This window comes from Shewanella olleyana, from assembly GCF_023283825.1.
Taxonomy (GTDB): Bacteria; Pseudomonadota; Gammaproteobacteria; order Enterobacterales; family Shewanellaceae; genus Shewanella; species Shewanella olleyana.
In genome coordinates, this window is record NZ_JAKILD010000005.1 from 1 (window position 1) to 115343 (window position 115343).

Consider the following 115343-nt stretch of genomic DNA (forward strand, 5'->3'; position numbering starts at 1 on the left):
GTAGCTGGCATTCACTTTGAAGGTTGAACGCTCCACATCCGTGGCGACGTTTTCTTTAAAGGTGCCACTGACGCTATCGAAGTTGTACTGCTGGAATTCAAACACTGAGCTGTTGTTTTCACGGTTGCTGTAGTCGTAACTACCGCCAACACGTAAACGGTTGCTGAGCATTGAAGTGATGCGGATGTTGGCATCGGTAGTATCCACTTCGCCATCCCAGTTTTGGATTGGGTTGCCCGCCACTTGAATTAAGTCATCATCCTGTATCATCCGACCGACAATATAGCGGCCAGACATGACAGTGCGGTCAAGTTGGTACTGACCGGATAACGACACTTGGTGTGCTTGGTTATCGGGTGTTGCCGCGTAGACATCGTAATAGGTTGGCAGGCTTAAGTGGTCGGTATTGTTTTTATACTGACTGCCAAAGTAGCTCAGCTCAGTTAACCAATTTTGACCGGTTAACGCAGCGCCTGCGGTAAATGAATCAGTGGTTGAGTCTACACGTTGACCAAAGTTAACCGGGCTTGGGCTGACTAAGCTGCTGCTCTTGTAACCGGTTTTATCTTCGGTATCGAAGCGGACATAGCCTTGATAAAAGTCTTGATTGAAATCCGCGCCAATACCGACTTTTTCACGTTGCTGTGAAAGCTCGAACACATAAGTGTCGCCAGGCACCATCATGCCGTCATCGTAATACAGATTACTTTGCGCATCACCCGATTGATAAGTGGTAATCAGTGAGTAGTCAGCATCGACATTAAACAAGCCTTTTTGACCCACACTGATGTTAGCAGTGCTGTTTTCAAATCCGAGTTGATGGGCTTGAATGCGTGCTTGGTAACCCTGCTCGCCTTGGTATTCAATATCACCACTGACGGCAGTGACAAAGCCCTCTTGGTCAGTCCCTAATGCATTGGCAGCGTGGACATCGTCGCTGTCGATGTAGCCTGCTGAGATATCCACACTACCGCTATATCCGGTTGTGTTAGTACAACGCTTACACTCATACTTTTCTTGATTAAGGTTGTCAGTGTTGGCATTACCGACGGCAAAGTTAGCCGCCATTGATGGCGCTGATGCAACCAATAAAGAAGCGGTAATTAAATTCAGTTTACAGTTCATGTTATGGCTCCTAATTAGCGCTGCAGTAAGCTGCCGGCTGGGTGGTTAGAACCATGGATTTGGCTATGACAATTCAAGCAGCTTTTTCCGCCGCCAAAGGCATCCATTCCAGGTTGTAGTACAACGCGACTTGCGTGGCCGTCATCAGCGTGACATTGCTGACATAACTGAGGGGCACGGTTATTGAGCATGCCTTCGTTAACGCTACCGTGTGGGTTATGACAAGTGACACAGTTTTCAGTGACAGGTGCATGCTCCCATAACATTGGGCCGCGTTTTTCAGCGTGACAGCTATAACAAGTGTCATTAACGGTTGGCTTGTTGAGTGCGCTTTCAGACATAGAGCCGTGTGGAGAGTGACAATCGATACAGGTCATCTGGTCCCACTTCATTGGGTGAGCAGAGCGCTTGTTCATGTCCGCTTTTTCGCGGGTGTGACATGAAGTACAAGTATCATTAACGGTGAGCTTGTCTAAAGCTGGGTCTTTCGCGGCATGAACCACGTGACAATCGGCGCAGGCAATCTCTTCCAGATTATGGGTGCTGCTGTGCCAAGCCATTTGCTCTGGGTCGTTATGACAACCTTGGCAGACAGTGTTTTGGGTTGGTGCATCCAATTTGCTGTTTTTGCCAAATTGAATCATAGGCTCTTTGCCGCCACGGTTGTGGTTGCCTTGAGGACCATGACAGGCTTCACATTGCAGGCCCGCCATTGGTGAATCTTTACTGGTTAAGTCGCCATGAGCGCCTTTGAAAATGTCAGCGACACCTTCAGTGCGTTGGTGACACATTAAGCAGCTATCAGCGCCTTTAGGGGAATACTTACCTTCAGCGAACTTCTCAACGAGTTTTTGAGAAACCTCGTCACCCGTCATGTCATCCCATGGCGCAGCAGCGGCATTAAATGTACATAAGTAAAGTATTACACTGATAGAAGCTAGGATGTTTCGACACCAGTTCATCATGTCACCAGACCTTATTAAATCGAATTTATAAAAATGGAATAATCAATAGGGGGTATTTTAGAGATATCTGATTTTCAAATCGAAGAATAGCGATTATCAAAATACGACATTTGTGATCCAGATCCGTATCAGGGCTGGCAAAAAAAATTAAAATATTTTGGTATTACTATTCGTTTAAATAAAAGTTACAAATATGATCAAATATAAATGTAGGCCAGCAATTCATACTAAAATGGTATGTGAATATTGTGAGTTAATTAATTTTGAACTGCCTGATGAATATTCGCATTTTCAATATTTGTCAGATGAGGATTTAATAGGTTTTTATACTATAACTAACTTATTTAATTTTATTGAACAGAATACCAGTAACCATATTTTTTTCTTTGATTTTGTAAAGAACTTTATTCAAAGAATTGAAAGTTTCACTAAAATTGATTTTTCCAGTAATGTGAGTAATGCCAGTAAGTTGCTTGCCTTTACCCAATTTTATAACCAGATTTCAGATGTTAATTGGCACAGCATTGAGACTGACGATAGTGTTGGCTTAGTATCAAAACGAGCCAAGAAAAGTCTAGCGGCTAAGTATGGCGATCTTTTTATATATGCATCTGTAATGCATGTTTTAAAACTGGAAAATGAAGATAAATCCAGCTTAATCATTGAGTTGCCTTTTAGTAGTGGTTTTTATGGAAGTAACGTTGAATTAATGGCTAATGTGAAATTTAATTGCGAAAACCTATCTGTTTTTGTCAAAAAAGATCATCGAGATGGGATAAAAATGCTGCCTTATAATGAGAATAGCATCTCTAATATAGAACGAATTAACGCTGCAGCGAAAACGATTCCACCGGCAGAATTAAGCCTGGTTTCTTTGGCTAATAGGTTAGGAATATCCGCACGTAGTTTGCAGCGTGAAGTGAAGGCTGAAGGTTGTTGTGTAAAAGGTATAATAAAAAAAGTCAGAGCTAATTATATTATTTCAATATTAAGTAAAAATGATCTCAATGTAAAAGTAACAGCTTATGAATGCGGATTTAAAAATTTATCAACATTTAGTCGCCACTTCAAAAGCACTATAGGGAGTAGTCCAACTGATTATGTTGAAAGCCTAAAATTAAAATCCATTTGAATGCTATAAGTTTGAGATTAAATAAATGTATCAGCTGATACAATTGAGAATGATTATTAATTGTGTCGATATAATATAATTAGGATATTATTAATTGTTTATACCTGCAAAGTAGTATTCTAAATATATATGTCGCATATGAGACATATCATTCAAATAATTTAACGTGCCTTTAAGTCAATGTTAGTGTGATTTTACAAGTAAAATAAGACGAAAAAGCACAAACTCAATAAACGTTTTTGGCTGATTATGCTATCTTTGGGCGATATTTGTTATTCAACGCCGAATAAGACCCTTATGCTTAGTATTGCTCAAATTATCGCTCAAGAACTCAATGTTCGTGAGCAACAAGTCTCAGCGACTATCGCGTTACTTGATGATGGATCTACCGTTCCTTTTGTTGCTCGTTATCGTAAAGAGGCAACTGGGGGCTTAGATGATGCCCAATTACGTACTCTAGACAGCCGTTTAGGTTATTTGCGGGAATTAGCTGAAAGAAGGCAAGTGATTCTTTCTAGTATCGATACCCAAGGTAAACTTACCCCAGAGTTAAAGCAGGCCATTAATACTGCTGATAGCAAAACCCGTCTTGAAGATCTTTACCTACCTTATAAACCTAAGCGCCGTACTAAAGGCCAAATTGCGATTGAAGCAGGTTTATTGCCGCTGGCTGAATATTTGTTAGCTAACCGTCAAAGCCAATTGGATGCTAAAGCGAGCGAATTTATTAATGCTGAAGCTGGCTTTGCAGATATTAAGTCTGTCCTTGATGGCGCCCGTTTTATCTTGATGGAACGCTTTGCTGAAGATGCAGATTTATTACAAAAGGTACGTAAGCATTTGCGTCAGCAAGCAGTACTTGAAAGCCGCATGGTAAAAGGTAAAGAGAAAGAAGGCGCGAAATTCCGCGATTATTTTGAACATACTGAAACGATCACTAAGGTTCCGTCACACCGTGCGTTAGCCATGCTTAGAGGACGTAATGAAGGTGTATTGAGTTTATCAATGAACGCCGATCCTAAAGCAGAAGTGGCTCAAAGTAGCTATTGTGTGGTGATTATTGCTGAGCACTTTAATTTAAAATTGAGCGATTCTGAAGTCGATCAGTGGTTAAAAACAGTGGTCACGGCCACTTGGCGGGTGAAAATTGCCTTGCAAATGGAAACCGAGTTCATTAGCCAAATGCGTGAACGTGCTGAAGCGGAAGCGATTAATGTATTTGCTCGCAATTTAGGTGACTTGCTTATGGCAGCACCTGCAGGCGCTAAAGCAACAATGGGGCTCGATCCTGGGCTTCGTACCGGCGTTAAAGTGGCCATTGTGGATAACACGGGTAAGTTTGTTACCCACACCACCATCTTCCCTCATGCGCCTCAAAACGTATGGGATAAGTCGATCCGTACTTTGGCTAACCTAGTTAAAATGCATAAGGTTGAGCTGATTGCCATTGGTAATGGCACCGCTTCTCGCGAAACTGACAAGTTAGCCGCCGAAGTGATTAGCTTTATGAAAGAAACCCACCCTAAATTGACCAAGATTATGGTTAGTGAAGCAGGTGCTTCTGTGTATTCAGCTTCTGAACTTGCTTCGGATGAATTCCCAAATCTTGATGTTTCGATTCGTGGCGCAGTGTCCATTGCTCGTCGATTACAAGATCCGCTAGCAGAGCTGGTGAAGATTGAACCAAAATCAATTGGAGTCGGTCAGTATCAACATGATGTCAGTCAAAGCCAATTATCGAGTTCTCTTGAAGCTGTGGTTGAAGACTGTGTAAACGGTGTTGGGGTCGATTTGAACATGGCATCAGCGCCATTGCTGGCTCAAGTGGCTGGTCTCAATAAAACCTTAGCTAAAAATGTCGTTAACTATCGCGATGAGAATGGCAAGTTTGAATCACGTAAACAGTTATTAAAAGTGGCACGTTTAGGGCCTAAAGCTTATGAGCAAGCGGCTGGTTTCTTACGTATTCATCAAGCGAAAAACCCATTAGATGGCTCTTCTGTTCACCCTGAAGCTTATAAATTAGTGGAATCGATTGCTAAGGCAAAACAGCAAACTATTGAGCAGTTGATGGGTAATACTGATTTGTTATCTCAACTTAATGCCGCTGAATTTGTCACTGAAGACTTTGGTTTACCCACCATTACCGATATCTTGGCTGAACTTGATAAACCTGGGCGAGATCCTCGTGGAGAGTTTAAAACAGCTAGCTTTAAAGAAGGTGTTGAAGAGTTAAAAGATCTTAAACTCGAAATGATCCTTGAAGGCGTGGTGACCAACGTGACTAACTTTGGTGCATTCGTTGATGTGGGTGTTCATCAAGATGGTTTAGTGCATATCTCATCGTTAACTGACAAATTTGTCAGCGATCCTCACACCATAGTTAAAGCAGGTGATGTGGTTAAAGTGAAAGTGATGGAAGTTGATACTGAGCGTCGCCGCATTGCATTAAGTATGCGCTTAGATGAGCCAGTACAAGCTAAAGCGAGCAGTAACAAGCCTGCTTCATCAAATAAAGGCCAGCCAAGTAAGTCTGCTGGTAATAAGCCTGTAGCTAAGGGCGGTCAACGTAAGCAGGCTAAAGCCCCTGCCAATGCGGCAATGGGTGATGCCTTTGCTAATGCCTTTGCCAAATTAAAGAAATAACTGCTTAAGTACTGACGATTAGTCATTAGTCATTAGTCATTAGTTTATAAAAAACCTCAGATAACCCTGTTATCTGAGGTTTTAAGTTTTAGAGCCTTTAGTTTTGAGCTTAGATTGTTTATTGACTGTTTTAATAACGATAAATGCTCAGTTTAGTCAGTATAAATTTGGCAAACTTCATCAAAGTTCATTGTTGGCGAAAGCATCAAGCCTTGCTGCCTCATACGCAATAATTCGTCTTTTTTCATCAAAGGGTTATCGATTTCGAAAATCACTCTCTTATTCAACTGCGTCTTATGAATAAGTTGGCAATATTGCTGATAAAAAACCTGATCAAATTGGCCGTTAGCAATAATGCGCTTCATTCCTGTTTCTATTCGTTTTGCTAGTTTAGGCTGATTAGGGGAGACATAGAAAATCGTGATCAGTGGTATATACAATAGCACTTTATCGTCTAACACTAGATTGGGAAAAGCTTGTGTGTGACTGTCTAATTCATCAAAAGCTTCATTGATCCCTCGGCCAAAACTGGTAAATCGTCCGCGTTCAAGCATATGAAATAGTCCATCATAACTTGAACCCACAACCACATCGAAACCAGCTAATTCCATTGCTTTTCTGGTCGACCAAAATGATCCTGATCCTGTTGGGTAGTTTTTAAGTTGCGCTAAAGTTTGAATTTTTTGGAAGTCTTCATAGTGCTGCTGCTTAATGATGAAAACTCTGAAGCCCTGAATACCTTTTCGAATGGGCAGTTTGATAGGGATTAATGACTCATTCCAGCCCATTTTTGGGGCTTCAGCCATCACATTAATCAATTCTCCAGAGATGAGTTCATTTAATACCCTATCTCGTGTCATAAAGACTTCAGAATGGGTAATCTCCCAGTCACCAAAATCTGCTTTAGTTTGCTCCATAATCAGCTGCATTAATTCAAAGCTATATTGGTATCGAGAGTCATTTTCTGAGGCGGGGTGGTTAAGAATCACGATATCTTTGGCAAGTGTATGTTTTACAATGAAAGTACTACCTAATAGACAGCCAATAACAGCGGCAAAAATATACTTTGATATTGTCATCTTTGCCTCCCTCATCTGCGTCAAATTGATTTGCTACTCCAATATAATTATATAGTTAGTAATACTCAATAATACGTCTTGATGAAATATAAATGCTGAATTAAAAAGATTATTATCATAATTGGGGAAGGTTGTAGGAGCTGATGTTAGATAGCTTATGAAACCCGTTAGTTAATCGTTTTTGTATTTCATTTACTCGCTGAATCAATGGGTAAGCTTGAAAAAGTCATACCTATGAATAAAGTGCAATAAGTACCGTTATTTCGAGGTCAGCTTTTAGTAATATGAGATAGTAATCATTCAGCTTCCGAAGGGGGCTTGGTAGAGGCTTGTCGAAAATCGAATATGTCCATGACAGAAGCTGTATTGCCAGAAAGTCCCCTAAACGACTCTTTTATTGGTATTGGGAAAACAATATAGGCGCAATAAAAAAGCGCTAAATCAATGAGGATTTAGCGCATAAATAAGCTAGCGATAAAAATGTGGGGATGATGAAGTTGAACTTATGCGATTTGGGTCATTTCATTTAAAATGAATTGCTCAACAGCGCCTTCAGTCGCAGCCATGTATTGCTCCAAATGTGTGTTACCCATGTGCGTTTGCCATAACTCACGCGTTTCCCAGTTTTCATAAAACATGAAATGAGCAGGATTTTCATTGTCCTGATGTAAGTCATAACTAATACAACCCGCTTCCGCACGAGTGATTTCAATCAGCTTTAATAACTCTGTTTTAACGAGTTCAACTTTGTCAGCTTTCGCAATAATGTTGGCAACGATAGTTAATTTAGTCATTGTTGAGATGTCCTATAGCTTGTGAGTTTGAAACAGAAACAACGTAATCATCTGAGTGTGTTTTCGTTTGATGAAACTATAGTAGGCTTATTTGCAAAACGATTAAACAGGGTAATGTTTGAAATATTATCAAATAAAAATTGGTAATTAGAGGGGATAGTCAATTAATAGTAAGGGGTTACAGTTTCAGCCTGTAAATATAAATGGCAAGGTGAGCGTTAGATACTTAAGCTGCTCGCCAATAAAGACAGTAATGAGCTGAATGGGTTGCTTACACTATGGTTTATTTACACTATGGTTTATTTACACTATGGTTTATTTACACTAAGGCAAACAGTTGGTTCTGATCTGAAGGCGTTGTTTGTTGCTGATAAAATTGACCGACACGTTCACCAAGTTGTTGGTAAAAAGCGTTAGATTGCTCTTCGCTGGCGTCATTTAATAATAAGCTTTGAATCGCACGGGAGTTATCCTTGCTGGTAGTTTTCTCTGCTTCAACATTGGTCGACTGAGCATTTTTCTGTTGGATATCACGGCGCTGAATAGTTGGATTGCTATTAGCTGCAACGCGCAATAACTGTGGAAAAATCCCTTTTGGACCTAAAACTTGTTGCTGAGTTTGTTGTTGCTGAGTTTGTTGTTGCTCAGCAGATTGCTTTTGTTGCTGCTTTTGCTCAAGCATTTCATGACGAGTTAATCGTTCATTTTGTTGGTTATAAGCTCGCTCTTGATGCGCTTTAGATAATTCTTGAGGCGGTAATATAGGTTTAGCTTGTTGGTTATCCGCGCGCGCAAGATCGGTTGCAACATTACTTGTCGCAATCGGTACTTGGGGATAATTGGTGACAACCAGCATAAAACTCACTTAAGCATTAACGAATAACGTTTAAATTATAGTCAATTTGCAAGTGGTTTTATAGGTTTAGGCTGTATGTTTTTTGATCCATGGTAGTAATTCGCTCAAAAAAGCTTCTGGGTGTGAAATGAACGGTGCATGGGATGCTTTATTGTGAATAACGTCTTTAATACTTGTTGCTTGAGGCAAGATAGTGATGATCTTTTTTGGCACCAAACCGTCACATTTGCCCCAAACCCTTAACCATGGCTGCTGGATATTATTTAGCTGAGTGCGTAAATCTACGGTCCGTAACATACCTAATCCTTGGTCGAGTACTGTCTTACTAGGTAATGGCTTGGCTAAAACCAGTTTCTTAATCGCCACAATATCATCTTTTGCAGAATCACTGCCCATGGCTTGTATCGCTAAAAAGCGTTCAACCGTTTTAGCAAGGTTGACTTGTAATTGCTCGGAAAACTGCGCCAAGACTTTTGGTGCAATTCCCGGCCAACTTGCTTGGTCAGGATCTGTTTGCGCCTCTTGAGCCATAAAGCAAGGCGATGAAGCCACAGTGATTAATGCTTTTACAGAGTCAGGATGATTAATAGCAATTTTGCTTGCCACCAAACCACCTAATGACCAACCAAGCCAAATGGCTTTTTTTGGTAACTGCTCAGCCAATTGTGCAGCCCAAGCAGTGATATCACCGCTATTTTCAACGCTATCACCAAATCCGGGCAGATCGACATAATGCACTCTATACTCACTGAGCGCCGTTTGTAATGGACTAAAAACGGCAGAGTTCACTCCCCAACCATGTAGCAGAATGAGATCTTGGCCTTCACCAATAGTGTGAACGTGTAGCTTAGGTAATTGAGGCTGCACTAGATTTCCTTAAGGTTGGTCTTCAGCTATTTGCCATACAGGATAAGGATATTATATGGATTGGCAACTCCGACAAGCCTGTTATAAAGGCTTACGTTCGATTAAATATGCCATTTTACACAACCTGCCCAACCGCTGTTTATTGTGTCGTCAGGATATTCATCAATATGGCCAGCAAAGGCCGCAAACGGGGATTTGTCAAAGCTGCCTTATTGCAGGCTTATATCAAGATGAAGCTTGCCTAGGTTGTGGTAAAACAATGACAGTACTGCAGCGTTATTGTGGTCACTGTCAGCGAAGCGAGCCTATATGGGTCATCGCGCCTTGCAGCTACCATCAAGGCCTTGGTGAGTTAATCTCTGGAATAAAATATCAACAACAATGCGCACCATTGCATGCGCTAGTTCAGGTACTCGCCATTCGAGTGATGGATTTAGTGGCGAGAGAGCTCATCCAATTGCCTCAAGTGATTATTCCAGTACCACTACATGCTAATCGGTTAAAATCACGTGGATTTAACCAAGCTTGGTTAATCGCTAATGCGTTGAGTCAGCAATTGGGGATTAAAATGGATGACGGCTTATTAATTCGGCATGTGGATACCCAAGCTCAAGCAGGTCTCGATGGCAAAGCAAGGCGAATTAATTGCGCCAATGCATTCAGTTTAACCCAAGATATCCCCTATCAAAGAGTGGCACTGATTGATGATGTGGTGACAACTGGCACCACTATCAATGAAATCAGCAAACTGTTTACAGCCGAATACGTACATGTACAAGCTTGGTGCTTAGCAAGAGCTGAAGCACCAGGCTTGATATGAAACGAGCAATTAGATGTTAGGCACAAAATACAGTGAGTTGGCGTAAACCTTTTCAGATCCAAGCCAAATATTTCTGAATAATAAGTTGTCGGTGAGTGCGACAACTTTACCCTTACCTTTGGTTTCAACAATCATTGCTGGTGTGTTAGCAAATGAGCGTTGATACTCTTTGGCCAGAAAACCACTGACTAATAACTCATTCTCATACTCCGCCGCCACGATAAACGGCGTTGAAGTGAGGTTAAAGCTAATCTCACGGTTTTTCATTACAGGCAGTGGGTTAGGCAAGCCAAAAGTTACAGGATGGGTACTATCTAATTTTAGCGATACAATTGCGCCGCCGATTGATTGACGAGCCTTAAGCTTGGACTGGTCACCAAACTTCATTCCTGTCGTGCTAAAGAGCTTGGCTAATTCACGTTTGCTTTTGGGTTCAGAATTCAAAATATTACGTTTATTGAGCCAGATTAAGGCACGTTTTTGCGCCACGATAGTGCCGCCTTCTGATACGTACTTCCCGAGTTTTCTAGATGTTCCATCACTTATCAAGTTGTAGGGACCGTCAGCCATAAAGATATGGCTATAAGCAGATAAATCTAGCGATACTAAACGCTCGGTGTTCACCATGGTGGTTGGAATACCTAAGGTTTTATCAAGGTAATACCAAAGTTGTCCTGTCTCAGATGCATTAGTATCGGCTCCGGTAATGATAAGCGGGGTGACAGGTTTTACTTTAATAAAATCATCACTGCCTAAATCCATTCCTGTTGCCGTATGTGAACTGGCTGAAGCGACAACGGTGACTTGGTGTTTTTGAGCTGCAGTAGCGACGATGTTAGCTAACTCCGCTGCAGTAAAATCTTGCTGCTTAAGCGGAATTTGTAAACTGCCGGCAATAAAAGCGGTCGGCTGTTTTTTTGACTTTGATTTACTGGCGGATTTAGTTGTCGATTCAGCTGACGTATGTGGATAAAGGCTAAAAGGTTTTAAGGCGTACTTTACTAATACCCCTTGGTTTAACAGTTGTTGAAGCATTGGGGCTGCTGCAGCTTGTTGCCAATCAATCATTAACGCCACACTGTCTTGCGGGTAACTTGATTGCGTGATGCTAAAAGTGGGCTTATCAGACAAATATTTGTCACTGGGTTTAGCTTCATCGACCAAGCTAAGGCCTAAAGCAGACTCAAAGTTCCAAGTGGATATGTCATAAAAAGTTTCATCTTTAAATTCGGTGCGCTTATCAAATAAAGCCTGCAGTAAATCATGTTGTGGCTGGCTATCAGGAATAAACAAGCTGTCTTGAGGGGTGAAGTTAATATCATCATCTTCAAAGGCTTGGGTTAGATATTTAAAGCTAATTTTATGTTGCTCAAGAATACTAACCAACTCTGTAATGTGCGCTGAACCATGATGGGCTTTAACTAATTTGCCTGACTGTGTACCGTCACGGAATCGCTTAACATTACTTGAGAAAAAGTTAGTTTGGTACGCCATAAGCTTTTTACGCAGTGCGTGAGCCCCTTTAAGGCTAGATAATGAAGTGGCAAATTGATTATCAATACTGTCAGCTAAGGTAACGACGCCGTTTGGAGAGTCTTGAGCTTGGCCACGTGAACTGGCTTGTTCAAACAAAATACCAATAGCGCCATTAATATCTGGGTAGGTAGAACCTTTTCCGTAAAAGAAGTCATCAAACATCTGGCCGCTAAAATAGGGCTGCTTAACTTCATCTAGGGCTTGGCGATGAAAATCGGCTAACTCGTTAGATAGTTCTTGATTGGCAGGCAATGTTAACGGGTTGACGCGATCAGGTACACCAGGCTGGAAGAAGTATGATTGTTGATGCCACATTTCATGGAAGTCTCCCACATAGTGCGGCTGCCACTTATGGAAAAAAGCCACTCGACCTTGTGATGCAGGGTGGCGCAAGAACAACCAATCTCGGTTTAAGTCAGCGAGGTAGTGATTAAAGCGCCCACCAGGCCAATCTTGGTTATGCTCGCGATGGTTATTGTCAGTGACAATGACCTTGCCTTTATTATTGTTAGCCCAGTTTGAAAAGCGATCAAACCCATCAGGGTTTTGAGTGGGCGTAAGCAATATCACCGTATTGTCTAATAACTCTTTTATCCAAGGTGTATTGGCCGCTGCAAGATAGTGACTTAATGCGATTGCAGCATGGGCACCACTGGCCTCATCACCATGAATTGAGTACGCAAGCCATACCACTAAAGGATTTTTATTGCTGTGGTTGGTTTGCATGGTGCCATATTTAATATTGCTTCTGTATTCGATGATATCGGCGAGGTTTTGTTGGTTTTTTTCTGAGGTAATGACCGCAGTCACTTGCTCACGACGTTCTTCACTAAAGCCTGCTGAATCCAATGATACTCGTTCACTTTCACTGGCAAGTAATTGCAAATAATGGTTTATTTGATCATGACGCAAATGCCATTCACCGAGTGGATACCCTAAGTACTGCGCAGGCTGGGTGAGGCGGGGATTAATATCTTCTGCTTGTAATCGTTGCTCAATATGGGTCTCAGTGGGAGAAATATCACTGGCAGATGCCATAAAAGGCAGGCAGGTAAAAAAAGTTACCAGTGTTCTAACTGACAAACGAGCGAGCAAGACATGTAAGCTAATCATAGGAGAAACAAGATCATAAAAAGAAAACCGTGCAATAACAATAAAGTGATTAGCCTTAAATCTCCATTAAAAACCGACCGAAAGAGGTTATTTTTTGTCACAGTTGCCACATGCAGGACTATAAAGCCGAGGCAACTAAGAGTATCATGTCGCTAAACCTACTAAATTACTCAAGTACTACCTTATTTAAGTCAATTCTTAATTAAGTTGGTTCTTACTCAAGTACTACCCAACGGAGCAGTTTTTATGATCAACATTACTGATACGGCTCAGGCTCATTTTGTAAAATTACTGGCCGATCAACCTGAAGGCACTCATATCCGTGTGTTTGTCATCAGTCCAGGTACCGCTCAAGCAGAGTGCGGTGTTTCTTATTGTCCACCAGATGCTGTTGAAGCTGACGATACTGAATTACCATTTACTGGTTTCAGTGCCATGGTTGATGAAAAGAGTGCACCATTTTTAGAAGAAGCGAGCATTGATTTTGTGACTGACCAACTTGGCTCACAATTAACGCTTAAAGCACCTAACGCAAAAATGCGTAAAGTGGCTTCTGATGCACCGTTGAAAGAGCGTATTGAGTATGTGATTCAATCAGAAATCAACCCACAGTTAGCAAGCCATGGTGGTAACATCATGTTAGTTGAAATCACTGAAGAAGGTACTGCAGTACTTCAGTTTGGTGGTGGTTGTAATGGTTGTTCTCAAGTTGATATCACCTTGAAAGATGGTATCGAGAAGCAATTACTAGACATGTTCCCAGGTGAACTTTCTGGCGTTAAAGACGTAACAGATCACCAGCATGGTTCTCACTCATACCAGTAATCACTTCGGTGATTTTTTATCAATGAGATAGACACAAAAACGCGGCTTAATTGGTCGCGTTTTTTTATGCTTGTAAAAGCGTATATGGCCGAGGTGTCAGCATGATGAACAAGCGAGATACATACAAATAAAAATAGCCTATTTGGGTTGCCTAATATAGAAAGCGTCTGATTTTATGAGTAAAAAACCTTTCAGGCTGGATAAGTTTTTCATTCTTTAGGTTGAGAGAAAGCGCCTTAATGTTGTGCATGTGTTATAACTATAACAAGGTGACGATAAGGAGCACTGTGTGTCAAACCCTTCCCATACTCATAAATCTTACACTCATCATGTTGCAGCTGGTTCAAAAGGTTTTACCTTAATTGAGTTGGTTGTAGTGATTATTGTTCTGGCTGTGCTCTCAGTGATTGCAGTCAGTAAATTTTTCGATCTTAAGCGCGATGCTGAAATCAGTCGTGTTCAGGCTGTTGCGGCTTCGTTTGAGCAGTCTGTTACCTTTGCCCATACTCGCTGGCAAATTATTGGTGGAAGTGAGCCAATGAATGATTTACCCGATTTTGCTAATGATGATTTAGATATGAATGCCTTTGGCTATCCGTTAGGCACAGGCAAAGGTAACCCAATGGGGAACCCAGTTAATATTGGTCAAGGTCAGGCTGGGTGTGTGGATTTGTGGAATGCATTGATAGAAGACCCACCTAGCGTTGCCATTAGAAATACATCAGATGATGTTGATTTTGAATCATATCGTCATACAGCTGACGGTGGCACTGGTGCGACGCAATGTACTTATGTATTAAGAACACTGGGAGATACTAGAGGCCGAAATCGTGCAGAAATCAAGATTGTTTATGACTCGGTAGCAGGGACTGTCACCCCTTTCATTGAAGATTAATCCATATCTCACAGGGTGAGTTAGATATAATCTCAAGGTTTAAGAAAACAAAAACGGCTTACTGTTATCAGTAAGCCGTTTTTGTGTGAAGCAAACTTAGCTTGAGTTGAGGTTAAGCTTGAGCTTGAGTTTCAGTTATTTACGCTTCTTTTTGAAAATACGGCGGTAAAAAGTCACTGCGCTGAATAATAGAATCGCAGTACCGATAAACGCGATAACAGTGATAAATGCAACGTACTTAAATGGCATGTTTAACGCATCATGAAGCGGTCTAACAAACGTGGCGACTTTTCCTGCAAACGATCTGTCACTATGTAATAACGCTGATTGAATTTTACCTTGCTCATAATTCATGGTGATGCTGTCAGCTTGGCGCAACCAAACGTCGCTGTGGGTATCAAAACCAATACTGTAGTTCAGTTCTTGTGGTCCTTTAGGTTTTTCAGCGCCAGGCTCAGTTTTTTTCTGTCTTGGCTTGCTTACTGAAACTAATAACGATTCAGGCCACATATCTTGGGCTGTTTGCAGTTGGCTCTGCCAGTCACTTTTTTGGCTAATAGGGTATTGCACTTCTGCTACAGGCGTATGCTTTAATGCATCCATCCACAGACCTTTATAAGTGATTAGAAAACCAGTAATACATAATAAGAATAATGGTACTGAGATAAATAAGCCCAATTGAATGTGGCTTTTCACTAAGCTACTTGAGCGCGTATCAGTAGGAATTGATTGTTTTAATCTAAAGCCTTTGCGGATACGCCACCAAAGATAAATACCCACTAATGTGACTAGCCCGCCAATCAAAGAAGCCCACGCGTTTAAGTATTTACCAAAATCTCCTAATAAGAAGTTTCTGTGTAACCAGAACATGGTGGTCCACAGTGGGATCTCTGAGACTTTATGATGATGAATTTCGTTGAAGTCACTATCAAAAGCGATAGATTCGCCTCGGGTTGCCGCTTCAAGGTAAGGGGTGTGTTCGGTTGGAAAGCGCACGCTGGCCATTTTAGGGTAGTTTTCAAAAATAAACTCAGTTGCCTTGGCTTTTTGCTCAATGGTTAGCGGAACATATTGCTGTCCTTTGTCATCCATTCTTTTGAGCATGTCCATACCGCCAAGATAAACACCTGTGACTAATACAATCAGCATTGAAATGCTGATTACAAAACCAACCCAGTTATGAAACCATTTTAAAGCAGGGACTACATTCATGTTGATGTTCTCAGAGTGTTCTTGGCATTTGCCAATGGATGAAAGCACGGTTTGTTGTAAAGCAACAAAAAGCACTTCGTTAAAATTCTTGGGAATGATAATTAATCTCATTTCCTTGTTCAATTAAAGAAGTGTAAAGGAAGCATATAGTGTTAAATAGCTCACAAATTAACATTAAAAACCAGGCGTCGAATATTTAACAATTGAATAACTATTCATTTTAGGTTCGTTTGTTTTGAATTGAACCTTAAAGTACATCGACAAAAATAATAACTGACTCCATCTTCGACACTGTTGTTAATTTATTGTTATGATTGCGCTTTGCTGTTTGGTCTGTTGTTGGTTTGGTTGTTGGTTGGTGGTGTTTCTGGTAAGTAACTTGGTGGTTGCAACATTAATTTCTATTAATATGCAATAAATATTCAACATTAGTAATGAAATTTACTCTCATTAGTGCGGTCCTTCACACTTCTTTACTCTTGCTTACGAAAACACTTCACAAAACGATGAATGCAAATGATAATCCATCTCATTAACGATTACTGCCAGATTAAGGTCTACTTTGTATGAGAATTTCACCCATTGCGTTTGCTGTTGTAGCAGGTTTAGTATCAGCGTCATTGGCTGCTGAAGAAGCACAAAATGACACTGAAACGAGTCAAGATTTTGTTGCTAATATCGAGCGTATTCAAGTTACTGGTATGAACTTCAATAACTACAAAGTCGGTTCATCATCTGGCGCAATGCGCGGTGATATTGATTTGATGGACACACCACAATCAGTAAATGTCATTCCTGACTTTGTTACCGATGAACAGCTTGCGACAAACCTTTCTGAAGTGTTAGTCAATGACTCAAGTGTGACTGGCGGTAGTGAAAAGTGGAACCGTCAAGTATTCAACATTCGTGGTTTCGAATTAGATTCAGGCAGTGGCTATCTTATCAATGGCCAACAACAGTTCTCTCACTATGTACAGCCGATTGAAACTCTACAACAAGTAGAAGTACTAAAAGGTCCATCAAGCATGCTTTATGGCCAATCAGGTCCTGGCGGTTTGATTAACATGGTCAACAAAAAGCCGACTTATGAGAGCTTATTTGATGTGGCTATTGATACTGATCAAGAAGGTTCAACTCGCTTTCAATTAGATGCTGGTGGCGCACTTAACGAAGCTGAATCTATCCGTTACCGCACAGTATTAGTTAAGCAAGACACTAAGTACTGGCGTGAATACCAAGATGGTAATGGTGATGAGAACCAAGAGCGCGATCGCTTTTTAGGTTATCTTAACCTTGAATTCGACTTACACGAAGATGTGATGTTGTCGGTTAAATACGACTACACCGATGATAAAACTGGCATCGACAGAGGTGGTTGGTTAGATGATAACGGAGACTTAGTGGGTGACCGTGAAGATATCTGGGATATGTCTTGGGCCTTCACAGATAACAATATTGAGAATATAGGCGCAGATTTAACTTGGTACATTTCAGACGATTGGAAACTGACCACAGGTTACAACCATCAGAGCTTTACTCGTCAGCGTTTAGATTCGTCACCAACGATGGTTGCTGGCATGGATCCAACGGATCCAACTCAGGGTTACCAAATTAAAGCATTCGATCGCTTTGACGATTGGCAGTATAAAACAGGCTACATGGACTTTACGGGTATCGTGAATGCCTTTGGTATGGAGCATCAGTTATTAGTCGGCGCTAACATTCTTGATTATTACTACGGTACCAAACGTGATACTGGCGATGCGCAAATGGTTGTTCCTGGTCAAGATGTGCCTAAACCTGATTTAGACTACCACACAGTGGAAAACTTAAGTGAGTCTAGCTACAAACACTATGGTTTTTATGTTCAAGATTTAATGACCATTAATGACGAATGGCAAGTACTTGCTGGTGTTCGTTATGATGAGCAAAAGAAAGACGGTGAAGGCGAGAATAGTTACGCAGTATCACCTAAGTTTGGCGTTATTTACTCGCCTAGCGCAAACGGCAGTATTTACGCGAATTACTCAAAAAGTTTCAACCCACAGTCAGTTGTGAGCAGTGACAACGATGTAAATGATGGTATGGATCTAGACCCTGAGTACGGTGAGCAGTACGAAATCGGGACTAAATGGGAACTGTATGATGGTGGCTTACTGTTAACCGGTGCGGTATTCGATACCACAGTGTCAAACGTGACAGTACGTGAACAGCTTGAACAACCAATTGGTGACAATGAGTACATTACGACTCAAAGTGGTAAGCAACATCACCGTGGTTTTGAAATGGGCGCACAAGGTCAAGTCAGTGAAAGAGTATTCATGACGTCATCCATGATGTACTTAGATGCACAATACAAAACCAGTGCAGAAGATACTGAGCAACTTGACGGCAAAACCCCAGTTGATGCACCTGAATGGTCTGCAAACATCTGGACTCGTTATGAAGTTAACGATGATTTTGCATTAAACTTTGGCGCAATTTATGTGGGTGAGCGTTTTGCGAATACCCAAAATACCATTGTTAAAGATGACTATGTTCGCTTTGACTTAGGTGCTGCATACACTTTTGCTGTTAAAAATACAGACATGAGTGTTCGTTTTAATATTAAAAACTTATTCGACACTGATTACTTAGCTGGTGGTACTAATACTGACGTTATGGTTGGTGACGGCAGACACTTCAGCTTGGCATTTGAATCTAAGTTCTAATCGCTAACCTTATGATTAATAGATAACTAGTTAATAGATAGCTGGTTAATAAATGATTGGTTACACCCTAGTGGATTAAGCACTAGGGAATACAGAGTTATAGTGAAAGGCCCTAGCGTATTGTGATTACGTTAGGGCCTTTTTATTTATCTCATCTTTTTGGTTTGCAACTCTGCGAAACGCTATATTTGCTTGAAAGCCTGACTGTACTTGTAATGAAGACCAAGTGAGGCGCTGCGGCACAACATAAAGGCGCTCATGGCAGCCCATAAACCGTGGTTCCCAAAGTCTTGCAGCAGATACCAACAAGGGAAAAACACCACGAACGTGGCAATTATCATGCTATTTCGCATGGCTCGACCTTGGGCGGCGCCAATATAAACCCCATCAAACAAGTAAGATCCAAATGCCAGTAGCGGCATAAACACTAACCAAATTAAGTAAATATTGGCTTGTTGCTGCACGATTTCGATACTGGTGAGTAAGCTGATAATGCCACTGCCACCAAAATAAAACAGAACGCAGAAACCCAGAGAAAATAGTGCAGACCAATAGCCTGCCAGTAATACCGATTCTTGCAATAGCGGCAGATTTTTTTGTCCAACAGCGCGTCCCACTTCCGCCTCAGCGTAATAAGCAATGCCATCTAACGCATAGGAAATTAGCATTAATAAGTTCAGTAATACCGCATTGGCTGCAATGATGTCATCACCTAAGCCTGCGCCGTAAAAGGTCATAAAGGTAAAGCTTGCTTGCAGGCATAAACTACGGATAAAAATGTCGCGATTAAGCTTGAGCAATTGCGAGTAACCTTTAAAGCTTAGGTGGACGAATAATTTACCTAAGTTGAAATCTCTTTGCTTATACAGGGCGCGCTTAACAATCACCGCAGCGACAGTAAAAGCACAAATATCAGCGATAACCGAGGCTAAAGCCGCGCCTTTTACGTTCCATTCAAAACCAATGACAAACACCACATCCAAAATGATATTAACGATGTTAGCGATAATGAGTTGCCACATCGCAGCTTTAGGAGCTTGTCTACCTAACAGCCAGCCAAGGAGAACTAAGTTGAGTAAGGCGAACGGGATAGACCAGATACGAATATTGACGTATTCACTACAGAAGTGCTTAACCTCTGCACTGGCTTGGCTTAGATACATGGCAAATTCAAGCAAAGGTTGCTGTAAAATGATGGCACTAAAACCGAATATCAGCGCTAAGCTACAACCTTGAACCAGCAATTTTTGCTGAGTTACGTTATCATTAGCACCATAAGCTTGGGCGACTAGACCCGTAGTCGACATTCTCAAAAAGCCCAATAGCCAGACAATCAACGTAATAATTGTGCTACCTAGCGCCACACCGCCTAAGTAATAGGCTTCACTTAAATGACCAATGACAGCGGTATCGACTAAACCCAATAGCGGAATAGTGATATTGGATAAAATCATCGGCAATGCTAAAGCAAATAGCTGACGGTTTTTTTGGCTATTAAATAATAATGCTTTTATGGACATAGGAATCTTATGTTAAAACAAAGTCTCTTGGGATTAATGTGGTTATTCTCATTTAATGCCAGCGCGGTGGTGATATTGCAATATCACCACGTATCCGAAACATCGCCAGCGAGCACCAGTGTGACACCGGCGCAATTTGAAGAGCAGATGCAATATCTTGCAGATAATGAGTTTACCATCATAAGTCTGACAGAAGCGGTAGATGCAATAAAACAAGATACGCCCATAGCCGATAAAAGTATTGTGATTACTTTTGATGATGGTTATCAGAGCATTGCCGATGCTGCAGCGCCAATTTTAGCTAAGCATAACTTTTCATACACCTTATTTATTTCTATCGAGCCGATTGAAAAAGGCTATGCAGGAATGATGAGCTGGGATCAGATAAACCAACTAGCGGAAAATGGTGCAACCATTGCCAACCACAGTTGGGGGCATGAGCATTTGAATCGTAAGCTTGAAGGTGAAAACCATCAGCAATGGTTAACGCGTATCGAGAACAATTTATTAGATACCGAAGCTGAAATTAAAAAGCACACAGGTCAGAGCGTTAAAATGCTGGCTTACCCTTATGGTGAGTACAATGCCGACGTTGAAAACATTCTTAAGCAGCATGACTTTATTGGTTTAGGCCAACAATCAGGCGCAGCGGGTAAATATTCCATTTTAACCGCGTTACCACGCTTTCCTGTGGCAGGACCTTATGCGGATTTGGATAGTTTAAAAGTTAAATTTACGAGCTTAAACATGCCAGTGGTTAAGCAAAATATCACCGATCCTTTATTAACCTCAGGCAACTGGCGCCCTGAGTTAAAAGTCGAGTTAGATATCACTGATATTTACCCCCATCAGGTGATGTGTTTTGTCCAAGGACAAGGCGCGAAAAAGCCAACATGGTTGACTGAAACTGAGTTCAGTATTCAAGCACCAGCGAATTTACCAGCAGGTCGTAGTCGCTATAACTGCACTGCACCGAGTAAAACCCAAAAAGGCTATTATTGGTTTTCCCAAGCTTGGGTAAGACCTAATAATGATGGAAGTTGGCCAAAAGAATAGCCTTTTGGTTTAGGCTTTTGGTTTAGCTTGATGGCTAAATAAGTTTACTTTTTGAGCAAAAGCACAATCAAAGTCGTGGCGCTTCGCCCACACCAGAGCAAGAGGGGAAACAACAGCAATCCCCCTCTTGCATCACCCTTGCCGCTCCGACGAAGTGTTGTTCCTCATGCTAAATGAGCGAATTTACTACCGCCTCAGACTCGCCATCCATGGCTCAACTGAGGCTATGTCGGCGTCCTGCCTCCATCACGCAAATTAGCTCAACGCATTCGGACACTTCCAACGGAGAACATGGTGCCCGCAGGTTCATTTGTTGTGTCTGAGCCGGTTCAATAAATTGTTTCAGCGAGTGCTATTGAAGAGTAATTTCTTGAGCACAAGCCAAATCAAGGTCGTGGTGCTTCGCCCCCCATCTCTTGCCGCTCCGACGAAGTGTTGTTCCTCATGCTAAATTAGCTCAACGCATTCGGACACTTCCAACGGAAATCATGGTGCCCGCAAGTTCATTTGTCATAGCTAGATAAATTATTTTTAAAGCTTAAATGTTCAATTTGAATTGAGGTAAGCAAGAAAATTACGTGAGTCCAGACATGGATGTCTGGCTAGCTTTCGAGGGGAAGGGACGCCCCATCGGAAGCGTTAGTGATTTTTGTAGCTTGCCGAAGCGGGCTACTGATAAAGTTTAACGCTATGAAAGTCCCCATTGAAATCTTTCGCTTTTCAGAAAATTTCGTAGGGGCGGGTGGGTGTTCCAAGAGGGAGTTGCCGTTCACTCCCTTTTGGTCTGGTGTGGGCGAAGCGCCACGACCTTGATCCTAATTCAAACGAAGTTTGGAGATGACATTGGGGGTTCTCATCATAATTATCTAGCATACGCTTTTTGCCATAGGCAACACTATTTTTCATCACAACTTTAATATACTGTTAAATGATGCAGGATTATCTAAGTAGCTATAGGTTACTCAAGTAAATCAAGAGTCTATTGGAGAGTGATTTTGTTTTTAAAGTACAATTATTTTGATGAGCAAATAGAATTTTTATCTTCTGATGATGCATTGTTTCATTTTACAAGAAAAGAAACAGCTATCGAACATATTTTAGATAAATGCTCGCTGAGGCTTGGTGGATTTTCTATGACTAATGATCCTCAAGAATATAAGCCTAAGCAAACGGCTGCAACTGGTTGGAGGTGGGAAGCTAGGCATAGTTCTCAAATTGATGAACTCACTGGTTTAATCGATGAGTTACTGTGGAAAGACATCAAGTTTATCTCATTTTGCCAAAATGAGTTTATTGATAAAAATTTGGTGTCACATAGTATTCTAAAATCTAGAATGTGGTCACAATATGGAGATAACCATAGTGGCATCTGCATTGTTATATCAAAGTCAAAGTTACTAGCACAACTGCAGGAACAATATGGTGAAACTCATATTATAAATGCAAGAAACGTATCTTATGATGAACCTAATTTAAAATCAAAAATACACGGATTAGATGTCGCTACACCTGAACTAGATAATACTAGTAATCATAATATTGCACTTAATCATATAAAAGTGCATTTACAACCTTTGCTATTCAACAAGCAGCCTGACTATAAAGATGAGAATGAATTCAGGGTTGTTTTGACATTAATGCGCCCGCAAGTAAAGACAGATTTTATATTTGTGGACCTAATAAAATGTATAAATTCAATAGTTCTTGGGGATGCGTTTCCTGAAGTATATAAACCTACTATGCTGGACTTAGCTAAACGATTAGGAGTTCCCTGTCAGAAATTATCCTGGGAATCTGATACATATTTATTATTTGATTGGACGAATATGTATGATCCAGTACCTAGTACCATCTGACATCAAAAAATGTAAGAAGAAAGATCAATGTGATTTTTAGAATAAGATAATGTCAAACACTGATTCTAGCTTTTTCAAAGCCAACTAGCGCTAAGCCTTCAACTAGCAACAAAGCCTCAATATTTCCGTATTGAGGCTTTGTTATATATCCATCTTATATTCAAGGTCTTAGGCACTTTCAATAATCTGTTTCAGATCTGCAACCAGCTCTTTGTTTAAAATCTGTGGAATCTTCCCTGGTTGTTGTTTGGGTTTAAACACTGCGTATTTTTCCCCTTGGGGTGACACTAAAACATAGCTGGCACTGTGGTCTACTTGATAATCCGCGCCGTCTCCAACCATGGCGTAGGCAAAGCCTAGGTCACGGGTGAACGGGAATAACTGTGCATGTTCTGCGGTGACTGCTTTAAAGTCTTTATTAAAAAAGTTGATGTAATCTAAGCGCTTTGTTTGCGAGTCTCTGTCTGGGTCTACCGATACAAACACCACCTGAATATCTTCTGATAACGACTGTAATTCTGGGTAAGCCGCATTAAGTTTATTCAGCGTCGTTGGGCAGACATCAGGACACGAAGTAAACCCAACAAATACCAAGCTCCATTTGCCCAGTAGTTGCTGATTAGTAAACTCATTGCCCAGTTGGTCATGCAATGTAAATGGCGCTAATGCTCTTGGTTGGTCGAACATATAGCTGCTGGCAAGTTCGAGTGGCTTAGGCTGCGAAAAATTAACAGCCACCGCGACGCCTAAACCTAACATCATCACAGCCAGTGCGATTATCTTTTTCAAAATGCTTCCTCTTTACTGCTAATTAGCCCTTTATTGCTGAGAATTTGCGGCATGATTTTTTTCATTAATTAACCCAAAGGTAGTGGTCGACAAGTAACACCAAAAACAAAATCATTAAGTGGTAGATAGAGAACTTGAATACATCCATCGCCAGACCGGGTTTGTCATGGAATTTAAGCTGCCATGCTTTATAAATAAAGCCGCAACTTAACATGGTTGAACCCACTAAATATACAGGGCCGCACATGCCAACAAGTACTGGCAAAATACAGGCAACAGCTAACAAGAAGGTGTAAAGCAAAATACAGGTTTTGGTAAATTCAACGCCGTGGGTTACTGGCAGCATTGGGATATCAACCTTGGCATATTCTTTTTTACGATGAATCGCTAATGCCCAAAAATGTGGCGGCGTCCACGCGAAAATAATAATAACCAATAACAGCGCATTACCATGAAACTCATTGGTCACTGCTGTCCAGCCCAGTAGTGGCGGCATGGCGCCTGCTAAGCCACCAATGACGATATTTTGCGGCGTCGCACGTTTTAAATAAGCTGTGTATACCACGGCATAACCTATCAAGCTGGCAAAGGTGAGCCAAGCGGTGAGTGGATTCACTAAAGCGTACAAAATAACAAAGCCAGCTAAGCCTAATGTAGTGGCAAAAGTGACAGCTTTAACCGCTGATAATTTGCCTTTAGGCAGTGGGCGGTTATAAGTACGTGCCATTAGGCCATCAATGCGGCGGTCGATTAAATGGTTATAGGCTGCAGCAGAACCAGCCATCATGCCAATACCTACCATACCAAAAACAAGGGGTTGCAGCGGCACGGCGCCTGGGAGTGCCAAGCACATGCCAACCAGCACGGTAAGTAGCATCAGGGCGACCACTTTAGGTTTAGTCATTTCAAAGTAAGCGCGCCATTGCAACGAGTCGACTTTGGCTGTGCTGCTTTGGGCTGCGTTAGCCGTTTTAGTCGCGCTTACGGGTAAAGATAGTGATTTAGCCATAATAGAATCCTTGCTTATGCTTTACGCCACAGCGCATAGTTAATGAAGATAACGGTTAACAACAGTAACGCTGCGCCGCCGTTGTGTGAGACTGCAATACCTAAAGGCAAGTGCATTACAATATTGCTAATGCCTAAACCCACTTGTAACACCACAAGGGCAAATAAAACCCATGCACTTTGTCGCATGATTGATGATTGTGCTTTGAGTAATTTAAACGCTAGCCAACATAAACTGATGGCGGTAATCACGCCCCAAACTCGATGAGTGACATGTATGGTCATTCGCGCAGGGTACTCAAGTACGCCATATTCAAAGCTGGGATGATCGCCTTGAAATGGCGAGAAGGCTTTAGCAAACTGCAAGTTTTCCATCCAGTTGCCTTCACATATTGGCAAGGTGGTACAAGCGAGCGCCGCGTAGTTTGATGATGTCCAGCCACCTAACATGATCTGAATTACTAACACCACCAAACTCACCATCGCCAATGGGCCGAGTTTTCTGGCGTAGTGGTCGCCACCGGGGATCCGTAAGGGTTTGGTGCGCAGATAAAGTAACAACAGCAAAGCGAATAAACTAAAGCCGCCAATCAAATGCCCCATCACCACAATGGGCATCAGTTTCATGGTGACTGTCCACATGCCTAATGCCGCTTGAAATAAGATCAGTGCGGAAATGAAGATCGGCAGCTTTTTCGGTGCATCAGCACGTTTTAAGCAGATAATTAAAATGGTTAATACCAGCAGACCCAATGTGCCAGCGATGTATCGATGGATCATTTCTAGCCAAGCTTTTTCAGGCTCGACAGTGAGTTCAGGAAAGTTGGTTTCTACTTTAGCCAAGTCGGCTGCATCACTAGGTACACCAATATGACCATAACAACCCGGCCAGTCAGGACAACCTAAACCAGCATCTGATAAGCGGGTGTAAGCCCCCATCAAAATAACGGCAAAGGTAAATACCAAGGTGAATTTGAGGAGGTTTTTTATATCCATTAACCGACCCTCGACAACTTCAATAACTTACGCAAGTCGGCAATCATTGATTTGCCTTGAGCCATATTCTCTTGCTCGCCGATGATGCCAGGATATTCCATCACTAGGCTGCCAAGCGGGTCGACAATAATCATTTGCTGCTCTGTCATCATTGCAATGATGGCTTGGCTCGCATTGGCGGTTTCAAATGGCACTTGGAGCTTTTCAAGGATTGCAGTATCGCTATCAGGTTGCAGCATGATAATAGGGCTGACGCGATCTTGATGTTTACCTAAAGCCACGTGACTTTGATGCAGCACGTATAAACGTTGCTGGCATTGTTCTAGGCAGTCTTTAGGTAATAGATATAACAGCTGCCAAGATTGTGGATGCGGGTTTTCCATGGATAAGCTTTGATAGCTCACCTCTGGCGGAATGAGTTGGCCTTTATTGGTTGCTGCGCCATTGTATAAGTCCATGCTTAATACCAGCTTGGCGACGGCCACTGGTAAGATAAATACCAGTATTAGGGCAAACAATGCCTTGTTGTTTTTAGGTTTTACTGGGGAGTTCATACTTGCTCCTCTTGTTACGGCTTAATTTATTAGTTTGGTTTTATTGGTCTTCACTTGTCTTGCTAGTTGTCTTGCTAGTTGTCTTGCTAGTTGTCTTGCTATTAGTGCCACGAGTTGCACTTTCAGGTGTCGCTTTTAATAAGTATTTCCATCCAATCCATAGCATCAGTGATAAAAATACCGCCGCCATAGTGAACCATTGCAGCGCGTAGCCTTGGTGCTTTTGGGCTGATAATGGAATCGGTGTCCAAGGCTTAGGTAATGCAAGGTTAGGAATTGAATCTGGCTGCAGTACTACTGGTGCCAGTGGGTGGCCTATTTTCTCAGCTAAGGCCGCTAAATTGAGGTTTTGAAAACGCATCACATTGCCGTCTTCTGCATGGAGCTGGTGGCTTAAAGGATTAATCTGTTTTTGATAAACACGACCTGTCAGATCAATGGCTGACAATGGTACTGGGGTAATATCAGGTAAAATTCGACGATCGATATTGGCTGCAACAAAGCCTAATTCAACCATTAGCCAAGGCTGTTTTTGGAAATTAGAATCTGAGTCTTGCAAATCAGAATCTGAAATTTGAAATACTTGGTAGGCTAAATAGCCCACTCGACCTTCAAATACTTGGTTATCGAGTAGTAATATTTGCTGGTTAACCGGAGTCCCGTTGACGTTTAAACGGTAACCACTGAGTCTTTCATCAGCATCAAAAGCAAGTAATTCATCAAAACTTAATTCACTCGCTGCTTGTCTGGCTGACAAGGTCGCTTGCCACGCGTTTTTTTGTTCAGCTCTATCAAGTTGCCAAACGCCTAACTTGACCAAAATACAAAACACACTCACAGTAACAAGCAGCAATAACCCAGTAGATAGTCGCCAGACTCGCAAAGGAGAGCCCATGGATACCTTAGTTATTTTCAAGCTTGTATTAGTACTGCTGCTTGTATTCATATTATTTAATCTAGCTAGAGCCTTGTTTATTATGGTTAAAGCTGAAAATAAACAACCAATGAGTCAGTATTTAGGACGCCGAGTTATCTTTTCTGCTTTGGTGATGATGCTGTTATTACTGGCCTTAGGATTAGGTTGGGTAACCCCTAATCCAAGGCCTTATTAGTTTGTTTAAATGACGTAGACAAAAATAAACAAACAGAGCCAAACTACATCGACAAAATGCCAATACCAACTGCCTGATTGGAAGGCAAAATGGCTTTCTGGGGTGAAATGACCTTTGAGTACCCTACAGAACAGAATAATCAGGAACACCGTCCCCAGTGTGACGTGCATGCCATGGAAACCTGTGAGCAAAAAGAAGGTATTTCCGTAGATGCCAGATGAAAGCGTTAGCCCCATTTCTTGGTAAGCGTGAACATATTCTTCAACCTGCAAAAATAAGAACCCGATACCCAATAAAATGGTTAAGCCTAACCAGACTTTTAATGCGCTACGTTTAGACTTTTCTAGTGACACATGGGCAAAGTGCAGGGTGACCGAAGAAGCCAAAAGGATAAGGGTGTTATAAAGCGGTAATCCTGTCCAAGGCATAGCTTCTGTGGTGGTGCCATCAGGGGTTTTAACTAATGGCCACATGGCTTCAAACGTTGGCCACAAAACTTCATGGGTCATGGCATTATTCGAGCTACCACCCAACCATGGAATAGCCACCATTCTGGCGTAGAATAAAGCCCCAAAAAATGCCCCGAAGAACATAATTTCAGAGAAAATAAACCAGCTCATACCTTGGCGAAATGAACGGTCCATTTGGGCTGAATATAAGCCTGACATTGATTCATCAATGACATTTTTAAACCAGCCAAATAGCATAAAGATAATGACTGCAATACCAGCCACTAGGATGTAACCACCTGAAGTATCTTCAGTGGCTAACTGTTGAACGTAAGAACCTGCGCCAAAAGCAATGAGGAATAATCCTATAGCGCCGGTAATGGGCCAAACGCTTTGCGCTGGCACGTAATAGTTTTCATGTTTAGTTGTCATCTTGCTGCTCCTTGCTCTATGGCCGCAGTTTGTTTGTCTGTGATGTCATAGAGGGTATAAGAGAGAGTCAAAGTTTTAATGGAATCTGGTAAGTCTGGATCCACATAAAAGATTAATGGCAGTTCAGCATCAGCCTTTGCAGCTAGGGGTTGTTGATTGAAACAGAAACACTCGGTTTTATTGAAATACGCTGCACCTTGACCAGGCGATACCGAGGGTATTGCTTGGCCGACAAGGGGTTTAGCAGAAAGGTTTTTTGCTAAAAATGCAGTGCGGGTCAGTTCGCCTGGGTGAACTTTAATACTGTTCACCTTAGGGCCAAACTCCCATGGCATGCTGCCTTGTACTTGGGCGATAAATTCAATAGTAATGGTGCGATCTTTATCAACGACCACCGCTTCATAACTGCTCGCGGTGCCTTGGGGTTTTCCGTTAATCCCCAAGGTGTCACACAGCACGTCATAAAGCGGTACCAGTGCAAAACCAAAGCCGAACATACCAATAGAGCCCAGTACGAGACCTATGAGTAATTTACGGTTTGATTTTGTTGGCTGGCTCATATCACTTTACCTCTGGTGGTGTAGTGAATGAGTGATAAGGTGCTGGACTTGCGATGGTCCATTCTAGACCTTCAGCGCCTTCCCAAGGTTTATCTGCTGCTTTCTCGCCGCCTCTAATACACTTAATCACAACAGCTAAGAAGATAAGTTGCGATAAACCAAATGCAAACCCACCAATAGAGACGATTTGGTTAACATCAGCAAATTGAATTGCATAATCAGGAATACGACGCGGCATGCCCGCAAGTCCTAAGAAGTGCATTGGGAAAAACAACACATTGACTGAAATGGTGCTACACCAGAAATGCCAGCGACCTAAGGTTTCGCTATACATATGGCCCGTCCATTTAGGCAGCCAATAATAAGCAGCAGCCATAATGGAATACACTGCACCGGTCACTAACACGTAATGGAAGTGGGCAACCACGAAGTAAGTATCATGGTATTGGAAATCTGCAGGCGTAATTGCCAGCATCAGACCCGAGAACCCACCAATAGTGAACAAGATGATAAAGGCGACAGCAAATAACATCGGCGTTTCAAAGGTGATTGAACCACGCCACATCGTCGCGACCCAGTTAAACACTTTTACCCCTGTGGGCACCGCAATCAACATGGTGCAATACATGAAGAATAGCTCGGCGAATACCGGCATACCCGTAGTAAACATGTGATGCGCCCATACCAAGAACGACAGAATCGCAATACTTGAGGTGGCGTAAACCATGGATGAGTAACCGAATAGCTTTTTGCGGCTAAAGGTTGGCACAATCGCTGAGATAATACCGAAGGAGGGTAAAATCATAATGTAAACTTCAGGGTGACCGAAGAACCAGAAAATATGCTGGAACATCACAGGATCGCCACCACCTGCAGCATCGAAGAAGCTAGTACCGAAGTATTTATCGGTTAATACCATGGTGACCGCACCTGCGAGTACGGGCATCACGGCAATCAATAAGAATGCAGTAATTAACCAAGTCCAAACGAACAGTGGCAACTTCATCCATGTCATACCCGGTGCGCGCATATTCACAATAGTCACGACCACGTTAATCGCGCCCATAATGGAGCTTATTCCCATAATGTGTACTGAGAAGACGAATAATGCCGTGGTATCAGGACTATAAGTCGTTGATAGTGGCGCGTAGAAGGTCCAACCAAAGTTCGGTCCGCCGCCTTCCATAAATAGTGAGCTTAATAGAATGGCAAACGCGAATGGCAGAATCCAAAAACTCCAGTTATTCATCCGAGGCAGTGCCATATCTGGCGCACCAATCATCATTGGAATAAGCCAGTTAGCTAAACCCGTAAAGGCAGGCATAACGGCACCAAATACCATGATCAGTCCGTGAACTGTGGTCATTTGGTTGAAAAAGTTTGGATCAACTAATTGCAATCCTGGCTGGAACAATTCGGCGCGGATAACCATCGCCATTGCACCGCCAGTGAGAAACATGATGAAACTAAACCATAAATATAATGAGCCAATGTCTTTATGGTTAGTGGTTAAAATCCAGCGCATGATGCCTTTCGGCGCGCCATGATGGTGATCATCATGGCCATGGTCATCGTGAGAATGACCATCATGAGCTTCGGTTGTATCTTGTGTAATAGTGCTCATTTTAATCCCTTACTTTCCATGACCATCAACGTCAGAAGCCTGTACAGCATCTCCAGAATCATTACCCCAAGCGTTTCGCTCATAGGTAATTACTGCTGCGAGTTGTTGCGGTGTGAGTAGAGAGCCAAATGCCTGCATTGCTGTACCCGCTTTGCCATTGACGACAACTTCAATATGCCCTTCAACAGGTCCTGTAATGGCTGGGCTACCGATTAATGAAGGGAAAGCACCAGGTAATCCTGTGCCTGCAGCTTGGTGACATGCGGCGCAATTACTCATGTAGACTTGCTCACCCATGGTCATTAAGTCTTCCATGGCTAAATCATCTAGTACGACTTCAGCTTTTGCTTCTTCTACCACTTCGGTTACCGCTTCAGTTGCAGCTTGCTCTACTTGCTCTACTTGCTCAGCGGTTGCAGGTAAGGTCACTGGTGTAGCACTGTCACTAGCAGGGCTAGTTTCAGCTGTTGAACCGCCGCCATTAATATCAGCTGCTTGCACTACATCGCCAGAGTTATTACCCCAAGCATTTCGCTCGTAGGTCACAACAGCAGCAATTTCAGCAGCAGTAAGCTGTTTAGCAAATGCTTGCATCGCAGTGCCAGGTTTACCATTAACCACAATATCAACATGATCACTTACTGGGCCTTTAATCAGTGGACTACCAATAAGTGATGGGAATACACCGGGAAGACCAGCACCGTTTGGTTGGTGACATGCGGCGCAAACGCCCATATAGACTTGCTCACCTTGAGCCATTAACTCGTCATAGGTGAGTGTTTGCGAAAGTGAGGCCTCAGCTGCAGCTTTGGCGTCGACGGCTAACTGCTTTTGGTCAAGTAACCATTGCTCATAATCGGCTTCAGAAACCGCTTCAACCACGATTGGCATAAAGCCGTGATCTTTTCCGCACAACTCAGCACATTGGCCGCGATAGGTGCCGACTTTATCGATTTTTGTCCAGGCTTCGTTAATGAAACCAGGGTTAGCATCTTTTTTAACCGCAAATGCAGGTACCCACCAAGAGTGAATAACATCATCACTGGTCATCAAGAATCGAACTTTACGATTAATAGGTAAAACGAGCGGCTTATCGACTTCCAGTAAGTAAGTTTCAGTCTTTTCAGCAGAACCTTGGATTTGCTCTGCAGGGGTTGAGAGTAAACTGAAGAATTCGACGTCTTCGTTGAAATAGCTGTAATGCCATTTCCACTGAGAGCCGGTAACCTTAATGGTTAAATCTGCATCGCTAGGATCTTCCATAGCAATCAGAGTTTTAGTGGCAGGAATTGCCATACCAATAAGGATGATAAATGGCAGGACAGTCCATGCAATTTCAACCTTGGTACTGTCATGAAAGTCAGCAGGCACAGCGCCTTTTGATTTTCTGTGATAGATCATTGAGTAAATCATGATCCCAAAGACCACAACACCAATCGCACAACAGATATATAGAATAATCATATGGAGGTCATAAACCTTACCACTGATTTCTGTCACACCTTGTGTCATGTTAAGCGGCATTTCAGCCGCAGTAAGCGGTACTGCAACCAGCAGCCCCATTAATCCATACAACAATCGCTTCACAAGACCACTCCTCTGCCAATTGCGATTTGCAATTACAAGGAAAAGTCACACAGTAATACTCTGCTCTATGCAAACTTTTCTATTCCCGAAAAAGTTTGATCACTTCAAAGTACACGGTGGCAGCGAGTATCAATACTCGATTATTTTATTGGGTTATGGTGGCCACACTTGTACCTAATACTGAACTTTTCAATTCTTAAATTGACGCTTTTTATTCAAGGCTTTCTATACCGCATGGTACCAGCACAATCTTTACAGCGTTTTGTAGCTTTTTATCATTTTACTAACTCAAGAGTGACAGCAAATTGTTACCCTCTTGTTAACTACATTACTTGGAGATTAAATATTGATCAAGATCACTTTATCATCTAATTTGCTGAAAAAAGGCGCAAAAAAAGCCCTTCACACTCGTGAAGGGCTTTTCTAAGAGAGACTGGCTTAATGAAAAGCTGACAAATTTAATCTTGTTGGCGCTGCCGGAGCATTGTCACTCATGTGTTGATCATGTAAGTGAGTATTTACATCTTCAATGATAACGCCTTGCGCAAGAGCGCTTTTGGCAACCAACTGAATACGGCGATTATCGCGGGCATCAAGTGGTGTTGTCCAAGTAATAACGGCACTGGATGTACCACTTGTTAATGCTTTTTCCATTGCCCACAGTGTTTCAACTTCATCTTTGGTATGAACAAGTAATACTCGATCCATACGGACATTGGCGTTAGCCAGTATTTGCTTATAGCCAATATGAGGTGGATTAATCAACACAATCCAACGACCTTGCTGACTTAATACGGCTAATTGACCACAAAGCTGAGTGAGTTCAGTTAAGCCTTGGTTGGCACTTTGTTTGGTTTCAATACCTTGTTTAACTGGCGCCGTTGCTGATGCCATATCCATCCATAAACCTGGATGACGTGGTGCATTACCTAATAATGTGTTCATAACCAACCTCCATTACGAATAACGCCAACAGCAAGTCCTTCAATTGTCAGACTCTGGCAAGTTAAATCTACTTTAATCGGTGAATACTGTTCATTTTCTGCGTGGAGATAAACAAGATTACCTTTCTTTTCAAAACGTTTTACGGTGACATCATCATCAACACGAGCAACAACGACTTGGCCATTTTTAGCTTGCTGCATTTTATGCACAGCCAGTAAGTCACCTTCAATAATGCCAATGTCTTTCATACTGTCGCCACGAACGCGTAATAAGAAATTAGCATTAGGTTTGAACATTTCAGGATCTACTTGAAAGTATTGCTCAACATGTTCCATTGCGAGGATAGGTTCACCCGCTGCAACTTGACCAATTAGAGGTAAGCCTTCTTCAACTTCCTCTTCTTCCTGCACCATGCGGATACCGCGTGAAGTGCCAGGGATGATTTCGATGCAACCTTTTTTCGCAAGTGCTTTTAAATGCTCTTCTGCGGCATTGGCACTTTTAAAGCCTAATCTAGCGGCAATTTCGGCACGAGTGGGTGGCATACCTGTCTCGGCAATATTACATTTAATTAGTTCTAGAATTTCAGCTTGTCGTGGCGTTAAAGGTCTCATGTTGATTCCTGTTTTTTTATACAGTGACTGTCATTATATACAGTATTTAAGGGCGCGCAAGTATTAACCAATGAAATTCTGACAATAAGCCAGTAATGGTTTGCTGATTTAATATCAATCTTATTTTATATCATTTATAAACAGAGACTTATTAGGTTGCTGTAATTACAATTTTTCTTTTTTGGAAACTTCATTTGATGTGATTAAACAGTGGTTTTCTATCGATACAGTATATTTATACAGTACTGTTGATGATTTATGATAAGCATAAAAGCGCAACTTAATTGCTTATCTATTGAGGGGGCTGGAGGGGGGACATTGCTGCTCAATTGTTAACTACATTACAGCAGGATAGTGAATCCCATCTAGATTCTGGTATCCTATGCGCAATAAATCGTTGTTGATAATGCGAATACTCATGCTAAAACCAGACTCTATCATTGCTAAATCGTTGCGTTGGATCCAGAAACTCATGGTACACAGTGTTGTTGTGCCTGAAGATCCGTTCGCTGACTTAAACTTAGACCGTGACAAGCCAGTGGTCTATGTCATGAAGACTGAGTCGCTAAGTGATATCGCGGCGCTAAATGAAATTACCGCAAAGTATGATCTCCCTAGTCCCTATGAACGACTGGATATTGATGGATTAAATACACCAAGAATTGTGTGTGTTGAAGGTCGCAAACCTCTGTTTGGTAAACGCCATAGCGGTGAGAAATTCGTTGCAAACTTTACTAAACTGCTCGACTTACACCAAAAGAATAAAGAGTTAGATATTCAATTGGTGCCAGTTAGCCTTTATTGGGGACGTATTCCTGGTAAAGAAGATGACACTATGACCGCAGCGGTTTTTGAACGTGAAAACCCGACTTGGCTGCGTAAGTGGTTAATGATTTTATTTCTAGGTCGTCATAACTTTATTCAATTCTCTAACGCGATGTCTCTGCGTTATATGGCAGATGAGCACGGCACTGATGTCAGTATTGCCCATAAACTTATTCGTGTTGCGCGAGTTCATTTCAGACGTCAGCGCAAAGTAATGACTGGGCCGCAGTTGCCGAATCGTCAGGCTATGTTTAACTCGCTGCTAAAATCTGAATCTATTACTAAAGCGATTCAAGAAGAAGCGGCAAATAAAAAGATATCTGAAGAAAAAGCCCGTGAAAAAGCCATTGAGTACCTTGATGAAATTGCCGCTGATTATTCAGATAACCTTATCCGCATCGCTGAGCGCTTTTTAACTTGGCTCTGGAACAAGCTATACAGTGGCATCAGTATTAAAAGTGCTGAGCAAGTTCGAAAGCTGCACCATGACGGTCATGAAATTGTTTATGTGCCATGTCATCGAAGCCACATGGATTACTTATTATTATCTTATATCCTCTACTATCAAGGTATGGTTCCACCGCACATTGCAGCAGGAATTAACTTAAACTTCTGGCCTGCTGGGCCGATGTTCCGCCGTGGTGGTGCTTTCTTTATTCGTCGTAGTTTTAACGGTAATAAACTTTATACTGCTGTGTTCCGCGAATATTTAGATCAGTTATTTGCTAAAGGCTATTCAGTTGAGTACTTCACTGAAGGCGGTCGTTCTCGTACGGGTCGTTTACTAGCGCCGAAAACAGGTATGTTAGCCATGACTGTGAACAGCGTACTTCGAGGTATTGAGCGTCCTGTGACCTTAGTACCTGTTTACTTAGGCTACGATCACGTAATGGAAGTATCGACTTATCACAAAGAGTTAAGTGGTAAGAAAAAACAGAAAGAATCTGTTTGGCAGGTATTTGGTGCACTGCGTAAATTAGGTAACTTTGGCCAAGGTTATGTGAACTTTGGTGAACCGATTAACGTGCAGCAATTCTTAACCCAACAAGCGCCAGATTGGCGTGAGGAAATTGCTCAAGATCCTGAGCAAAAACCTACTTGGTTAACACCTGCAGTAAACACGTTAGCTAATAAAGTGATGACCAATATCAACAGTGCTGCTGCGGCGAGTTCTGTTACTTTAACCAGTATGGTGTTATTGGCTTCTGAGCAAAATGCATTAGAGCGAAGTGAGCTTGAAAGACAATTAGATTTATACCTCAAGCTGTTAAAAGAAGTGCCATATACAGGTTACACCTCAGTAGCTGAAGGTAATCCAACTGAAGTGGTTGATCAGTGTTTATCGCTGAAAAAGTTTACTTCTACGTCGGATAAGTTGGGCGAAATTATTGCCATTGAAGAACACGCTGTGATCGCGATGAGCTATTACCGCAATAACATCATTCATTTAATGGCTGTACCTTCATTAATCGCGAGTTGCTTAGTCCAGTATGAAGAACATAGCCGTGAACGCATTCACAGCATAGTTAATGATTTTTACCCATTACTCAAAGCTGAGTTATTCATGGGTATTGAAGATTTACCGGCTTATGTCGACCATGTTTTAAACTTATTCGTGGAACAAGGTTTGATCAGCGGCAGTGATGAGTTTGAAGTCAATCAAGGTAATATTACCCAGTTAATGCTATTGTCTGAAACTGTCAGTGAGACATTACAACGTTACGCGATTATCTTTAATTTACTGGCTTACAAACCGGATATTGAACGTTCAGATCTAGAAAGCGCGAGCCACACGTTAGCTCAGCGTTTAGGTGCTTTACACGGAATTACTGCGCCAGAGTTTTATGATAAAAAACTCTACAATAATTTGAGTGTAAAATTAAAAGAATTAGGGCACTTGTCGGGTAGTGACAATCAATTTGCTGTCATCCGAATCCGCGATCATGCCAATGGCATGTTGCGATTATCTGTTCGTAAAACCATAGTCGACAGTGTGACTATGGAACATGGGTAACGAATAACTTTATGAGTTCAACACAAACGCAGCCACAAACTAAATCTTTGTTAGGCGGCGCAATGATTATTGCCGGAACCACAGTGGGTGCCGGTATGTTTTCCCTTCCAGTTGTTAGTGCTGGCATGTGGTTTGGCTATTCTATTGCCATGCTGGTCGGTATTTGGTTTTGTATGTTGGTTTCAGGCTTAATGCTGCTTGAAACCAATCTACATTTTAAACCAGGGGACAGTTTTGATACGTTAACTAAAGTCACTTTAGGTCAGTTCTGGCGTATTGTTAATGGTCTATCAATTACCTTCGTATTATATATTCTGACTTACGCATACATTAGTGGCGGTGGATCCATTGTGAATCACACCTTGTCAGGTATGGGGATCCATTTACCGCAAAGTATTGCCGGCTTAGTGTTCGCCCTTGTACTGGCTGGTATTGTGATGATCAGTACCAAGGTCGTTGACCGTATTACCACGATTATGCTGGGCGGTATGATCATTACCTTCTTCCTCGCGGTAGGTAATTTACTGATTGATGTTGATAGCGTTAAGTTATTAGTACCAGATGGTGAAGCGAGTTTCGCTCCTTATATTTTAGCCGCGATTCCTTTTGGTTTAACCAGTTTTGGTTACCATGGCAATGTGCCAAGTTTAGTGAAGTATTATGGCAAGCAGCCTAGCTTAATTATTAAAGCCATCTGTATTGGTACTTTTATCGCGTTAGTGATTTATAGCTGCTGGTTAGTGGCGACTATGGGTAATATTCCTCGCAGTCAGTTCAACGATATTATTGCTCAAGGCGGTAATATGGGCGTATTGGTTGGTGCTTTGTCTGATGTGATGTCTAATGCATGGCTGAATACTATGCTGACTCTATTTGCCAATTTAGCAGTAGCATCATCATTCTTAGGGGTCACCTTAGGCTTGTTTGATTACCTAGCAGATTTATTCGGTTTTGATGAATCAGTTAATGGGCGTATAAAAACTGCGACAGTGACTTTTATTCCGCCTACGGTATTAGGATTATTGTTCCCTAATGGTTTCTTAATCGCGATTGGTTTTGCGGCATTAGCAGCCACTATTTGGGCGGCAATTGTACCTGCCATGATGGCCTATAAATCGCGTAAAATGTTCCCTGATGAGAACAGCTTCAGAGTACCAGGTGGCACCCCATTAGTGGTGGTGGTTATTCTATTCGGTGTGTTAACTGCTGCTTGTCATTTACTCGCAATGGCAGATTTACTACCAGTTTATAAATAGTAAATCGCGAAACCTGTTTATGAAAGCCCTCTATTGAGGGCTTTTTTGATGAATTTTTTCAATGTATTGAGTGGGTGTTTGGCGGTGAAAGCGCTGGAAGCTTTTATTAAAACTGCGCACACTTGCATAACCTAGCAAATTCGAAATCTCTGCAACTGGCTTACCTTCAATCATATATTTAATCGCTAGATTACCTAAAATGTAGCGCATTAATTCAGTGAAACTAAGGCCATTACGCTGCAATCGTCTTTGTAATTGCTGCTTTGAAAATCCACATAATTCTGCCAACGAATCTAAAGTGGGTAAACCATAAAAACGAATGTGAGGCTTATACACTGAATTTTATAAGTTGTCTGATTAATTATTTACCTTCAGTTTTAGGTAAGTCGATAACTTTCTGACGATATTCAAGCAGCCCAAATACACCAGTGAAATAGACTTTAATGAAATCCACAAACTTAAGCTTCAGTAGCGTGCTGAACATGGTATGGAAAATCAGCAATTGGAAAAAGTGCATAAAAGCAGTAATCAGCAACAGAATGTTGAGAATAATGCTCACTTGCCCCTCAAATGGCATGAACAGGTTATAAAACATCACGAACCAAGTAAGCAGAGTAAAGCTTTTACCTGCCAGAATAAAAAATTTCATCGTTAACCTTTAATCGATTTGATATTGGAATAAACGGTAGGTGACTTGCCCCGCCGATTTTTGTTTAAGTTCAACCCAAGTGCTCGGGACTTCGAGATGAGCTAGGTCGGATTCCGTTTCGACATAAATTTGTGCATTTTCGTTCAACCATTGTTTTTCATTCAGCAATGCAATGGTTTTATTGGCGAGATCTTTTCGAAAAGGAGGGTCGACGAATACGATATCAAACCCTTTATCTTTATTGCCATTTCCTAGCAGCGCTAAACTATCACCATTAACAACATCGGCAGTTTCGCATTTTAATGTCTGTAAATTTTGTTGTAACTGTTTAGCTGCACTGGCTTGCAGTTCAAAAATACGAGCGTAAGTTGCATAGCGAGATAATGCTTCTAGGCTGAGGGCGCCACTTCCTGCAAAGCAATCCAATACTCTTGCACCACTGATATCGCCTGCTAACCAATTGAATAAGGTTTCACGTACACGATCTGTGGTTGGACGAAGACCTTCAAGATCATGAATAGGAAGTTTTCGTGAACGCCATTGTCCTGAAATTATCCTGACTTGGCCGCTGGCGGACTTATTTTTGGACATTTTGCCCTCGTGATTTTGCCTGAACAAAGAAAGTGGTAGACTATGCAACCAATTAGAATACTCGATATTTTATACCAAACTGATGCGTAAAGGTGAGCAATCCTTGTGACATTATAGGTAATAGGTTATCGAGAATATTTTTCCGAATTTTTTAGCTCAATAAGCACTGGTAGTAGACATGGCAAAGAAAGGTTTTTTTTCGTGGTTTCGTAAAGACAAAACCAAAGAACAAGAGAACGTTACAACCGAGAACGCACAAGAGCAAATCGATACTACAAGTGTAGAACAAACCTCTGAGCAAGCGACTGTTGAGCAACAAGTTGCCGACCATTCTTCTCAAGAACAAGCCTTAGCAGAAAAAGCCGCAGCTGATAAAGCTGAAGCAGATCGCTTAGAGTCAGAGCGCTTGGATGCTGAAAGACTTGAAACCGAACGTCTTGCTGCAGAACAAAAAGCAGCAGAAGAACATGCTGAAGCAGAGCGTTTAGCTGAGCAACAGCGTGTTGAAGAGCAAAGCCGTCTTGAAAAAGAAAGAATTGAAGCAGAAAGACTAGAAATAGAAAGACTAGAAATAGAAAGGCTCGAAGCAGAAAAGCTTGAAGCGGAAAGACTGGAAGCTGAGAGACTGGAAGCTGAGAGACTGGAAGCTGAGAGACTGGAAGCTGAGAGACTGGAAGCTGAGCGCGTCGAGTTAGCCCGTTTAGAAGCAGAGCGCATCGAGATTGAGCGTCTAGAAGCTGAACGCTTAGCGGCAGAAAAAGCGGAAGCGCAAAGAATAGAGGCTGAACGTCTTGCTGCCGAGCAAAAAGCCATTGAGCAAGCAGCTCAAGAAAAAGCAGCTCAAGAAAAAATTGAAGCAGATAGATTAGCTGAGCAACAACGTGTTGCTGAACAAACTCGCTTGGCAGAAGAGCAGTTAGCACAAGAAGAAGCTGATCGTATTGAAACTGATCGTATTGAGGCTGAACGTTTAGAAGCACAGCGCCTTGAAGATGAAGCAGCTCAAACTGAAGAAACAGAACCAGAGCCTCAAGCTAAACCCGTAAAAGAAGGTCTTTTTGCCCGTCTTAAACGTGGCCTTAAGCGCACCAGTGAAAACATTGGTAGTGGCTTTATGGGGATTTTCAGCGGCAAGAAAATCGATGACGATTTATTTGAAGAGCTAGAAGAACAACTATTAATTGCAGATGTTGGCGTTGAAACTACCACTCGTTTGATTGATAGTTTGACGGACAGTGCATCACGTAAGCAGCTTAAAGATGCTGAAGCATTATATGATTTGATGCGTGATGAAATGCAAACCATCCTAGACCCTGTTGCGATTCCTTTAGTGCCAGAAAATACCGATGGTCCATTCGTTATTTTAATGGTCGGTGTAAATGGTGTGGGTAAAACCACCACCATTGGTAAATTAGCAAAACAGTATCAAAAACAAGGCAAATCTGTCATGTTAGCTGCGGGTGATACCTTCCGTGCGGCAGCCGTTGAGCAATTACAAGTATGGGGACAGCGCAATGAAATCCCTGTGGTCGCACAGCATACTGGTGCAGATAGTGCCTCGGTACTATTTGATGCGCTGCAAGCGGCGAAAGCACGTAATGTTGATGTATTAATTGCTGATACAGCAGGGCGTTTGCAAAACAAAAGTCACTTGATGGAAGAGCTTAAGAAAGTGGTTCGCGTCATGAAGAAACTAGACCCGAATGCACCCCATGAAGTGATGCTAACTTTGGACGCAAGCACAGGCCAGAATGCCATTAGCCAAGCTCAACTTTTCCAAGAAGCAGTAGGCGTTACAGGTATCACGATTAGTAAGTTAGATGGCACGGCAAAAGGCGGGGTGATTTTCGCCATTGCAGATAAGTTTAATATCCCTATTCGCCACATTGGTGTGGGTGAGCAGATTGATGACTTACGTACCTTTAATTCAAACGATTTTATCGAAGCATTATTTAGTCAGGATAAGGCAGAATAGTCACATATGATCCATTTTGAGCAAGTCAGTAAGATATATCCGGGTGGCCAAAAAGCACTCTCAGAAGTTAATTTTCATCTCCAACAAGGTGAAATGGCCTTTTTAACCGGACATTCTGGCGCAGGTAAAAGTACCTTGCTCAAATTGATCACCGTGATTGAGCGCGCGAGTGCGGGTAAAGTCTCTATTAACGGCCATGATATTGCCAAACTCGGCAAAAAACATGTGCCGTACCTTCGCCGTAATATCGGCATGATTTTTCAAAACCATCACTTATTAATGGATAAGAGCGTATTCGATAATGTCGCGCTGCCATTGGTGATTGAAGGTTTTTCTCACGGTGAAATTCGTAAACGTGTTGCTGGCGCATTAGATATGGTTGGCCTTTATGGCAAAGAACGTCATTTACCCGTGATGCTATCGGGTGGTGAACAGCAACGTGTTGGCATCGCTCGCGCGATTGTGAATAAACCTCCTTTACTGCTTGCCGATGAACCAACAGGTAACTTAGACCCTAAGTTATCGATGGATATCCTACGTTTATTTGAAACCTTTCATGATGCTGGTACCAGTGTGCTTATCGCGACCCATGACTTGGGGTTAATTGCGCGAATGAAATACCGCACGTTAACTTTACGCCAAGGCAAAATGCTTGGTGGTGATGAAATCTATTCAGCTGAAAGTCAGGGGCAGATTTAATGACCAATAAAGTTAAAATTACTGCCAGCAAACTGCCTTTTACTGGACGCTTGGTGATGTTTTTTGTTCGCCACGTACAGCAAGCGATGGCGAGCATCGGTGAGCTGTGGCGTAACCCAGTGTCTTCAGTGATGACCATGGCCGTTCTTGGCGTCAGCTTGAGTTTGCCGGCTGCGCTGCAAGTACTGGTTAAAAATGCTGAGAATATTACCCAGTCTTGGGATAACGCAGCCGAGATTTCTTTATTCATTAATGAAGGCCGCAGTGAGCAATCAATACAAAGTTTGATTTCACGGATTAATGTTTACGCCGAAGTGGATGTGGTGCATTACATCAATCGGGATCAAGCCCTAGAAGAATTCCAACGTCTTTCAGGTTTTGGTGAAGCACTATCTTATTTAGACAGCAACCCTTTACCAGCAGTGGTTGTAGTAACGCCTTTAGAGCGTCATTCAAGCCCAGAAGGTGCGAGACAATTACTTGAAAAGCTTGAGCGTGAACCAGAAGTGAGTTTTGGTCGTTTAGATATTGAATGGCTAGAACGGCTGCAAGCCATGGTGAGACTCATTGAGCGCACGGTACTGGCGATTGCTGCGTTATTAGTATTAGCTGTGGTACTAGTCATTGGTAATACGATTCGATTAGCGATTATGAATCGCCGCACCGAAATCGAAGTCATGAAATTAGTCGGTGCAACTGAAGCCTTTATTCAAAGGCCCTTCCTTTACACAGGCATATGGTATGGGGTGATTGGCGGCGTGCTCGCTTGGATCATCATTAACCTTCTTGTCTGGTATCTCGACTCAGCTCTAGCTGAACTGCTTGGTTTATATGGCAGCCAACTGCAAATTCAGGCATTAAGTTTTGCTGAGTTAGTTAAGTTGGTATTACTGGCGTCATTTTTAGGCTGGTTAGGCTCTTATTTGTCGGTGAGACAGCATCTACGCGCAATTGAACCTTCTTAATATTACTGTCGTACTGTGTCTGTAGAATACGTTGGTAAGATTATTTTGGGCTAAAAATGAACATTTGTTCACTTGCAATTGCTTTGGATTCAGCAGAATATAATTCAGCGCGCATTTTGTGTGCATCCTTGTGTTGAACCACTGTTGACATATGTTGTCCGATAATAGATAGTTCACCACTTAACTTAAAATATTTTAAGTTAGATAAGTGTTAAAAACGCAGTAATAGTAGGAGCTTTAATGGCCTTTCAATCGCAATCTATGTCACTCACTGTCCCTAGGGGAAGTAGCAGCTTAGAAGCTTATATGCAATCAGTCACAGGCATCGAGATGCTTGGGGCGGAAGAAGAGCATGAGCTCGCCAAGCGCTTGCAAGAAACCGGCGATCTACAAGCTGCAAAGAAATTGATTATGTCTCATTTGCGCTTTGTTGTGCATGTGGCTAAAGGTTATTCTGGATACGGTTTGCCACAAGCTGACCTTATTCAAGAAGGTAACATCGGTTTGATGAAGGCGGTAAAACGTTTTGATCCTGGTGTTGGCGTTCGCTTAGTGTCTTTTGCTGTGCATTGGATTAAAGCTGAAATTCATGAATACGTGCTTAAAAACTGGCGTATTGTGAAAGTCGCAACCACTAAAGCGCAACGTAAACTATTCTTCAATATTCGTAAAACTAAAAAGCGTTTAGGCTGGTTTAGCGATGAAGAAGTCGGCATGGTAGCAGAGAATCTAGGGGTGTCTAAAAAAGACGTCACCGAAATGGAGTCGCGTATGGCGGCGCAAGATCCTGCATTTGATTTAGCCAGCGACAATAACGATGACAGCAGTGTTGATTTTGCACCTGTTCATTATTTAGAAGATCATTCTTCAGATGTAGCGGTTGAAGTTGAGAACGAAAATTGGGAATCTGATTCTCAAGCACGTTTATTTTCAGCAATCAAAACATTAGACGAGCGTAGTCAGCATATTTTACGTGCGCGTTGGTTAGATGATGATAAAACCACATTGCAAGAATTAGCATCGACTTACCAAGTGTCTGCAGAACGTATTAGACAACTTGAAAAGAACGCAATGAACAAGCTTAAGTCTTGTATGGAAATCTAGTTTCCAGCGTTTCAACCTGAAACGAAACCATTAAAACCTGCTACGGCAGGTTTTTTTATGACTGAAATTTGAGCCTTATGGCTTATGGCTTCTGGCTGATAGTTTTAGTTTGGATTTATGATTTAGTTATCCGCTGCTTAACTGCAGCAATAATGGCTTTGCGGGGGATTTTTAGGCCAGTGGTTTCTACGTCATTAGGCCAAGTGTAGTAATGGCGCGGGCGTTTAAAGCGAGCAATTTTTGTCAGCACTAATTCTTCTATTGAATTAATGTCAGCTGCAGTGAATGTCGTAAGCCTATTTTCTGAGGTTTGAGCCTCTGTAGTTTTAGTCTCTGGCTCTCTAACGTCTAATTCACTAGTAGACGGGCCGTTTAACTGCGCATTGGCTTTAAGTTGGATAATCGCTGCTGGCAATAAGCTGAATTTGAGATCTTCTTGTGCAAACACAATGGCATTTTGGACCGAGGGATGGGCCTTGATTGCTGCTTCGATTTCTTCAGGATGGATATTCTCGCCGCCACAAATAAACATATTATCAGTACGGCCAAGCAAGAGAAGATTACCATCGGCGTCGAACTCGCCTAAATCTTGGGTGTTGAACCAGCCTTGTTCATCTATAGCTTTTGATAGTGGTATTTGCTCTTGTGGCTGCTTGTCAGCTTGTTCTGAGTGCTCGACTTGCTGCTGCAACTGCTGAGTATTACCTTGTGTTAAATATCCTAAAAATAAACACTCACCTTTAACCCAAATTGCACCATCACGGATAGTTAGCTGCCTATTGTTGAGCGGCTTACCTAAATGCCCTTGTGGGTTAATCAATGCAGTGGTGATTTGCGAACTCATCTCAGACATACCGTAACTGCAATAAGCATTAATATGCCTATCAGCGAGTGCTGAGACTAAATGAGGCTCAATAGCGCCGCCACCTAACAAGAGTGCTTTTACCTTATCTAATGCCTGTGGTTGTTGGGCTAAAATCTCAGTTAACTGTGCAGCGACTAACGACACATGGCTAATATCTGCATCGGTGATCTGTTGCCATAAAGCATGCTTGCTACTTAATACCAGTGCCGCGCCCGCCAACGCACAGCGGTTAATAATGGCTAAGCCGCCGATATGAAACAGCGGCAAGGATAATAGCCAACTGTCATTTAGTGTTAATGGAATATTTTCGGCAGAACCCGATGCACTAGCAATATGATTTGCTAAGCAATGCACTACGCCTTTAGGCTTGCCACTTGAACCTGAAGTGAGAATGATATTAAGCGGTTTATCCGCATCTACAGTTGGCTTGCTAAGTGTATTTTTTTTGCTAAACGGCTTGTCAGTTAGCTCAAGTTTAAGCTGTGAAGTAGCCGCGAATTCAGGCTCAGCTGTCTTGTCTGTTGAATTATCTCTAATAAGTTCAGTATTAGTGACGTCAACATTAATGGTTTCAGACCAAAAGTAGCCGATTTCAAATCGCTGACACAACTCAGCGACTTGCGATGCAGGAAAGCGAGGAGATATGGGTAAAAAGATAGCGCCGATATCAACACATGCCCAATATAGGCAAATCATTTCAAGGTTATTGCTGCTGATACAAGCGATACGGCTATTTCGGCTAACCTTCTGGACTTTTAGCGACTCAACGAGGTTTGAAACGATATGGCTCAGCTGCAAGTAACTGATAGTGTGATGACTTACTGATTGATTTTTAACAGCTTCATTGTTAGCAGTTTCATTGTTGACTGTTTCATTGACATTCTGCCAAGCATAATGATGGCTAGTCGTTGGTAACTGAATAGCCGTTGCTTCAGGTGAGTTTAAAGCCGTTTGGTGCAGCGGAGAAATCATCACAACCCCTATTTAGCGGTAGCAAGCTTGTGTTTAAGAGTCACAAGTATAGCGACTCATTAACTGAGTGACCTGCGGATTTAATTGATTGCTCGGGTCTATTAACGGCTTTTCAAAGCTGGCTAAAGTATCCAGACCTGGGATCTCATCAGGGGTTAACAGCGCAGCTAACGTCGCTAAATCTTGAATACCTAAATTGGCCTCTAAACTTGAACTTAATATGCAGCGAACGCCGTTCTCGGTAGCTGTTTCAATCAGCTGACTGAGTTTGTTGGTATGACCGATAATCATTGGCTTGAGTATTAACGCTGCCAAGCCATCAAGCATAGTAAATTGGTAGTGGGCATCGTTTAGGGTTTCATCGAGTGCGAAAGGGATTTTCAGCGCTTGATAAACATGTAAATTTTGCTCGAGGGTGTTGCAAGGCTCTTCGATGTATTCAATGCTCGTCTTTGGCAGACATGCTAAAAACTCAATCGCTTGCTCAGCACTAAAACCTTGATTGGCATCTAGGCGTAATTTGAGCTTTGGATTGATGGCTAATATTTGATGAATGAATCGAATTTCTTGTTCAATTTCAGCCTGAGCAACTTTAACTTTTATCGCATAAGTTCGCAGTGGTAGTGCATTGATGCGTGCTGTTAAGGCTTCATCGGTCATTTCAGCTTGGTAGTAGAATAAACCAATTTTGCGATGATCCACATGAGCATATTGGAACGCAGGATTGAACTTAAGTGCTAATAAGCTGAGTCCAAATGCTGCGGAGGGTAGGTCTATTTTCTCAGCTAAAGTGGTTAACTCAGTTAACGGTTTGCTGATTAACTGAGGTAAATCAAGTTCAAGGGAAGTGATAACCTGTTCAAGGGTTTCTTTGCTAAAGCCTGTCAGGATTTTACCTTCAACATCTTGGCCTGACAGTGGACTGATTTCTACGCGCTCACTTCTGCCGTCGTCTAATTTGGCACTAACGATGAGACCAAAGCGTTGATCTATTCGCTGAGTTGCCACAGGCAAGGTTGGTGACAATGGGATTTGGTAACGGTGCAGTGTAAGCTCACTGATGACGGCAGGTTTAGCCTGTTCAGAACTTGAGTGCTGATATGATTCAAGTTCGTCAGAAGAGTGGTCATCAGTGTGCATGAAGCGTTCGTCCTTTTATATCGAGTACCGACTGCTTAACGCTTGGCTAGCAGTTATGGATAAAGCAGCTGTATTACCCTCGCTGCGAACATCTGTGGTTGGGCTTTATGGGTATTATGGCCACTATTTGGAATAGTGATAACAGATAAATCGAGCTTCTGTTGCCATTTTTCAGCCAACTTAGAAAACTTACTGTCTTGTTCACCCACCAACAGGTATGTCGGGCAGTGTAATTGTTTCAGTACTTTTTGGCCATTATCTTGTAGACCAAGCGACGTACTCTGAAAACAATGCAGTAAGGCTTGAGGGTTATTGTTACTGCGAATATTAACCAGTTGTTCGCGAGAAGCTGCGTCTAATTCAGCAAATACCGGTTGCTGGTACCATTGGTTTAAAAATAACTTGATAGGTTGGTTAGCGAGTTTATCTGCCCATTTTTGATCGTGTTTCAGCCTTGCTTGCTTGTCTCGGGTAGAGCATAAACCTAAATGTGCGGATTCGAGCATCAGGCTTAAAAGCGCTTGAGGATGAAATTTGGCAATGTGTAGTGCTACGCGTCCGCCCAATGAGTAGCCCAGCAAATGAAATTGCGGGTAACCTAGGTGAGCCACTTTAGAGGTGATGGTTTCTGCGAGCGCTTCAAATCCAGGGCTTGGCAATATTTGTTCATTCTCGCCATGCCCTGGTAAATCAATACAAATACAATGAAAATACTGGCTTAAAATTGGCAAACTCGCCTGCCAATCTTCTTTAGAACCTAAAAAACCATGTAATAAAACCAGTGCTGGTAAAGCTGTGTCACCGTAACGTTTAATGGTTGGCATTAGTGTTGTTTCACCCATTGTGCAATGAGCTTTATTTGATCGCTTGCTTGATTCGGGCTGACATTCACTTCAATCACTGAAGTACCTGCAAAGGCCATCGCATCGGCATAAGCGTCATCAAAGCTCGTTAAACAGTCCACTTGGTTATACGGCAAGCCAAACATAGCAGCTGCATATCCGAACTCCAGTCCGTGACTTAAGCGGTAATATTCGTCTCTTACTGCTTCATTAGGCACAGGTAACAAGTTAAAAATATTGCCACCATCATTATTCAAAATCACAATCACAAACGGACTATTAATTTGTTTAGTGATGGCTAACGAATTGAGGTCGTGCAAGCTTGATATATCGCCTATAAGAAGGGTGCTTGGCTGTTTAGTGGCTAGCGCCATACCGCCTGCCGTTGCGATTAATCCATCAATACCTGATGCGCCGCGATTAGTATAAATATGGGGAGATTCGCAAGTGATTGGAGAATACATATCGTATAAACGAACCGGTAAGCTGTTGCCGATAAACCATTGGTGCTGTGATGTTTGGGCTTTGGCTATTTGGCGAACAACTTGTGGCTCGCCAAAGCTACTTTGATCAATATGCTGAGTCAGCAAAGCTTCTAATTGTTGATTCATCTCAATTAATGGCAGGGCCCAATTGGCATCTGATGAACGTGGCCATTTTGCACTGCACATAGCCGACACACTGGCTTGCCAAATTCGTTTAGCTTGATGATTAGGATCAAGGCGCTGCTGTATTGGTAGCACTTGCCAGTAACTGTGCCATTGCTGCTGGGCAATAAAGCTGATTAACCTTTTAGAAATAAATCGGCCACCAAACACTAAAACGCGATCGGCTTGTTCAACAAATTTAGCCGCTTTGGGGTTGAGTAAAAGCTGATCTATATGACCAATCACACTGGGATGCTGTCTTAGCTGAGATTGAGCATCAACCACAATCGGCCAGCCAAGCTTTTGAGCAAGCTCAATGATCTGCTGCGGATTATCCTGTGGCGATAATGTGCCCACTACTACAACACCCTTACCATGAACAAAGCGCATCATGGTGTCTTCAGTCGGTAAGTTACATGCTGAGACTTGGCCGTAGTCGGTATATGGGAATTGATGGCCTAGCCAGTCAGCAATAGGAGTGACATAACCTGATAAAGCAGATGTTGCTAGCTGGGATAAGGTTTCTAATTCCGTTGGGTACAATGGCTCACGGTACATACAGTTAAAGTGCACTGGCTGAGTTTGATTGCTGACGACTTCATCTATTGTGGTTAATAAGGTATTAGGACTAATGGCAATATCGGGTGTCGGCAGATTTACTTGTTTAGCGTAATCAGCAAAAATGGCTGGTTGGATGATCGCTTGGTTAGCTCCGCAGCCAATGAGCTCTGGTGGTCTATCACCACTTAATACAATTAGCGGTACTTGAGTCAGCCATGCTTCAACAATGGCTGGATATAAATTCGCTACCGCAGTGCCTGAGGTAGTGACAATGGCAACTGGGCTGTTACTGGCTTTGGCAAGCCCAAGTGCCATAAAGCCTAAACCACGCTCATCAAAATGCAGGTGACGTTCAAGTTTATCTTGCGCGGCAGCTGCGAGCGTGAGTGGCGTAGAGCGAGAACCAGGCGCCATGCAAACGTGTTTAACACCAAGCCGTGCAAGCTCTTCAAGGATTAAGGCACCCCAAAGCAAATTGATGTCGGCAGCTGGCTTTGTTTGCATATTGTATCACCTAATAAGAATTTAGTTAGATGATTGAGTGTAACCCTTACAAGAAGGCATATCTAAGATTTTGGTTGGATTTTGACAAAAATATCCTAAAAAACAAAGTTTTTTAGTACTGAGTTTATTTGGCTGAATTTTTAAATTTGAACTAGTTTTAATTGGATGATTGATAAAACTATTCAAAAAAGGAAGCTGGATATGGAATCTACTGCGTTATTAGAAAAAATAAATGATTTACCCCGTCTCCCCAAAGCCGTTAGTGAGTTACTCGATGCTGTTAATAATGACAATACTTCAGTTAAAAACTTATCTGAAAAATTAGCACAAGATCCGGTGATAAGTGCTCGAGTATTGAGGTTGGCCAATTCTGCCCACTTTGGTCGTAATCGTGAAGTGAGTTCTATTGAGGAAGCAGTGATCCGTTTAGGCCAACAAACGCTTAAAACATTAGTGATTGCTTCTGCAGTTGTGGGGGCTGTGCCAAAAGTAGAAGGATTCGATTTAGCCAGCTTTTGGGGCGAAACATTCGAAATATCTTTGTACTCACAAGAGCTAGCTAAGCGCTGCGATATTGCCGCTGATGAAACCTTTACCTGTGGAATTTTACATAAAATTGGTGAGTTACTTATCGCTACTGCCGAACCTGAGTTAGCTCAACAAATAAAGGCTGCAGTGGATGTTGGCGGTGTTCAACAAGAGTTAGAAGAGAAGTTACTGGGAACTGATGCTCCTTCTGTGGGTGCTTTATTGGCTAAAACATGGAATTTTGCACCTTCATTGGTTCAAGGCATTCAGTTTCAGCGCAATCCGTTAGCGGCTAACCCACAATCCAAACCCGCAGCGTTATTATATTTATCTCATTTAATTAATCGAAATTGGGATGACTCACGTGTCGCAGATGCGTTTGGCACCTGGTTATCGATGCAGGCCAATGATGTTGGAATCATCAAAATGGACATATCGGGCGCCGCTGATAAGTTTGGTGATTTAAGAGGCAAAGGATTAGAGATTGGTAAGCAACTCGTTTAATCCATATTGGACCAGCTAACTGAGTTTTACTGCTGATTCGGTTGGCTGCTGGCCTGATTGTTAATCCACTCGCTCATTACTACGTGCGTTTTAATTTTAATGATGTCAGCTTGCGCATCAATAAATTCACGAATTTCATGTAACCTTTTCATCGAACGGGCATTCACGTATACCAGTAAATCCATTTCCCCTGTAATCCCCTGACAAGTAATCACTTCAGGTATCCCGTGGAACACATGAACAACATCAGCACAATTTGCGCGTTCGTGCTGTATTTCAAAGTAAGCGGAGACACCTTCTTTTTGCGATTCACTCAATAGCACCTGATAGCCACGAATGACTCCAGACTGTTCAAGTTTCTTTATCCTCTCAGTGACCGCACTACGTGATAAACTCACAGATTCTGCAATATGAGAAATGCTTTGGCGGGCATTGGCGCGTAATGCCGTAATGATGAGTTGATCAAATTTGTCCATGTTATTACTCGCTTAATGTTTACTGGCCGTCATATTGTGGGTAAAGATTAGCTATTCCGTCATAATGTCGGTTTTATAAGTGATCTTGTAGGGCGTTTACGTCAGTTTGTTTAGCAAATTAAATTTATAATTCTTTCAAACTTCACCATAGAATAAGCCAATGAATCAAATTACAGGAACGATAGGGCGCTGGCAAGGTGCCGGATTGATGGCCACCACTTTGCTGGGTACAGGGGTATTTATTTTGCCGCAAATGACCATTGCAGTGGCAAATAGTGGCGCTTTATTAGCATGGGTAATCTTAACTGTCGCCATTTTGCCTGTGGCGGTGGTATTTGGTTTACTCGCTAGTCGTTTCCCTCATGCTGCAGGGCCTGCCTATTTTATCGAGAAAGCCTTTGGCACGACTGCTGGCCGAACCATAGGGTTAATCTTCTTATTCGTTATTCCTATAGGTGCACCAGCGGCGATTTTAATGACTTTCCAATTCATGGATGCGTTGGTTTCTATCACAGGTTGGGGGCAGCTTGCTGCAGAACTGGCTATCGTGTTGGTGCTATTAGTTTTAAATTATCGCGGCATTCAAGTGTCGGCCAAGCTGCAATTTGCGCTGACCTTAGCCATTGTGGCTGTGGTTGCCGTGTTATTTGGCGCTAGTGGTACTAATGTCAGTGAAGTTGAGACTTTAGCAAGCTTAGCAACACCAGAAATGTCTACAGTGATGTTAGCAATGGGGATTGGTTTTTGGAGTTTTCTAGGTATTGAAGCCATGACCCATTTAGCGAATGACTTTAAAAACCCTAAAAAAGACATGTTACCTGCGATGATGATGGGCACCGTGCTGGTGGGGATCATTTATCTGATTTGTACTTTGTTATTACTGATGGTGCCTAGCGATAAAGCAGGTCTTGCTATGATCCATACCTTTGATGGGCTATTGGGCGATATGGTTTGGCAGGGAATGGGCGCGCAGGTGATTGGTATCTTAGGTATCGCCAGTGGAATTGCCACCGTGAATGTCTATTGCGCTAGTGCGGCGCGTTTACTATGGAGTTTCAGTAAAGAGGGTGTGTTGCCTCGTTATTTTAGTCAACTCAATCAATTTGGTGTGCCATTGCGAGCATTAATGACCATTTTAGTGACTATGGCCGTAGTCATTACGCTCACTTTTATTACAGAGCAAAAACTTGAGGATTTAATTGCCTGGAGTAACGGCGTATTCGTGATTATCTATTTGCTCACCATGTTGTCAGCAGCCAAGTTACTTAGTAAGCGATATTTACCTTTGGTTATAGGAGGCTGTCTTTTTTGTATCGGAGTGGGTATCGCACTGGCTGAAAACATGCTGTATTCATTTATTTTAGTCTTGTTGATAGCGCCATTTATGTATTGGCAAAAGCAACATCAATTACGTAAACAAGTCGTTTAGGTAAAGCACTTATCAAATAAAAACAGCGCTACTTTCGATTAAAGTGGCGCTGCAGTTAAAACCGTTATTGAGTGACTCAGAATTTAGACTAACGTTGCTCCATGGCAATATTACGCATTTGAACCACTTCACTGTGCTTTAAGTAAAGTAAGTCGGCAGTGCGGCGAATGATTTGATCTTCATTACGGCATAATTTGCCGTCCGAGTAGGCAAGTTTCCACATGCAAAGCAGTAGTTTTTGCTTTTGCTCAATGGAGCACTGAGCATTTATTTCAGCGGTAAATTCATATAGCGAGGTTGCATTGCCTTGCACAAGTTTTGCTTCACCAATGAGCTCATTGGCTTCAGCAGCGCTAATATCTAAATTGCTACTTATCATACTTGGTAGCATAGCCACTTCCTGCTCATCTAAGGTTTCATCGGCATACATGACTTCAAGCAATAAACTTACAGCAGCTAATTTAAGTTGTTGTGCCTGGTCTTCTGGAGTCGTTGCTTGGGCGTGCGACTGTAAAAATTGTTTTAATTTCGCGATCATATAGCCTCCTAAACGACGGCAAAACGCTGCCGCAATAGTGAGTTTTGAAAATGAAGATAAGATTAAGCTTAACAGAGACAATAATGCCGAGCGAATGGCTCGGCATTAATTAAAATTAATCCTTTATTTACATCAAGATTAAAGCAGTGAGCCAAGACCTTTCATTAACAAATCAGTTGTCCCTTCAGTACCATTAGTTTCTAAGTAAGATTTAGCGATATCAACCATTGGTGCCACGTATTCTTTTTTGATACCTAATTTTTCAAATGTATCGTATACCATGGCAGCGCCTTCAAAAGATTTACCTAAATCACCAGCTTGAGATAAAAGTCCTGACATACCGTCATCTGAAGATAAAGCAGGAACAGCAGATAAAAGGGCATCAGCACCTGGAATACTGTTTGATAACTGGCTGAAATCAGAGTCACCTAAGTTAGACTGGGCAAGGCTTAGCAATGAACCTAAACCACCTTCAGCTTGGTCTTTACTGAGTCCAAGTTGTGACATCACATTGCCAACTAAATCAGCAGATTGTGCATCAGCGGTAGTCTCTACTTTTTCTACTTTCTTTTCTTCAGTGCCAAAAACACTGTCTAACCAACCCGCTTGTGCTGGTGAAGTAACTGCAAACATCGCGATTAAAAGACTTACTGCTGGGCTTAATTTCATCGTGGCCATCCTGTGGTTCATGTTGAATGATTAAAGGTTAGTTTTCGTGATCCTGTGACCATTTTAACGTTATTCACAAAAATGTGACAAATGATTTAACTAACTTTACGCTGCAACGATATCAATTGTGCAAAAACAGCGTTTTTTCGGTATCCTTAGCAGCATATTTTGTCTTATTTAGATTATTGGAAACCCCATGTCATTGTCTGCAATTTTGACTGAAGCATATAATTTCTTCCGTAACCACGTGGCGCAGCTTGCATCACTTACAGTGCCACTACTATTAATTCAGGTCATGATCCAAGTGTGGCTTGGTAGTGAACTGGCTACACAAGCAGAAGTTGAGGTGCCACAATTTGGCGCAATCCACGGCGCTGCTATGATGGCGCTATTACTTATCTTCTCGTTGCTTATCGCAGCATTAACGCTATATCTGGAAGTTCGTTCACGCGGACACGAAGTTACTCCAGGTTTAGTGCTGAAAAACAGCTTTACCTTTGTGCCGCCACTGTTACTTGCAGGGGTATTCTCTGGTTTAGCGATTTTAGCGCCAGTGATGTTATTCGCAGTATTTGGACCATTTTGGATTATTGGTTTAAGTATCAGCTTTTATCTGTTCGCACGTCTTGCTTACGTTAACTTTATGGTCATTGTTGAGCGTGTCTCACCATTAGAAGCCATTAAAAGTAGCTTTAAGTTTTCGTCACCAATCGTATTGAAAACGATGATGATTTTGATGTTATATCTACCGCTTTCAATGGTCGGTGGCATCGTCTTGCAGTTAACCGAATTCGGTGGATTCCCGCTACAAGTTATTATTGATACCTTGTTCGCATTTTTAGGACTATTCGTTAACGTTGCGCTATTTAGATTGTATATGGTTAACCGTAATACCGATGAAAGTGAATCTGATACCACTGAAATCTAACTGAATAGTGAATGACAGCAGAGGAGTAACCGCCAGTGTTAAATGATATTGAGTTTATTGGCGGCTTCTCAGCTGAAATTGTGGATGATTACACCAAAGCAAAGAGTTATGTCAGGGATATTCCCACCCAAGCTTTGGTGTTTGTCCGCAGCTTTACCCATCAAGTTACTTCATTATTAGCTGAAAAAAATTCAGTTAAGTTTAATGGCCCAAACCTATATGACCGCATCGAGCAGCTAAATCGAATGCGTTATATTGATGTGCCTACTACCCGCGCATTGCATCGACTGCGCAGTGACGGTAATCGCGGTGCCCACCCTGAAAAATACCATTTAACCCAAGAGCAATTAGTCTCGCTGGCCGAAAAGACCATCAAGAATATCTTGTCGTTGATCACTATGCTTTACCCTAAGGTGCATCGCAAGAAAGCCCCTGAATTCCAGTTTGAAGCGTTTGATTCATTCGTGGGTCGGGAGCTTTGCTATCAAGCGGTGATGCACAATGATCATCAAGCCCAGTATCTTGTAGGGATGTCATTAAAGTCCAAAGCCTTGATGCAGCAAGAACAAGAGCAATCTCTTGATCAGCAAGCAGTAGAGCATGCCGAATCAGAAAGTACCTTTAAACAGGCTGCTAATTGGTTTGAGCTGGCATCAGATAAGCACCAGCAAGCCTTGTTTGAACATGGGGTTGCGCTACTTCATGGTTATAACGGTATCAAAAAAGTCGTTGAAGGTGAGTTGGCCATTGAACGCGCGGCAAAAGCGGATGTAGTAGAAGCTAAAGCCTTGTTAGGTTTTTTCTATCTGGTTGGCAGCGAAAACTTCAGTGCTGATTTAACTATTGCGGCTGACTGGCTGGAACAAGCTGCAATGGCCGAAAACACTGAGGCTATGTCAAACCTTGGCGTGTTGTATTACCAGCAACAGCAACTTGATAAAGCGTTTGAGTGGATTAATAAGGCGGCACAAGCAGGTTACCCTCATGCACAGTATCACTTAGCCTTAATGTTATTTAATGGCGAAGGTTGTGAAGCAAACCCGAATGCCAGCGAGCATTGGTTAGCAGAAGCGGCAGAACAAGGGCAACTAGATGCCATGTTTACTCGCGCCCAGCATATGTTAAACGATGATTCAGGCTTGGGCGCTGATGTGTGTTTAGCAGAGCGTTATTTACGCGATGTGATTAACTACGGCCGCAGTGTACCGGCAATGATAGAGCTCAGCGTCGCGCTGGCAGACGGTGTGTTTAAACGCATTGATGTGGTGGAGTCAGCGTCATTACTTAAGCTTGCTAAACAATATGCAAACGATGAACAAGCAGAGATCATCGAGCCGATTTGGCAATCGCTGCAAATTCAAATTGATAATGTTATTGCACTAAAACCCAGTGATGAAGAGCTTAAATCTTTGATTCATGCACAAGGGATATTGGCTTAATATTACACCAATTAATATTAAGGGGAGTATACCCCATATTGGTGTACAGATTGATTAAGTCACAATACTTCCCCTCGAAAGCTAGCTGGCCATATATGGGCAGACTCACGCGATTTTCTTCATGATCTCAATATCTAGGAATACCCAGGCTTATTTCAAAAAAGCGATAAATTCTTAATACTTATCGCTTAATTTTATCTAGAAATAAGAGATGAACTTGCAGGCTAAATGTTCTCCGTTTGAAGTGTCCGAGAGCGTTAAGTGAATTTTCGTGAGCTCGGCATGGATGCCGAGTTAGCCTTAGATTGAGCCATGGATGGCGAATCTGAGGCGTTAGGAAATTCACTTATAAGATTGAGGGAACAATACTTCAATGGAGCGGGTGGGTGATCCAAGAGGGAGTTGCCGTTCACTCCCTTTTGGTCTGGTGTGGGCGAAGCGCCACGACTTTAGTTTCAAAATGGTAATCGTTCATAATAGATAGTACATTATGAGATACTTCTAAATATTATTTTTAGTCATTGTTTTTATTATCTTTATATTAATTATCACGGAATGAAAAATCATTATGATTGCAAAAGGAACTACGTTTATATTAGTGATATTACTCCTAACCGCTTGTAAAAAAACTGAAGACCAAATAAAAGAAGAGAAAGCAATTTATAATGAATGTGTAAGTAATGGTGTTAGGTATTTTAGAGAAATTGGATCTTTCCCAACATTAAAAACTGCTCCCAACAAGGGGCGACATGCGATAACTGTTGCTCGTGAAAGGTGTGAAAGAGCACCGCGAACTGCATTTTCTAGTTGAGTCGTCAGTGTATAAATACCCAGTTTAATTATAAAAAAACACCGCCATTTGGCGGTGTTTTAGTTTGAGCTATAAACTCTCATAAGCCTTAATAAACATCATGGTCAATCAACCTCGGGGGGATCAAGGTTCACTGACAATATAAATGTTTAGTCTGCTTGATGTTCGAAAGTGCGGCCACCAGATGTTGGGTTAGTACGTTTAAACATTTCCGACTTATACAGTGAATGCTCGCGCTCTACATTAGGATTATCACGGTAGACTTCGTCTTGCTGTGAACGGTTTCCGAAAATGGGCTGCATTCTAGGTGCTAGGTATTTACGGCCCAGTAAGTTAAGTCCGATAAAGCTCACTAGAGCGAATACCAGTAAAAATGGTAGCAATACAATCGTGGTTAATGCGATAGCAATTATCGACAATAGCGCTAAAAATGGGTGCATAGTGCCAACGCGTTGTTTGACCTGTGCTTGATTTACAAACTGATTAAAGTTCATTGATGTTCCTCAATTAAGCTGGCTGAGTGTGTATCAAAATGGCGATGGATACAGTTTCGGCCTTTCATAAAATCACTATTTACAGTGATGACACCATCAGTGTGCAATAAAAGCACTATTATCGTCACGTTAATCCTGATTAATGTTGGATCATGAGTGCTACTCATATTAGTGGTTTGAGCAATACAAATATTCATATTTATAAGATTATTTCAGTACTTCAAGTTCGGGTTGCTTTAGTGCTGTGGCGACACTTTCACAAATGATGTTTCTTAGCCACAAATGCCCAGGTGCTTGACTGTTACGTTCGTGCCATAACAACACATAAGCCATCGGCATAAAATCGAACGGCAATGGGATTTCTTCAAGGGGGTACAGTTTGACTGCGTGACGAGAAAAGCTCGATGGCAGGGTAAAAATCAAATCACTATGGGCGCAAATACTGGCTGCACCATAAAAATCAGGCACTGTGGTACTGATCCGGCGACGTAAGTTTAAGTCGGCTAAATGATAATCCAACGCCCACCAATCGTTGCCTTCACAGCGAACTTGTACATGAGACATGCTCAAATAACTATCTAAGTCCCATTTTTTGTTGCGGATCACGTCTAACATTGGATGATCTTTGCGTACTAAGCATACTTGCTTATCCTTGTATAATGTTTGGTACTCAATGCCATCTGGGATTTGTTCAATTTTCAAATCTGCTTGAGGGTGAGTATCACGCCCCGCAATACCAAAATCTATTTGGCCAAGTTGTAAGTCTTGGATTGATTTCTCTGCCCAGACGTAAGAGTCGAGTTTTACGTTGGGTGCATCGTGTAAAATTCTGCCGATGAAATAAGGCAGTAATGTTTCATAGGCACTCTCAACCATAGAGAATGAAAAATGTTGGTGGCTGCTGGCAGGTACAAAGGTCGGCGGCTGAGTGAGTTGATGCAAGGTTTGCAAAATTTGTGGTAGTTGATGACCTAACTGCACGGCATGAGCAGTTGGTTTTAAACCGTGGGCGGTGCGCTGAAATAAAGGATCGTCCAGTGTGAGCCTTAAGCGGTTAAGGCTTTTGCTTAAAGCTGACTGACTCAAATGTAATCGACTCGCAGCGCGGGTGACGCTTTGTTCTTCGAGCAGAACTTGTAATATCACCAACAGGTTTAAGTCAATTTTAGCGAGATTATCGATATTCATATGATATTCCTCAGGGGAAATTTACTTAGGAAATCATACCATTTCTATTCATACCATGAGTAGTCTAGAATGCGCGCCTGAATCAATATTTGAACTTAAGAAAGAGATTAGAATAAATGAGACGTAACTTATTGCCCACGCTGATGTTTATGGTGCTATTGAGCCCATTGGCCATCGATATTTATTTACCATCAATGCCAACTATGGCAATTGAGTATGGGGTAAGTGGTAGTCAGGTGCAGTCGACACTGGTGTTATTCTTATTTGCGATGGGACTCGGGCAGATTTTAATTGGCCCATTAGCTGACCGTTTTGGTCGCCGTCCTATTGCGCTATTTGGTATCGTTTTATATGGCATTAGCAGCCTTCTCGGTTCTATGGCGCAAGAGTTTGAAGTGCTGCAAATTGCCCGCGTACTTCAAGGCTTAGCGGCTTGCTCAACCTCGATTGTAGTATTCAGCGCCGTACGTGATTGTTATAGCAGTAAAGAAAGCGTCAAAATGTACAGTTATTTAAATGGCGCCATTTGTGTGATTCCAGCATTAGCACCGACTTTAGGTGGCTTATTAGCATTGCAATTTGGTTGGCGTTCAACCTTTATCTTTATGGCGCTTTACGCGATTATCGTGTTAGCGATCGTATTATTGAAGTTCCCTGAAACTCGCCCAGACAATACCGATACCAGTGGCGCACTTTACCGTTGGGCCCGCTATAAGCCTGTGTTAAGTGATGCACATTTCTTGTTTTATGCCAGCACTTGTATGATTGCAATGGCGTCGATTATCACTTATGTATCGTACTCACCTATGTGGCTGATTGGCCATTTGGGGATCAGTGAACTTGCCTTTAGTGGCTTGTTTGGTTTGAATGCAGCTGTGAATATCGCAGCTTGCTTTGCTGCGCCTGTATTAATTAAGCATATTGGAAATCGCCCAGCTGTAATTGTTGCTCTGGCAATGATGTTTTTAGCTGCAGCCTTAGAAGTAGTAATGCAATTAGTTGGACCGCAATCAGGTTTAGCGGCTGGCTTTGGCTTTATGTTACCTATGATGCTGTTATGTATTGGCTTCGCTATTTTACTTGGCCCTGCCACTTCAATGGCATTATCAGCTTTCGGTGAACGCGCAGGTACTGCCGCTGCCATGTTAGGTTGTATTCAAATGAGTGGTGCATCAGTGCTAGCAGGTTTAGTACAAATGACTGATATTACTGCACCTTATGCCATTGCCTTTTTAATGGGTGGTTTGTCTTTATTACTACTGGTAATGATGTCACTAAAAAGCCTTAGTCATTTGCATATGGAGCAAGTGCACCCAGAGCATTAATCCATTAGAAAACATATTATTTAAGCTAATGCCGCTGATTAACACTCAGCGGCATTGTTGTTTCTGGTACAGCACAGCTAATTAGCGCTAAAATAGTGGCTCAAGATGTAAATCTGCAATGAGTTAATAGTGTTCTCATTAAAGTGTTCAAAGCTGCGTTAATAGAGGTGAAGTATCAGAATCATTTGTGAAGCTTGTGGTTACCCAACAACAACCTGTATTTGCGATAGTGTGTCTCCTATGTCGATTAAAACTGAAGTGATTGTTTTACAGCATCCTTCAGAAGTTGAGCATGCCAAAAATACAGTTAAATTACTGTGTTTAACCTTGCCTGCCACCCAGGTTGTGGTTGGGGAAACGGCAGATGACTTTGCAGAGCTGCAAACATATTTACAGCAATCCTCTAAGCCTGTTTATCTCGTGTACCCAAATGAAACGAGCCAAAGTGCTGCTGACTCCGGTGCTGTCGAAGATTGTATTATTCTGTTGATTGATGGCACTTGGCGTAAAGCATTTAAAATGCTGCAACTTAACCCGTGGTTAATGGCATTGCCAGCACTGCATATTGAATTTGAAGGGGGGTCGCAATACCGTATTCGCAAGGCTAAACGTAGTGACAGTTTATCAACCCTTGAAGCTACTGCTTATATGCTGCAAGCGATTAGCCCAACACTGGATATAGCGCCTATGTTTGCAGCTTTTGATGCGATGGTGCAACATAAGCTAGATGCGATGCCAGCAGCGGTGCGCGCGCGGTATGAACAGGAACAGTAAGACTCAATTACAGGGAAGCTAAACAGTATGTCGAATTTAATCGTAAATACACAAGGGTTGTTTAAGATCTTTATGGTGCTTGTTACCACGTTGCTGTTGGCATTGTGCTTACCTGCGACTGCCAGCGATAAACCTAGATTGACCTTATCCCAGCAAGCCGACCAAGGCCGAATTGACTCAAAAAAGACAGAGCAAAGCCAGCTAGAGAAAGCCCGCAAAGCAGCCAGTGATACTCAGTCGCGCGAGCAAGAAATTCTGGAACGCCAAGAGTCAGGCGAATGGGAAAAAGAACAAATAGAGAAGTCCCAAGCTCAGTTTAAAGAGCGTGAGTCTCGGGCTGATAAGTATCTGCGTGAAGCTAAAGAAGCGGCGGCCAAAGAGCGCAAAATTGAAGAGCAAGATTAACTGATTCAATTTCGCCGTTTATCGGCATTGTGAAACAGGCCTAACCTTAACTCAACAGGGCTTTATAGCCATCGGTGTCTTCATCATAGATAAACTCGAGAAAATTATTGATGCTAGCTAAACGGTCTTCATGGTAATGAGACACATACAATAGCTGGCTAAGGTTTTCTCGTGCTATCAACTCAAGGGTATTTCTCACTAACCTTATCCCTAAGTAATCTAACCCTTGATAGGGCTCATCTAATATCAGCAATGTCGGTTGTTTCACTAGTGCCCTCGCGATTAGTAATAACCGTTGCTGACTATAATCAAGTTGTTTGATGGGGGTATTTGCCAACGCTTCCATGTGCAAAATGGTGAGCCAATCTTGCGCTATTTGTTGCTGTTTTACACTGGCTTGTAGGTATAAACCGATAGAGTCATAAAACCCAGATAAAATCACGTCAATCGCGCTGCAATTAACGCGATATTGCAGATGTAATGCTGATGACACCATACCTATGTGTTGTTTGATCTCCCAAATGGTTTCGCCACTGCCGCGTTGTTTACCAAATATTTGAATATCGTTGCTATAGCATTGTGGGTGATCACCAAATATCAAGCCTAACAAGGTGCTTTTACCGCAGCCGTTTGGCCCTTTGACCTGCCAGTGCTGGCCATTATCAATGCGCCAATTCACGTCAGTAAAAATGGTTATATCACTGTAAGCCACTTTGCCATTTTTAAGTTCAAACACAGGATCGGCAAACTGACTTTGATGACGGTGACGTTGCATCAGTGCCAGCATTAACTCGCTCTGTACTTTCGATTGTGACTTAATTTGGCCAATAACCGGATGACTATTCCAGCTGGCTTTATCCATAATACTGTCTAATTTTCCGTGACTGAAAATAGCCACTTGCTCTATCCATTGCGGCATATCTTCTTCGCGAGAAAATATCACCATCATAGGAATGCTGAGTTGAGCAAGGTAAGTCGCCAGAGATTGTCTATGTTCAACATCTAAACCTGCAAAGGGATTATCTAGTACAAGAAAGTCGGGTTGTGACGCAATGGCGCGTGCCAACATAATTCGGCGAGTTTCACCGGTGGATAGCTCATGAAAACCGCGATCTTTTAAATGAGTTAAATCCAGTTCAGTGAGTAGCGAGTTAACTAATATCTCTTTGTTTTTGCTACACGGACCAATTTGTTGGCTAATAAGCGCCAACACAGTAGTGCCTTTATCAACGACATTAACAAAGTCAGTATCATCATCTTCAAGCTCTAAGGCCAATAACCTTTGCTGCTCTGTCAGCGACACCTGAGCAATACGATGCGAAGATATATCTAGGCTGCCTGAAGTGATATCAGCGATATGGCTTGGGCTATCCGGATGACTTGGGTTATCAGGCTCACACAGTAAATCGCCAATAATAGAGCCAATATCGTTATGAGCGCAGAATACCGCCCATGACTCATCCTGAATATGCCAATCTGGGATATCAAGGCTGACACTGCCGCTTTTAGCGATAAATTGATTAAACTTAACTTCCATTGGCGCGACCCTTAACTGCTATTTACTCGACTTTTAGCTGCCATTCACTTGGCCCTTAATTTCGACTCACTCGAGCTTAATTTGCTGGTTTCGATTCATTTTCATGCTTCTTTATAAAGCGAACAGTTCACTAAGTAAACAAATCGAAACAATTTCTTAGGGCTTGGTTTGACAAACTATTTAACAACTTCGGCCAGACCCTGTAGATTGAAATGCATCAAAAACGATAATAACCATGGATGATAATATGCGCCTCACGACTTTGGCCTTGTGTCTTGCGACCCTTTCAGGCTCTTTTGCTCCTTCAATAATGGCTAAAACCCCAGATGCAGCGATGCTTGCTGCGGATGTAGAACAAAAAGTGATTGAGTGGCGCCGCGACTTACATCAACACCCTGAATTATCTAATCGAGAATTTAGAACCAGTAAAGTTATTGCTGCTCATCTTGAGTCTTTAGGCTTAGAGGTGCAAACCGGCGTGGCTCATACTGGCGTTGTCGCGATATTAAAAGGCGCCAAGCCTGGGCCTCTTATCGGTATTCGCGCCGACATGGATGCCTTGCCAGTCACCGAAGAAGTGGATTTACCTTTTGCATCAAAAGCTACAGATACCTACCGTGGCCAAACCGTTGGCGTGATGCATGCCTGTGGCCATGATACTCATGTGGCCATGTTAATGGGAGTGGCGGAAAACCTCGTTAACTCAAAAGATAGCCTTGCAGGTGATGTGATGTTTATCTTCCAGCCTGCAGAAGAGGGAGCACCAGCTGGCGAAGAAGGTGGCGCTGAACTCATGCTAAAAGAAGGTTTATTTGCTAAACGTAAACCAGATCAAGTGTTTGGAATGCATGTGACTTCAAGTTTGCCGACTGGCGTGATTGGACTGCGTTCTGGCCCTGCGATGGCGTCTGAAGATTCATTTACCATTACGGTTAAAGGCCGCCAAACTCATGGCTCTCGCCCTTGGGGCGGTGTCGACCCTATTGTGGCATCGGCACAAATCATTAATAGCGTACAAACTATTATTAGCCGTCAAGTTGATGTGACTAAAGCGCCAGCTGTTGTGAGCTTTGGCGCCATTAATGGCGGTATTCGTTCAAACATCATTCCCGATGAAGTAGAGCTGATTGGTACTATCCGTACCTTTGATCAAGATATGCGCGCTGAGATTAAAGTTAAGCTGGCTGAAATTGCCGAGCTTTCTGCTAAAACATTAGGCGCAACTGCGATTACTGAGATTGATGCGGGTTACCCTGTTACCGTAAATGACCCGAAACTAGTGGCTGATATGCGTCCAGTTATTCGTGGTGTGGTGGGCGGTGAGAATTTAATTGAGCCGGGTTTGATAACTGGTGCAGAAGATTTTTCATATTACGCCCTAGAAACCCCAGGTTTGTTTTATTTTCTTGGGGTGACACCCGAAGGAAAAGATCCTGCCACAGTAGCGAGTAACCATTCACCGGCATTTTATGTGGATGAAAGTGCGCTAAAAGTTGGCGTACAAACCATGACTCAACTTGCCTTAACAGCATTAGGCGCGAGTAAATAAGCCGAATATAGGTTAACTAATCGTCATAATTTACGATTTATAAAAAAGGAAGCAATCATGAAGCGCAGAATCACCGCGTTAGTGGTATTACTGACAACTTGGGTGAGCGTGACAGCCAACGCCACCACTCAAGAAGATGTAAACACGTTTACATTAGACAATGGCATGAAAATTATGGTGTTAGAAGATAGCAGTATCCCTAACGCTAACATGTATTTATTTTGGAAAGTGGGTTCTCGTAACGAAGTGCCTGGTATTACTGGGATATCGCACTTTTTTGAGCACATGATGTTCAATGGGTCTAAAAAGTACGGCCCTAAAATGTTTGACCGTACGATGGAAGCCGCTGGTGGAGCCAATAATGCTTACACCACAGAAGACATCACAGTGTATACCGACTGGTTCCCTGCGAATGCACTAGAAACCATTTTTGATTTAGAAGCTGATCGTATCGCTAATTTGGATATTAATCCTGAAATGGTTGAAAGCGAGCGTGGTGTAGTGCAATCGGAGCGCACCACAGGTCTTGAAAATTCTAACTGGCGCACCATTCAAGAAGAAGTGAAAGGCGCGGCATTTAGAGCGCACCCATACAGCTGGTCTGTGATTGGACATGAATCTGATATTGCCGCTTGGAGTTTAGAAGACTTGCAGCAGTATCATAAAACCTATTACGCACCGAATAATGCTGTGGTAGTGATTGCTGGTGATGTCAAAGTGGCTGAAGTGAAAAAACTCGCTAAGCAATATTTTGGTGTTATCCCAGCACAAACGCCACCAAAAGCTGTACGAACTGTAGAGCCTTTGCAAAAAGGTGAGCGCCGGGTATTTGTTGAAAAAGCCTCAGTGAGCACACCCAATGTGATGCTGGCTTACCATGTCCCTTCAACTAAGCATGAAGATTATTACGCGTTAGATTTGTTAAACACCATTTTCAGTGAAGGGAATAGTTCACGCCTTTATCAAGGTTTGGTTGATAAGCAAGTGGCGTCAAACGTGATGTCGTATTTACCATTATCATTTGACCCGAACCTATTTTACTTCATGGGTGTGGCCAATTCAGGTGTTGATGCTGTGCAGCTTGAAGCCAATATGATTGCTGAAATCAATCGCATTAGCTTGGAAGGCGTCACCCCAAATGAGCTTGAGAAAGTGAAAAATATCAAGCTGATGGATTTTTACCGCACCATGCAAACGATTAACGGTCGCGCTAATACCTTAGGACGTTATGAGCTGTATTTCGGCAGTTATGAAAAATTATTCAGTGCACCAGAGGCTTATAACAAAGTGACCGTTGAAGATATCCAACGTGTGGCGCAAACCTATTTACGTAAGGCCAATCGCACAGTGGGTGTGTTAGCTGCAACAGAAGGAGCTGACCAATGATTTCACTTTCAAGATTTAGCAATAACACCACAGTCTCAGCTATCGCATTAGCTTGCACGTTAGCGTTAACGGGGTGTGTGAGTACCAATGACAGCGCTAAAACGGTTGATACTGGCAGTTTTAGTATGCCGCAGTACGAATCGATGACTTTAGATAACGGCCTTAAAGTGAACTTTATGGTGCAGTCTGAAGTGCCGATTATCAATATTAATGCGGTTGTGCGTGCTGGCGCGGTTAACGATACCACTTCAGGTGTGTCGTACATGACTGCCAAGAGTTTAATGCTTGGCGCTGGTGGTAAAACTAAAGCTGAAATTGAGCAGACTATCGACTTTTTAGGCGCTAGCCTCAATACTGCTTCAGGCCGTGAAAGCACCTTGATTGGCGCTGATTTTATGAGCAAAGATGTCGATACGGTTCTAGCTATTATGCAAGACGTATTGATGTCGCCTGACTTTGATAGCGCTGAGTTTGAAAAGCTCAGACAGCGTGAAATTGTCGGCTTATCACAAGCGAAAGAAAGCCCTCGGGCTGTAATTGGCAGATACTACACTAAGATGGTATTTGGTCAGCACCCTTACGCTAATCCAACTACTGGCAATAGCACTTCGTTAGCCGAGATTAATATTGCTCAGTTACGTGCATTCCATAAAAGCTATTATCAGCCAAGTAATATGGCGATTAATGTCGTCGGTGACTTCGACGCTGCTGAAATGAAAGCGAAATTAACCCAAGCTTTTGGAAATTGGCAAGGCACTGAAAAAGCGGTGCAGCCGGATTTAAGTCAAAATTTACCAAGCTTGTTATCTAGCCGAGTGCTGTTGGTGGATAAGCCTGATGCGATTGAAACCACCTTTATCTTTGGTGGTTTAGGTATCAGCCGCGATAACCCAGATTATGTGGGGCTTACTGTGGTCAATACCATTCTTGGTGGCCGTTTTACCTCATGGTTAAATGATGAGTTACGTGTCAACGCAGGTCTGACTTATGGTGCTCGCTCTGGTTTTAGTGCGTTTTCTGATTCGGGTATGTTTCAAGTCAGTACCTTTACCAAAACTAGCACCACTAAAGAAGCCATGGACCTAGCGTTAAAAACCTATGCTCGTTTGTGGGAACAAGGAATTGACCAAACCACTTTAGATTCAGCGAAAGCTTATGTGAAAGGTCAATACCCACCTAAGTTTGAAACTGGCGGTCAGCTGGCTGACTTGATGGCAGACATGTATATCTACAAGTTTGATGATTCATTTATTAATGAGTTTCAAGCTAAGGTTGATGGGTTAACACTTGAAGAAACTCAACGCCTAATTAGCAATTACTTCCCTCAAGAACATCTGCAGTTTGTACTGATTGGTAACGCGGCCAAAGTGGCTGACATTGCCAAAGAGTATGGCGAAGTGACTCAAATCAACATGACGGATGTAGGTTTTGGTCAGTAACTGAGTTTAAAGCTAAATCCAAATCTAAGCCTAAGTTTTTGCACTATGTTAGTGCTTAACTAAAATGCCTTTCGTCGCAGATGAAAGGCATTTTTTATGGCTCAAGTATGATGGCTGAATTGTCGTGGCTTACAGCTCATTGCTACTAATGATTGCTAGAGATTACTGCTAAAAGATCGTTATTACATGTCATTATTTGCAGCTGGTGAGTAAGATTGAAATATTGGTCGAAATAAAATAGTGTTCTTGCTAGTTCCAATTACGAAAGGTCAAGTTGTTCATGTTGCATCAAGCTCGTTTATCGCAGGCTATATCGATGACTGCACTAGTGGTGATGCTCGTCGCTGTCATCATTTCGCCAATCGCCGCAGCTGCCAAGGTTGATATCAGTCAATTTTGTCCAGTACTCGATGGTGACTGGCAAGGTTCAGCTGCTAAGCATGGTGTAGCGCCAAGAGAAGTGACAACATCTGCGATTTGCTCATCAGATAAGCGCAATCTAATGCTGACGGTAAGTCGTGGTGACAGTAACCCTAATAGTGAAGTGTGGTGGTTTAGATCGCAGGGCAGTGAGGTGTTACTGACTTATACCGATGGTGTTGGCGAAGATCGTGAGCAGCTATTTAGCTTATATCAGCGCGGTGATAGTTTTACTTTTTTGGGTAAGGGGAAATTGAACCAGCGACCTGCATTAATTCGCTTGAGTTTTGAACCAAAAGCTTCAGTTGTAGCAGTGGAAGGGAGCAGTGGCTCTGAGCAGAGCTTAAGGACTTGGCTGTGGCGCCAAAGCGCTCACTATCTCGATGACGATAGCGAGCAGTACCAACTTATTCGCGCGATTGAATTGAGTCCAGTGAGTAAGCCCAATCAGTAAATGACTATTCTGCACCCGCGTAATCGAGCAGATGCCATGCTTCGTAGCTGATAAATAATTGTAACTGAGTTAGATTAGTTTAAACTGCGATGACTAGCAGCCATTAATATCAACTGAACCGTGCCATAGAGCTAAGCTCAATCAGCAAATGACTATTCTGCACCTGCGTAATCAAGCTGACGCCATGCTTCATAGCTGATAATTGCAACTGAGTTGGATAAGTTTAAACTGCGGTTACTGGCAGCCATAGGAATACGTAAACGTTGGCTTGTTGGAATTGACTCAATGATTTCCATTGGCAGGCCACGGGTTTCAGGGCCAAATAACAACACATCATCTTTTTCGAAAGCCAGTTCACTGTGTGGGCGACTGCCTTTAGTGGTACAAGCCATGATACGTTTACCAGCCATGGCTTCTAAAAATGCATCAAAGTTTTTATGACGAGTGATATTGGTTAAATCTGAATAGTCTAACCCTGCTCGGCGAAGCTTCTTTTCTTCTAAATCAAATCCCAGTGGTTCAATCAAATGCAATTTAGCGCCATTGTTAGCACATAGGCGAATAATATTGCCGGTGTTAGGGGCGATTTCTGGTTCATATAGCGCAATATTAAACATGATTGATACCTTGATTGAATGAGCTCGGAATTATACGCAAACATGCTAAGGTGTGAAAGACATGGCGGATTAAGTCAGTCATGGGAATCGAACTGAGTTAATCAGCCATTCATCTTTAATGGCAGTAGAAGTGGTAAAGCTTAACTATGCATCTTCACTGGTAAGGTGATATTAACTTGTAATCCATGAGGAGCGAGGTTACTGGCACTGATACTTCCTTGATTCAGCTTTATGGCTGCTTGGGTAATCGCTAAGCCTAATCCCCAACCTCCAGATTCACGATCTCGAGCGCTATCTGGGCGATAAAAAGGCTTAAATATTTCTTGAAGTTCAGCTTCATCAATACCAGGGCCATTATCACTGATGGTAATAAGCACGTTATCTTGCTGCTCTATTGCCGTGATATTAACTGATGATTCAGCATAACGAATGGCATTACGCAGCACGTTTTCAATAGCACGAGATAATGACTTAGGGTAATGATCTAAGCTGATAGATTCTGGTATATCAATATCCAAACGCTTTTGCTGTTGCTCAGCTTCAAACTCAGCATCATCTAGAATTTGGCTTAAAGATTCAGCTAGCTCAAGGTGGACTTTATTTTCGCTATTACTAATCGTCACTCGGGACAGAGTGAGTAACTCTGAAATTAAATCTTCTAATTGCTCAGCTTCATAACCAATTCGTTCTATCTCTACACTGCCTTGCTCTTTTTTACGGGCAAGAGCGAGTGATAACTGCAACCTTGTTAGTGGGGTACGCAGTTCATGGGAAATATCGCCCATTAACCGTTGTTGGTTGTTGATCATGGTTTCGATGGCATCAGCCATGCTGTTATACGCTTGAGCAAGGTCGCCAATTTCATCACCGCGAGAAGCTACCTTTTTATTAACTCGACTAGATAAGTCGCCGCTGGCAAGGGCATTGGCACTTTGTTTCAGTGAGCGTAAAGGCTTACCTAAGTTCCAGGCTAATAAGCCACAAAGCATGCCAGACATTAGCATCGCAATGACAACGGTGAGCAACTTATTATCATTAAAAAAGAAAAACCACGGTTTAGGGTGATTATCGGCGATGCGACTATAAATACGGTATTGGTGTTCACCAGCATTAAAACTGTAAGGCCCGAAGATAAGCTCAGTACGAAATTGATGGCTTATGGGATCTTTGTGATCTTCGCTCAGCAGTAAAAACTCGCGAAAAGTTCGAGCGACCTTTTTATGGTTTAACACTCGATCTTGATCGTCAAGAATGTAAAACTTGAGCATTTTACCTTCAGGACTACGATGGCGGGATAGTCGTTTAAGCGCTCGTGAATTTTCTAATAATTCAGGTTGTTCAATAAAATGTTGTGCTGCATGCTTTAGTAACTTTTTTTGCTTATGGGAAAGCGGTTGTTGGTCGTGATTTTGTTGCAGAAGCGGTAATACGCCGACAAAGGCGATAATTAACGAACTGCATAACCAAAAGCCCAGCAGCAATTTAACAAATAAACGGTTTATTGAAGGAAGCACTTTCATTATGGGATCCAGATATAGCCTTTACCACGGATGGTTTTCACCCTTGGGCGTCCATCGCTACGCTCTGGTAACTTCTTACGTAAATTAGATAAATGCATATCTAAACTACGATCAAAAGGCATCAATTTTTTACCTAAAACAGTCTCACTTAACTGCTCTTTGGTAACTAAATCACCCGCTTGAGTAATTAAGCTATGCAGTAAAGAAAACTCAGTTCCAGTTAAAATAATCAATTGGTCATTACAAGACAGTTCTTGTCTAGCTTGATCTAGGCTTAAATCGCCAAATGTCACTACATCACGCTCATTGTTCTCTGTTTGAGTCAGGCTTGAACGCCTTAAAATAGCGCGCATACGAGCGATAAGTTCACGATCATTAAACGGTTTTGGCAGGTAATCGTCAGCGCCAATTTCAAGGCCAACTACACGGTCAATTTCATCGCCGCGGGCAGTCAGCATTAGCACTGGAGTTTGCTTTTGGGTTCTGAGTGCACGCAAGACTTCAAAGCCATTAAGCTTTGGCAACATGACATCAAGTAGGATTAGATCAAAATCTTGGTTTTGGGCATAGTCGAGGCCTTGTTGACCATCAAATGCTTGGGTTAAATCAAACCCTTCTAGTTCAAGAAGTTGGGCTAGTAATTCTGATAAGCCAGCGTCATCATCAACTAATAAAATTCGACTCATTTTGATCCTCACTCGTTAATTAATCACACTATATAACGAATGAAGATCCAAGTTTAGTAACATTGCACTCTTTTACACTGAGTCGCTAGTAATAAAAATGCCTGATGGTTCAGGGGATCGCGGTTACTGGGCTGCAACCTTATATTTACCATCAGTGCGGATGTAGATAGTTGCCCCGTCTTCAGAAACTGTTATTTCATGATCAAACTTACCTGTAGATCCAAAGTAACTTCCTGCAGCGAGGGTCTTACTTGTGTCAGTTTCTACAGATTGATATTCAACAGATCCTTTAATGACTATCCCGCGAAACTCCTGTGCATTTGTTTTAATGGTGCCCTTAAATCCGGCAGGAAGTTTAATCATTGCTCCACCAAGTTCACCCGCTTTATTACTTCCCCAAAGTGAAGTGATTTCAGCTTGGTCACCATCCACAAAGGTCACATCAGTTTTATCTAACCAAACTAGATTTGATTCGTGCAGGTTAATTGGCTTCTCTGCGCTATCAAAATGCTGATCCGATGGTTTGACAAGATAAGGACCGCTATCGATTTCTAAAAAAATCATGTTGGCTTCACCATTGGCTGAGGTGATGTGGTTCTCACCTGCTGGTTGTGTCCAAAATGAACCCGTTGGCATCCACATAGTGGCAGCATCAGGGTCATCATTATGCATTTGACCTTCAATCACCACACCACGATAGGTAATGTTGTGAATGTGCGGTGGCGACGAGAAGCCTTTATTGAATTTGACTAACATGCCTGTTGGGACATTTTTAGTGCGGTCACCCCAAAGGTTAGCGGCGCCAGGACTTTTATCACCACGTAATGGATTCAAATAACCCCATTGAATTTCGCTTTGGGTGATGACTTCTGATTGTGGCGGCGCGGTTTCCGCTAATGCTTGAGAGGCAAAAGTGCTACCCCAAAGAGAAATAGTAATGGTTAAAGCAGCTTTGGATGAGGTCATATTTAAGGTCTCGGTAGGCAGTTATTTCAATAATACGTTTGAGGTGCATTGAATAAGTGATGCGATGTATGAATAAATTATAGCTAGGAATAGCAATAGAAAAAGCCCATATGGCAAGAAACAGTATCAATTAGAACTTGATAATACCCCGCGGCAACTTTAGCGGATTGAGGTAAGTGGGAACAACAGTACGTTTTGATGAGTCATTTATTTCACAATTCACTTATTTCACAATTCATTTATTTCACAATCCATTGCAGCTTCTCATTATCAATTCAAAAAATAATAGTTTATTCAATAAGGCATAAACAGGCGCAGCGGCTATTTCTCTTTGTCTCAAAAATCATGAAAAAGCGAGCCAAAGGGCTCGCTTTTAAACGTTCATCAAAAAATTGAACAATGGAAGTCAACTATTGCTAAATTACTTCTGCTTATAGCGTTTAATTTTGACAATGATGTAAGTCAGTAAAATTGAACCTGCGATAAGCCCTACAGAGAACACCACGTTTTGCAATGCCATTGGGTTGATGACTAACATGCTGCCTAAACCTAGCATCATGATCCCTGACATCAGCTTGAGTACTTCACCTTCTTTTTCAGTGAGTTTACGTTTACCTAATGTCGCTGAAAACACGATGACTATGGTTGCTAACGGAATAACATAAATAATGTTATAGGCAATTAAGTACATGTATCGTTCAACGGTATCTAAGCCTGAAATTGACAGTACAGAGGTGTAAATCATCGGGAAGCCAGCGGTGCACAATAACTCGTAAGCATTAGCAAGAATCGCCAGTACAGCCGAGCCAAATATCAGCGTTGGCAATGAGCTGGTTTTAGATAGCTTACCCATGCGTTTAATTAAGCTGCCTCGGTTTTCAACTGACATGGACAAGCTGACATCCCCTTTACCGAAGAAAAAGTCTTTGATGTTCACCAAGGCGGCCACCAGGGCGATTAATCCTGCCCCGGTGATAATCCAACCTCCATCACTGCCACCAAGCAGTTGGAATAAGTTGAGCCATGCACTCATAAAGATAAAGTAAATAAACCCTGAGAAGAATACGAAGATACCGCCAACAAGTAACATACGACCGCGGCTGCCTGCGTTAACCATGATGCTCAGCAAAAATAGTAAAACGAAGAAAGCACAAGGGTTAAAGGCATCAACACCAGCCAGTACAAGGGTTAATACTGGCAGTGACATTTTTTCAGGCTGCACAGCACCAATAAGCGGAATATCTACAGGTTGTACGTGAGGCTTTGAATCAATGCTTGATTGCTCACCTGTGGCAGCGCCAAAGTCCATACCACAAGTGCTAGGGTTATTTGGATCTGAATCGTCGCTGCAGGTTGCAAATAGCGGCGCATCGGCAGTGGTTTTATCCTCATAAAAGTCTGCCATCACATCTTGCATATCGGCAGTGCCACCATTTCTTTGATAACAAGCTTCAAGGCGTTCCAGTATGTAGCGCCCAGTCACATCATGGTTGTTGTAACCAATAATAGCTTCGCCACAAACGGCAAAGTAGGGAACCGATTTCGGTTCTACACCGGTTTGTTTCCCCATTTCCATTAACTTATCAACATTACCAGGCTCGCTAATCAGGTAATCTTCCAAGTTTATCCAACTGTATCGCTCGGCAAGTGCATCAATAAAAGGATGCGCCTCACGGCAATGAGGGCAGGTCTGTGACCAGAAAAAATGTAAATTTACCGAGGGTTCGGTAGCGGTTTTGTTGACCCAAATATCGGAATCATTGGCTTGCGCTAAGCCCGATACAGAAAAAATTAAGCAGAAAAACATCATAATGCGGGTGAAAAACTTGCTCATCCATAACCTCAACTAATACACCAAAAAGAATTAACAAGAACCTCAGTCGCTAAAGTATGTGTTGCTTTAGTTAAACTGAGCTTTGTTCTGTTATCTCTGATACATAACTTATATATTTTGTTCAGTATGGAAATGATTCGTTTTGATATACGTGAACTGGCTCCCATTCTGCTTTATAGAATTGTTTTTCTGCTAGAAATGAGATCTTTACATAGCTTTACCGACTCATAACCCTAACTGACATTGCATTGGCTAAACTAGCTTCATACCAAAAACGACTTCAACAAATTTTGAATAAGTCACCTTGGTAAAGCGAAACCAAATTCTGTTAACAGTGCTGTTTACCCTAATTGATAAAAGCGCTGGTAACCATTATTCACATGATGAATTAAGCAAATATATAGGTGAAATTATGAAATCACGTTTAACAGTAAAAAGCAGTTTATTAGCCCTTGTTGCTTCTTCAGTGTTATTAGCAGGCCAAGTACACGCCGCAGATACAACCACGTTGACTGCACAGTCAGAGCAAACTCAGCAAAAAAGTGAACGCGCTCATGGTGGCAAACACCACGGTAAAAGTATGCACAAAAGTGTACGCAAAATGCTTCGCTCTTTGGATTTAACTGAAACTCAAAGAACTGACGTACGCGCTATCTTTGACAAGTACAAAGCTGAGAAAGGCGAGCGTCCATCAGCTGAAGAGCGTGCTGCTCATAAAGCTGAAATGTTAGCGCTGATCAGCAATGCAAACTTTGACGATGCTCAAGCTGAAGCCATTATTGATGCTAAGCAACTTAAGCAGAAAGAAGGCATGAAGAACTTCATGAAAATGCAAAACGAAATCTATCAATTACTGACTGAAGAGCAAAAAGCGAAGTTTGACTCACGTTTTACTAAAGTCAAAGGTAAAGGTCGTGGTTAATAGTTGACGGAGTCAGTTATAATAGAGGGATACTATCTAGCTAAATGATGCGTGATTACCTCTATTATGACAAAAGATTCAGAGTACGATTTTTGGGTTAAACTGGCGAGCCGTGCTGCGGTAGCAACAGCCTTAATCCTTATCGTGATAAAACTACTCGCTTGGCTCTATTCAGGGTCAGCGAGTATGCTTGCATCATTAACCGACTCATTTGCTGATGCACTAGCGTCCATCGTTAACTTCATTGCAATTCGCTATGCCATTCTACCTGCTGATGATGATCATCGCTATGGTCATGGTAAAGCTGAGCCTTTAGCCTCTCTTGCTCAATCCGCCTTTATTCTTGGTTCTGCTTTTTTGCTGATGTTTTATGGTGGTGAGCGACTGTTTAACCCTGTTGAAGTTACTCATGCTGGTTTAGGCGTAGTTGTTTCGATCATTGCCCTTATCATGACCTTTGCGTTAGTACTTCTTCAAAAGAAGGCCTTAGCTAAAACCAACAGCACTGTGGTTGAAGCCGACTCACTGCATTATAAGTCAGACTTGTTCTTAAACGGCGCAGTGTTACTAGCCTTAGTGTTAGCGCAGTATGGCTGGTGGTGGGCAGATGGTTTATTTGCAGTACTTATTGCGTTATACATCGGTCATCAAGCACTTGATTTAGGTTATCGCTCAATTCAGTCACTGCTGGATAGAGAGCTTGATGAAGAAACCCGTGCAGAAATCGTCGAGATTGTTAAGCAAGATCCTAGGGTGAATGGTTTACATGAATTACGCACTCGCCAAGCGGGCAAGACAACCTTTATTCAGTTTCACATCGAGCTTAAAGGCTCGTTATTACTGCGAGAAGCACACGAAATTACCGATAAGACTGAACAGCGGTTGCGAGATGCATTTGATAGTGCTGAGGTGATAATTCACCAAGACCCTATAGACTAGCCTTGCTTAACTGATTTTTTACTTGGTTATAAGCCTAGCTATAGGTTGATGGAATTAATAAAAAGCCGCCAACAATTTGCATTGTTAGCGGCTTTTTTATATCTGTTTGGTATTTTGGAAGCGGCCTAATAACCTAGTTTTTTAAATTGCTCAGTTGCTTCGGTAACAATATTATCGATACTGTTATCGACATTCACAGTCACCACCAAGTCTTCTTGACTAGGATCTTCCAAGGTAGCAAATTGGCTATCGACCATGTTTTGTTTCATAAAATGGCCACTTCGAGCCTGCATACGCGCCAAGATCAAATCATAACTGCCTTTAAGGTATAGAAATGCCACTTGCTGGTTACCTTCACGGATAGTGTCTCGGTATTGCTGTTTTAGTGCAGAACAAACAATAATGGCGGTTTCATTTTTAGATTCGATACTGTAAGCCGCGTCTCGAACGCGCTCTAACCATGGCGCTCTATCATTATCATTTAACGGCTCGCCACGAGCCATTTTTTGAATATTAGCCCGCGGGTGTAAGTCATCACCATCAATAAATTTAGCATTCAAGCTAATTGCTAATTTTTCGCCAATGGTGCTTTTACCACAAGCACACACCCCCATCACAATAATGGTTTTACCGGTCATTTACGTACCTCAAATTTGGAAATGATTTTATTAAACAAAAAGGATAGCAATGGCTATCCTTTGTGGCATTGATGGTTGTAGCCAAACTAATCCATTTCTAACTCTTTTAATTTACGCGTTAGGGTGTTTCGTCCCCAACCTAAACGTTTTGCAGCTTCTTGTTTATGGCCTTGAGTATGCTTAAGCGCAGTTTTTAATAAAATACGTTCAAAGGCTGGTTGGACTTCGGTGAGTAAGTCACTTTCGCCAGCAGCTAACTTTTCATCTATCCACTGGGTTAATGCCACTTGCCAATCTGATACACCATTGACTCTTTCTCCAGCACTTACTGGGTCTTTCAATAGCTCTGTCGGTAAATCTTGAGGCAGAATTTCTTGACCAGAAGCCATCACAGTTAACCAGCGACAGGTGTTTTCAAGTTGCCTGACGTTACCTGGCCACGGTAACTGCTCCAACTTAGTGGCAGTTTCTTTGGTGAGTATTTTAGGTTCAACGCCAATTTCTTTTGCGGCAGAGACGAGGAAGTGAGTCGCCAGTTGAGCAATATCTTCACGACGCTGTGACAGCGGTGGTAGATGAACTCGGATAACGTTGAGACGATGGAATAAATCTTCACGAAAATCGCCCTTTTGCACCAGTAATTCTAAGTCTTGATGGGTTGCGGCAATAATTCGAACATCCACTTGCACAGCAATATGACCACCGACACGATAGAACTGACCATCAGCCAGAACACGTAATAAACGGGTTTGCACATCAAGTGGCATATCACCGATTTCATCTAAAAATAATGTGCCTCCATTGGCTTGTTCAAAGCGGCCTTGGCGTACATTTGCCGCTCCAGTAAAGGCACCTTTTTCATGGCCAAACAATTCTGATTCGATAAGATCTTTAGGAATAGCAGCCATGTTTAGTGCGATAAATGGGTTATCTTTTCGTGGGCTGTGTTTGTGCAACGCGCCAGCCACGAGCTCTTTACCTGTCCCCGATTGCCCATTAATGAGCACACTAATCGATGAGCGAGAAAGGCGGCCAATGGCTCTGAACACCTCCTGCATAGATGGCGCTTCACCAATAATTTCAGGGGTTTTGACTACTTCTGGTTCTGCACTTGGTGCAGGAACTTGCTCGGTTGCATGAGTCAGTGCACGCTCTACTAGTGCGATGGCTTCATCGATATCAAACGGTTTTGGCAAATACTCAAAGGCACCCGCTTGATAAGCGCTGACGGCACTGTCTAAATCTGAATGCGCAGTCATGATGATCACAGGAATGTGCGGGTAATGCATTTGTAAGCGATCGAGCAGGGTTAGCCCGTCAGTACCTGGCATACGAATATCTGACACAATCACAATCGGTTGTGATATTTCTAATGCTTGCCACAATGACTCTGCGGCAGCAAAACTGGCAGTAGATATTTTAGCACCTAGTAAGGCCCTTTCTAAAACCCAGCGAATTGAGCTGTCGTCATCGAGGATCCAAACTTGTTCGCTTATACTCATGTTACTTCCTCTATAGCCATCAATGGCATGTTATTGTAATGGCAGGATAATAGTAAATTCTGTGTGCCCTGGTGCCGATACGCAATCAATTCGACCTCCGTGTAATCGAGCGATATTGTGTGCAATTGACAGCCCTAAACCTGAACCTTCATCACGGCCTGTTACCATCGGATAAAACAAAGTATCTAATAACTCGGCAGGGATCCCCGGACCGTCATCTATAATTGATAACGCTAGCACTAACTTGAACCTTTGAGTGCCTATGGTGACCTGATGTTGAGTTCGAGTTCGAATGAGTATTTCTCCCCCTTGACGCTCTAATGCTTGAGTTGCATTTTGTACGATATTCAATACCGCTTGCTGCATTTGGTCTGAGTCCATACTCATATCTGGAATGGAAGGGTCGTAGTCGCGGGAGAGGGTGATATTTTTGGGCAAAGTTAATTCAATCAACTTCAGAACTTTTTGCACCACTTGGTGGATATTATGCTCAGTATGCTGAGTTGGGCGTTGTGGCCCTAATAATTTATCGACCAAATTACGTAATCTATCAGCCTGCTCGATGATGAGATCGGTAAATTCTTTTAATTCAGGTTCAGCGAGTTCTCGTGACAATAATTGAGCTGCACCACGAAGGCCGCCTAAGGGGTTTTTAATTTCATGAGCTAGATTACGCACTAAAAACTGGGCGGCTTGCTGCTGTGCATCAAGGTTGAGTTGTTGATGAATTCGGTGTTGTTGATCCACCTGACGAAGCTCTAATAAGCTTAAGTTATCTTCGCTTTCCATAGGGCTTAAGGTGATATCAATAATATGGTGCACGCCATCTAAGGTTATGAGTGCAGCTGTATTGACGGTAACGCCTTGATTGGCATTGACTGAATCAATCAGTAATTGACTTTCTACAGCCATAAATTGATAAAGCTCAGGAAGGCGCTGTTCAAGTAGCTTATTTGCACCAACGCCAAGCAGCTGTTCAGCTGCCGCATTGGCATAACGAGGCCGTAATTCGCTATCAATAACGAAAACCGCGGTAACTAAATGATTCAGCAGATTATTTGTGTCCATCAATTGTCCTGCATAATGAGAGTGCACTATTATGTTGCACCAATTTGGTGCGCTGCGCAACTTATTCTACATCGACAATCAACAGCAAATACTCTTAACCGCTATGTTTTATCTGTATGATAAATATCAGTTTTTAGCTGGTCTTGGCATTGGCTTTGGCTTCAATGCAATTGATGTCTGATGTAAAAATATCTTTCTAGCAGAACTTGATGCAAGGACTTTGCCGTTTTGGGTCAAAATTTTAACCACTAAATTATGTTCGCCTCGATTAACTTCGGTGACATTAAAGATTGCACTGGGTTGAGGTTGACCATAAAGGATGTCATCAATATATAAAGCGAGCAGGTAACCATTAGGTAATTCAGGTGCGGCGCTGGCGACAACGGTAAAGTTACCTTGGTTATTACGGATGGTTTCTTCTTGAGTTGGATTAACAATGCGCACGCGGTAGGTGATAGGCTCTGCGGCTTTGGTATTGGTCTGTGTTTCGTTAGGAATGGTTACCGAAATATTGTTTTGGGTGTTTTGACTTAGCTCGACCGGTTCCGCATTCTCTTTGGGTTCATCACTATAATGGACTTTTCCATTTTCATCGACCCAACGATAAACGGTTGCATGGCTGTTTGAGATAGCCATACTACACAAAATCAGGCTGATAATTAGGCTAGTCATTAAACTGGTCATTAGAGTCGAGCGCATTGGAGGTTCCTTCACCTTAGCTTTATTCAGTTTAATTCTAGCCTCTTTTTAACAAAAAATCAGCAATTACTAGAGGACTGCTTAGGGCCTGTTGACCTTTGCTGGTTAAGTTTTGTTCGAAATAAAAGCGTTTTAATTGAGGCTGATGGATTGATGCCTAGTCATCTAAGCATCTTTTATTCACAAAGATCCATCCAACAAAGAGTAAAACGCTTTTAGTCGAACCCTTTGGGCAGCGTTTGTTGGCGATTTTTACTGCGTTATCGACTTTTTATGTAGAATAACTACACCACAAAGTCTCTGCCTTGTATAAATGGCCAACAATCCGCTGCAAAAATAACCTTGAAAGATCAACAGGCCCTAGTTAATTACAAGCATACAATTTTGCTAATTAGTTGTACTGACAGCGATATTCGCTCACTTCTGACGTGCGAATTTTAAAGTTAACATTGGCATCTAACTCAAATAGATCACCTGCCACAATGGTTTTCCACTCACTGGCTTCTGGCAGTAAAACATCAAATTTGCCTGAGGTAATATTCATGACTTCAGCTTGTGTTGTGTCGAAATCGTATTCACCTGGAAGCACGACACCAAGGGTCTGGTGGCTACCATTTGCAAAGTGGATGGTGCGGCTGATGACTTTACCGTCAAAGTAAACATTGGCTTGTGTGGCCACATCGACCTGTGAGATTACGCTCATTACAGCTCTCCTGCTGGATAAACTTAAATTGAAATAGTGTTATATATCGTTGAATATAAATTCGTTTAACTTGAATATAAAGTAATTAATCGTTATAGGTTAGATGGAAAAATAAATTCGGTTAATATGACGGTTTAATATGGTAAATGAGTAAGTTACAGGCAATAAAAAACCCGCCTGAGCGGGTTTTTTGAATCATTTATAATGATTAATAACGATTAAGAACCACGGTTGTGACGCTTACGCTCGTTTTCTGTTAAGTAACGCTTACGAACACGAATGTTCTCAGGTGTTACTTCTACTAATTCATCATCATCGATAAACTCAAGCGCTTGCTCAAGTGTCATTTCGATGTGTGGAGTCAGTACTTGTGCTTCATCAGTACCTGATGCACGCATGTTAGTAAGTTGCTTACCTTTCAAACAGTTAACTGTTAAGTCATTTGCACGAGCGTGTAAACCAACTACTTGACCTTCGTAAACTTCAGCAGCGTGACCAATGAATAGGCGACCACGTTCTTGAAGGTTAAACAATGCGAATGTCAGTGCTTTACCCGTTGCGTTAGAAATCAATACGCCACGAGCACGTTGACCAATATCGCCACCTTTCACAGGACCGTAATGGTCAAATGAATGGTAAATAAGACCAGTACCAGAAGTCGCAGTCATGAATTCAGTTTGGAAACCAATTAAACCACGGCTAGGGATAACGAAATCGATACGTACTCGACCCTTACCATCTAACTGCATGTCGCGCATGTCACCCTTACGAGTACCTAATTTTTCAATTACAGCACCTTGATGTTCTTCTTCAACATCAACCGTTAGTGTTTCGTATGGCTCAGACATTACACCATCGATTTCTTTTTCGATAACTTCTGGACGTGATACAGCTAACTCGTAACCTTCACGACGCATGTTTTCAATTAAGATACCTAAGTGTAATTCACCACGGCCTGATACACGGAAACGATCTGGAGATTCAGTTTCTTCAACACGTAATGCAACGTTATGAATTAACTCTTGTTCTAGACGCTCAAGGATATTACGTGAAGTTACATACTTACCTTCTTTACCAGCAAACGGAGAAGTGTTTACTTGGAAAGTCATGGTTAGTGTTGGTTCATCAACAGAAAGTGCAGGCAATGCTTCAACAGCACCTGGAGCACAAATAGTGTCAGAAATTTTTAGCTCACCAAGACCGGTAATTGCAACGATGTCGCCAGCGTTAGCTTCAGCAATTTCGTGACGGTCTAGACCCATGTAACCTAATACTTGGCCCATTTTACCGTTACGTTTCTTACCATCAGCACCAATAATGGTTACTTGTTGGTTAGTTTTAACGCTACCACGCTTGATACGACCAATACCGATAACACCTACATATGAGTTGTAATCGATTTGAGAAATTTGCATTTGGAACTCACCTTCCGCATCAGCGTCAGGAGAAGATACTTTCTCAACGATAGCTTGGAAAAGTGGCGTCATGTCTTCGCTTGTTTCATCTGGATCTAATGTTGCGAAACCATTTAATGCAGAAGCATATACGATAGGGAAATCTAACTGTTCGTCAGTTGCACCTAAGTTGTCGAATAAGTCGAATACTTGGTCAATAACCCAATCTGGACGAGCACCAGGACGGTCAATCTTGTTGATAACAACGATTGGCTTAAGGCCCTGTGCGAATGCTTTCTTAGTTACGAAGCGAGTTTGTGGCATTGGGCCATCAACTGCATCGACTAATAATAAAACAGAATCTACCATAGATAGAACACGTTCTACTTCACCACCGAAATCGGCGTGACCAGGAGTGTCTACGATGTTAATACGGTAGTCGTTCCATTTGATGGCGGTATTCTTAGCCAGAATGGTGATACCACGCTCTTTTTCAAGATCGTTAGAATCCATTACACGCTCTGCGGCTTCGCCTCGACTTTCAAGGGTGCCTGACTGAGCCAATAGCTTGTCTACCAAGGTCGTTTTGCCATGGTCAACGTGAGCAATAATGGCGATGTTACGTAAATTCTCTAACACGGATAAAACCTCTATACCATCAAATAAAAATAGGAGTTCATAGGGACTACTTACTTATAGCCACCATAAAAAAGCGTGCCATTCTACTCCACCAAGGCTTGAGTAGATAGGATTATTTTTGAACACTTGTTTTTTTGTAAAAATTTAAACCTTAAAGATAGAAGATAAAAATCAAAAAGGATCATATTGCCGCAATAAAGTGACGCTTTAATGAACGAGATCAATTATGCCGTTGAAAGGGCTGCACCGAAATGGACTTTTGCACCATTAATGCTCATAGTGGTGCACCGAAGTTGTGCGTTATTGCTGTTGTATGAAACTAAGATATTTTTATTGGAATAAAAATCAGTGACTTATCTTTCTGGCATGGAATTCGCTTTTAACAGAACAAATTCGCATAGCAGATATTACATCTGACGAATAACAAGATTACATTAAGGGACAACCCTTTACCCTACCGGAGGCTTAAGAATGTCAGTTGAATCAATCCTAAAACAAATTGAAGAACTAGAAGTTAAGTTTGTAGATTTACGTTTTACAGACACTAAAGGTAAAGAGCAGCACGTCTCTATTCCTTCTCATCAAGTGAACGAAGACTTTTTTGAAGATGGCAAAATGTTCGATGGCTCATCTATCAACGGTTGGAAAGGCATCAACGAATCTGACATGGTATTAATGCCAGACCCTTCTTCTTTCTTATTAGATCCTTTCACTGAAGAAGTGACTGGTCTTATTCGTTGTGACATTTTAGAGCCAGCGACAATGACTGGTTACGAACGTGACCCTCGTTCAATTGCTAAGAAAGCTGAAGAGTACCTAAAGTCTACTGGTATTGCTGACACAGTATTAATTGGTCCAGAGCCAGAATTCTTCTTATTTGATGACGTTAAGTTTGGTACTGACATGTCAGGTACTTTCGTTAAAGTTGATGCGAAAGAAGCGGCATGGAACTCAGGTACTAGCTACGAAGACGGCAACACAGGTCACCGTCCATTCGTTAAAGGTGGTTACTTCCCAGTTGCACCAGTTGATTCATCACAAGACATTCGTAGTGCAATGTGTCTAATTCTTGAAGAATTAGGTCAAGTTGTTGAAGCACATCACCATGAAGTTGCTACAGCGGGTCAAAACGAAATTGCTACACGTTTCAACACGCTTTCAAACAAAGCTGATGAAATCCAAATCATGAAGTATGTTGTTCATAACACTGCTCATGCATACGGCAAAACTGCGACATTCATGCCTAAGCCAATTGTTGGTGATAATGGTAGTGGTATGCACGTTCACCAATCTTTAGCTAAAGACGGTGTTAACTTATTCTCTGGCGACAAGTACGCTGGTTTAAGTGAACTAGCGCTTTACTATATTGGTGGTATCATCAAGCACGCTCGTGCATTGAACGCATTCACTAACCCAAGCACAAACTCTTACAAGCGTCTTGTTCCTCATTTCGAAGCGCCTGTAATGTTAGCTTACTCAGCGCGTAACCGTAGTGCTTCAATCCGTATCCCAGTGGTACCAAGCCCGAAAGCACGTCGTATTGAAACACGCTTCCCAGATCCAACCGCTAACCCATACTTAGCATTCTCTGCGCTACTTATGGCTGGTCTTGACGGTATCCAAAACAAGATTCACCCAGGTGAAGCAATGGATAAAGATCTATATGACCTACCTGCTGAAGAAGCGGCTGAGATCCCACAAGTTGCAACTTCTCTAGAGAATGCACTTGAAAACTTAGCAGCTGACCACGAATTCTTAACTAAAGGTGATGTATTCAGTAAAGACTTTATTGAATCTTACATTGCACTTAAAGAAGAAGAGTGTGAGCAAGTATCTCGTACTACTCACCCAATGGAATTCCAACTTTACTACAGCCTATAAGCCTTAGCTTAACGCTCATGTAAATTGGCCATAGGCTAAAAAATTGAAAGCCCTTGATGATAATCATCGAGGGCTTTTTTATTGCTGCGTTATTATTTCACTATCCAAGGTAAAAAAAGATAAAGATTGTTTAAAGTTTCTTCAACTATGCTAGCGTTAAGGTAACGAAACATCGCCAAGGAATTGTTATGAAAGTAAAACTACCAGAAGTGGTTTTCAAATTTTTGTGTATTTTTGTGTGTTGTCTTTCATCCTTTTCTGCCATCGCACTTGAGTGGCCTCAAGAAGTTGATACTAAACTGGGCACGTTAGTGGTTTATCAACCACAGCCTGAATCCCTTGACGGTAATGTATTGCAAAGCCGTGCAGCAATGTCTTTTGAGATAAAAGATCAACCAGATCCCGTATTTGGTGCGTTTTGGTTCAGTGCCAGAATTGATACTAATGATGATGTGACTACCGTTAGAAATATCCAGGTCACCGAAGTTCGCTGGCCATCCTCTACAGAAGAAGATCAACAAATCTTTACTGATACTGTTTCTGAAGCATTAGCTACTACTAGCTTTGAAATCTCGATGGAGCGTTTATCTGCCAGTTTAGAGACGGCTGAACAAGAAAAGCGCAGCTTAGATAATATTAAGAATGACGCGCCAGAGATTATCTTCAGCACCAAGTTAAGTGTATTACTGTCTTATGATGGCGAGCCACAGTTTAGTGAAATTGAAAATAGCCCTTATGAGCGTATTCTTAACACGCCTTTTGCCGTTGCCCGTGATACTCAATCGAAAAAGTTATATTTAAGTAGCGGTACCTATTGGTATGTCGCTGAAGATCCCATGGGCCCTTGGCAGGTTACTTTATATCCTCCAGAAGATTTAGTGAGCATGGTGAATACTGAAGAAGATGAGCCTGCTAAAAGCACAGCCAATGCGCCGCATATTATCACCTCAGATAAACCCACAGAAGTGGTGGCTACCGATGGTTCACCTAACTGGAAAAGTTTAATTGATGGCAAGCTACTTTATGTGAGTAACACCGAGACAGCTTGGATCCGCGAAACATCATCAGGTGATATGTATGTATTACTGTCAGGTCGCTGGTTTAAATCAAAAAAACAAGCTGGCCCTTGGGCATTTGTTCGCGGAGACAAACTACCAGAGAGTTTTAAAGACATCCCTCCTGAGTCAGATATTGGTGGTTTAAGAGTGTCAGTAGCTGGCACTGATGAAGCTAACCAAGCCATGTTAGATGCACAAATTCCGCAAACAGCAGCGATTAAGCGTGATGAGGCCAAGCTTGAGGTTGAATACGATGGCGAACCTAAATTCGAGGCGGTAACAGGCACTTCAGTTTCTTATGCCGTTAATACTTCAACCCAAGTTTTATTGATCAACAAAGTGTATTACGCCGTCGACAATGGGGTGTGGTTTACGTCTGCATCAGCAAAAGGCCCTTGGGTTGTTGCTGATGATATTCCTAATGAAGAAATAGCCCAAATACCTGCAAGCTCTCCTGTATATAACACCACATACGTGCAGGTATATGATTCGACGCCTGAGGTGGTGTATGTTGGGTATACTCCAGGATATATGTGGTCGTATCCATATTACGGCGTGCCAATTTATGGTACAGGTTGGTATTACCCGCCATACAGAGGGCGTTATTACTATCCTCGCCCACCTACCTGGGGCCTACATGTAGGCTATAACCCTTGGACTGGCTGGAATGTAGGCGTAAGTTGGAGCAATGGCTTTTTCCGCGCTGGTGTGGTGTGGGGCGGTGGGTATGGATACCATAGACCTTACCGTTGTTGTGGAGGTTATTACGGTGGTGGCTATCGTCGCCCTGTGGTGATTAACACTGGCAATATCAATATTGGCAACAGCATTAGTGTGGGTAATCGGACTAAGATTTCTAATCGGATGAACTCAGCAAACATTAATGGTAATCGCATTAATGGAAACCGAATGGGTAAGAAGGATAATTTATATAATCGTCCTGCCACTCGGGATCGTTTAGCTAACCCTACAGTTGCCAACAAAAACCTGAAAAAGGCGACCTACAATAAAGACAGAAGTAATGACGTTTTTGCTGACAAACATGGCAACGTCGCTAGGGATAATCAGGGGAAATGGGAAAACCGCAGTGACGGTAAATGGAATACAGCACCAGCGACGGGCAATGTTAGTAAACCAAATGTCAGTAAACCAAACATTAATAACCCAAACATTAGTAACCCTAACGTGAGCAGACCGAGTACTAGGCCTACAACTCAGCCTAGTACACAACCTAGTACTCGTCCGTCAACGTTACCGACAAGTCGACCTTCTTCGTCATTCCCGTCGAATATACCGTCGACGCGACCATCGACAAGGCCATCGAATATGAATAATTCGATAAACCGTAGTCGTCCAAGTGGTGGCTTTGATCACCAAAGCTTGAATCGTTCTCGGCAAGCCCGTCAATCGGGAATGGCAAGAGAAGGGCGAGGTCGTGTACATCGTTAACGTGTGCTTTAATTAGCGTATGGTTAAATAAGCCTGCTAGTTGCAGGCTTTTTTATTATTCTGACTATTAAGTTAAGCGCAATAATTAGCAACACAACATTAAATGGATCTAATTTATGTGGAATGCCCTTCAAGCTTATCGCTCTTCAATCATTTTATTAACTGCTTTACTGCTTGGCGGTTTACTTGGGTTTGTATTACCAGACTTTGCCATTAAGTTAAAACCCATCGGCCAAATTTTTCTCAATCTTCTGTTTATGATTATCGTGCCTTTAGTGGCTGTCAGTGTGATGTCATCCATTGCGAAAATGACAGATTTAAAGAAATTAGGCTCAATTCTCGCATCGATAATGGCAGTCTCAGTGGTCATGGCGATGATACCCGCCATCGGCATTGTCTTGTTGGCACTTGCATACGATCCAGCTCAAGGCGTCACCTTGGAACTGAGTGAAACGGTCGAAACGACTGGCAGCATGGACTTTGTGAGTTTACTCACCACTAATGATTTTGTGGGCTTGCTATCGAAGTCGAATATTTTGGCGCTGATCATCATGTCGGTGATCAGTGGCATTGCCATTGGTCAGTCGGGTGCAGATGGTTTAAAAGTGTCTGCGCTACTGGATAGCTTAAATACTGTCATCATGAAGATTATCTCGATATTAATGTATCTTGCTCCATTAGGTTTAGGTGCTTACTTTGCAGCCACAATGGCAAGCCAAGATGCAGAATTAATGGGCACGTTTGCAAGGGCTGTTGGGTTATTTTTAGTTGCAACTCTAGTTTATCTTACCTTAGGTTCAACCTTATATGCTTGGTTGGGTGGAGGCATAACTGGTGTTAAACGTTTTTGGCAAAATATGCTTGAGCCCGCTGTCACAGCATTAGGCACCAGTTCGTCTTTAGCTACTTTGCCAGTCAATATCAGAAGTGCCAGCAAAATGGGCTTAAACGAGCAAATTGCCGAAATTAGTTTGCCATTATTAGTCAATCTTAATAAAGGCGGCGCGGCGATGATCACTGCTTTGAAGATAGTGTTTATCTATTCGCTATTAGGAATGGAGTTCACCAGTGATGTGTTCATGCTAACGATATTGATTTCTGTATTATCTGCTTTTGTTATTGGTGGAGTGCCAGGGGGCGCGTTTCTTGGCGAGATATTCATTGTCACCACGTTAGGGTTGCCTTTAGAGGTTATCCCAATCTTAGTGGTATTAGGTGCGATAACAGATGCGGCATCAACAGTGATTAATGTGGTGCATGATTTAACGGCAACCCAAATCATTGAGCGCATTAATGGTAAGCACTACCAATCTGAACCCAATTCCATTAGTTCAAAGAGTTGATCTCATCAGTGAAATGACAGATTGGCATCATTAACCCAAAGCTCCCATATTATATTGAGTCAACACCGTAACCATTTAGTTACGGTGTTTTTCATTAAGGTGTTAATGGTTTGGGTTTTATATAAATAACCTGAGCTCGGGATAAAAACTTGCTTTCTAGAGGCTATTTTTACTGATAACGGCGTTAAATTTGTTTGCAATAGGCCAGCTATTGACGTACAAATTTGCCTTGTTCTAAGCAAAAATATCTCTCTAGAATAAGATTGAAAGCAAACATGTAATAATTCAACAGTTTAACTAACTTATTATCCCGAGTTCAGGTTAAATAACCAAACCACAAGGTGCTTTTTAGAGTAACTATTCAGATGTGTAAGCTTATGGTTGAACGCTCTTTAAGCGTATGTAACAATGCGAACTTGTGTTTGTAACATTATGTTTCAAATTGAATTGACTGGTATTAAATGTGGTTATGCGGCGTGATAAGACATTTAAAAGGTCTTCATAAGACGTATTGATATTTAACCCCCCTGAGCATGGAATCTCGATGAAATTACCTTTTCGCCATTTATTATTTTTGGTGATGATTTTAACGTCACTTATCCCTATTACGGCAATTTCATTGTGGTCTGCTAATTCAGCCCTCGAAAACGAATATAATATGGTGCATGACAAGCACTTGTTACTCGCTCAAAATATCACTAAAGCATTGAACCGTTATGCCATGGATGCACTGGCTATATTCACGACCGTGACTAATTTTAATAATAGCCAAGGTGTTGCTAAGGATATGTTTACCTTACTTAATACCATTGATGTTGTGTCTATTGGGGTATTTAATCAGCAAGGCCAACGTGAAGCTGTCGTGTATGGCGATCTGCAATCTCAACCGTTAAGTTTGACAGACCCCGCTAACCCATTTGAATTGTCGGATTTATCTCAAGCACACTTTACGCCCCTCCATAAGACTGGAGTTAAACAACCAACTTTATATATGATCCGCCAAACTCCAGATATGCGTATTTGGTTGGCGACGATGAATGCGACATATATTGAGCAATTGCAATCTGCGGTTATGTTTGGCAATAAAGGCCACGCCGCCATAGTTGATAAGCAAGGTAATGTATTGGCTCACCCCAATAGCCAGTGGCAAGTAGAGGCTAAAAACATCAGTAAAATTAGCATTGTGCAGCAGATGATGAATGGGGAAAGTGGGGTTAGTCAGTTTTATTCGCCAGCGGTAAAAGATGACATGATTGCAGGCTTTGATGTGGTGCCATTAACTGGCTGGGGCGTGATGATCCCGCAACCCTTAATTGAGTTAGAACAGCGTGCTTTTGTTGTGATCAAATTTACTTTATTAGTAGCGCTAGTGTCGCTGATAGTATGCAGTATTTTTAGCTGGTGGATAGTTGGACTCATCACTCGCCCGATTGATATTTTGACGGCGAAAACCCGAGATATAATTGATGTCAGCACTAACGGGGGTCAACGTCATCCTCGCGGTATTCATACCGCTGAATTTACCAAGTTATTTGATAGTTTTAGGCAAATGTCATTAGAGATAAGCAACGGCCGTGAAGAATTAGAGGTCAGAGTTGCTGACCGCACTGCCGACTTAGCTGAAGCTCAAGCGAAAGCGCTGCATTTGGCTAATCATGATGCTGTGACAGGTTTAGCTAATCGAGTTGCTATTCGTTTTAAAATTGCTGAGCTATTACAGCAGAATAAGCACTTTTCATTGTTGTTTATTGATTTAGATGGATTTAAAGGTGTAAACGATCAGTATGGTCATCGCATCGGTGATGAGTTATTAAAAGCACTAGCAGATAAGGTCAATAAGCACTTATTGATTGATGATATTTTAGCGAGATACGGTGGTGATGAGTTTATTATATTGATGCCAAACATGGATTCGATTTCAGCTGCTGAATGCGCAGCTGAGAAGCTACTGCAATTGTTTTCAGAGCCTGTGATTGTTGAGGATAAAGTCATTATTATCAGTGCCTGTATTGGTTTGGCATTGTCTAATGGCACAGATAAAGATACCGACAGTTTAATTCACCGCGCAGATACCGCAATGTACCAAGCTAAGCATCAAGGTAAAAATCAAGTGATGGTTGCTAGTTCGTGAATTCTCAAAAATATACTAGAATTTATATTGTAGTGTCAGGAGGTTATATGCCAATAAGCGTTACAGAATCTATTTTTAAAGGTAAAACTTCCTCAAACGGTTTTACGTTAATCGAACTTGTCGTGGTCATTATTATCTTGGCGGTGCTTGCAGTGATAGCGGCGCCAAAGTTTATTAGTTTAAAAGAAGATGCCTATGCAGGCCAAATGCAAGGGGTCTCAGGTGCGATTGGAAGTGCAAAAGACTTAATCTATGCATCATGCGTACTTAGTGCTGATTGTGATGAAACTGAAGGGCCTGGTAATGGAAATACTATTAAGGCTGAAGGGCAAAATATAACGTTAGCCTATGGTTATCCGAGACATACTGAAGCAGGTATTGCCCGCGCGATTAATATTGTTGATGGGGATGACTTCGAAATTACTCCTTATGACATTGCAGGGCGAACAGGACTGCGCATCAGACCTGCCGCTGAATACTCAGTAAATGATTGCGAAATACGTTACTCAGAACCACAAGCTGCTGGAGATGTCCCTTTAGTTGCACGAGATTTGGATGGCTGTTGATCGCATTTACGGCTTAGTTTCTAGCAAGGAAAAGACAAGGTGAATTTTCAACCTTAAGTTTATACGAAACAATAACTGAATCGTTTACGCTAGTAATGAGTTAAGTTAGCTACATTTATAACAACAGTACTTTTAACAACTGCATTTATAATAACTGCATTTATAACAACTACACATTTAACTGGTGCATTGATAACAAGTGCATCTTAACATTAGCGCCTTTAATGACTGGTGTTAACTCTGAGAAAATGGACTTTTACTCAATGAATAGTTTGCTTCGTGCGTTACTTTTTTTATTAGCAATACTCCTCAGCCCTCAAGTTATGGCCAACGTATTCAATACCATCGTTAATATTCAATGCAATGAATGTGATTCTAATCAAGCGTACCACAGAGCCGCATTATCAGCCCTAAAAGACAGAGAGCAAAAAGTCGTTAACGTAGTTAATTTTAATCAATTTGATGTACGTAAATTTGATGTCAAAAAGCTGCAAGTGGAAGTGTGTAGCGACTATTGGAAATCGGCGACAAAAGGCTATTGCAAGATGGAAGATGGCTCTTCGATAAAACCACTAAAAGTCACCAATATTGAACGCGAGAAAGTCATTTTATTGTCTGAGCAGCTATATCAATTAGACTTTTTTCAACGCCAAAAAATACAGGCTGATCCAAAAGTCGCTAATACGGCTTGGGAGTTGGCTCAGAATCACTATGTCGCCAACAAGTTGATGTCTAATTGGCAACAAGAATACCAATATGAATATTCAGCATTTCTAGCTAAGTGGCAACAAGGTGAGCGAGCTAGCCTTCAAGCGAATATACCATTGAAAAATTTATCTCCTCCCATTGTGATTACCTTTGCTGATGGGTCAGAAGTCTTCGCTGAAGTCGATTTTATTGATTCGAATAATCAGCAGCATTTTAGTTTTACACAGCTTAAAGATGCTAACAGTAATCATCTTGTTTTAGCCCGAGAAAAGCTATTTACATTAGGTGATAAGTTTCAGTTTGAATCGCAGCAAAATAATGATTTTATCAAGATGAAAGAGTTAGTTGAATTGAGTGGATTTATGGTTGAAGTTCAAGAAACACTGACAGGGATCAGTGCTTCGGTTGTGTCTTGTTCACCTAATGAGAATGCATGTTAATTTGGTTATTAATTTTTATAGGCAGTATTATAGGTTGGTAACTTGTCAATTGACTGCAGTCTAAAACTATCGATGAAGTTTAGCTGCCAGCCACTTGTAGTCGCTCTATCAAAGCGAACTAGTAACAACTAAACTGAAATATAATTCAAATAGATTGATTGCTAAAGTCATTTGTCTGTATTTTGTGCTCTTTCAGCAGACTTCAGCTAAGCCATTATAAAAGGCAATAAAAAAGGCGTAAGTGGTTATTTACGCCTTTCAGTTGAGCTTTAGCCAGTTAACGTAAATTGGACTAGCCTTGCTCCATCGCTTCGATGAATTTATTTGATTCAGCAATCGATTTATTCATTTCAGTGATCAAACTTGATATATCAGATTGTAAGCTATTAAACTCACCTTTAATCGCGCCAATCGCTTGAGCATTAAGGTTATGTTTAAGGTAAAGCATGTTGTCTTTCATTGCCGTTAAGATTGGCGGCATTTTAGCTTCTGCACGGCGCATTCCCTTCACTAAGGAATTATAAGAGCGCTGAGTTTCGTTTAACTTATTGGTACTGTTACGTCTAAGACTCGCTTTGCTTATCTCTTGAATTTCAGTTTCCCACTCGTCAAATAAAGCTTCTGCTACATCTTCTACTTTATCGATACGACTGCCCACTTCATCAGCTGCTGACTGAGCTGATTCATACTCATCTTTGGCTTTGTTGTAAGCATCTTCAAGGTCGCCACCATCAAAAGCCAGCAAAGCCTGCATTTCTTCTAGTGCTGAGCTGAATTGTTCTTGGGCTTCTTCTTGAGACTCTTTCGCTTCTTGAACGCGATCTACCATGATGTCACGCTTGTGATAACCGACTTTTTCCATTGCGCCATAATAGGCACTTTGACAGCCACTTAATAATAAGCTGACACTTAGGATTGCGAGTGATATCCATTTCTTCATCTTGTACTCTCTTTATTGTTGTCGTTGGACTAGTCTGATTTAAATGTGGCAGCGTCAATAACGCTCCAAAGATGAAAGACAGCACCAATAATCGCTGGGATAATTAAAACCCAAAAGAAGTAACCTACTGCTGTAATTAAGAAAAATAGAATTGCAGCTATAATGCGTCCTTGAACCAGTTGGCCTAAACCTGGGAAAAAGAAGCTGGCAATTGCGGCAATAACATTGCCAGCAGAACCTTGTTGAGACATTAAATTGCTCCCTAGGAGTGTAACTATCGTGTTATAACATTGTACGAAGTTAAACGCGTAATTGAAATTAATAATCTGAGAATATTGTGACAAATAAGATAGATGTAGCGTATTTAAAAAATATGAGTGCTAGTATTTGGCAATTTTTAGTTCATCTAAAGTCCAGATTGCTGGAAGATCAAATTAATGTCAAAGCAGGGCATTTAGCTTATGTAACTTTATTATCATTAGTGCCTATGGTGGCAGTGATGATGTCTATGTTGTCGGCTTTCCCAGGTTTTTCTGGGATCCGAGGTCAAATCGAAAGCTTCATTTACAGTAATTTCATGCCGGCATCAGGTGATACAGTGCAAATTTACATTAATGAATTTGTCGATAATGCCTCTAAGGCAACGTTTGTGGGTGTGATGGCGCTGGTGGTTGTAGCCTTGATGTTGATATCTGCCATTGATAAAGCGTTAAATAATATCTGGCGAACCACTGAAAAACGCTCATATGTGGTGTCATTTTCAATGTACTGGATGGTATTAACTTTAGGACCAGTATTGATGGGGGCAAGTATTGTCGCCACCTCTTATGTAGTGTCGCTAAAGGTATTTGATAGTAGTGAGATATCTGCATTAATGACTTGGTTGGTTGAGCGTTTGCCTATGCTGTTTTCAGTGGCGTCGATTTTATTGCTGTATATGGTGGTGCCCAATAGAAAGGTCCATTTTTGGCATGCGTTAATTGGCGCGATTGTCGCGGCCATTTTGTTTGAAGCCGGCAAAAAAGGTTTCGCTTTTTATGTCACTCAATTTCCGAGCTATGAGGCCATTTATGGCGCGTTAGCAACGATTCCTATCTTATTTGTTTGGGTGTATTTATCTTGGGTGATTGTACTTTTGGGCGCGGAAATTACCGCAGCGTTACCTGAGTATTTAGACTCTGGCATTTTTTCGCTTAAAAAAAGCAATGTTGAAACACAACCCCAGACTGAAATAGAGAAGACCATCGAAGCTAAAGTTGTTAATGACGATAAAGCCACGAATGACAACAAACCAGCAAGTGAAAAGGGACAATCGTAATAATATAAAATTGCCGAGATGAATTATTTAGTTGTGCTTAATTAGTTTCTAAACGGTATATTGCTATGTAAGTGTTAAATAATAATAAAATCTAAGTTGTTTTGACTCTAATGAAGAGTTTATACAGCTGTACTCAACAAGGATAGAAAATGAAAAAATTGATTATTGCAGCATGTGTATTAGGTTTGACAGCTTGTGCTACAACGGATAATTCGGCTGAAACCGATGCAACTCATGCTGCGCCGAAAATGATTAATATGGCGGGTATGACAGATCAACAAGCCGCTGATGAACTCTACAATACTTTATTAAAATCAAGCTATTTAGCCACTAAACTCAGCCCTAACAGTGTTGCTGTACAATTTGGTGATAACCAATTTGTATTACAGCCAAGTATGAGTGAACAAGGCGTAGACAGAATTTTAACTAACCGTTTGTTTGCTGTTCACCCGCAATTACACGGTAGTAAAGAGTTATTGGTGTTAATTGGGCAATTAAACCAGAAACTAAATTTTGCTAAGTTTGTCATTCGTGAAAATGGTGGCGTGATTCAAGTGCAAGGCGCAGCAACCTTTGTTGATTCGATTGAATTAGAAGAGTTACGTCGTTTTATGCTATGGACTGATGAAGGTCTTAAACAAGTGGCTAAATCCTTTCCTAAAGGTTCAGAAAATCTGATTAAGCCTATTCCTGTGATAAAGCCTGACACTGGGGCGTAATATTGTAGAATATGTTCACTTTCAATTGGGTGAACATAATAGGAAAAAGCATTGATTGGGTTAATCCAAAGAGTGGCACACGCCAGTGTCACTATTGCCTCTGAAGGCGATGATTCTGAACAGGCTGAACACGTTACTGGCAGTATTGGTAAAGGTTTATTAGTACTGCTAGGTGTCGAGAAAGATGACGACATCGAAAAGATGCAAAAGCTGGCTAAAAAAGTCATCGGTTACCGTATTTTCAGTGATGAAAACGGCAAGATGAACTTGAATCTTCAACAAGCTGGTGGCGAGCTGTTGGTAGTTTCTCAATTTACCTTAGCAGCCGACACAGGTAGAGGTTTACGCCCTAGTTTTTCTTGTGCTGCGACTCCAGAACAAGCTAATGAGTTATACGAAGCGTTTGTGGCTTATTGTCGTGAACAAGGCGTAACGACCCAAACGGGATCATTTGGCGCGAATATGAAAGTCGAACTGCTAAATGATGGTCCTGTGACCTTTAATTTGCAGGTTTAACGATACAGCTTTATGACAACTGACTCTAAAACGCCTTCGGCCTCTGGTTATGAAACTGCAGTTCAAAACCCCTCAGAAGATTTAAAACTCAGCTTTGAACAAAGTAGAGAACAAAGTAGAGAACTGAGCGGAGATAAGATTGTTAATACTCAAGAAATAGCGGCTTTATTACTTGAGTTAAAACAGACATGGCACCAAACCATTCCTGTGAGTCAGTTTATGCAAGTCACCCCCATGAGTTATGACGGCAATCGCTTTACGGTGACAGCGCCTATGGCTCCTAATATTAACCTTCATCAAACCATGTTTGCAGGCAGTATTTATACCCTAATGACCCTGACAGGATGGGGGATGTTGTGGTTACAACAACAAATAGCGGGTGTTGAAGGTAATATTGTTTTAGCTGACGCCAATATCCGCTATCACGCCCCAATTACAGAAGATCCTATCGTAACCGTGATTTGGCCTGAAGACATTACACTTGCACCGTTAGCCACAGGCGGCAAAGTCAAAGTGAAACTTGAAGTGCGGCTGCATTGCGCAGATAAGCTTTGCTCAACGTTTAGTGGCTTGTACTTTAGTTATTAATTGCTCAATAGTGATTTAGCATTCAATAGAGATTAAGCGTTTAGTGACTCACAACAGAGTAAGTCTTTCATGGCTCCAGCGTTAACTGCGCAGCTAAACCCTTCGGCTTCAAAAATATCGCAACCTTTTTGTGCACGGATCCCCGCACCACAATAAACAACAAACTGTTGTTGCTTTGACTTGTGATTAACTAACCATTGGCTGAGCTCTGTTAGAGGAACGTTTATCGCATTTGGTAAGTGTCCTGCAGCGAATTCTTCTGGATTTCTCACATCAATTAATGGTGCGCCTTGTTTCACCAGTTGCCAGCAAATATCCGTGCTCTGCACTCCGGCAAGCTGGAGCGGTGTGTTTGTTGTGCTGGCTAATGAGTTTGGATATGTCATGAGGGATCTCCAGTTAATTAATAAATATCGCAATTAGGCGTATTGGTAAGAGTGTTGGTAAATATGTCAATTAGATTTTATTAAATAAGATTATTCTAATGGTTGGTGCAAATCAAGTCTGTTTTACTTTATTGGTGTTAGGCAAAGATATTTATTAAAAGGGTTTTAAACCTATGGGGCAAACATTTGCAAGCTATAAGTTTATGAATGATAGGTATTTAAGTTTGTACTTGCTTAGCAACAATATGGGGAAATAAAGCACTACAGCGTAAAAAACTGTAGTGTATTTAATGAGGGGAAATGACAATAATGGCTAGTAGAACTTTCTTAAATACTTGGTTGCGTATTTACGGAGCTTCTTTTGATCTGCTGTTTCAGCAACTTCTTCAACCACAGGTTTATATTTTTCATTGCCTGAACTTGCAAGCGCGCGCGTCACCCAGGCGTAGGTATCAATGGCTAATTTGCTATCGTCCATCAGGCGCATCGGTTTTAACTGCTTAACGAGCTGTTCAAGCATGTAATCGTCAAATATATACTCATTGGCAATACGTTTAGCTGCTAGTCGCATTAACTCTAAATCATCACCACGCAGTGCTGCGGCATATACATTTTGGCGGTGAGGTTGGCTGTCGTCATAACCTGTTTTGTCTTGCAGAATGACATTCCAAATTTCAAATTTATTTAAATCATTAACTGCACGTTTAGCGTATTTTCTGATTTTCTTATGGGCGTCGCCTGCAGAGAGGTTAGTTAGAAATTCTCGATATTGCGGGTCGCCTGAAAAGCCCAAGCCTTTTGTTAACCAAGCGATATTATCAATGACGTATTTATCGGTGGCTGTCGGCAGCAGGGTTTCAATTTTCGTTTGGATGGTTTTATAGATTTCAGGATCTTCAAGACCCATTAAAATCATCGACTCAATGGCTCGTTGTTGCTTGTGGGTATCATCCCCTGCAAAAATTTGTTGGTATTCTTCCGTCGTATAGGTTTTAGCGAACGTTATTGGGCTGAGAATAAAGCAGCCAAGAATAGTGCTTAATAATAGAGTTTTGATAAATAACTTCATTACAAATCCTTAAAATTTAATTTCAAATCCTTTTGCTGGAATTTATTACTGTGACTGCTTAGCCCAAATCGTGACTATTATCCTGTCCAAGTCGTGACTATTATCCTGTATAGGCGCGTAAAACCAGCTTAATAGCTCAGTACATATTAGTTAAATTCTATAGTACTATAATTGTTCGTTTTTCTTACAATATTTAAGAAGTGCTTCTGTGATGAAACAATCTGTTGCTCAATTAGAATCAGTTAATCAATTGCTTAAAAAGGGATGTTTTGCAGATGCGGAAGTAAAGCTTAAACCTCTTGCTGACTTATCCATTCCAGAAGCGCAACTCCTGTACGTAGATATATTGCTCCGCAAGCAACCTTCATTAGGGTTAGATTATTTATTTTCGTTAACTAAGAAAAAAGTTGCTGGAGCAAATTATAAAGCCGCATTTTTATTATATTTTCATCCAGAAGTAGGAGTAGAATTTCAAACGTTTTTATTTGAGGCTGTTGTTGAAGAAGATGTGTCGGCAATTATAGTTGCGGCTAATTTATATTATCAACAAGGCGACGCTCAAAAAGCCTACAGTATACTAAGTTGTTATGCGCACCTGCCTCCGGTTCAAAAATGGTTATCAGAACTTAGTTCTCCTGCAGAAGTCATCAGTATTTCAAATTTTAGTGATCTAAGAAGGCCTGATTTATCTAAGTTATCGTATAAGTTAATCGCCCAGGAAATTAACTTATTCACGGTTGATGATTTTCTCACTGACTTTGAGTGTCGATGGTTAATAGATCGAGCACAAACTGATATTAAGCGTTCTAAAGTTGTTGATGGTGAAACGGGTAAAACTCGAATCAGTAAAGTTAGAACAGGCTCTGTTGCTCAGTTTAAGCCATCTATTGAAGATTGGATTTTATTGAATATAGAGAAAAAAATTGCGGTGTATTTTAATATTTCGATTGAAAATGGCGAGCTTAGTAATGTTTTGAAATACTTACCAGGTGAAGAATATAAAGAGCACTATGATTTTTTCCATCCTAATGATTCTGGTTCTGAATTAGCGATGCTAGATGGCGGTCAAAGGTTTAAAACGGTATTAATTTATTTGAATGATGTTGAACAAGGAGGTGAAACTCGATTTCCTCGATTAGAAAAATCCTTGAGCCCCAAAGCGAAACAATTAGTCGTCTTTAATAATACCGATAATAGCCTTTCTCCTTTACCGCTATCCTTACATCAAGGGATGCCAGTAACATCTGGTGAAAAGTGGCTGTATTCTAAATGGTTAAGAGGCCAGCCAACTTCTTACAAAGGCCATTTACAGTCATTAAACGTAATTTAAATTTGTAATTTAATTCTTAAAGGAAGCGGATACTTCCTTTAAGTTCAACACACTATGCCTGCCAACGTTTAAAAATCAATGAAGTATTAATGCCGCCAAAAGCAAAGTTATTACTCATGACGTAATCGGTATTAAGCTCTCTAATCTGGTCTTTAATGTAATCAAGTGGTGCACACTCTGGGTCAACTTCTTCAAGATTAAGGCTTGGGGCAAACCAACCGGCATTCATCATCTCAATACTGACCCAAGCTTCTAATGCGCCGCATGCGCCTAGGGTATGACCTGTGTAGCTCTTAAGGGATGAGATCGGAGTATGCTGACCAAATACGGAGTGGGTTGCTTTTGACTCTGCAATATCGCCTCGTTCTGTGGCTGTGCCGTGGGCATTAATATAACCAATTTGATTCGCATCGATTGCAGCATTGCTTAGTGCAAGTCGAATGGCGACTTCCATGGTATCAGCATTAGGCTGGGTGATGTGCAGGCCATCAGAGTTAGTCCCAAACCCCACTAGTTCAGCATATATTTTCGCGCCGCGGGCCTTGGCATGTTCAAGCTCTTCAAGCACCAGCGTACAAGCGCCTTCGCCAATGACTAAACCATCGCGCTGGCTATCAAAAGGTCTAGGTGTGGTGTGTGGCTCATCATTTTTGGTGCTGGTGGCAAATAAGGTATCAAATACCACAGCTTCAGTGGGACATAACTCTTCACCGCCACCGGCCAGCATTAGAGTTTGTTGACCAAACTTAATCGCTTCAAAGGCGTAACCTATGGCTTGGCTGCCTGAGGTACATGCGCTACTTGTGGTGTGAACTCGGCCTTTAAGACCAAAGAAAACCCCAACGTTAACAGCGGTGGTATGTGCCATCATGCGAATATAGCTGGTGGCATTGATACCTGACATATCGCCATTTTTTAGCATATCGCCAAAGCCAATAATCGGCTCGGTGCTGCCCGTCGATGAACCGTAAGCTATACCCATTTCTCCTGATGACACGATAGGATCACCTAACAGACCAGCATCTTCTAAAGCGACTTCACTGGCACGGGTAGCCATAATAGATACTCGCCCCATGGAGCGAATTTTCTTGCGAGAGTAATGTTTAGGCTGCACAAAGTCGGTAATTGGCGCGGCTAGGCGAGTATTGAGTGATGGGTATTTATCCCATTCAGCCATGGTCACAACGCAGTTATACTTTTCTTGTAATCGCTTAGCGATAGTTGGCCAGTCATGACCTAATGCGGAAACGCCTCCTATGCCAGTAATAACCACTCTGCGGCTCATATCATGCCTCCATTTACAGAAATGACTTGGCGAGTAATATATGCAGCATCATCAGACATCAAGAAGTTGGCAAGGCCTGCGATTTCATTCACCTTACCCATACGTCGCATAGGCACGATTTGATTGACCATCTCTTTAGGAAAATCGCTGACCATATCGGTTTCAATTAAACCAGGCGCGATACAATTGACGGTGATTTTTCGTTTGGCAAGCTCAAGAGAAAGCGCTTTAGTTGCGCCTATAAGTCCGGCTTTGGAAGCACTGTAATTCACTTGGCCACGATTACCGGCAATACCTGATACCGAAGCCATAGTAATAATTCGTCCACCGCTTCTGGCTTGGATCATTGGCATAATGGTTGGCTGAATAACGTTATAAAAACCATCAAGATTAGTATGAATAACGCTATCCCACTCATCTTCTGTCATGGCAGGAAAGGCAGTATCCTTGGTGATCCCTGCGTTTAAAATCACGCCGTAATAGGCTCCATGTAGCTCAATGTCCTGCTCAATTTTTGCTTTAGCAGCAGCTCGGTCAGCGACATCAAAGGCAATTAAACTGACATTAACGCCTAGGGCTTGAATTTCTGCTTGGGTCTGCTCTGCAGCGCTAGTATTACTGTGGTAATGGACTGCAATATCAAAACCTTGGCTTGCCAGTTTGAGGGCAATTGCTTTGCCAATACCACGGCTTGAGCCTGTGACTAATACGCGTTTATTTGTTGTCATCTTGTCTCCATTTAGTGCAGTGCCAGATTATTGTTATTTTATTGAGCATATGCCCATGGCTTGCTACACCGAACTTTCCTTTATATAAGCTTGAGTATCTTGCGGTTGAAATACGTTTACGTTTGCTGAGGCAATAAGGGTTTCATCTGCCTTTATTTGGCAATCAAAAACAGCTAAGCCTGAGTCTTCTTGATACAATCTAGTCACGCTGATTTGATATGCTTTTCCTAATTGATAATGAGGTTGATGCATAAGTAGCTTGCGAGTACCTAATAAAAAACCGACTCGAATTTTATCATGTCTTAAGTGAGCTTCAACACCGGCTAAGGCAGCGATGCTTTGCGCCATATATTCAATGCCGACATAATTGGGAACACCATTAATCGCAGCGCTAAAATAGGCACTTTGTTCGGTTATCACTACTTCTGTGAGCAGGCTATCAGCTTGATGTTCAATGATGCTATCAATCAAGATCATTGGCGCTCTATGGGGGACAAACTCAGCAATATCTTTTGCTAGCAATTTTTCATCTGCAAGCATATTTTCATTGTTATTCGCAAACTTATTGGTCATGTTTTCAGACATCTTGATTTCCTGCTTTGGCAAAAATGATACTGGCATTGCTGCCACCAAAAGCAAATGAATTACTCATTATATAATTGAGTGGTGTTGACTGTGCTGGTGTGACTAGAGGTAACACTGGGTTGTTTGGGTCTTGCTGCTTATCCCACACTTGCGGTGGCAGCATCTGATCACTGTTATAGGAGCTTAGCAATAAATAACAAAATGCCGCTTCAATCGCTCCCGCAGCACCCAAACAATGGCCAGTAAGCGGTTTTGTTGAGCTGCATAATGGCAATGAATTAGATGAGTCATATTCAGCTAAGTTGTGTTTAACTAAGTTACATTTAGCTGGGTCATCGTTAGCAGAGTTATTCGCTGTTTGCTCAGCAAATACTTGATGCATGGCGATGGACTCCATTGCATCGTTTTTAGGTGTCGCTGTGCCATGTAAATTAACATATGACACTTGGCTAGCTGTAAGCTCTGCGTCATTTAATGCTGCTTTCATGGCCGCAATCGCCCCTAAACCTTGAGGGTGGGGTGCCGAAATATGGTGAGCATCAGATGACTCGCCGATACCTGCTAATAACACTTCCTTAGCGGTTTGAGCTTGAGTATTTTCAGCCTCTGTAAGCTGGAGAATAAATAAAGCCGCTCCTTCGCCAATGTTAATGCCATCTCGATTTTCGCTGAAAGGATTACATAAGCCTTTTGATACCGACTCGAGGGAGTTAAAGCCGTTTAAGGTTAACTGGCACAAGCTATCTACGCCGCCGACAATAACCACATCGCATAAGTTAGCCTTGAGTAATCGCTGTGCGCTGGCAAACACTTTAGTACTTGATGAGCAAGCGGTTGAAACGGTATAGCAAGGTCCGTTTACGTCATAGAGTTTTCGTAAAAAATCACTGGTGCTGCCCAGTTCTTGTTGAGCATAGTGATAACTTGGCGGAAATTGACCATGTTGTTGATGATACTCAAGTGCTGCTTCACCTTTTGAAATACCTGAAGTACTGGTACCCAACACAACGCCAATTCTATCTTTACCAAATGCACTTTTGGCTTGTTCAATATTGGATTTTAGCTGCGATGCTGCAGTAAATAATAAGCGGTTATTACGACAATTATATTGTTGTAGTTCATCGGGGATAGTTAATAAATCAGCATCATTGATTGCGCCAACGCGGGTGGTAGCATTAAACATTAAGTCATCACGAGGCACCATAGCGTCAGTATTGCCAGCCAGTAAATTTGCTAGCACTGATTCTGGTGTATGTCCTATTGGAGTGCATAATCCAATGTGTGTAATTGCTATGGAACAACGCTTGGGCATAGTCATTTTATCTTATCTGTAATGGTTTATATCAGCGGCTTTATCTGTGGTTGCCATCAATAGTTTCAATAAATGCTTTAAATAACAGCTTAAAGCAAAGGCGATATCGTTAAGGTGATATTCGCCGCTGGGAAATGTAAAACCACATCGGCGACCCATGGATTTTCATGGGTATAATCAATCGTGATAGCGCGGTTATTATTGACTATTAATGCGCTGCAACGAGCTTTATCACAGTCCACTTCCTGCATTTCGCCTTGGCTGAAATAAGGATTAACTTGCTCATGAGGCCAATATATCAGCTGCATTATTGCCATTAAATACTCAGCTTTAAAATCCTCACCCATTAATACGTTCTGCTGACTTAACACTTCATCACCATCAAATGTAACGGTAAATAGTGCTTGGCCTATTGGTGCTAGGCCGACCATAGTCATTGTTGTGGGTGTCAGTTCAAGTTGAGTTAATAATTCATGATGTTTTTCACCGTGAGTGAAACTGATTTTCTGAGTTAATATTTGCTCGTCACTTGCTGATGTTGTGAGCATCGGCGCCAGACAATAATTGACTTCAGGCGTCAATTTAACACAGGTTTGGCGCAGCAATTGTTGGCTACAACCTGAAACCAATAAGGCTATTATCACAATCGAAAAATGAATGACTCGATGCATAATTAACTCGCTTTAGTGTGGTCGCGACATAAGTCGACAATCATATTAAGTCGACGTTCTGAGTCTTTTACAAATGGATTTTTAGTATCCCAAGCATAACCCGCCAAGATAGAACAAATCATTTGTTTTATAGTTGGATTCGGATCTTCGTAAAAAATCACATCCTGAAAACGCCCATCGTACCAAGCTTGTACATAAGTTCGGAAGGTATTGACGCCTTGCATTAAAGGTTGAGCATAGTCTTGTTGCCAGTTAACGTCCTCGCCATCAAGCTGCTTGACTAAGGTTTCAACGGCCATTGAAGCTGACTGCATGGCGATGGTCACGCCCGATGAAAAGACTGGGTCTAAAAACTCACCCGCGTTACCCAGTAAAGCAAACTGCGATGTAGCAAGTGTAGAAACATTGGCTGAGTAACCCTTTAGGCTGGCGCATGGTTGCAACACTTTAGCGTTGGCCAGTAGTGCCTCTAAGCCTGGTTCTTCATTAATGAGTTGCCATAGCTGTTGCTCGAGCTCTACTTGAGGTCCGCCCTCGACATCACTTTTATGATGTTCAATCAAGTGAGGTTCAGCCACGACGCCTACTGAGCAACGTCCATCACTAAAAGGGATTAGCCAATACCAAATATCTTTTTGAGTTGGATGAACGCTAATTAAGATCTTTTCTCGATCAAAGTTAGGATCGGTAATATTGTCTTCAATATGGGTAAAAATGGCGCTGCGAGCAGGCAAGTCTGACGGTTTTTCTAAATCTAATAATCGGGGTAATACTCGGCCAAAACCACTGGCATCAAGCACATATTTAGCAGTGACTTGATAGGTATTATTATGCTCGTCTGTTACTGATAATTTGGGCTCAGAAGTCGAATTAAGCCCTAGGTCAATCTCGTTAACGCTGTGACCGTAGTGTATCTCAACACCTTGTGAAGCTGCAGTATCCGCGAGTAATTTATCAAATTGCCCACGTTGAACTTGGAAGGTTGTTCCTGGTCCTTCAGTGAATTTATCGGTGAAGTTAAACGTGGTGTAAGTGCCATCATGACGAAATGCTGCGCCATTTTTAAATTGAAACCCTGCTTGTTCAACCGCTTCTAACATACCTGCTTGCTCAATGAACTGCATACAGTATGGCAGTAGGCTTTCTCCTATGGAGAATCGCGGGAAGTGCTGTTTTTCAAGCACTAATACTTGTTTGCCTTGTTTGTGGAGCAAGCTCGCGGCTATCGCACCTGACGGGCCTGCACCAATGATGACGACATCGACATTAATATTGCGCTGATTCTCTTGTGCATCCTTGCGGGAACCGAACGGGTTATTTTCCATAATGTGCTACTTCTCTGGTTATTTTTTAGTATTAATGCTGATGAGTGGGGCGAGTAAAAAAGTAAATCCAATGCCAAATAATAAAGTCAGACCAAAATAATGAATTGCATTGGTTTGGCTTAATGCCAGCAGACCAAAGGCCAATAAGGTCGAGCAAGCTGACATAAATACCGCCATCATTACGCCACTTGCCGCCGCAGGTGAGGTGGATTTAACGGAGGCAAAAAACAAGCTGTAATCAATACCTATTCCTAGCACGAGAATAAGTGCTAATGCGTGGAATAAACTCAGTGGTGAGCCTGCAAACCCTATGCATGCTAACGTCATCAGTATTGAACAAGCTGGAATAGAGACGATACCTATGGCCAGTTTTATTCCAAATTTGAAGCTAAAAATACACACTGCAATAGCGCATACTATGACTAATAGCGCTAGAGTGAGCCATTTAAATTTGGCCATCAATTGGGATATTTCAGCGACTTTATCCACTAACTGTACTGAAAGACCGCTTTGAGCCACCCGCGTATTTAACGCGCTTAAGTCTTTAATTCCGCCTAATAAGATAATGCTGCCAAACTGTTCAACTCTTGAGTTTGCTTTTATATCAGCTCTTGTATTAATGCTGTCATCGGCTTGAATCCAAAGGCTAGCTAAGTCTTTACCTGCAATTTTTAAGACTTCATCTGGGGTGATAAGGTTATCTTTTGACTGCGCAAGGCTTGTAAGTAAATCCAATTGTATAGATTCATCTAACCCAAGTTGCTCAATAATCTCATCTAAGTGCTTTAGGTATAACTGCTGGTAAGCTAGGTAATTTGCTTGCTGCGATTCGGCGCTGGGTAAATAGCGACTTAAACTGACAAAGCTGGTTAGCTCTTGTGCTTCAACCGCTGAAGTTAACATGGTCGATGCACTCGCTAACTCGGTTAATAGTGCTTGTTCGCTATCAGCACTCACCAAGATAAATTGGTTATCTGTGCCGCCACTGAGCACTTGTCTTAACTTGTTTTCTTCAGCGGTAATATTGGCAGGGCTTTGCTGCAAATTACGAATATCATCATTACTGGTGAGTTTGGATAAACCTAAAACGACAAAAACCACCATAGCTAAGCTGATTAAAGCAAGCTTCATAGAGTGGTTACTATTATTAGCACTGAGCTTAGGTTTAGCACTGAGCTTAGGATTAACACTGAGCTTAGGATTAACACTGAACTTAGGATTAGCAGTTAACTTAGTCGAGAGCCACAGCAGGTAATTTTCTGCTCTGAGCAAAATCCGAGATGAGGCAGGTAACTTATGGTTCGCGAGTAGCGGGTAGGCCAATACTAGAGTTAAGTACGCGCCTAACAGCCCTGCGGCGCAGAATATGGCTACTTGCTGCATGCCCGGAAATGGCGTGAAGCCGATAGCAATAAAGGCTATTGCACTGGTTAATAACGCCAGAGTCATGGCGGGAATAATCCGTTTGATAACGTCCGTAGCGCTATGGGTTTTAAGCAGCAGCTTTTCACAATAAAAATGGAAACTGTAATCAATAGCGACGCCAATTAAACTGGTGCCAAATACCAAAGTGAGCAGGTGTAACTCGCTGAAGATGGACAAGGTCGCGACAACAGCAAATAAAAAACCACTGGATAAAGTCAGTAATGCCAAGGATAACGGCATGATACTTCTAAAGCTCAACCACACTAACAACATGACCCCGAGCAAGGACAGCCCGCCTATGGTCGATACTTCAAATTTTGCAGTTTCAGTTGCCGCCTGTGCATGAAAAAGGGTGCCAGCTTTAATAACTTCTATATCAGGATAAAGCGCGTTGATTGAGCTAAAGGCATCAGTGAGTGCTGCAATTTGTTGCGCTTGACCATCTGGATTAAAAGCACTTTTTACTCCCTTAGCAATAACAATTGCTGCAGTTTTGGTTTCGGCAGTTACAGTCGTTTGAGTATCAGAATTATTCTGATACTCGCCTAAAAGAATATTTTGCTCGCTGGTTAACTGTTTTGAAGGCACGAGCGCCATGACATTATCTGGGAATAACAGTAATGGGTCTTGGGCTAACAGTGCACTGCTTGCATAGCCAAAACTGCTATATAGCTGTTGCTGAGCTGCTAACAGTAACTGCTGCCATTGGTCTGAATTTTCACTGTCTGCCAGTAATTTTTGCTGCTTATCCGTGAGTAGAAAGAAGCGTTTATCAAAGTAATACTGACTTAAAGCCTGCATTTGCTGACTATCGCCACTGCGGATATCGGTAAATACTTCAGGTGATTGCTGTAATTGCTCGATTAACTTGGTGGCAGCAGTGATTGCCTGCTGTTTATCATCAGCGACCAAGCCAATATAAACTTGGTCAGCCAGTCGCAGTTCAACACTGTCTAAAGCTTTTTGCGTTAGCGGCGCTTCACTGATTTTAGGCAGCATAGCCAAAATGTTACTTTGGATTTTTGCCCCTGACTGCCAGAGCGCTGCACCATAAGCGGCAACGGCAACAACCAGCAACAACCAAACGATAAAACGTGTATAGGCTTGTTTGGGTGAGGTAAACCAATTAACCAGTTTGGTCATTAATTTGCTTCGCTATCAGTATCGCTAGCTTCATAAAGCGCAAAGCGTTGAATATCGTCTTGACTAAGCTGCTGAACAACATTGGTAAAACTGATGATGGTTTTATCGCTGGCTATTGTGGAGATATCATCTGGTTGAGTGGATAACATCGTGAGGCGTTTAATTTGGTTAGTTCCATCCATGTCGCCTCCTTCAAGCACCATGGCACCAATCGCTTGTTTGATTAAGGGATTTTTAGCCACTAATCCTAATTGCCAGTTGCCAGAATCAGCGAGACTATTTTCAGGACGCTTTACTGAACTGTCTTCAAAAGAACGAGTTGAAGGCATAAATAACTCAAAATCTTGGGCTAAAGCGTCAAGATCACCTGTTAGCAGTGCCTGCATCAATTGGGGTAATTGCTCCGCCATTGCCGAGCTAACTTGATTGGCTTGGCTATGGGAAATATTGCCAAAGCTGTCTTGTTGAATAAGGGTGTTTTGCTTTAACACCATAGTGCTAGCAAAAGGGGATGTTTGTTGCCACAAAAGGCCAGTATCTTGGTTGAAAATGAATATTCCAGCACTTTTTAAAGGCCGCTTAAGTACAGCGAGATAACGAGTTTGGCTAAACTCGCCTTTAGCTTGTTGCCCAAGCTGTAGTTTTTGCGCCAATACCGTGAGTTGAGCATTGGTTGCATGGGTGGTGAACAAGTTCGTGAGTTGCTCACTGGTTAACGCTTGTTCCGTTTTATCAATCGGCTCTGCGCTAGCTGTAGTTAAGCTTATAGCTATGCTAAATATTAGGCTGAATATTAAGGCAATTAGCAGCTTCATTGGCTATCGACTTCTTGATTAACAGGCTGATTGCTCGTGCTGGCATAATCAGCGAGTTCTGCGGCTAATGTTTGTTTGATTTCACCGTCTTCAAGGTGTGGCAGAATTTGTTCTCTAAACACAGGCGGGGTGACAAAGCACAGCTCCTCTGTTTCTATCTCTACAGCAGCTTGAATGGTATAGCCTTTAGTGATCCTTTGATTGGTCTCAGCATCGCGTATTTGGTAATTAATCTTCAGTCGATTTTCCCACTCAACAATGCTTGCATGAACAATCAAGTGTTGATCAAACGTACTGCTTTTTACATATTTAAGCTGAGTGTCAACAATCGGCCAAGCATAGCCTGAGTGCATCATTTGACGATAGCTATAGCCAAGTTCATCGAGTAATTTGCAGCGTGCGACTTCAAAGTAGCGCAAATAGTTACCATGCCAAGTTATGCCCATTGAATCGACATCATGAAACGGCACTACCATGGCAAGCTCGGTACTGAAAATGGCTTTCATATCAGCAAACCTCCCACTGACCCAGTTGAATCTTTTCAACGGTTTGACGTAAAACCGCTTCCAGTGGGCGATCTTCAGTCAACAACTCAAAATCTTCGCTCACTTGTGAAACAGTTTTTGCCAATGACGGCGTTAACGAATCCTGAGCCAACTCGTTTTGCGCAATCCGTAAGTGAATACCTTGAGTCATGGCCAATAATGCCGCTGCAGCTACTTGTTCAGTGAGCTGCAATACGCGCATGCAATCTCGGGCTGCGATAGTGCCCATGCTGACTTTATCTTGGTTATGACACTCTGTTGAGCGAGAGAAGACACTGGCTGGCATGGTATTTTTTAACGCTTCAGCCGTCCAAGCGGATACGCCAATTTGTACCGCTTTGAAACCATGGTTTATCGCTTGTCGAGCGCCCACTGATGCAGATAAGTTAGCCGGTAAACCATTATTAAACTTCGGGTCCATCACTAGCGCCATTTGCCTATCAATTAAGTCTGCTAAGTTGGCAACGGTGTTTTTCATCGAATCCATTACAAAGGCAATGTGGCCACCGTAGAAGTGTCCACCATGAAGAATATGCTCACCTTCGCCATCAACAATAGGGTTGTCATTGGCACTGTTTAATTCTGTTTCAATGAACTGGCGCATAAATGGCAATGCATCTTGCAGCACGCCAATGATGTGCGGTGCACAACGAATCGAATATCGGTCTTGTAATCTGTCTGAGTTTCTTGGATGAGTGTGATGATTTAAATCTTCACGGATCCAAGTGGCAATTTGATTTTGACCAGGATGAGGTTTGGCATCAAATAAGATGTCGTCAAAATGGTTCGAATTTCCTTTAAGGGTAAGCGACGCCATTGCAGTTATACGACTTGATAAGCGAGCAAGGTACTGGGCACGATCATAAGCTAAACAGGCTAAAGCCGTCATCACTGCAGTACCGTTCATTAACGCTAAGCCTTCTTTAGGTCGCAGCGTTAATGGCACAATATTGAGCTCAGCATACACCTCTTTGGTTGGGCGGCGCTTGCCTTGATAAACCACATCTCGCTCGCCAATTAATACCGCAGCTAAGTATGATAACGGGGTTAAGTCACCGCTAGCTCCTACTGAACCTTCTTCAGGAATAACGGGCGTAATATCAAGATTGAGCAATAACTCAATGCGTTGTAATAACTCATAAGTGACGCCAGATTTACCCACTGCCAGTGAGTTTAATCGGCAGGCCATAACCGCTCTAGATTGCATTGGCGAGAAAATATCACCTAAACCACAACCATGAAATCGAGATAAGTGCAGCGGCAATTCATGGACTAAATCAAGCCCAACAGTCACGGTACATGAGTCACCGTAACCGGTTGTCACCCCATAAACCACGCCTTCTTCGTTAAGTAGGCTATCAATAAATCTGGCCCCTTTTTGAATGTATTCTTGGTATTGCGGCGTGTCGGTTAACTTAACAGGTGCGCCTTTAGCGACACTGACGACTTGCTCTAAGCTAATCGAGCGCTGACCAAAGTTTACCGTTGCCAAGGTCGATGATGCTGAAGATGGAGTAGATTGGCTCATGGTATTACTGTTCCTGCTGAGTATTAGATGGATTTTGCTGTGACTGACTAGGGTTATTTTTAGTCTCATTTCTAGTCTGCGTCGATTCAGACTGCACTCTTTGTGAGTGTTCGTCGCGACGCCAAAAATCATAAAAGTTAAACCATTGCAGCGGTTGGCTGGTGGCAAAGTGCTCAAGGCGGCGGCTATATTCGGTGGCAGCTTGAGCTAATCGTTCAGTTCGGCCTTTACGAGGGCCTTTTAAGCTGTCTGACAAGTGTTCTACATGGACACGATAACGACCTTGTTCTTGCAAGCAGAACATGGTGTAAACCGGACAATCAAGTAGACCTGCAAGAATAAATGGGCCTTGAGGAAATGCAGCTTGCTGGTCGATAAAGTCGTTATAAAATACCCGTCCAGCAGTATCGGATGAGGTGCGATCAGCGGCGATGACCACTAACTCGCCTGCGGCAATTTTATCTTGCAGTAGCATTGCGGTACTTGGACCAAGTTCATTGACCTGAATCAGATTTAAATCACTATTTGGGTTTAGCTGCTTAAGTACATTATTAAAGTTTGCTGCATGGCTTGTGAGCACCATAACATTGACCTTAACTTGTTGCTGGTGGATTGAAATAGCGCGGCACAGTTCGAGATTACCAAGATGAGACACTAATAAAACCGCACCTTGGCCAGATGCCACTTGGTCGGCTAAAACGTGTCGGTCGGGGAAGTCCACTTGCGCGAGTTTAATCCGATCGCACCAAGCATCAATTCTGTCTAAGGCAGCATTACCAAAAGCAAAGAAATGCTTAAGGCTATCTCGCCACGTGATGGGATCTGATAATTGCTCATGCTGAGGGTGTTTGAGTTTTACGCGGCGTAAAAAATCCATCGACGCTGTTCTTGCTGTGACTCCAGTGAGGAAGAAGTAGCAAATAACAGGATACATAATGGCTCTACACAGCCAATGGCCGCCTAAACGATAACTATCGGCAATGAGTTTAATTCCCCAATAGCTGCCACGTTCACCCATAGCAGACCAATGTTTGTTAGCGTTTTTTTTTGAAAGTATTTTCGGTAACCGTTTCAGCATGCCGAAAAATAATCCCGTATGCATTGCCGAGATACGAATATTGTCTTTCACGCCCTGAAAGTGGCTAATGCCATCTTCAGGGTAAATGACTTTGGTGGGAATGTGGATGACAGGTACACCTTGCCAGTGCAATTTCACCATGATTTCGATATCAAAATCCATTCGCTCGCCTAAAGCTTGCTCGCGAAAAAGCTGCTCTGTTGCGGCTAAAGGGTAAACCCTAAAACCGCACATGGAGTCTTGAATATCAAAGCTTAAGGTTTCAACCCACACCCAAAAATGAGTGATATAGCGGCCGTAAAGTCGGCCTTTTGGCACCGATTCATCGTATTGGGGTTTACCAGAAATCAGCGCAAGTGGCTGCGCTTCAATGGCTTCAATCATGGTTGGAATATCGTCTAAACAGTGCTGACCGTCGGCATCAATCTGTAATGCATGGGTAAAGCCATCGGCAAATGCTGCACGCAGTCCTGTAGTCACAGCTGCGCCTTTGCCACGATTAAAAGGGTGGGTAAGTAAGGTTACCCAGTCATATTGTTCGGCGAGTGATTGCAATAAGTAACGGGTTTCATCATTACTACCATCATTAATCAAATAACAAGGTAGGCCAAATGGCTCCAAAGCGATTAAGGTATCTGCAATGGCTTGTTGATGATTGTAATTAGGAATAATAAGAGCCAGCTTCATGAATGGCTTTCCTTATCTTGAGTCGTGGCTAACGCAATACGGCCAGAAGCATAACGCTTGTCACCATCACGATAACTGAAGGTCAGTTTAGATTTTTCAGGGTTATGACTGATAAATAATTCGACCTGACTATCAGGCAACATCAGCTGCTGAAACTTAAGCACTTCAAGGCTTGCGACTTCAGTTTGGTAGCCAAAAGCCTGACAACCCAGTTGAATAGCCCAATCAAGTTGGGTCACGCCAGGTAACACAGCTTGCTCATCAAAGTGACCTTTAAAGTAGTCGAGGTCTGCAGCGACAAATATTTGCCAACAGATCCCTTCGTCAGTGGTTTGCTGAGCAATAATTTCGGGTAAAGCTGATTTAATCATCATTGAATACTGTTAATAATTCCGTTTGAATACGCTTACCTTGTTCGTTCAGTGGTAAGGTTTCTGGGTAGCGCCAACGACGAGGTAATGTCACTCGCTCGAACTCGCTTAATAAATGCTTTTTAAGATGATTGTTAACGCTTAACTTACCTGATTCATCAAGTTGGCTAAGGCCTTCATCTGTTAACGTAATGGCGGCGCCAAGCATCAGTCGAGGCTCTGTTAATTGCACCACTGCCGCTTCTTTTACAAATGGATGAGTACACAATAAGCTTTCCATTTGGGCCAGTGATAAGCGCTTTTCTTCAACTTTAACGATGCGATCTAGTCGATGCAGCAGACTAAAGCGACCGTCGGCAGCAAGTTCAATTTTGTCATCACACTTGAACCATTCGGAATCTGAGTCCAAATAAGGTGACTTGATCATCAGTGCGCCATCTTCTGGCGCCGCAGAAATATCAATTTTACTGAATGGCAGCCAAGTTCGATTTGGTGACATTTGACGACGGTAAGCAATACCACCGGTTTCTGTGCTGCCAAAGACTTCAATAGGGAACTGGCCATAACAGGTATGGATGTGCTGTGATGCTTCGTAGCTTAGTGGTCCGCCTGAGCTAAAGATAAGGCTGGGTGCCAATTGCTGTTGTTCAAACTCAAGGGCTTCTGGTAACCGTGATAACTGAGCAGGACTACTCACCAGACAAAGGTTTGGCATTAATGCGATGTAGTAACTCAAGGTCTCAGGGTATTCAATTAAGTCACTTAAAAAAGGGCGACTGGCGGCTAATGGCCACAAAATTTTGAACAGTAAACCATAAATATGTTGGTGAGAGACGGTCGAAACCACACTGCATTGGGGCAACCTTGAAGCAAAAGTGCTTTCAAGTACGCTGACTTCGGCATCGAGTTGTTCAATGGATTTTTCAACGGCTTTAGGCTCACCACTGCTGCCAGAGGTGAATAGGACTAAATCACCAATCTGTGATGATTGCGGCCAAGGTTTATTGGCAAGCCCCATTTCTTTTTTTAATAAAATAAAATGCTTAACTTCTGATAATGGCTGATCGGCAATTACGCCATCGAAGGCATGGTTTAGCTCGTTTAATGTGCCGCCTTGGGTATTTGAAGGCAATACCACTTGCTTACCTGCAAGTAAGGCTGCGCAAATACCAGCAGCAAATAAATCACTGGTTTCAGCAGCTAATAACCAACGCTTTATTGGGCTCGCATTGAGCTGTTCAAATAAATGGGCAACATGGGCGGTAAACAACGAACCCGTTACGATGTCATGATGATTGAAACTAATCAGTTGTTGCGTTTTAGGGCCCGTATTAAGCCAGTTTATCAGCAAGTTATTCATGTTTTTTCAACCAAAAGTTGCGGTATATCCATTCTCCACCGAGCAATAACCCCATGAAGATATAGGCAATTAATCCATTATAAAGTGTCCACAATTCCAATGTGGCAAACTCTGCAGTATAAAACGCAGCTAAACCGTTAATGATAAATAATCCGCACCAAAGTCGAGTGACATTATTTAAATATGGAATGGCCGAGTCTGGTAAATCAGGCTCTTTTAACTTAGCCAAGCGTTCAATCATGCTTGGGCCATTTTTTAGCGAGTAGCTAAACAAACCCAGCATGGTTAAGTTAATCACCACAGGGTAGTACAACAACCAATCGTTTCGTTTGGCGATAAAACTGGCTGCGGTTAATCCAATGCCCACTAATATCGGGAGCGCCATGGTTTTTAACTGCTGTTTATTTAGCACCAATCGAGCAATTAATATCGCACAAAGCAATAACGCGATAGTGCCTGGTGGAAGGTACTGCAAGCCAAAGTAAACTGCTAACGGGTAACAGATAATGACGATGGCAGTCACGATTTGCAGTAGCAGCACCATTAGTCTTTCATTAAGCCTTCAATGGCATTCACTACATCTTCAACCGTGCGCACGGTTTTAAACTGTTCTGGCTGAATCTTCTTGCCAGTCATCTGTTGTAGCTTAATCACTAAATCGACGGCATCAATACTGTCTAAATCTAATGACTCATAAAGCGAGGCGTCTAGGCTGATATCTTCAGCTTCGATTTCAAATTCATCGACTAAGATTTGAGTCAACATCTCAAGGATTTGATCACGATTTTGCATGATAACTCCTAAGAACGCTGAGATTCGATAAAGCTAGCTAAACTAGCAACACTGAAAAAGTGAGCTTTTGTGGCATCAGAGTTTGCTTCGATTTTTATGTCGAATTGTTTTTTAATTGCCAAGCCTAATTCAAGTGCATCAATCGAGTCTAACCCCAGACCTTCACCAAAAAGCGGTGCATCGGTTTCAATATCATCAATACTGACATCTTCTAAATCGAGGCAGTCGATAATGAGTTGTTTAATTTCGTTATGTAGATTCATATTCATATTCTAATTTTGTTGATTGTAATTATGTCTTCGTCGTTACAGAAAACGGCGGTAGCGCGGTTATCTGTTGCGAATAAAGCTGCTCTAACTCTCTGGTTAGTACTCGAGCCATTTTTGCGTCACTACTTTGACTAGTATCATACCTCAGGTGGTCAAAAGCTGCGCCGATTTCTACTGACATATTTACAGTTTGCCTAGGAGGCTCGTACCAAGGCTGTTGCTTAGTGAGTCCAGCCACATCGACATGGAGCATTACTGGGAGGATGTCAGTATGAGTGCGAATAGCAATGTTAGCCGCACCTCGAGCAAATGGATTAAATTTAGTGCCAACCACTGTGCGGGTGCCTTCCGGAAAAATGATCAAATTGGTTTGGCGATTTAGCACCTGCTGGCAATCTGTTAAAAGTAGGTCAGCGCCGCGATTTGGGATGTAACCTGCAGACGAGAGAACGCCTCGCATAAATGGATTACGCCACAAAGCTTGTTTAACAATACAGCCCGCATTAGGCATTAGGCTGATTAATACCACAACGTCGATGAGCGTGGGGTGGTTTGCAATCACAATCACCCCTTTAGCATTCGTTAATGCTTGGGTGTGCTGACTGTGAACTTTAATGAGTCCGGTAAAGCTGAGCATCCACACAAAGCCTTTAAACATGATGTGTACGGCTTTTTGTACCCTGGCGATTCGTCGCTGCTTTGAACCTGGCCAAAAACGTAGTACAGGTAAAACGGTAAGTGAGCTCAATAAGCCCCCTAGGCCAAACACCACGTAACACATCACTCCGCCAATCCAGCGTGGGATGTAAGCTATACCCGTTAAATAAGGGAAAGGCTTAGGTTTAGCTTGACCATGGTAGTGGCTATTTTCTGGAGTTTGGCTCATCAGAGGTTATCGCATGTCAGGTTCAAGTGGCTGAGTTAACTGCCAGTGCCAATGACACAATTGGCCCGATAATGATTTTTGGCAAGCAATGGCGTTGATGAGTTCAGCAAAGGTGAGTGCTTTTACTGTATCGTCGCTATCTGGCTCACTGGCTGTTTGGGGCAAGGCTGTTTGGGTTAAGGTAAGCTGCGCAATAGCAGGTTGCTTATCATTATTTGCAGGCGCTAAATACAAGCCTAATGCTAACGGCAACTCAAATTCTTGAGTGTATTGATTATAAACAGGTGGCACAGGATCATCACCAAACACCAATAATACTGGCGCAGGGTTTTCTACGAGTTGCGCGTAAGCTTCGATAACTGCTTGAGATAAGGTTTCTTCGCCAGCTG

At 42.1% G+C, this 115343-nt stretch carries 105 protein-coding genes and 1 pseudogene (1 of these 106 running past the window's edge); 40 read left to right on the plus strand and 66 right to left on the minus strand.

Annotated features, from left to right (window positions below):
- Together L2735_RS04825 and L2735_RS04830 are read right to left on the minus strand one after the other, a co-directional pair.
- On the minus strand, positions 1-1125 hold a 1125-nt coding region (locus L2735_RS04825; protein ID WP_248983634.1), incomplete at its 3' end, for an MtrB/PioB family outer membrane beta-barrel protein.
- Between the two features lie 14 nt (positions 1126-1139).
- Entirely contained in the window at positions 1140-2087 is a 948-nt protein-coding gene (locus L2735_RS04830) for a DmsE family decaheme c-type cytochrome (protein ID WP_248983775.1), read from the minus strand.
- Positions 2088-2283: 196 nt separating this feature from the next.
- Between L2735_RS04830 and L2735_RS04835 the strand changes: the two genes are divergently transcribed.
- Together L2735_RS04835 and L2735_RS04840 are read left to right on the plus strand one after the other, a co-directional pair.
- A complete protein-coding gene (locus L2735_RS04835; RefSeq protein WP_248983635.1) occupies positions 2284-3222 on the plus strand; it encodes a helix-turn-helix transcriptional regulator in 939 nt (312 codons plus the stop codon).
- A gap of 297 nt (positions 3223-3519) precedes the next feature.
- On the plus strand, positions 3520-5868 hold the full coding sequence (locus L2735_RS04840) for a Tex family protein (protein ID WP_248983636.1): 2349 nt from the start codon (positions 3520-3522) through the stop codon (positions 5866-5868).
- A 152-nt stretch (positions 5869-6020) separates the two neighbouring features.
- Here the strand turns inward: L2735_RS04840 and L2735_RS04845 are convergent, their stop codons facing one another.
- The 4 genes from L2735_RS04845 to bioH all read right to left on the minus strand — a co-directional run bounded on the left by L2735_RS04845 (position 6021) and on the right by bioH (position 9464).
- Positions 6021-6947 carry a hypothetical protein gene (locus L2735_RS04845; protein WP_248983637.1) on the minus strand — a complete coding sequence of 309 codons (927 nt, stop codon included), beginning with the start codon at positions 6945-6947 and terminating at the stop codon, positions 6021-6023.
- Between the two features lie 503 nt (positions 6948-7450).
- On the minus strand, positions 7451-7741 hold the full coding sequence (locus tag L2735_RS04850) for a putative quinol monooxygenase (protein ID WP_248983638.1): 291 nt from the start codon (positions 7739-7741) through the stop codon (positions 7451-7453).
- Between the two features lie 319 nt (positions 7742-8060).
- The gene (locus tag L2735_RS04855) at positions 8061-8597 is read right to left on the minus strand and encodes a hypothetical protein (protein WP_248983639.1); all 537 of its coding nucleotides are present in this window, start codon (positions 8595-8597) and stop codon (positions 8061-8063) included.
- A gap of 66 nt (positions 8598-8663) precedes the next feature.
- Positions 8664-9464, minus strand: a complete 801-nt coding sequence (gene bioH, locus L2735_RS04860; protein WP_248983640.1) for a pimeloyl-ACP methyl ester esterase BioH — start codon at positions 9462-9464, stop codon at positions 8664-8666.
- A gap of 55 nt (positions 9465-9519) precedes the next feature.
- Here bioH and L2735_RS04865 point away from each other — a divergent pair, with 55 nt between their 5' ends.
- Positions 9520-10284: a ComF family protein gene (locus tag L2735_RS04865; RefSeq protein ID WP_248983641.1), complete on the plus strand. Its 765-nt coding sequence runs from the start codon at positions 9520-9522 to the stop codon at positions 10282-10284.
- Positions 10285-10293: 9 nt separating this feature from the next.
- Here the strand turns inward: L2735_RS04865 and L2735_RS04870 are convergent, their stop codons facing one another.
- Positions 10294-12858 carry a M14 family metallopeptidase gene (locus tag L2735_RS04870; protein ID WP_248983642.1) on the minus strand — a complete coding sequence of 855 codons (2565 nt, stop codon included), beginning with the start codon at positions 12856-12858 and terminating at the stop codon, positions 10294-10296.
- A gap of 321 nt (positions 12859-13179) precedes the next feature.
- Between L2735_RS04870 and nfuA the strand changes: the two genes are divergently transcribed.
- Together nfuA and L2735_RS04880 are read left to right on the plus strand one after the other, a co-directional pair.
- Positions 13180-13758, plus strand: a complete 579-nt coding sequence (nfuA, locus tag L2735_RS04875; RefSeq protein WP_220753229.1) for a Fe-S biogenesis protein NfuA — start codon at positions 13180-13182, stop codon at positions 13756-13758.
- A 289-nt stretch (positions 13759-14047) separates the two neighbouring features.
- Complete coding sequence (locus L2735_RS04880; RefSeq protein WP_248983643.1) at positions 14048-14653, plus strand: prepilin-type N-terminal cleavage/methylation domain-containing protein; 606 nt, start codon at positions 14048-14050, stop codon at positions 14651-14653.
- 135 nt (positions 14654-14788) lie between these two features.
- On the opposite strand, the gene L2735_RS04885 is transcribed toward L2735_RS04880, so the two are convergent.
- Positions 14789-15976 carry a PepSY-associated TM helix domain-containing protein gene (locus L2735_RS04885; RefSeq protein WP_248983644.1) on the minus strand — a complete coding sequence of 396 codons (1188 nt, stop codon included), beginning with the start codon at positions 15974-15976 and terminating at the stop codon, positions 14789-14791.
- A 455-nt stretch (positions 15977-16431) separates the two neighbouring features.
- On the opposite strand from L2735_RS04885, the gene L2735_RS04890 reads away from it, so the two are divergent.
- Positions 16432-18576 (plus strand): TonB-dependent siderophore receptor, encoded by a 2145-nt coding sequence (locus tag L2735_RS04890; protein ID WP_248983645.1) that lies wholly within the window; start codon positions 16432-16434, stop codon positions 18574-18576.
- Between the two features lie 182 nt (positions 18577-18758).
- On the opposite strand, the gene L2735_RS04895 is transcribed toward L2735_RS04890, so the two are convergent.
- Positions 18759-20096 (minus strand): MATE family efflux transporter, encoded by a 1338-nt coding sequence (locus L2735_RS04895; protein ID WP_248983646.1) that lies wholly within the window; start codon positions 20094-20096, stop codon positions 18759-18761.
- Positions 20097-20105: 9 nt separating this feature from the next.
- Here L2735_RS04895 and L2735_RS04900 point away from each other — a divergent pair, with 9 nt between their 5' ends.
- Positions 20106-21152 (plus strand): polysaccharide deacetylase family protein, encoded by a 1047-nt coding sequence (locus L2735_RS04900; RefSeq protein ID WP_248983647.1) that lies wholly within the window; start codon positions 20106-20108, stop codon positions 21150-21152.
- 995 nt (positions 21153-22147) lie between these two features.
- On the plus strand, positions 22148-23008 hold the full coding sequence (locus tag L2735_RS04905; protein WP_248983648.1) for a DUF2971 domain-containing protein: 861 nt from the start codon (positions 22148-22150) through the stop codon (positions 23006-23008).
- 168 nt (positions 23009-23176) lie between these two features.
- On the opposite strand, the gene L2735_RS04910 is transcribed toward L2735_RS04905, so the two are convergent.
- The 5 genes from L2735_RS04910 to L2735_RS04930 form a co-directional block, all read right to left on the minus strand.
- Positions 23177-23800, minus strand: coding sequence for an SCO family protein (locus L2735_RS04910; protein WP_248983776.1), 624 nt, complete (start codon positions 23798-23800; stop codon positions 23177-23179).
- Positions 23801-23861: 61 nt separating this feature from the next.
- The gene (gene cyoE, locus L2735_RS04915; protein WP_248983649.1) at positions 23862-24806 is read right to left on the minus strand and encodes a heme o synthase; all 945 of its coding nucleotides are present in this window, start codon (positions 24804-24806) and stop codon (positions 23862-23864) included.
- Between the two features lie 14 nt (positions 24807-24820).
- Positions 24821-25801 (minus strand): COX15/CtaA family protein, encoded by a 981-nt coding sequence (locus tag L2735_RS04920; protein ID WP_248983650.1) that lies wholly within the window; start codon positions 25799-25801, stop codon positions 24821-24823.
- Positions 25801-26355 carry a hypothetical protein gene (locus L2735_RS04925; RefSeq protein WP_248983651.1) on the minus strand — a complete coding sequence of 185 codons (555 nt, stop codon included), beginning with the start codon at positions 26353-26355 and terminating at the stop codon, positions 25801-25803. Before L2735_RS04925 ends, L2735_RS04920 begins: the two co-directional genes overlap by 1 nt.
- Before the next feature lie 40 nt (positions 26356-26395).
- A complete protein-coding gene (locus tag L2735_RS04930) occupies positions 26396-27250 on the minus strand; it encodes an SURF1 family protein (protein WP_248983652.1) in 855 nt (284 codons plus the stop codon).
- Here L2735_RS04930 and L2735_RS04935 point away from each other — a divergent pair.
- Positions 27249-27467 carry a DUF2909 family protein gene (locus tag L2735_RS04935; RefSeq protein ID WP_248983653.1) on the plus strand — a complete coding sequence of 73 codons (219 nt, stop codon included), beginning with the start codon at positions 27249-27251 and terminating at the stop codon, positions 27465-27467. The two genes, L2735_RS04930 and L2735_RS04935, sit on opposite strands and share 2 nt — an antisense overlap.
- 5 nt (positions 27468-27472) lie before the next feature.
- Here L2735_RS04935 and L2735_RS04940 read toward each other — a convergent pair whose 3' ends face one another.
- The 6 genes from L2735_RS04940 to lexA all read right to left on the minus strand — a co-directional run bounded on the left by L2735_RS04940 (position 27473) and on the right by lexA (position 33678).
- Complete coding sequence (locus tag L2735_RS04940) at positions 27473-28348, minus strand: cytochrome c oxidase subunit 3 (protein WP_248983654.1); 876 nt, start codon at positions 28346-28348, stop codon at positions 27473-27475.
- A complete protein-coding gene (locus L2735_RS04945; RefSeq protein ID WP_248983655.1) occupies positions 28345-28908 on the minus strand; it encodes a cytochrome c oxidase assembly protein in 564 nt (187 codons plus the stop codon). Before L2735_RS04945 ends, L2735_RS04940 begins: the two co-directional genes overlap by 4 nt.
- Position 28909: 1 nt before the next feature.
- Positions 28910-30532, minus strand: coding sequence for a cytochrome c oxidase subunit I (gene ctaD / locus L2735_RS04950; protein WP_248983656.1), 1623 nt, complete (start codon positions 30530-30532; stop codon positions 28910-28912).
- 9 nt (positions 30533-30541) lie between these two features.
- Positions 30542-32119 (minus strand): cytochrome c oxidase subunit II, encoded by a 1578-nt coding sequence (coxB, locus tag L2735_RS04955; protein ID WP_248983657.1) that lies wholly within the window; start codon positions 32117-32119, stop codon positions 30542-30544.
- Positions 32120-32557: 438 nt separating this feature from the next.
- Positions 32558-33064, minus strand: coding sequence for a cell division inhibitor SulA (locus L2735_RS04960; protein ID WP_248983658.1), 507 nt, complete (start codon positions 33062-33064; stop codon positions 32558-32560).
- A complete protein-coding gene (lexA, locus tag L2735_RS04965) occupies positions 33061-33678 on the minus strand; it encodes a transcriptional repressor LexA (protein ID WP_248983659.1) in 618 nt (205 codons plus the stop codon). Before lexA ends, L2735_RS04960 begins: the two co-directional genes overlap by 4 nt.
- A gap of 418 nt (positions 33679-34096) precedes the next feature.
- On the opposite strand from lexA, the gene plsB reads away from it, so the two are divergent.
- Both plsB and mtr read left to right on the plus strand, forming a co-directional pair.
- A complete protein-coding gene (gene plsB / locus L2735_RS04970; RefSeq protein WP_248983660.1) occupies positions 34097-36517 on the plus strand; it encodes a glycerol-3-phosphate 1-O-acyltransferase PlsB in 2421 nt (806 codons plus the stop codon).
- Positions 36518-36528: 11 nt separating this feature from the next.
- Complete coding sequence (gene mtr, locus L2735_RS04975; protein WP_248983661.1) at positions 36529-37773, plus strand: tryptophan permease; 1245 nt, start codon at positions 36529-36531, stop codon at positions 37771-37773.
- Between the two features lie 30 nt (positions 37774-37803).
- On the opposite strand, the gene L2735_RS04980 is transcribed toward mtr, so the two are convergent.
- The 3 genes from L2735_RS04980 to rsmD are packed head-to-tail and all read right to left on the minus strand — an operon-like array spanning position 37804 to position 39013.
- Positions 37804-38109: a helix-turn-helix domain-containing protein gene (locus L2735_RS04980; RefSeq protein ID WP_248983662.1), complete on the minus strand. Its 306-nt coding sequence runs from the start codon at positions 38107-38109 to the stop codon at positions 37804-37806.
- A gap of 25 nt (positions 38110-38134) precedes the next feature.
- A complete protein-coding gene (locus L2735_RS04985; protein ID WP_248983663.1) occupies positions 38135-38422 on the minus strand; it encodes a DUF1145 domain-containing protein in 288 nt (95 codons plus the stop codon).
- Positions 38423-38431: 9 nt separating this feature from the next.
- On the minus strand, positions 38432-39013 hold the full coding sequence (rsmD, locus tag L2735_RS04990; RefSeq protein ID WP_248983664.1) for a 16S rRNA (guanine(966)-N(2))-methyltransferase RsmD: 582 nt from the start codon (positions 39011-39013) through the stop codon (positions 38432-38434).
- A 178-nt stretch (positions 39014-39191) separates the two neighbouring features.
- On the opposite strand from rsmD, the gene ftsY reads away from it, so the two are divergent.
- The 4 genes from ftsY to rpoH all read left to right on the plus strand — a co-directional run bounded on the left by ftsY (position 39192) and on the right by rpoH (position 43756).
- Positions 39192-40988, plus strand: coding sequence for a signal recognition particle-docking protein FtsY (gene ftsY / locus L2735_RS04995; RefSeq protein ID WP_248983665.1), 1797 nt, complete (start codon positions 39192-39194; stop codon positions 40986-40988).
- Between the two features lie 6 nt (positions 40989-40994).
- Positions 40995-41687 carry a cell division ATP-binding protein FtsE gene (gene ftsE, locus L2735_RS05000; RefSeq protein ID WP_153916778.1) on the plus strand — a complete coding sequence of 231 codons (693 nt, stop codon included), beginning with the start codon at positions 40995-40997 and terminating at the stop codon, positions 41685-41687.
- A complete protein-coding gene (gene ftsX, locus L2735_RS05005) occupies positions 41687-42652 on the plus strand; it encodes a permease-like cell division protein FtsX (protein WP_248983666.1) in 966 nt (321 codons plus the stop codon). The genes ftsE and ftsX overlap by 1 nt, the downstream gene beginning before the upstream one ends.
- Before the next feature lie 240 nt (positions 42653-42892).
- Positions 42893-43756, plus strand: coding sequence for an RNA polymerase sigma factor RpoH (gene rpoH / locus L2735_RS05010; protein ID WP_248983667.1), 864 nt, complete (start codon positions 42893-42895; stop codon positions 43754-43756).
- A 115-nt stretch (positions 43757-43871) separates the two neighbouring features.
- Here the strand turns inward: rpoH and L2735_RS05015 are convergent, their stop codons facing one another.
- The 4 genes from L2735_RS05015 to menD are packed head-to-tail and all read right to left on the minus strand — an operon-like array spanning position 43872 to position 49287.
- On the minus strand, positions 43872-45593 hold the full coding sequence (locus L2735_RS05015; protein WP_248983668.1) for an AMP-binding protein: 1722 nt from the start codon (positions 45591-45593) through the stop codon (positions 43872-43874).
- 33 nt (positions 45594-45626) lie between these two features.
- Positions 45627-46733 (minus strand): o-succinylbenzoate synthase, encoded by a 1107-nt coding sequence (gene menC / locus L2735_RS05020; RefSeq protein ID WP_248983669.1) that lies wholly within the window; start codon positions 46731-46733, stop codon positions 45627-45629.
- A 53-nt stretch (positions 46734-46786) separates the two neighbouring features.
- A complete protein-coding gene (gene menH, locus L2735_RS05025) occupies positions 46787-47557 on the minus strand; it encodes a 2-succinyl-6-hydroxy-2,4-cyclohexadiene-1-carboxylate synthase (RefSeq protein ID WP_248983670.1) in 771 nt (256 codons plus the stop codon).
- Positions 47557-49287 carry a 2-succinyl-5-enolpyruvyl-6-hydroxy-3-cyclohexene-1-carboxylic-acid synthase gene (menD, locus tag L2735_RS05030; protein ID WP_248983671.1) on the minus strand — a complete coding sequence of 577 codons (1731 nt, stop codon included), beginning with the start codon at positions 49285-49287 and terminating at the stop codon, positions 47557-47559. The genes menH and menD overlap by 1 nt, the downstream gene beginning before the upstream one ends.
- Positions 49288-49488: 201 nt before the next feature.
- Here menD and L2735_RS05035 point away from each other — a divergent pair, with 201 nt between their 5' ends.
- Entirely contained in the window at positions 49489-50319 is an 831-nt protein-coding gene (locus L2735_RS05035; protein ID WP_248983672.1) for an HDOD domain-containing protein, read from the plus strand.
- Between the two features lie 26 nt (positions 50320-50345).
- Here L2735_RS05035 and L2735_RS05040 read toward each other — a convergent pair whose 3' ends face one another.
- Entirely contained in the window at positions 50346-50795 is a 450-nt protein-coding gene (locus tag L2735_RS05040; RefSeq protein ID WP_248983673.1) for an Lrp/AsnC family transcriptional regulator, read from the minus strand.
- A 160-nt stretch (positions 50796-50955) separates the two neighbouring features.
- Between L2735_RS05040 and yjeH the strand changes: the two genes are divergently transcribed.
- A complete protein-coding gene (gene yjeH, locus L2735_RS05045) occupies positions 50956-52224 on the plus strand; it encodes an L-methionine/branched-chain amino acid transporter (RefSeq protein ID WP_248983674.1) in 1269 nt (422 codons plus the stop codon).
- An 88-nt stretch (positions 52225-52312) separates the two neighbouring features.
- Here the strand turns inward: yjeH and L2735_RS05050 are convergent, their stop codons facing one another.
- Together L2735_RS05050 and L2735_RS05055 are read right to left on the minus strand one after the other, a co-directional pair.
- The gene (locus L2735_RS05050) at positions 52313-52762 is read right to left on the minus strand and encodes a tellurite resistance TerB family protein (protein ID WP_248983675.1); all 450 of its coding nucleotides are present in this window, start codon (positions 52760-52762) and stop codon (positions 52313-52315) included.
- A gap of 138 nt (positions 52763-52900) precedes the next feature.
- Positions 52901-53431 (minus strand): DUF2780 domain-containing protein, encoded by a 531-nt coding sequence (locus L2735_RS05055; protein ID WP_248983676.1) that lies wholly within the window; start codon positions 53429-53431, stop codon positions 52901-52903.
- Positions 53432-53627: 196 nt separating this feature from the next.
- Here L2735_RS05055 and L2735_RS05060 point away from each other — a divergent pair, with 196 nt between their 5' ends.
- Positions 53628-54359 (plus strand): hypothetical protein, encoded by a 732-nt coding sequence (locus L2735_RS05060; RefSeq protein WP_248983677.1) that lies wholly within the window; start codon positions 53628-53630, stop codon positions 54357-54359.
- Between the two features lie 35 nt (positions 54360-54394).
- The gene (locus tag L2735_RS05065) at positions 54395-55798 is read left to right on the plus strand and encodes a tetratricopeptide repeat protein (protein WP_248983678.1); all 1404 of its coding nucleotides are present in this window, start codon (positions 54395-54397) and stop codon (positions 55796-55798) included.
- Between the two features lie 960 nt (positions 55799-56758).
- Here L2735_RS05065 and L2735_RS05070 read toward each other — a convergent pair.
- Positions 56759-57103 carry a hypothetical protein gene (locus tag L2735_RS05070; protein WP_248983679.1) on the minus strand — a complete coding sequence of 115 codons (345 nt, stop codon included), beginning with the start codon at positions 57101-57103 and terminating at the stop codon, positions 56759-56761.
- A 207-nt stretch (positions 57104-57310) separates the two neighbouring features.
- On the minus strand, positions 57311-58291 hold the full coding sequence (locus L2735_RS05075) for a LysR substrate-binding domain-containing protein (RefSeq protein ID WP_248983680.1): 981 nt from the start codon (positions 58289-58291) through the stop codon (positions 57311-57313).
- Between the two features lie 116 nt (positions 58292-58407).
- Here L2735_RS05075 and L2735_RS05080 point away from each other — a divergent pair, with 116 nt between their 5' ends.
- The 3 genes from L2735_RS05080 (at position 58408) to L2735_RS05090 (ending at position 60795) form a co-directional block, all read left to right on the plus strand.
- On the plus strand, positions 58408-59616 hold the full coding sequence (locus L2735_RS05080) for a multidrug effflux MFS transporter (RefSeq protein WP_248983681.1): 1209 nt from the start codon (positions 58408-58410) through the stop codon (positions 59614-59616).
- Positions 59617-59790: 174 nt separating this feature from the next.
- Complete coding sequence (locus L2735_RS05085) at positions 59791-60390, plus strand: tRNA-uridine aminocarboxypropyltransferase (protein ID WP_346348124.1); 600 nt, start codon at positions 59791-59793, stop codon at positions 60388-60390.
- Positions 60391-60417: 27 nt separating this feature from the next.
- Positions 60418-60795, plus strand: a complete 378-nt coding sequence (locus tag L2735_RS05090) for a hypothetical protein (RefSeq protein WP_248983683.1) — start codon at positions 60418-60420, stop codon at positions 60793-60795.
- 46 nt (positions 60796-60841) lie between these two features.
- Here L2735_RS05090 and L2735_RS05095 read toward each other — a convergent pair whose 3' ends face one another.
- Positions 60842-62332: an ATP-binding cassette domain-containing protein gene (locus tag L2735_RS05095; RefSeq protein ID WP_248983684.1), complete on the minus strand. Its 1491-nt coding sequence runs from the start codon at positions 62330-62332 to the stop codon at positions 60842-60844.
- Between the two features lie 310 nt (positions 62333-62642).
- On the opposite strand from L2735_RS05095, the gene L2735_RS05100 reads away from it, so the two are divergent.
- The 4 genes from L2735_RS05100 (at position 62643) to L2735_RS05115 (ending at position 67580) form a co-directional block, all read left to right on the plus strand.
- On the plus strand, positions 62643-63881 hold the full coding sequence (locus L2735_RS05100; protein ID WP_248983777.1) for an amidohydrolase: 1239 nt from the start codon (positions 62643-62645) through the stop codon (positions 63879-63881).
- 57 nt (positions 63882-63938) lie between these two features.
- Complete coding sequence (locus L2735_RS05105) at positions 63939-65267, plus strand: M16 family metallopeptidase (RefSeq protein WP_248983685.1); 1329 nt, start codon at positions 63939-63941, stop codon at positions 65265-65267.
- On the plus strand, positions 65264-66706 hold the full coding sequence (locus L2735_RS05110) for a M16 family metallopeptidase (protein ID WP_248983686.1): 1443 nt from the start codon (positions 65264-65266) through the stop codon (positions 66704-66706). The genes L2735_RS05105 and L2735_RS05110 overlap by 4 nt, the downstream gene beginning before the upstream one ends.
- A 280-nt stretch (positions 66707-66986) precedes the next feature.
- Positions 66987-67580, plus strand: a complete 594-nt coding sequence (locus L2735_RS05115; protein WP_248983687.1) for an immunoglobulin domain-containing protein — start codon at positions 66987-66989, stop codon at positions 67578-67580.
- A 152-nt stretch (positions 67581-67732) separates the two neighbouring features.
- On the opposite strand, the gene trmL is transcribed toward L2735_RS05115, so the two are convergent.
- From trmL to L2735_RS05140, 5 genes are all read right to left on the minus strand, one after another.
- On the minus strand, positions 67733-68197 hold the full coding sequence (gene trmL / locus L2735_RS05120; RefSeq protein WP_153916490.1) for a tRNA (uridine(34)/cytosine(34)/5-carboxymethylaminomethyluridine(34)-2'-O)-methyltransferase TrmL: 465 nt from the start codon (positions 68195-68197) through the stop codon (positions 67733-67735).
- A 140-nt stretch (positions 68198-68337) separates the two neighbouring features.
- Positions 68338-69717 carry an ATP-binding protein gene (locus tag L2735_RS05125; RefSeq protein ID WP_248983688.1) on the minus strand — a complete coding sequence of 460 codons (1380 nt, stop codon included), beginning with the start codon at positions 69715-69717 and terminating at the stop codon, positions 68338-68340.
- On the minus strand, positions 69717-70403 hold the full coding sequence (locus tag L2735_RS05130; protein WP_248983689.1) for a response regulator: 687 nt from the start codon (positions 70401-70403) through the stop codon (positions 69717-69719). The genes L2735_RS05125 and L2735_RS05130 overlap by 1 nt, the downstream gene beginning before the upstream one ends.
- 123 nt (positions 70404-70526) lie before the next feature.
- Positions 70527-71369 (minus strand): DUF4437 domain-containing protein, encoded by an 843-nt coding sequence (locus L2735_RS05135; RefSeq protein WP_248983690.1) that lies wholly within the window; start codon positions 71367-71369, stop codon positions 70527-70529.
- A gap of 421 nt (positions 71370-71790) precedes the next feature.
- Entirely contained in the window at positions 71791-73203 is a 1413-nt protein-coding gene (locus L2735_RS05140; protein WP_248983691.1) for a cytochrome C biosynthesis protein, read from the minus strand.
- 412 nt (positions 73204-73615) lie between these two features.
- On the opposite strand from L2735_RS05140, the gene L2735_RS05145 reads away from it, so the two are divergent.
- Positions 73616-74125, plus strand: a complete 510-nt coding sequence (locus L2735_RS05145; RefSeq protein WP_248983692.1) for a Spy/CpxP family protein refolding chaperone — start codon at positions 73616-73618, stop codon at positions 74123-74125.
- 66 nt (positions 74126-74191) lie between these two features.
- Entirely contained in the window at positions 74192-75064 is an 873-nt protein-coding gene (gene fieF / locus L2735_RS05150) for a cation efflux pump FieF (RefSeq protein WP_248983693.1), read from the plus strand.
- 125 nt (positions 75065-75189) lie between these two features.
- On the opposite strand, the gene L2735_RS05155 is transcribed toward fieF, so the two are convergent.
- The 4 genes from L2735_RS05155 to L2735_RS05170 all read right to left on the minus strand — a co-directional run bounded on the left by L2735_RS05155 (position 75190) and on the right by L2735_RS05170 (position 78971).
- Positions 75190-75702, minus strand: a complete 513-nt coding sequence (locus L2735_RS05155) for a gluconokinase (protein ID WP_248983694.1) — start codon at positions 75700-75702, stop codon at positions 75190-75192.
- An 86-nt stretch (positions 75703-75788) separates the two neighbouring features.
- The gene (gene glnG / locus L2735_RS05160) at positions 75789-77204 is read right to left on the minus strand and encodes a nitrogen regulation protein NR(I) (protein ID WP_248983695.1); all 1416 of its coding nucleotides are present in this window, start codon (positions 77202-77204) and stop codon (positions 75789-75791) included.
- A 30-nt stretch (positions 77205-77234) separates the two neighbouring features.
- Positions 77235-78272 carry a nitrogen regulation protein NR(II) gene (glnL, locus tag L2735_RS05165; protein ID WP_248983696.1) on the minus strand — a complete coding sequence of 346 codons (1038 nt, stop codon included), beginning with the start codon at positions 78270-78272 and terminating at the stop codon, positions 77235-77237.
- A 126-nt stretch (positions 78273-78398) separates the two neighbouring features.
- On the minus strand, positions 78399-78971 hold the full coding sequence (locus L2735_RS05170; RefSeq protein ID WP_248983697.1) for a DUF4124 domain-containing protein: 573 nt from the start codon (positions 78969-78971) through the stop codon (positions 78399-78401).
- A 188-nt stretch (positions 78972-79159) separates the two neighbouring features.
- Between L2735_RS05170 and L2735_RS20160 the strand changes: the two are divergent.
- A pseudogene (locus L2735_RS20160) lies at positions 79160-79339 on the plus strand (hypothetical protein).
- Positions 79340-79362: 23 nt separating this feature from the next.
- Here L2735_RS20160 and ppnP read toward each other — a convergent pair.
- Together ppnP and typA are read right to left on the minus strand one after the other, a co-directional pair.
- On the minus strand, positions 79363-79674 hold the full coding sequence (gene ppnP / locus L2735_RS05180) for a pyrimidine/purine nucleoside phosphorylase (protein ID WP_248983698.1): 312 nt from the start codon (positions 79672-79674) through the stop codon (positions 79363-79365).
- 218 nt (positions 79675-79892) lie between these two features.
- Positions 79893-81707 carry a translational GTPase TypA gene (gene typA / locus L2735_RS05185; protein ID WP_248983699.1) on the minus strand — a complete coding sequence of 605 codons (1815 nt, stop codon included), beginning with the start codon at positions 81705-81707 and terminating at the stop codon, positions 79893-79895.
- A gap of 471 nt (positions 81708-82178) precedes the next feature.
- Between typA and glnA the strand changes: the two genes are divergently transcribed.
- From glnA to L2735_RS05215, 6 genes are all read left to right on the plus strand, one after another.
- Positions 82179-83588 (plus strand): glutamate--ammonia ligase, encoded by a 1410-nt coding sequence (gene glnA, locus L2735_RS05190; RefSeq protein WP_248983700.1) that lies wholly within the window; start codon positions 82179-82181, stop codon positions 83586-83588.
- 188 nt (positions 83589-83776) lie between these two features.
- Positions 83777-86095, plus strand: coding sequence for a PT domain-containing protein (locus L2735_RS05195; RefSeq protein ID WP_248983701.1), 2319 nt, complete (start codon positions 83777-83779; stop codon positions 86093-86095).
- Positions 86096-86211: 116 nt separating this feature from the next.
- Complete coding sequence (locus L2735_RS05200; protein WP_248983702.1) at positions 86212-87438, plus strand: dicarboxylate/amino acid:cation symporter; 1227 nt, start codon at positions 86212-86214, stop codon at positions 87436-87438.
- Positions 87439-87982: 544 nt separating this feature from the next.
- Positions 87983-89569 carry a sensor domain-containing diguanylate cyclase gene (locus L2735_RS05205; protein ID WP_248983703.1) on the plus strand — a complete coding sequence of 529 codons (1587 nt, stop codon included), beginning with the start codon at positions 87983-87985 and terminating at the stop codon, positions 89567-89569.
- 47 nt (positions 89570-89616) lie between these two features.
- Positions 89617-90135 carry a type II secretion system protein gene (locus tag L2735_RS19975; protein ID WP_283104547.1) on the plus strand — a complete coding sequence of 173 codons (519 nt, stop codon included), beginning with the start codon at positions 89617-89619 and terminating at the stop codon, positions 90133-90135.
- 224 nt (positions 90136-90359) lie between these two features.
- Positions 90360-91283 carry a hypothetical protein gene (locus L2735_RS05215; protein ID WP_248983704.1) on the plus strand — a complete coding sequence of 308 codons (924 nt, stop codon included), beginning with the start codon at positions 90360-90362 and terminating at the stop codon, positions 91281-91283.
- 292 nt (positions 91284-91575) lie between these two features.
- Here the strand turns inward: L2735_RS05215 and L2735_RS05220 are convergent, their stop codons facing one another.
- Together L2735_RS05220 and L2735_RS05225 are read right to left on the minus strand one after the other, a co-directional pair.
- Positions 91576-92223 (minus strand): DUF2959 domain-containing protein, encoded by a 648-nt coding sequence (locus tag L2735_RS05220; protein WP_248983705.1) that lies wholly within the window; start codon positions 92221-92223, stop codon positions 91576-91578.
- A gap of 29 nt (positions 92224-92252) precedes the next feature.
- Complete coding sequence (locus L2735_RS05225) at positions 92253-92474, minus strand: hypothetical protein (RefSeq protein WP_248983706.1); 222 nt, start codon at positions 92472-92474, stop codon at positions 92253-92255.
- A gap of 86 nt (positions 92475-92560) precedes the next feature.
- Between L2735_RS05225 and L2735_RS05230 the strand changes: the two genes are divergently transcribed.
- From L2735_RS05230 to L2735_RS05245, 4 genes are all read left to right on the plus strand, one after another.
- Entirely contained in the window at positions 92561-93541 is a 981-nt protein-coding gene (locus L2735_RS05230) for a virulence factor BrkB family protein (RefSeq protein WP_248983707.1), read from the plus strand.
- A gap of 149 nt (positions 93542-93690) precedes the next feature.
- Entirely contained in the window at positions 93691-94260 is a 570-nt protein-coding gene (locus tag L2735_RS05235; protein ID WP_248983708.1) for a hypothetical protein, read from the plus strand.
- 51 nt (positions 94261-94311) lie between these two features.
- Positions 94312-94776 carry a D-aminoacyl-tRNA deacylase gene (gene dtd, locus L2735_RS05240; protein WP_248983709.1) on the plus strand — a complete coding sequence of 155 codons (465 nt, stop codon included), beginning with the start codon at positions 94312-94314 and terminating at the stop codon, positions 94774-94776.
- A gap of 156 nt (positions 94777-94932) precedes the next feature.
- A complete protein-coding gene (locus tag L2735_RS05245; protein ID WP_248983778.1) occupies positions 94933-95364 on the plus strand; it encodes a thioesterase domain-containing protein in 432 nt (143 codons plus the stop codon).
- A 32-nt stretch (positions 95365-95396) separates the two neighbouring features.
- On the opposite strand, the gene L2735_RS05250 is transcribed toward L2735_RS05245, so the two are convergent.
- Positions 95397-95750: a rhodanese-like domain-containing protein gene (locus L2735_RS05250; protein ID WP_248983710.1), complete on the minus strand. Its 354-nt coding sequence runs from the start codon at positions 95748-95750 to the stop codon at positions 95397-95399.
- A 313-nt stretch (positions 95751-96063) separates the two neighbouring features.
- Complete coding sequence (locus L2735_RS05255; RefSeq protein ID WP_248983711.1) at positions 96064-96819, minus strand: hypothetical protein; 756 nt, start codon at positions 96817-96819, stop codon at positions 96064-96066.
- 211 nt (positions 96820-97030) lie between these two features.
- On the opposite strand from L2735_RS05255, the gene L2735_RS05260 reads away from it, so the two are divergent.
- Positions 97031-98149 carry a 2OG-Fe(II) oxygenase gene (locus L2735_RS05260; RefSeq protein ID WP_248983779.1) on the plus strand — a complete coding sequence of 373 codons (1119 nt, stop codon included), beginning with the start codon at positions 97031-97033 and terminating at the stop codon, positions 98147-98149.
- 52 nt (positions 98150-98201) lie between these two features.
- Here the strand turns inward: L2735_RS05260 and L2735_RS05265 are convergent, their stop codons facing one another.
- The 18 genes from L2735_RS05265 to L2735_RS05350 form a co-directional block, all read right to left on the minus strand.
- Positions 98202-99434, minus strand: a complete 1233-nt coding sequence (locus L2735_RS05265; RefSeq protein ID WP_248983712.1) for a beta-ketoacyl-ACP synthase — start codon at positions 99432-99434, stop codon at positions 98202-98204.
- Positions 99431-100162, minus strand: a complete 732-nt coding sequence (locus L2735_RS05270) for a 3-ketoacyl-ACP reductase FabG2 (protein WP_248983713.1) — start codon at positions 100160-100162, stop codon at positions 99431-99433. The genes L2735_RS05265 and L2735_RS05270 overlap by 4 nt, the downstream gene beginning before the upstream one ends.
- A gap of 63 nt (positions 100163-100225) precedes the next feature.
- On the minus strand, positions 100226-100702 hold the full coding sequence (locus L2735_RS05275) for a hotdog family protein (protein ID WP_248983780.1): 477 nt from the start codon (positions 100700-100702) through the stop codon (positions 100226-100228).
- A gap of 37 nt (positions 100703-100739) precedes the next feature.
- On the minus strand, positions 100740-102059 hold the full coding sequence (locus tag L2735_RS05280) for a beta-ketoacyl-[acyl-carrier-protein] synthase family protein (protein ID WP_248983781.1): 1320 nt from the start codon (positions 102057-102059) through the stop codon (positions 100740-100742).
- Between the two features lie 89 nt (positions 102060-102148).
- The gene (locus L2735_RS05285) at positions 102149-102730 is read right to left on the minus strand and encodes a DUF3261 domain-containing protein (RefSeq protein ID WP_248983714.1); all 582 of its coding nucleotides are present in this window, start codon (positions 102728-102730) and stop codon (positions 102149-102151) included.
- A gap of 2 nt (positions 102731-102732) precedes the next feature.
- Positions 102733-104055, minus strand: coding sequence for an NAD(P)/FAD-dependent oxidoreductase (locus L2735_RS05290; protein WP_248983715.1), 1323 nt, complete (start codon positions 104053-104055; stop codon positions 102733-102735).
- Positions 104056-104073: 18 nt separating this feature from the next.
- Positions 104074-106623 (minus strand): MMPL family transporter, encoded by a 2550-nt coding sequence (locus L2735_RS05295; RefSeq protein WP_248983716.1) that lies wholly within the window; start codon positions 106621-106623, stop codon positions 104074-104076.
- Entirely contained in the window at positions 106623-107438 is an 816-nt protein-coding gene (locus L2735_RS05300) for an outer membrane lipoprotein carrier protein LolA (RefSeq protein WP_248983717.1), read from the minus strand. The genes L2735_RS05295 and L2735_RS05300 overlap by 1 nt, the downstream gene beginning before the upstream one ends.
- Positions 107435-107944: an acyl-CoA thioesterase gene (locus tag L2735_RS05305; RefSeq protein WP_248983718.1), complete on the minus strand. Its 510-nt coding sequence runs from the start codon at positions 107942-107944 to the stop codon at positions 107435-107437. The genes L2735_RS05300 and L2735_RS05305 overlap by 4 nt, the downstream gene beginning before the upstream one ends.
- 1 nt (position 107945) lies before the next feature.
- Positions 107946-109511 carry an HAL/PAL/TAL family ammonia-lyase gene (locus L2735_RS05310; protein ID WP_248983719.1) on the minus strand — a complete coding sequence of 522 codons (1566 nt, stop codon included), beginning with the start codon at positions 109509-109511 and terminating at the stop codon, positions 107946-107948.
- A 4-nt stretch (positions 109512-109515) separates the two neighbouring features.
- Positions 109516-111276: a glycosyltransferase family 2 protein gene (locus L2735_RS05315; protein WP_248983720.1), complete on the minus strand. Its 1761-nt coding sequence runs from the start codon at positions 111274-111276 to the stop codon at positions 109516-109518.
- Entirely contained in the window at positions 111273-111647 is a 375-nt protein-coding gene (locus L2735_RS05320) for an ApeI family dehydratase (protein WP_248983782.1), read from the minus strand. The genes L2735_RS05315 and L2735_RS05320 overlap by 4 nt, the downstream gene beginning before the upstream one ends.
- A complete protein-coding gene (locus tag L2735_RS05325; protein WP_248983721.1) occupies positions 111640-113007 on the minus strand; it encodes an AMP-binding protein in 1368 nt (455 codons plus the stop codon). Before L2735_RS05325 ends, L2735_RS05320 begins: the two co-directional genes overlap by 8 nt.
- Positions 113000-113551 (minus strand): COG4648 family protein, encoded by a 552-nt coding sequence (locus L2735_RS05330; RefSeq protein ID WP_248983722.1) that lies wholly within the window; start codon positions 113549-113551, stop codon positions 113000-113002. The genes L2735_RS05325 and L2735_RS05330 overlap by 8 nt, the downstream gene beginning before the upstream one ends.
- Positions 113551-113799, minus strand: a complete 249-nt coding sequence (locus L2735_RS05335) for an acyl carrier protein (protein WP_153912389.1) — start codon at positions 113797-113799, stop codon at positions 113551-113553. Before L2735_RS05335 ends, L2735_RS05330 begins: the two co-directional genes overlap by 1 nt.
- A gap of 8 nt (positions 113800-113807) precedes the next feature.
- Positions 113808-114062: a phosphopantetheine-binding protein gene (locus tag L2735_RS05340; RefSeq protein WP_153912387.1), complete on the minus strand. Its 255-nt coding sequence runs from the start codon at positions 114060-114062 to the stop codon at positions 113808-113810.
- Positions 114063-114090: 28 nt separating this feature from the next.
- A complete protein-coding gene (locus tag L2735_RS05345) occupies positions 114091-114954 on the minus strand; it encodes a lysophospholipid acyltransferase family protein (RefSeq protein WP_248983723.1) in 864 nt (287 codons plus the stop codon).
- 6 nt (positions 114955-114960) lie between these two features.
- On the minus strand, positions 114961-115343 hold the 3' end of the coding sequence (locus tag L2735_RS05350; RefSeq protein ID WP_248983724.1) for a beta-ketoacyl synthase chain length factor. Its footprint extends 391 nt past the window's final position; only the last 383 of its 774 coding nucleotides appear in the window; its start codon lies beyond the right edge, outside the window; its stop codon occupies positions 114961-114963.

Coding starts and splice junctions, on each gene's coding strand:
- L2735_RS04830 (WP_248983775.1), bottom strand. CDS start 2,087: ATGAACTGGTGTCGAAACATCCTAGCTTCTATCAGTGTAATACTTTAC.
- L2735_RS04835 (WP_248983635.1), top strand. CDS start 2,284: ATGATCAAATATAAATGTAGGCCAGCAATTCATACTAAAATGGTATGT.
- L2735_RS04840 (WP_248983636.1), top strand. CDS start 3,520: ATGCTTAGTATTGCTCAAATTATCGCTCAAGAACTCAATGTTCGTGAG.
- L2735_RS04845 (WP_248983637.1), bottom strand. CDS start 6,947: ATGACAATATCAAAGTATATTTTTGCCGCTGTTATTGGCTGTCTATTA.
- L2735_RS04850 (WP_248983638.1), bottom strand. CDS start 7,741: ATGACTAAATTAACTATCGTTGCCAACATTATTGCGAAAGCTGACAAA.
- L2735_RS04855 (WP_248983639.1), bottom strand. CDS start 8,597: ATGCTGGTTGTCACCAATTATCCCCAAGTACCGATTGCGACAAGTAAT.
- L2735_RS04865 (WP_248983641.1), top strand. CDS start 9,520: ATGGATTGGCAACTCCGACAAGCCTGTTATAAAGGCTTACGTTCGATT.
- L2735_RS04870 (WP_248983642.1), bottom strand. CDS start 12,858: ATGGCATCTGCCAGTGATATTTCTCCCACTGAGACCCATATTGAGCAA.
- nfuA (WP_220753229.1), top strand. CDS start 13,180: ATGATCAACATTACTGATACGGCTCAGGCTCATTTTGTAAAATTACTG.
- L2735_RS04885 (WP_248983644.1), bottom strand. CDS start 15,976: ATGAGATTAATTATCATTCCCAAGAATTTTAACGAAGTGCTTTTTGTT.
- L2735_RS04890 (WP_248983645.1), top strand. CDS start 16,432: ATGAGAATTTCACCCATTGCGTTTGCTGTTGTAGCAGGTTTAGTATCA.
- L2735_RS04895 (WP_248983646.1), bottom strand. CDS start 20,096: ATGTCCATAAAAGCATTATTATTTAATAGCCAAAAAAACCGTCAGCTA.
- L2735_RS04900 (WP_248983647.1), top strand. CDS start 20,106: ATGTTAAAACAAAGTCTCTTGGGATTAATGTGGTTATTCTCATTTAAT.
- cyoE (WP_248983649.1), bottom strand. CDS start 24,806: ATGGCTAAATCACTATCTTTACCCGTAAGCGCGACTAAAACGGCTAAC.
- L2735_RS04920 (WP_248983650.1), bottom strand. CDS start 25,801: ATGGATATAAAAAACCTCCTCAAATTCACCTTGGTATTTACCTTTGCC.
- L2735_RS04925 (WP_248983651.1), bottom strand. CDS start 26,355: ATGAACTCCCCAGTAAAACCTAAAAACAACAAGGCATTGTTTGCCCTA.
- L2735_RS04935 (WP_248983653.1), top strand. CDS start 27,249: ATGGATACCTTAGTTATTTTCAAGCTTGTATTAGTACTGCTGCTTGTA.
- L2735_RS04930 (WP_248983652.1), bottom strand. CDS start 27,250: ATGGGCTCTCCTTTGCGAGTCTGGCGACTATCTACTGGGTTATTGCTG.
- L2735_RS04940 (WP_248983654.1), bottom strand. CDS start 28,348: ATGACAACTAAACATGAAAACTATTACGTGCCAGCGCAAAGCGTTTGG.
- L2735_RS04945 (WP_248983655.1), bottom strand. CDS start 28,908: ATGAGCCAGCCAACAAAATCAAACCGTAAATTACTCATAGGTCTCGTA.
- ctaD (WP_248983656.1), bottom strand. CDS start 30,532: ATGAGCACTATTACACAAGATACAACCGAAGCTCATGATGGTCATTCT.
- L2735_RS04960 (WP_248983658.1), bottom strand. CDS start 33,064: ATGAACACATTATTAGGTAATGCACCACGTCATCCAGGTTTATGGATG.
- lexA (WP_248983659.1), bottom strand. CDS start 33,678: ATGAGACCTTTAACGCCACGACAAGCTGAAATTCTAGAACTAATTAAA.
- plsB (WP_248983660.1), top strand. CDS start 34,097: ATGCTAAAACCAGACTCTATCATTGCTAAATCGTTGCGTTGGATCCAG.
- mtr (WP_248983661.1), top strand. CDS start 36,529: ATGAGTTCAACACAAACGCAGCCACAAACTAAATCTTTGTTAGGCGGC.
- L2735_RS04985 (WP_248983663.1), bottom strand. CDS start 38,422: ATGAAATTTTTTATTCTGGCAGGTAAAAGCTTTACTCTGCTTACTTGG.
- rsmD (WP_248983664.1), bottom strand. CDS start 39,013: ATGTCCAAAAATAAGTCCGCCAGCGGCCAAGTCAGGATAATTTCAGGA.
- ftsY (WP_248983665.1), top strand. CDS start 39,192: ATGGCAAAGAAAGGTTTTTTTTCGTGGTTTCGTAAAGACAAAACCAAA.
- ftsE (WP_153916778.1), top strand. CDS start 40,995: ATGATCCATTTTGAGCAAGTCAGTAAGATATATCCGGGTGGCCAAAAA.
- ftsX (WP_248983666.1), top strand. CDS start 41,687: ATGACCAATAAAGTTAAAATTACTGCCAGCAAACTGCCTTTTACTGGA.
- rpoH (WP_248983667.1), top strand. CDS start 42,893: ATGGCCTTTCAATCGCAATCTATGTCACTCACTGTCCCTAGGGGAAGT.
- L2735_RS05015 (WP_248983668.1), bottom strand. CDS start 45,593: ATGATTTCTCCGCTGCACCAAACGGCTTTAAACTCACCTGAAGCAACG.
- menC (WP_248983669.1), bottom strand. CDS start 46,733: ATGCACACTGATGACCACTCTTCTGACGAACTTGAATCATATCAGCAC.
- menH (WP_248983670.1), bottom strand. CDS start 47,557: ATGCCAACCATTAAACGTTACGGTGACACAGCTTTACCAGCACTGGTT.
- menD (WP_248983671.1), bottom strand. CDS start 49,287: ATGCAAACAAAGCCAGCTGCCGACATCAATTTGCTTTGGGGTGCCTTA.
- L2735_RS05035 (WP_248983672.1), top strand. CDS start 49,489: ATGGAATCTACTGCGTTATTAGAAAAAATAAATGATTTACCCCGTCTC.
- L2735_RS05040 (WP_248983673.1), bottom strand. CDS start 50,795: ATGGACAAATTTGATCAACTCATCATTACGGCATTACGCGCCAATGCC.
- yjeH (WP_248983674.1), top strand. CDS start 50,956: ATGAATCAAATTACAGGAACGATAGGGCGCTGGCAAGGTGCCGGATTG.
- L2735_RS05050 (WP_248983675.1), bottom strand. CDS start 52,762: ATGATCGCGAAATTAAAACAATTTTTACAGTCGCACGCCCAAGCAACG.
- L2735_RS05055 (WP_248983676.1), bottom strand. CDS start 53,431: ATGAAATTAAGCCCAGCAGTAAGTCTTTTAATCGCGATGTTTGCAGTT.
- L2735_RS05060 (WP_248983677.1), top strand. CDS start 53,628: ATGTCATTGTCTGCAATTTTGACTGAAGCATATAATTTCTTCCGTAAC.
- L2735_RS05070 (WP_248983679.1), bottom strand. CDS start 57,103: ATGAACTTTAATCAGTTTGTAAATCAAGCACAGGTCAAACAACGCGTT.
- L2735_RS05075 (WP_248983680.1), bottom strand. CDS start 58,291: ATGAATATCGATAATCTCGCTAAAATTGACTTAAACCTGTTGGTGATA.
- L2735_RS05080 (WP_248983681.1), top strand. CDS start 58,408: ATGAGACGTAACTTATTGCCCACGCTGATGTTTATGGTGCTATTGAGC.
- L2735_RS05090 (WP_248983683.1), top strand. CDS start 60,418: ATGTCGAATTTAATCGTAAATACACAAGGGTTGTTTAAGATCTTTATG.
- L2735_RS05095 (WP_248983684.1), bottom strand. CDS start 62,332: ATGGAAGTTAAGTTTAATCAATTTATCGCTAAAAGCGGCAGTGTCAGC.
- L2735_RS05100 (WP_248983777.1), top strand. CDS start 62,643: ATGGCTAAAACCCCAGATGCAGCGATGCTTGCTGCGGATGTAGAACAA.
- L2735_RS05105 (WP_248983685.1), top strand. CDS start 63,939: ATGAAGCGCAGAATCACCGCGTTAGTGGTATTACTGACAACTTGGGTG.
- L2735_RS05110 (WP_248983686.1), top strand. CDS start 65,264: ATGATTTCACTTTCAAGATTTAGCAATAACACCACAGTCTCAGCTATC.
- L2735_RS05115 (WP_248983687.1), top strand. CDS start 66,987: ATGTTGCATCAAGCTCGTTTATCGCAGGCTATATCGATGACTGCACTA.
- trmL (WP_153916490.1), bottom strand. CDS start 68,197: ATGTTTAATATTGCGCTATATGAACCAGAAATCGCCCCTAACACCGGC.
- L2735_RS05125 (WP_248983688.1), bottom strand. CDS start 69,717: ATGAAAGTGCTTCCTTCAATAAACCGTTTATTTGTTAAATTGCTGCTG.
- L2735_RS05130 (WP_248983689.1), bottom strand. CDS start 70,403: ATGAGTCGAATTTTATTAGTTGATGATGACGCTGGCTTATCAGAATTA.
- L2735_RS05135 (WP_248983690.1), bottom strand. CDS start 71,369: ATGACCTCATCCAAAGCTGCTTTAACCATTACTATTTCTCTTTGGGGT.
- L2735_RS05140 (WP_248983691.1), bottom strand. CDS start 73,203: ATGAGCAAGTTTTTCACCCGCATTATGATGTTTTTCTGCTTAATTTTT.
- L2735_RS05145 (WP_248983692.1), top strand. CDS start 73,616: ATGAAATCACGTTTAACAGTAAAAAGCAGTTTATTAGCCCTTGTTGCT.
- fieF (WP_248983693.1), top strand. CDS start 74,192: ATGACAAAAGATTCAGAGTACGATTTTTGGGTTAAACTGGCGAGCCGT.
- L2735_RS05155 (WP_248983694.1), bottom strand. CDS start 75,702: ATGACCGGTAAAACCATTATTGTGATGGGGGTGTGTGCTTGTGGTAAA.
- glnG (WP_248983695.1), bottom strand. CDS start 77,204: ATGAGTATAAGCGAACAAGTTTGGATCCTCGATGACGACAGCTCAATT.
- glnL (WP_248983696.1), bottom strand. CDS start 78,272: ATGGACACAAATAATCTGCTGAATCATTTAGTTACCGCGGTTTTCGTT.
- L2735_RS05170 (WP_248983697.1), bottom strand. CDS start 78,971: ATGCGCTCGACTCTAATGACCAGTTTAATGACTAGCCTAATTATCAGC.
- ppnP (WP_248983698.1), bottom strand. CDS start 79,674: ATGAGCGTAATCTCACAGGTCGATGTGGCCACACAAGCCAATGTTTAC.
- glnA (WP_248983700.1), top strand. CDS start 82,179: ATGTCAGTTGAATCAATCCTAAAACAAATTGAAGAACTAGAAGTTAAG.
- L2735_RS05195 (WP_248983701.1), top strand. CDS start 83,777: ATGAAAGTAAAACTACCAGAAGTGGTTTTCAAATTTTTGTGTATTTTT.
- L2735_RS05200 (WP_248983702.1), top strand. CDS start 86,212: ATGTGGAATGCCCTTCAAGCTTATCGCTCTTCAATCATTTTATTAACT.
- L2735_RS05205 (WP_248983703.1), top strand. CDS start 87,983: ATGAAATTACCTTTTCGCCATTTATTATTTTTGGTGATGATTTTAACG.
- L2735_RS19975 (WP_283104547.1), top strand. CDS start 89,617: ATGCCAATAAGCGTTACAGAATCTATTTTTAAAGGTAAAACTTCCTCA.
- L2735_RS05215 (WP_248983704.1), top strand. CDS start 90,360: ATGACTGGTGTTAACTCTGAGAAAATGGACTTTTACTCAATGAATAGT.
- L2735_RS05220 (WP_248983705.1), bottom strand. CDS start 92,223: ATGAAGAAATGGATATCACTCGCAATCCTAAGTGTCAGCTTATTATTA.
- L2735_RS05225 (WP_248983706.1), bottom strand. CDS start 92,474: ATGTCTCAACAAGGTTCTGCTGGCAATGTTATTGCCGCAATTGCCAGC.
- L2735_RS05235 (WP_248983708.1), top strand. CDS start 93,691: ATGAAAAAATTGATTATTGCAGCATGTGTATTAGGTTTGACAGCTTGT.
- L2735_RS05250 (WP_248983710.1), bottom strand. CDS start 95,750: ATGACATATCCAAACTCATTAGCCAGCACAACAAACACACCGCTCCAG.
- L2735_RS05255 (WP_248983711.1), bottom strand. CDS start 96,819: ATGAAGTTATTTATCAAAACTCTATTATTAAGCACTATTCTTGGCTGC.
- L2735_RS05260 (WP_248983779.1), top strand. CDS start 97,031: ATGAAACAATCTGTTGCTCAATTAGAATCAGTTAATCAATTGCTTAAA.
- L2735_RS05265 (WP_248983712.1), bottom strand. CDS start 99,434: ATGAGCCGCAGAGTGGTTATTACTGGCATAGGAGGCGTTTCCGCATTA.
- L2735_RS05270 (WP_248983713.1), bottom strand. CDS start 100,162: ATGACAACAAATAAACGCGTATTAGTCACAGGCTCAAGCCGTGGTATT.
- L2735_RS05275 (WP_248983780.1), bottom strand. CDS start 100,702: ATGCTTGCAGATGAAAAATTGCTAGCAAAAGATATTGCTGAGTTTGTC.
- L2735_RS05280 (WP_248983781.1), bottom strand. CDS start 102,059: ATGCCCAAGCGTTGTTCCATAGCAATTACACACATTGGATTATGCACT.
- L2735_RS05285 (WP_248983714.1), bottom strand. CDS start 102,730: ATGCATCGAGTCATTCATTTTTCGATTGTGATAATAGCCTTATTGGTT.
- L2735_RS05290 (WP_248983715.1), bottom strand. CDS start 104,055: ATGGAAAATAACCCGTTCGGTTCCCGCAAGGATGCACAAGAGAATCAG.
- L2735_RS05295 (WP_248983716.1), bottom strand. CDS start 106,623: ATGACCAAACTGGTTAATTGGTTTACCTCACCCAAACAAGCCTATACA.
- L2735_RS05300 (WP_248983717.1), bottom strand. CDS start 107,438: ATGAAGCTGCTAATTGCCTTAATATTCAGCCTAATATTTAGCATAGCT.
- L2735_RS05305 (WP_248983718.1), bottom strand. CDS start 107,944: ATGAAAGCCATTTTCAGTACCGAGCTTGCCATGGTAGTGCCGTTTCAT.
- L2735_RS05310 (WP_248983719.1), bottom strand. CDS start 109,511: ATGAGCCAATCTACTCCATCTTCAGCATCATCGACCTTGGCAACGGTA.
- L2735_RS05315 (WP_248983720.1), bottom strand. CDS start 111,276: ATGAAGCTGGCTCTTATTATTCCTAATTACAATCATCAACAAGCCATT.
- L2735_RS05320 (WP_248983782.1), bottom strand. CDS start 111,647: ATGATTAAATCAGCTTTACCCGAAATTATTGCTCAGCAAACCACTGAC.
- L2735_RS05325 (WP_248983721.1), bottom strand. CDS start 113,007: ATGAATAACTTGCTGATAAACTGGCTTAATACGGGCCCTAAAACGCAA.
- L2735_RS05330 (WP_248983722.1), bottom strand. CDS start 113,551: ATGGTGCTGCTACTGCAAATCGTGACTGCCATCGTCATTATCTGTTAC.
- L2735_RS05335 (WP_153912389.1), bottom strand. CDS start 113,799: ATGCAAAATCGTGATCAAATCCTTGAGATGTTGACTCAAATCTTAGTC.
- L2735_RS05340 (WP_153912387.1), bottom strand. CDS start 114,062: ATGAATCTACATAACGAAATTAAACAACTCATTATCGACTGCCTCGAT.
- L2735_RS05345 (WP_248983723.1), bottom strand. CDS start 114,954: ATGAGCCAAACTCCAGAAAATAGCCACTACCATGGTCAAGCTAAACCT.